The sequence below is a fragment of the Nocardia altamirensis NBRC 108246 genome (genome assembly GCF_001612685.1).
Lineage (GTDB): Bacteria > Actinomycetota > Actinomycetes > Mycobacteriales > Mycobacteriaceae > Nocardia > Nocardia altamirensis.
Map to the genome: position 1 here is coordinate 1 of NZ_BDAY01000020.1, position 113179 is coordinate 113179.

105 protein-coding genes, 4 tRNA genes and 1 pseudogene (1 of these 110 cut by a window edge) are annotated in these 113179 nt (G+C 67.6%); 54 read left to right on the plus strand and 56 right to left on the minus strand.

Going from position 1 to position 113179, the window contains the following annotated elements; all coding sequences use genetic code 11:
• Window positions 1-270, minus strand: a pseudogene (locus NA11_RS13075) (LCP family protein); the annotation flags it as partial.
• 312 nt (window positions 271-582) lie between these two features.
• Window positions 583-1725, minus strand: coding sequence for a tRNA dihydrouridine synthase DusB (dusB, locus tag NA11_RS13080; protein ID WP_069162134.1), 1143 nt, complete (start codon window positions 1723-1725; stop codon window positions 583-585).
• Between the two features lie 177 nt (window positions 1726-1902).
• On the opposite strand from dusB, the gene NA11_RS13085 reads away from it, so the two are divergent.
• On the plus strand, window positions 1903-2721 hold the full coding sequence (locus NA11_RS13085) for an LLM class F420-dependent oxidoreductase (RefSeq protein ID WP_069162135.1): 819 nt from the start codon (window positions 1903-1905) through the stop codon (window positions 2719-2721).
• Between the two features lie 103 nt (window positions 2722-2824).
• On the opposite strand, the gene NA11_RS13090 is transcribed toward NA11_RS13085, so the two are convergent.
• Genes NA11_RS13090 through NA11_RS13105 form a run of 4 tightly spaced genes read right to left on the minus strand, consistent with a single transcriptional unit; the run spans window position 2825 to window position 6265 of the window.
• Entirely contained in the window at window positions 2825-3703 is an 879-nt protein-coding gene (locus tag NA11_RS13090) for an SDR family oxidoreductase (RefSeq protein ID WP_069162136.1), read from the minus strand.
• 26 nt (window positions 3704-3729) lie between these two features.
• Entirely contained in the window at window positions 3730-4164 is a 435-nt protein-coding gene (locus tag NA11_RS13095; protein ID WP_069162137.1) for a type II toxin-antitoxin system Rv0910 family toxin, read from the minus strand.
• 17 nt (window positions 4165-4181) lie between these two features.
• Window positions 4182-5381, minus strand: a complete 1200-nt coding sequence (locus NA11_RS13100; RefSeq protein ID WP_069162138.1) for a lipid-transfer protein — start codon at window positions 5379-5381, stop codon at window positions 4182-4184.
• A complete protein-coding gene (locus NA11_RS13105) occupies window positions 5378-6265 on the minus strand; it encodes a MaoC/PaaZ C-terminal domain-containing protein (RefSeq protein ID WP_245745854.1) in 888 nt (295 codons plus the stop codon). Before NA11_RS13105 ends, NA11_RS13100 begins: the two co-directional genes overlap by 4 nt.
• Window positions 6266-6411: 146 nt before the next feature.
• Here NA11_RS13105 and NA11_RS13110 point away from each other — a divergent pair, with 146 nt between their 5' ends.
• Window positions 6412-7464, plus strand: coding sequence for an AraC family transcriptional regulator (locus tag NA11_RS13110; RefSeq protein WP_167837632.1), 1053 nt, complete (start codon window positions 6412-6414; stop codon window positions 7462-7464).
• Window positions 7465-7467: 3 nt separating this feature from the next.
• Here NA11_RS13110 and NA11_RS13115 read toward each other — a convergent pair whose 3' ends face one another.
• Complete coding sequence (locus NA11_RS13115; RefSeq protein WP_069162139.1) at window positions 7468-8358, minus strand: SDR family oxidoreductase; 891 nt, start codon at window positions 8356-8358, stop codon at window positions 7468-7470.
• Between the two features lie 186 nt (window positions 8359-8544).
• Entirely contained in the window at window positions 8545-9690 is a 1146-nt protein-coding gene (locus NA11_RS13120; protein ID WP_069162140.1) for an acyl-CoA dehydrogenase family protein, read from the minus strand.
• A 149-nt stretch (window positions 9691-9839) separates the two neighbouring features.
• Here NA11_RS13120 and NA11_RS13125 point away from each other — a divergent pair, with 149 nt between their 5' ends.
• Window positions 9840-10490, plus strand: a complete 651-nt coding sequence (locus NA11_RS13125; RefSeq protein WP_245745855.1) for a hypothetical protein — start codon at window positions 9840-9842, stop codon at window positions 10488-10490.
• Window positions 10491-10651: 161 nt separating this feature from the next.
• Here the strand turns inward: NA11_RS13125 and NA11_RS13130 are convergent, their stop codons facing one another.
• The 3 genes from NA11_RS13130 to NA11_RS13140 all read right to left on the minus strand — a co-directional run bounded on the left by NA11_RS13130 (window position 10652) and on the right by NA11_RS13140 (window position 12937).
• Window positions 10652-11623 carry an acyl-ACP desaturase gene (locus NA11_RS13130; protein ID WP_069162141.1) on the minus strand — a complete coding sequence of 324 codons (972 nt, stop codon included), beginning with the start codon at window positions 11621-11623 and terminating at the stop codon, window positions 10652-10654.
• Window positions 11624-11976: 353 nt separating this feature from the next.
• The gene (locus tag NA11_RS13135) at window positions 11977-12567 is read right to left on the minus strand and encodes a DUF937 domain-containing protein (protein ID WP_069162142.1); all 591 of its coding nucleotides are present in this window, start codon (window positions 12565-12567) and stop codon (window positions 11977-11979) included.
• A 297-nt stretch (window positions 12568-12864) separates the two neighbouring features.
• Window positions 12865-12937, minus strand: a tRNA-Lys gene (locus tag NA11_RS13140).
• 850 nt (window positions 12938-13787) lie between these two features.
• Here NA11_RS13140 and NA11_RS13145 point away from each other — a divergent pair.
• The 5 genes from NA11_RS13145 to NA11_RS13165 all read left to right on the plus strand — a co-directional run bounded on the left by NA11_RS13145 (window position 13788) and on the right by NA11_RS13165 (window position 15618).
• Window positions 13788-14453 carry a TetR family transcriptional regulator gene (locus tag NA11_RS13145; protein ID WP_069162143.1) on the plus strand — a complete coding sequence of 222 codons (666 nt, stop codon included), beginning with the start codon at window positions 13788-13790 and terminating at the stop codon, window positions 14451-14453.
• Window positions 14454-14548: 95 nt separating this feature from the next.
• Window positions 14549-14621: transfer RNA gene (locus NA11_RS13150), tRNA-Glu, on the plus strand.
• Window positions 14622-14650: 29 nt separating this feature from the next.
• Window positions 14651-14724, plus strand: a tRNA-Asp gene (locus tag NA11_RS13155).
• Between the two features lie 58 nt (window positions 14725-14782).
• Window positions 14783-14856, plus strand: a tRNA-Phe gene (locus NA11_RS13160).
• Between the two features lie 573 nt (window positions 14857-15429).
• Complete coding sequence (locus tag NA11_RS13165; protein ID WP_069162257.1) at window positions 15430-15618, plus strand: hypothetical protein; 189 nt, start codon at window positions 15430-15432, stop codon at window positions 15616-15618.
• A 35-nt stretch (window positions 15619-15653) separates the two neighbouring features.
• Here the strand turns inward: NA11_RS13165 and NA11_RS13170 are convergent, their stop codons facing one another.
• Together NA11_RS13170 and NA11_RS13175 are read right to left on the minus strand one after the other, a co-directional pair.
• On the minus strand, window positions 15654-16094 hold the full coding sequence (locus NA11_RS13170) for a pyridoxamine 5'-phosphate oxidase family protein (RefSeq protein WP_069162144.1): 441 nt from the start codon (window positions 16092-16094) through the stop codon (window positions 15654-15656).
• Between the two features lie 191 nt (window positions 16095-16285).
• Entirely contained in the window at window positions 16286-16903 is a 618-nt protein-coding gene (locus NA11_RS13175; protein WP_084654577.1) for a GNAT family N-acetyltransferase, read from the minus strand.
• Window positions 16904-17038: 135 nt separating this feature from the next.
• On the opposite strand from NA11_RS13175, the gene NA11_RS13180 reads away from it, so the two are divergent.
• The 5 genes from NA11_RS13180 to NA11_RS13195 all read left to right on the plus strand — a co-directional run bounded on the left by NA11_RS13180 (window position 17039) and on the right by NA11_RS13195 (window position 19502).
• Window positions 17039-17347 carry an ArsR/SmtB family transcription factor gene (locus NA11_RS13180; RefSeq protein WP_069162259.1) on the plus strand — a complete coding sequence of 103 codons (309 nt, stop codon included), beginning with the start codon at window positions 17039-17041 and terminating at the stop codon, window positions 17345-17347.
• Window positions 17344-17844: an SRPBCC domain-containing protein gene (locus NA11_RS13185; protein WP_069162145.1), complete on the plus strand. Its 501-nt coding sequence runs from the start codon at window positions 17344-17346 to the stop codon at window positions 17842-17844. Before NA11_RS13180 ends, NA11_RS13185 begins: the two co-directional genes overlap by 4 nt.
• A 170-nt stretch (window positions 17845-18014) precedes the next feature.
• Window positions 18015-18257, plus strand: a complete 243-nt coding sequence (locus NA11_RS13190; RefSeq protein ID WP_069162146.1) for a hypothetical protein — start codon at window positions 18015-18017, stop codon at window positions 18255-18257.
• Window positions 18258-18372: 115 nt separating this feature from the next.
• A complete protein-coding gene (locus NA11_RS45600) occupies window positions 18373-18537 on the plus strand; it encodes a hypothetical protein (RefSeq protein WP_167837633.1) in 165 nt (54 codons plus the stop codon).
• Between the two features lie 185 nt (window positions 18538-18722).
• The gene (locus NA11_RS13195; RefSeq protein WP_167837634.1) at window positions 18723-19502 is read left to right on the plus strand and encodes a polyprenol monophosphomannose synthase; all 780 of its coding nucleotides are present in this window, start codon (window positions 18723-18725) and stop codon (window positions 19500-19502) included.
• A gap of 59 nt (window positions 19503-19561) precedes the next feature.
• Here NA11_RS13195 and NA11_RS13200 read toward each other — a convergent pair whose 3' ends face one another.
• The 3 genes from NA11_RS13200 to NA11_RS13210 form a co-directional block, all read right to left on the minus strand.
• Complete coding sequence (locus NA11_RS13200) at window positions 19562-19999, minus strand: DUF6069 family protein (protein WP_069162148.1); 438 nt, start codon at window positions 19997-19999, stop codon at window positions 19562-19564.
• A gap of 124 nt (window positions 20000-20123) precedes the next feature.
• Window positions 20124-21560: an HAD-IB family hydrolase gene (locus NA11_RS13205; protein WP_069162149.1), complete on the minus strand. Its 1437-nt coding sequence runs from the start codon at window positions 21558-21560 to the stop codon at window positions 20124-20126.
• 85 nt (window positions 21561-21645) lie between these two features.
• Window positions 21646-24108: a glycerol-3-phosphate 1-O-acyltransferase gene (locus tag NA11_RS13210; protein WP_084654578.1), complete on the minus strand. Its 2463-nt coding sequence runs from the start codon at window positions 24106-24108 to the stop codon at window positions 21646-21648.
• 146 nt (window positions 24109-24254) lie between these two features.
• Here NA11_RS13210 and NA11_RS13215 point away from each other — a divergent pair, with 146 nt between their 5' ends.
• Both NA11_RS13215 and NA11_RS13220 read left to right on the plus strand, forming a co-directional pair.
• Entirely contained in the window at window positions 24255-25019 is a 765-nt protein-coding gene (locus NA11_RS13215; RefSeq protein ID WP_069162150.1) for a DUF2127 domain-containing protein, read from the plus strand.
• A gap of 103 nt (window positions 25020-25122) precedes the next feature.
• Entirely contained in the window at window positions 25123-26442 is a 1320-nt protein-coding gene (locus NA11_RS13220) for a salicylate synthase (RefSeq protein ID WP_069162151.1), read from the plus strand.
• Between the two features lie 70 nt (window positions 26443-26512).
• On the opposite strand, the gene NA11_RS13225 is transcribed toward NA11_RS13220, so the two are convergent.
• Window positions 26513-28135: a (2,3-dihydroxybenzoyl)adenylate synthase gene (locus NA11_RS13225; RefSeq protein ID WP_069162152.1), complete on the minus strand. Its 1623-nt coding sequence runs from the start codon at window positions 28133-28135 to the stop codon at window positions 26513-26515.
• Between the two features lie 136 nt (window positions 28136-28271).
• Here NA11_RS13225 and NA11_RS13230 point away from each other — a divergent pair, with 136 nt between their 5' ends.
• The 3 genes from NA11_RS13230 (at window position 28272) to NA11_RS13240 (ending at window position 31334) form a co-directional block, all read left to right on the plus strand.
• The gene (locus tag NA11_RS13230) at window positions 28272-29147 is read left to right on the plus strand and encodes an oxidoreductase (RefSeq protein WP_069162153.1); all 876 of its coding nucleotides are present in this window, start codon (window positions 28272-28274) and stop codon (window positions 29145-29147) included.
• Window positions 29148-29421: 274 nt separating this feature from the next.
• The gene (locus NA11_RS13235) at window positions 29422-29892 is read left to right on the plus strand and encodes a carboxymuconolactone decarboxylase family protein (protein WP_069162154.1); all 471 of its coding nucleotides are present in this window, start codon (window positions 29422-29424) and stop codon (window positions 29890-29892) included.
• Between the two features lie 350 nt (window positions 29893-30242).
• Window positions 30243-31334, plus strand: coding sequence for a 3-deoxy-7-phosphoheptulonate synthase (locus tag NA11_RS13240; RefSeq protein ID WP_069162155.1), 1092 nt, complete (start codon window positions 30243-30245; stop codon window positions 31332-31334).
• 66 nt (window positions 31335-31400) lie between these two features.
• Here the strand turns inward: NA11_RS13240 and NA11_RS13245 are convergent, their stop codons facing one another.
• Window positions 31401-31970 carry a class I SAM-dependent methyltransferase gene (locus tag NA11_RS13245; RefSeq protein WP_245745856.1) on the minus strand — a complete coding sequence of 190 codons (570 nt, stop codon included), beginning with the start codon at window positions 31968-31970 and terminating at the stop codon, window positions 31401-31403.
• 85 nt (window positions 31971-32055) lie between these two features.
• On the opposite strand from NA11_RS13245, the gene NA11_RS13250 reads away from it, so the two are divergent.
• Both NA11_RS13250 and NA11_RS13255 read left to right on the plus strand, forming a co-directional pair.
• Window positions 32056-32700 (plus strand): LysE family translocator, encoded by a 645-nt coding sequence (locus NA11_RS13250; RefSeq protein ID WP_069162157.1) that lies wholly within the window; start codon window positions 32056-32058, stop codon window positions 32698-32700.
• Window positions 32701-32785: 85 nt separating this feature from the next.
• Window positions 32786-33475 carry a trimeric intracellular cation channel family protein gene (locus NA11_RS13255; RefSeq protein WP_084654594.1) on the plus strand — a complete coding sequence of 230 codons (690 nt, stop codon included), beginning with the start codon at window positions 32786-32788 and terminating at the stop codon, window positions 33473-33475.
• Between the two features lie 15 nt (window positions 33476-33490).
• On the opposite strand, the gene NA11_RS13260 is transcribed toward NA11_RS13255, so the two are convergent.
• Window positions 33491-34663, minus strand: coding sequence for a pyridoxal phosphate-dependent aminotransferase (locus tag NA11_RS13260; RefSeq protein WP_069162158.1), 1173 nt, complete (start codon window positions 34661-34663; stop codon window positions 33491-33493).
• A gap of 118 nt (window positions 34664-34781) precedes the next feature.
• Window positions 34782-35681 (minus strand): RNA polymerase sigma factor SigJ, encoded by a 900-nt coding sequence (gene sigJ / locus NA11_RS13265; protein ID WP_069162159.1) that lies wholly within the window; start codon window positions 35679-35681, stop codon window positions 34782-34784.
• 96 nt (window positions 35682-35777) lie between these two features.
• On the opposite strand from sigJ, the gene NA11_RS13270 reads away from it, so the two are divergent.
• From NA11_RS13270 to NA11_RS13295, 6 genes are all read left to right on the plus strand, one after another.
• The gene (locus tag NA11_RS13270) at window positions 35778-36380 is read left to right on the plus strand and encodes a GNAT family N-acetyltransferase (protein ID WP_069162160.1); all 603 of its coding nucleotides are present in this window, start codon (window positions 35778-35780) and stop codon (window positions 36378-36380) included.
• Window positions 36381-36440: 60 nt separating this feature from the next.
• Window positions 36441-36986, plus strand: coding sequence for a dihydrofolate reductase family protein (locus NA11_RS13275; RefSeq protein ID WP_069162161.1), 546 nt, complete (start codon window positions 36441-36443; stop codon window positions 36984-36986).
• 153 nt (window positions 36987-37139) lie between these two features.
• Window positions 37140-38798 carry a DNA repair helicase XPB gene (locus NA11_RS13280; protein ID WP_069162162.1) on the plus strand — a complete coding sequence of 553 codons (1659 nt, stop codon included), beginning with the start codon at window positions 37140-37142 and terminating at the stop codon, window positions 38796-38798.
• A 41-nt stretch (window positions 38799-38839) separates the two neighbouring features.
• Window positions 38840-39508, plus strand: coding sequence for a DUF3239 domain-containing protein (locus NA11_RS13285; RefSeq protein ID WP_069162163.1), 669 nt, complete (start codon window positions 38840-38842; stop codon window positions 39506-39508).
• A 48-nt stretch (window positions 39509-39556) separates the two neighbouring features.
• Window positions 39557-40195, plus strand: coding sequence for a LysE family translocator (locus NA11_RS13290; protein ID WP_069162164.1), 639 nt, complete (start codon window positions 39557-39559; stop codon window positions 40193-40195).
• A 63-nt stretch (window positions 40196-40258) separates the two neighbouring features.
• The gene (locus NA11_RS13295) at window positions 40259-41650 is read left to right on the plus strand and encodes a M1 family metallopeptidase (protein WP_069162165.1); all 1392 of its coding nucleotides are present in this window, start codon (window positions 40259-40261) and stop codon (window positions 41648-41650) included.
• A 6-nt stretch (window positions 41651-41656) separates the two neighbouring features.
• Here NA11_RS13295 and NA11_RS13300 read toward each other — a convergent pair whose 3' ends face one another.
• The gene (locus tag NA11_RS13300) at window positions 41657-42472 is read right to left on the minus strand and encodes a hypothetical protein (protein ID WP_069162166.1); all 816 of its coding nucleotides are present in this window, start codon (window positions 42470-42472) and stop codon (window positions 41657-41659) included.
• Between the two features lie 358 nt (window positions 42473-42830).
• Here NA11_RS13300 and NA11_RS13305 point away from each other — a divergent pair, with 358 nt between their 5' ends.
• Window positions 42831-43295: an LppU/SCO3897 family protein gene (locus NA11_RS13305; RefSeq protein WP_245745857.1), complete on the plus strand. Its 465-nt coding sequence runs from the start codon at window positions 42831-42833 to the stop codon at window positions 43293-43295.
• Here NA11_RS13305 and NA11_RS13310 read toward each other — a convergent pair whose 3' ends face one another.
• Window positions 43296-45593 carry a helicase-associated domain-containing protein gene (locus tag NA11_RS13310; protein ID WP_069162168.1) on the minus strand — a complete coding sequence of 766 codons (2298 nt, stop codon included), beginning with the start codon at window positions 45591-45593 and terminating at the stop codon, window positions 43296-43298. It lies immediately after the preceding gene.
• Window positions 45594-45948: 355 nt separating this feature from the next.
• On the opposite strand from NA11_RS13310, the gene NA11_RS13315 reads away from it, so the two are divergent.
• Window positions 45949-46137 (plus strand): hypothetical protein, encoded by a 189-nt coding sequence (locus NA11_RS13315; protein WP_040731009.1) that lies wholly within the window; start codon window positions 45949-45951, stop codon window positions 46135-46137.
• Window positions 46138-46218: 81 nt separating this feature from the next.
• On the opposite strand, the gene NA11_RS13320 is transcribed toward NA11_RS13315, so the two are convergent.
• On the minus strand, window positions 46219-46854 hold the full coding sequence (locus tag NA11_RS13320; RefSeq protein ID WP_069162262.1) for a resuscitation-promoting factor Rpf1 domain-containing protein: 636 nt from the start codon (window positions 46852-46854) through the stop codon (window positions 46219-46221).
• Window positions 46855-47271: 417 nt separating this feature from the next.
• Window positions 47272-47514, minus strand: a complete 243-nt coding sequence (locus tag NA11_RS13325) for a hypothetical protein (protein WP_069162169.1) — start codon at window positions 47512-47514, stop codon at window positions 47272-47274.
• Between the two features lie 203 nt (window positions 47515-47717).
• On the opposite strand from NA11_RS13325, the gene NA11_RS13330 reads away from it, so the two are divergent.
• Complete coding sequence (locus tag NA11_RS13330; RefSeq protein ID WP_174567687.1) at window positions 47718-48140, plus strand: cold-shock protein; 423 nt, start codon at window positions 47718-47720, stop codon at window positions 48138-48140.
• A gap of 49 nt (window positions 48141-48189) precedes the next feature.
• On the opposite strand, the gene NA11_RS13335 is transcribed toward NA11_RS13330, so the two are convergent.
• The 3 genes from NA11_RS13335 to NA11_RS13345 all read right to left on the minus strand — a co-directional run bounded on the left by NA11_RS13335 (window position 48190) and on the right by NA11_RS13345 (window position 51597).
• Entirely contained in the window at window positions 48190-48702 is a 513-nt protein-coding gene (locus NA11_RS13335; protein ID WP_069162171.1) for a DUF2771 domain-containing protein, read from the minus strand.
• Between the two features lie 75 nt (window positions 48703-48777).
• Window positions 48778-50682 carry an MFS transporter gene (locus NA11_RS13340; protein WP_069162172.1) on the minus strand — a complete coding sequence of 635 codons (1905 nt, stop codon included), beginning with the start codon at window positions 50680-50682 and terminating at the stop codon, window positions 48778-48780.
• A gap of 141 nt (window positions 50683-50823) precedes the next feature.
• Window positions 50824-51597, minus strand: coding sequence for a glutaminyl-peptide cyclotransferase (locus tag NA11_RS13345; RefSeq protein ID WP_069162173.1), 774 nt, complete (start codon window positions 51595-51597; stop codon window positions 50824-50826).
• Between the two features lie 17 nt (window positions 51598-51614).
• Between NA11_RS13345 and NA11_RS47335 the strand changes: the two genes are divergently transcribed.
• Both NA11_RS47335 and NA11_RS46605 read left to right on the plus strand, forming a co-directional pair.
• Entirely contained in the window at window positions 51615-53510 is a 1896-nt protein-coding gene (locus tag NA11_RS47335; protein WP_141717566.1) for a DUF3027 domain-containing protein, read from the plus strand.
• On the plus strand, window positions 53507-56698 hold the full coding sequence (locus NA11_RS46605; protein ID WP_245745864.1) for a sacsin N-terminal ATP-binding-like domain-containing protein: 3192 nt from the start codon (window positions 53507-53509) through the stop codon (window positions 56696-56698). Before NA11_RS47335 ends, NA11_RS46605 begins: the two co-directional genes overlap by 4 nt.
• Before the next feature lie 79 nt (window positions 56699-56777).
• Here the strand turns inward: NA11_RS46605 and NA11_RS13365 are convergent, their stop codons facing one another.
• On the minus strand, window positions 56778-57392 hold the full coding sequence (locus tag NA11_RS13365) for a TetR/AcrR family transcriptional regulator (protein WP_245745858.1): 615 nt from the start codon (window positions 57390-57392) through the stop codon (window positions 56778-56780).
• Between the two features lie 125 nt (window positions 57393-57517).
• Here NA11_RS13365 and NA11_RS13370 point away from each other — a divergent pair, with 125 nt between their 5' ends.
• The gene (locus tag NA11_RS13370) at window positions 57518-59575 is read left to right on the plus strand and encodes a neutral/alkaline ceramidase (RefSeq protein WP_069162175.1); all 2058 of its coding nucleotides are present in this window, start codon (window positions 57518-57520) and stop codon (window positions 59573-59575) included.
• A gap of 12 nt (window positions 59576-59587) precedes the next feature.
• Here NA11_RS13370 and NA11_RS13375 read toward each other — a convergent pair whose 3' ends face one another.
• The gene (locus NA11_RS13375) at window positions 59588-59827 is read right to left on the minus strand and encodes a DUF2530 domain-containing protein (protein ID WP_069162176.1); all 240 of its coding nucleotides are present in this window, start codon (window positions 59825-59827) and stop codon (window positions 59588-59590) included.
• 108 nt (window positions 59828-59935) lie between these two features.
• Here NA11_RS13375 and NA11_RS13380 point away from each other — a divergent pair, with 108 nt between their 5' ends.
• Window positions 59936-60373 carry a MarR family winged helix-turn-helix transcriptional regulator gene (locus NA11_RS13380; protein WP_069162177.1) on the plus strand — a complete coding sequence of 146 codons (438 nt, stop codon included), beginning with the start codon at window positions 59936-59938 and terminating at the stop codon, window positions 60371-60373.
• Between the two features lie 19 nt (window positions 60374-60392).
• Here NA11_RS13380 and NA11_RS13385 read toward each other — a convergent pair whose 3' ends face one another.
• Window positions 60393-60794: a YccF domain-containing protein gene (locus NA11_RS13385; RefSeq protein WP_069162178.1), complete on the minus strand. Its 402-nt coding sequence runs from the start codon at window positions 60792-60794 to the stop codon at window positions 60393-60395.
• Between the two features lie 120 nt (window positions 60795-60914).
• Window positions 60915-62141 (minus strand): GNAT family N-acetyltransferase, encoded by a 1227-nt coding sequence (locus tag NA11_RS13390; RefSeq protein ID WP_069162179.1) that lies wholly within the window; start codon window positions 62139-62141, stop codon window positions 60915-60917.
• A 116-nt stretch (window positions 62142-62257) separates the two neighbouring features.
• On the opposite strand from NA11_RS13390, the gene NA11_RS13395 reads away from it, so the two are divergent.
• A complete protein-coding gene (locus tag NA11_RS13395; protein WP_069162180.1) occupies window positions 62258-63058 on the plus strand; it encodes a TrmH family RNA methyltransferase in 801 nt (266 codons plus the stop codon).
• Window positions 63055-63336 carry a DUF2537 domain-containing protein gene (locus tag NA11_RS13400; protein ID WP_069162181.1) on the plus strand — a complete coding sequence of 94 codons (282 nt, stop codon included), beginning with the start codon at window positions 63055-63057 and terminating at the stop codon, window positions 63334-63336. The genes NA11_RS13395 and NA11_RS13400 overlap by 4 nt, the downstream gene beginning before the upstream one ends.
• Here the strand turns inward: NA11_RS13400 and NA11_RS13405 are convergent, their stop codons facing one another.
• The 3 genes from NA11_RS13405 to serC form a co-directional block, all read right to left on the minus strand.
• On the minus strand, window positions 63337-64083 hold the full coding sequence (locus tag NA11_RS13405) for a DUF6928 family protein (RefSeq protein WP_069162263.1): 747 nt from the start codon (window positions 64081-64083) through the stop codon (window positions 63337-63339).
• A gap of 319 nt (window positions 64084-64402) precedes the next feature.
• A complete protein-coding gene (gene sepH / locus NA11_RS13410) occupies window positions 64403-65458 on the minus strand; it encodes a septation protein SepH (protein ID WP_069162182.1) in 1056 nt (351 codons plus the stop codon).
• Window positions 65459-65795: 337 nt separating this feature from the next.
• A complete protein-coding gene (gene serC, locus NA11_RS13415; RefSeq protein WP_069162183.1) occupies window positions 65796-66920 on the minus strand; it encodes a phosphoserine transaminase in 1125 nt (374 codons plus the stop codon).
• A 175-nt stretch (window positions 66921-67095) separates the two neighbouring features.
• Between serC and NA11_RS13420 the strand changes: the two genes are divergently transcribed.
• Window positions 67096-67764, plus strand: a complete 669-nt coding sequence (locus tag NA11_RS13420) for a hypothetical protein (protein ID WP_245745859.1) — start codon at window positions 67096-67098, stop codon at window positions 67762-67764.
• A 48-nt stretch (window positions 67765-67812) separates the two neighbouring features.
• On the opposite strand, the gene NA11_RS13425 is transcribed toward NA11_RS13420, so the two are convergent.
• Window positions 67813-68700 carry a polysaccharide deacetylase family protein gene (locus NA11_RS13425; protein ID WP_245745860.1) on the minus strand — a complete coding sequence of 296 codons (888 nt, stop codon included), beginning with the start codon at window positions 68698-68700 and terminating at the stop codon, window positions 67813-67815.
• Between the two features lie 98 nt (window positions 68701-68798).
• The gene (locus NA11_RS13430; protein ID WP_069162186.1) at window positions 68799-69947 is read right to left on the minus strand and encodes a citrate synthase 2; all 1149 of its coding nucleotides are present in this window, start codon (window positions 69945-69947) and stop codon (window positions 68799-68801) included.
• Between the two features lie 152 nt (window positions 69948-70099).
• Here NA11_RS13430 and pdxH point away from each other — a divergent pair, with 152 nt between their 5' ends.
• The 4 genes from pdxH (at window position 70100) to NA11_RS13450 (ending at window position 74089) form a co-directional block, all read left to right on the plus strand.
• Complete coding sequence (gene pdxH, locus NA11_RS13435; protein WP_069162187.1) at window positions 70100-70828, plus strand: pyridoxamine 5'-phosphate oxidase; 729 nt, start codon at window positions 70100-70102, stop codon at window positions 70826-70828.
• 70 nt (window positions 70829-70898) lie between these two features.
• Window positions 70899-72179: an MFS transporter gene (locus NA11_RS13440; RefSeq protein ID WP_069162188.1), complete on the plus strand. Its 1281-nt coding sequence runs from the start codon at window positions 70899-70901 to the stop codon at window positions 72177-72179.
• Between the two features lie 193 nt (window positions 72180-72372).
• The gene (locus tag NA11_RS13445; protein ID WP_084654580.1) at window positions 72373-73686 is read left to right on the plus strand and encodes a citrate synthase; all 1314 of its coding nucleotides are present in this window, start codon (window positions 72373-72375) and stop codon (window positions 73684-73686) included.
• Between the two features lie 43 nt (window positions 73687-73729).
• Window positions 73730-74089: an FKBP-type peptidyl-prolyl cis-trans isomerase gene (locus NA11_RS13450; RefSeq protein WP_069162189.1), complete on the plus strand. Its 360-nt coding sequence runs from the start codon at window positions 73730-73732 to the stop codon at window positions 74087-74089.
• Window positions 74090-74161: 72 nt separating this feature from the next.
• Here the strand turns inward: NA11_RS13450 and NA11_RS13455 are convergent, their stop codons facing one another.
• The 5 genes from NA11_RS13455 to NA11_RS13475 all read right to left on the minus strand — a co-directional run bounded on the left by NA11_RS13455 (window position 74162) and on the right by NA11_RS13475 (window position 80241).
• On the minus strand, window positions 74162-75328 hold the full coding sequence (locus NA11_RS13455; protein WP_069162190.1) for a YhgE/Pip domain-containing protein: 1167 nt from the start codon (window positions 75326-75328) through the stop codon (window positions 74162-74164).
• An 83-nt stretch (window positions 75329-75411) separates the two neighbouring features.
• Window positions 75412-76785, minus strand: a complete 1374-nt coding sequence (locus NA11_RS13460) for a sensor histidine kinase (RefSeq protein WP_084654581.1) — start codon at window positions 76783-76785, stop codon at window positions 75412-75414.
• Complete coding sequence (locus NA11_RS13465; protein ID WP_069162191.1) at window positions 76782-77489, minus strand: response regulator transcription factor; 708 nt, start codon at window positions 77487-77489, stop codon at window positions 76782-76784. Before NA11_RS13465 ends, NA11_RS13460 begins: the two co-directional genes overlap by 4 nt.
• 192 nt (window positions 77490-77681) lie before the next feature.
• A complete protein-coding gene (locus tag NA11_RS13470) occupies window positions 77682-78068 on the minus strand; it encodes a hemophore-related protein (RefSeq protein WP_069162266.1) in 387 nt (128 codons plus the stop codon).
• 133 nt (window positions 78069-78201) lie between these two features.
• Entirely contained in the window at window positions 78202-80241 is a 2040-nt protein-coding gene (locus tag NA11_RS13475; RefSeq protein WP_069162192.1) for an AMP-binding protein, read from the minus strand.
• A gap of 317 nt (window positions 80242-80558) precedes the next feature.
• On the opposite strand from NA11_RS13475, the gene NA11_RS13480 reads away from it, so the two are divergent.
• The 6 genes from NA11_RS13480 (at window position 80559) to NA11_RS13505 (ending at window position 88121) form a co-directional block, all read left to right on the plus strand.
• The gene (locus tag NA11_RS13480; protein WP_167837635.1) at window positions 80559-84092 is read left to right on the plus strand and encodes a HAMP domain-containing sensor histidine kinase; all 3534 of its coding nucleotides are present in this window, start codon (window positions 80559-80561) and stop codon (window positions 84090-84092) included.
• On the plus strand, window positions 84089-84502 hold the full coding sequence (locus NA11_RS13485) for a roadblock/LC7 domain-containing protein (RefSeq protein ID WP_011207200.1): 414 nt from the start codon (window positions 84089-84091) through the stop codon (window positions 84500-84502). Before NA11_RS13480 ends, NA11_RS13485 begins: the two co-directional genes overlap by 4 nt.
• A gap of 7 nt (window positions 84503-84509) precedes the next feature.
• The gene (locus tag NA11_RS13490; protein ID WP_014981573.1) at window positions 84510-84884 is read left to right on the plus strand and encodes a DUF742 domain-containing protein; all 375 of its coding nucleotides are present in this window, start codon (window positions 84510-84512) and stop codon (window positions 84882-84884) included.
• Entirely contained in the window at window positions 84865-85467 is a 603-nt protein-coding gene (locus NA11_RS13495; RefSeq protein ID WP_014981574.1) for a GTP-binding protein, read from the plus strand. Before NA11_RS13490 ends, NA11_RS13495 begins: the two co-directional genes overlap by 20 nt.
• A gap of 51 nt (window positions 85468-85518) precedes the next feature.
• A complete protein-coding gene (locus NA11_RS13500; protein WP_069162193.1) occupies window positions 85519-87042 on the plus strand; it encodes an acetyl-coenzyme A carboxylase carboxyl transferase subunits beta/alpha in 1524 nt (507 codons plus the stop codon).
• A gap of 221 nt (window positions 87043-87263) precedes the next feature.
• Window positions 87264-88121 (plus strand): aldo/keto reductase, encoded by an 858-nt coding sequence (locus NA11_RS13505; RefSeq protein ID WP_069162194.1) that lies wholly within the window; start codon window positions 87264-87266, stop codon window positions 88119-88121.
• Here the strand turns inward: NA11_RS13505 and NA11_RS13510 are convergent.
• Complete coding sequence (locus NA11_RS13510; protein ID WP_069162195.1) at window positions 88118-89221, minus strand: NAD(P)-binding domain-containing protein; 1104 nt, start codon at window positions 89219-89221, stop codon at window positions 88118-88120. The genes NA11_RS13505 and NA11_RS13510 overlap by 4 nt on opposite strands.
• A 90-nt stretch (window positions 89222-89311) precedes the next feature.
• On the opposite strand from NA11_RS13510, the gene NA11_RS13515 reads away from it, so the two are divergent.
• From NA11_RS13515 to NA11_RS13530, 4 genes are read left to right on the plus strand one after another with little or no spacing between them, the layout of a single operon-like run.
• Window positions 89312-90040 (plus strand): enoyl-CoA hydratase, encoded by a 729-nt coding sequence (locus NA11_RS13515; protein WP_069162196.1) that lies wholly within the window; start codon window positions 89312-89314, stop codon window positions 90038-90040.
• A complete protein-coding gene (locus tag NA11_RS13520) occupies window positions 90040-91182 on the plus strand; it encodes an MBL fold metallo-hydrolase (RefSeq protein ID WP_069162197.1) in 1143 nt (380 codons plus the stop codon). Before NA11_RS13515 ends, NA11_RS13520 begins: the two co-directional genes overlap by 1 nt.
• Window positions 91183-91220: 38 nt before the next feature.
• Window positions 91221-91445: an antitoxin gene (locus NA11_RS13525; RefSeq protein WP_069162198.1), complete on the plus strand. Its 225-nt coding sequence runs from the start codon at window positions 91221-91223 to the stop codon at window positions 91443-91445.
• A 50-nt stretch (window positions 91446-91495) separates the two neighbouring features.
• Window positions 91496-93808 (plus strand): ATP-dependent DNA ligase, encoded by a 2313-nt coding sequence (locus tag NA11_RS13530; RefSeq protein WP_069162199.1) that lies wholly within the window; start codon window positions 91496-91498, stop codon window positions 93806-93808.
• Between the two features lie 158 nt (window positions 93809-93966).
• Here NA11_RS13530 and NA11_RS13535 read toward each other — a convergent pair whose 3' ends face one another.
• From NA11_RS13535 to NA11_RS13545, 3 genes are read right to left on the minus strand one after another with little or no spacing between them, the layout of a single operon-like run.
• Window positions 93967-95718 (minus strand): hypothetical protein, encoded by a 1752-nt coding sequence (locus NA11_RS13535; RefSeq protein ID WP_141717567.1) that lies wholly within the window; start codon window positions 95716-95718, stop codon window positions 93967-93969.
• A gap of 3 nt (window positions 95719-95721) precedes the next feature.
• On the minus strand, window positions 95722-96018 hold the full coding sequence (locus tag NA11_RS13540; protein ID WP_069162201.1) for a WXG100 family type VII secretion target: 297 nt from the start codon (window positions 96016-96018) through the stop codon (window positions 95722-95724).
• Window positions 96015-96344: a WXG100 family type VII secretion target gene (locus NA11_RS13545; protein WP_069162202.1), complete on the minus strand. Its 330-nt coding sequence runs from the start codon at window positions 96342-96344 to the stop codon at window positions 96015-96017. The genes NA11_RS13540 and NA11_RS13545 overlap by 4 nt, the downstream gene beginning before the upstream one ends.
• Window positions 96345-96637: 293 nt before the next feature.
• Between NA11_RS13545 and NA11_RS13550 the strand changes: the two genes are divergently transcribed.
• Window positions 96638-96817, plus strand: a complete 180-nt coding sequence (locus tag NA11_RS13550) for an antitoxin (RefSeq protein WP_069162203.1) — start codon at window positions 96638-96640, stop codon at window positions 96815-96817.
• A 462-nt stretch (window positions 96818-97279) separates the two neighbouring features.
• On the plus strand, window positions 97280-98599 hold the full coding sequence (locus NA11_RS13555; protein WP_167837636.1) for a lipase family protein: 1320 nt from the start codon (window positions 97280-97282) through the stop codon (window positions 98597-98599).
• A gap of 257 nt (window positions 98600-98856) precedes the next feature.
• Here the strand turns inward: NA11_RS13555 and NA11_RS13560 are convergent, their stop codons facing one another.
• From NA11_RS13560 to NA11_RS13575, 4 genes are all read right to left on the minus strand, one after another.
• Window positions 98857-99513 (minus strand): DUF8020 domain-containing protein, encoded by a 657-nt coding sequence (locus NA11_RS13560; RefSeq protein WP_069162205.1) that lies wholly within the window; start codon window positions 99511-99513, stop codon window positions 98857-98859.
• Between the two features lie 238 nt (window positions 99514-99751).
• Window positions 99752-100492, minus strand: coding sequence for an energy-coupling factor transporter transmembrane component T family protein (locus NA11_RS13565; RefSeq protein ID WP_069162206.1), 741 nt, complete (start codon window positions 100490-100492; stop codon window positions 99752-99754).
• Window positions 100492-102618: an ATP-binding cassette domain-containing protein gene (locus tag NA11_RS13570; RefSeq protein ID WP_069162207.1), complete on the minus strand. Its 2127-nt coding sequence runs from the start codon at window positions 102616-102618 to the stop codon at window positions 100492-100494. Before NA11_RS13570 ends, NA11_RS13565 begins: the two co-directional genes overlap by 1 nt.
• A 45-nt stretch (window positions 102619-102663) precedes the next feature.
• Window positions 102664-104130 (minus strand): flavin-containing monooxygenase, encoded by a 1467-nt coding sequence (locus tag NA11_RS13575; RefSeq protein WP_069162208.1) that lies wholly within the window; start codon window positions 104128-104130, stop codon window positions 102664-102666.
• Window positions 104131-104214: 84 nt separating this feature from the next.
• On the opposite strand from NA11_RS13575, the gene NA11_RS13580 reads away from it, so the two are divergent.
• Complete coding sequence (locus NA11_RS13580) at window positions 104215-105270, plus strand: AraC family transcriptional regulator (protein WP_069162209.1); 1056 nt, start codon at window positions 104215-104217, stop codon at window positions 105268-105270.
• An 8-nt stretch (window positions 105271-105278) separates the two neighbouring features.
• On the opposite strand, the gene NA11_RS13585 is transcribed toward NA11_RS13580, so the two are convergent.
• On the minus strand, window positions 105279-106058 hold the full coding sequence (locus NA11_RS13585; RefSeq protein WP_069162210.1) for a metallophosphoesterase: 780 nt from the start codon (window positions 106056-106058) through the stop codon (window positions 105279-105281).
• Window positions 106059-106221: 163 nt separating this feature from the next.
• Window positions 106222-106659, minus strand: a complete 438-nt coding sequence (locus NA11_RS13590) for a MarR family winged helix-turn-helix transcriptional regulator (protein WP_069162211.1) — start codon at window positions 106657-106659, stop codon at window positions 106222-106224.
• 62 nt (window positions 106660-106721) lie between these two features.
• Here NA11_RS13590 and NA11_RS13595 point away from each other — a divergent pair, with 62 nt between their 5' ends.
• Window positions 106722-107384 carry a TIGR03086 family metal-binding protein gene (locus NA11_RS13595; RefSeq protein ID WP_245745861.1) on the plus strand — a complete coding sequence of 221 codons (663 nt, stop codon included), beginning with the start codon at window positions 106722-106724 and terminating at the stop codon, window positions 107382-107384.
• On the opposite strand, the gene NA11_RS13600 is transcribed toward NA11_RS13595, so the two are convergent.
• The 5 genes from NA11_RS13600 to NA11_RS13620 form a co-directional block, all read right to left on the minus strand.
• A complete protein-coding gene (locus tag NA11_RS13600) occupies window positions 107381-108145 on the minus strand; it encodes an RluA family pseudouridine synthase (RefSeq protein WP_084654583.1) in 765 nt (254 codons plus the stop codon). The two genes, NA11_RS13595 and NA11_RS13600, sit on opposite strands and share 4 nt — an antisense overlap.
• Window positions 108146-108203: 58 nt before the next feature.
• Window positions 108204-109208, minus strand: a complete 1005-nt coding sequence (locus NA11_RS13605) for an adenylate/guanylate cyclase domain-containing protein (protein WP_069162214.1) — start codon at window positions 109206-109208, stop codon at window positions 108204-108206.
• A gap of 86 nt (window positions 109209-109294) precedes the next feature.
• Window positions 109295-110461, minus strand: coding sequence for a lipase family protein (locus tag NA11_RS13610; protein WP_069162215.1), 1167 nt, complete (start codon window positions 110459-110461; stop codon window positions 109295-109297).
• A gap of 135 nt (window positions 110462-110596) precedes the next feature.
• A complete protein-coding gene (locus NA11_RS46290) occupies window positions 110597-111046 on the minus strand; it encodes a LysR substrate-binding domain-containing protein (RefSeq protein ID WP_084654584.1) in 450 nt (149 codons plus the stop codon).
• On the minus strand, window positions 111043-113179 hold the 3' portion of the coding sequence (locus NA11_RS13620; RefSeq protein WP_218023294.1) for an ATP-binding protein. Its footprint extends 1181 nt past the window's final position; 2137 of the gene's 3318 nt are visible here — the last part of the coding sequence; the start codon falls outside the window, past its right edge; the stop codon is at window positions 111043-111045. The genes NA11_RS46290 and NA11_RS13620 overlap by 4 nt, the downstream gene beginning before the upstream one ends.

Below are 113179 nucleotides of genomic sequence, written 5' to 3' on the forward strand. Positions count from 1 at the left end.
GGGCGGTGCCGCATCGGGGCGCCGCGCGGTGTGTCCCGGCTCGGGTGCGGCGGAACGCCGGGAGCGACGGCCGGTGCGCTCGTTGTCGACCTTCTCGACGAGATCCTGCACCGTGAGCGGTGCGGCGCCGGGGTCGTCGGTCGCCTCGGTATGGCGGGAGCGCCGAGACGACCGGGAGCCGTCTCGTTCGGTGTTCTCCGCCGTGGGATAGCGCTCCCACGGGGCGCGACCTCCGGGCCGTGGCAAATGCCCGTGCCGATCGTCACCCACCAACGAACCTCGCTTTTCGTCTTCGTCGCCGCCTCGGGCCTGACTCGACCGGCATGACCGATTCCGCAATGATAACGATTCCGCCACGGCGAGCCACACGAGTCTGAAATCGAATAGGCCACAGTGTCCTTTTGGATACCCAGTTCGCGGGCGCGATGCCTGGTTATCGACCACCGGCGAGTCGCGCTCGCCCTCCGGCATTCTCGGCTGCGCCGCGCATTTCGAGCCTCCACTGTGCAGGCCTCGGTAGCAGTGCTGCGGGCTGCGGTCGCGCCGACCGCTCGGCACCGGCAGCCGCTGCCGTGCGCGCCCTCAGCCGCCGCTGTGCATCACGTCGGCGCCGTGCGGGACGGCGGGGTCCTCCGGGTCGTCGAGCCAGCCGTGCGGTAGCGCGACCTTGCCGGGGGAGCCCTGTCTGCCGCGCGGGCCCTCGGCGTCTCTGGGGAACGGGGCCGTCGGATCGAGCTGCCCGACAAGGTCTTCCAACTCGGTGAGGTGCGATACCGTCGCGAACGCTCTGCGCAGCTCGGCGCCGACCGGGAAGCCCATCAGATACCAGGCCATGTGCTTGCGTAGGTCGCGCATGGCCTTGTCTTCGCCGAGAAGTTCGGCGAGCAGCGCGCCGTGCCGGTACAGCACCTCGCCGACGCGGCCGAGATCCGGCGCCTCGGGCAGCGGTTGGCCGCGCAGCGCCGCTTGGATTTCGGCGAACAGCCAGGGGCGGCCGAGGCAGCCGCGGCCGACAACGACTCCGTCACAGCCGGTTTCGTCCATCATCCGCACCGCGTCGGCGGCGGAGAAGATATCGCCGTTGCCGAGCACCGGGATCGTGGTGACCGCTTCCTTCAGCCGCGCGATGGCCGTCCAGTCGGCCTGGCCCGAGTAGCGCTGCGCCGCGGTCCTTGCGTGCAGCGCAACCGCTTGCGCGCCTTCGGCTTCCGCGATGCGGCCTGCGTCGAGGTAGGTCAGGTGCTCGTCATCGATGCCGATGCGGAACTTCACCGTCACCGGCACGCCCGCCGGTTCGGCCGCGCGCACCATGGCGCGCACGATCTGGCGGAACAGCTCGCGCTTGTAGGGCAGCGCGGCACCGCCGCCGAGCCGGGTGACCTTCGGTACCGGGCAGCCGAAGTTCATGTCGATGTGATCGGCCATGCCCTCGCCGACGATGATCCGCACGGCCTCGCCGAGCGTGGCCGGGTCTACGCCGTAGAGCTGCATCGATCGCGGCGACTCGTCCGCGTCGAACGACATCATGTCCAGCGTTTTCTCGTTGCGCTCGACCACCGCCCGCGCGGTGATCATCTCGCAGACATAGATCGAGGTCGGGCTGCCGAATTCGCGGCACAGCTTGCGGAACGCCAGGTTCGTGATGCCCGCCATCGGCGCGAGCACCACCGCAGGATCGACCGGATACGGCCCGATCCGCAAGCTGGTCGTCGCCTCGGAAGTCATCGTCACGCCGTCCAGTGTCTCATTTCCGCACGTAAGGAGCCTGCCGGGGTCGCTGCTCCGGCAGCTCGCCTCGGTGTCCATCCGTTGAGCCATGCGGGCGGGTCTGCCCCTTCGCACGACGCGCCGATGACACGCCACGGCGGAATATCCGGGCAGCGGGCCTGGGTTCGGCTTCGTATGAAGATCGGTATCAGCACGTTCCTGACCGACGAGGGGATCAGCGGACCGCGGCTCGGCCTCGCGTTGGAAGATCGCGGGTTCGAATCACTCTTCCTCGCTGAGCATTCCCACATTCCGGCTAGCAGACAGACCCCGTATCCGGACGGCGGTGAGCTGCCGAGGCCGTACTTCCGCACGCTGGATCCGTTCGTCGCACTCAGTGCCGTCGCGGCGGTGACTCAGCGGCTGATCCTGGGGACCGGGGTCACCTTGCTCATCCAGCGTGACCTGATCCACACGGCCAAGGAGGTCGCCACTCTCGACCTGATCTCCAACGGGCGCGTCGTCTTCGGGGTCGGCGCAGGCTGGAACCGCGAGGAGATGGCCAATCACGGCACCGACCCACGCACCCGCGGCGCACTGCTGGACGAACAGCTCGAGGCCATCCTGGCGATCTGGACCAACGATCTGGCCGAATACCACGGCCGCTTCATCGATTTCGATCCGATATACGCCTGGCCGAAGCCGGTGCAGCGGCCGCATCCGCCGATCTTCGTCGGCGGCGGGGAGGCTGCGGCCAAGCGAGCGATCCGGCACGGTTTCGGCTGGATACCCGGCGGGGTGTCCGATCCGGCGGAGGTGCCTGCGCAGCTCGCGCTGCTCGACGGACACGATCTGCCTGTCTCCGTCGGCATCGCGCCCGACCCTGCCCTCATCGACGCCTACGCCGAGGCGGGGGTGGAACGCGTGACGTTCTTCCTGCCGACTCGCCCGGAAGCGGAATCGCTCACCGCGCTCGACGAATTCGCGAAGGTGGCCGATCAGTACCTCGGATAGCAGGCGCGGGCCGGTCGCGGCTCATCCGTCGACCGGCCCACACCGAGGCTGAGTGAGCATACGGAATCCGGCACCCCCGCAGCCGGATTCACCCGACCGAGGCTCAGCCGAGTTCGGGAAGCCGGTCGGCCAGGTCGGCCAGTTCCCACGGACCGGCCGTCTCGATGGTCTGTGCGGCGGTCCAGCCGTTGAGCACCGAGATCGCGCCGCCCTGCACCGCGAACACCTTGCCGGTGATCGGGCACTTCTCCTGCGCGAGGTAGCCGACGATGGGCGAAATGTTTTCCGGGGCAAAGGCATCGAACTCGCCATCGGGCACCTCCTCGGCGAACATCGCGCCCATGCCAGGGGTCGCCAGGGTGAGCCGGGTCCTGGCGACCGGAGCAATCGCGTTGGCGCGCACGCCGTATCGCTCGAGCTCGAGCGCGGCCACTTGAGTCATCGCCGCGATCCCCGCCTTTGCCGCGCCGTAGTTCGCCTGGCCGGGGTTGGGCATGAACGTGCCGGACGCGGAGGCGGTGTTGATCACCGAGGCGGCGACCTGTTTGCCTGCCTTCGACTGGTCCTTCCAGTACGCGGCAGCGTGGTGCAGCACTGCGAAATGGCCCTTGAGGTGTACCGCGATCACCGAATCCCATTGCGCCTCATCCATGGTGGCGATGAACGCGTCCCGCAGGATGCCTGCGTTGTTGACCAGGACGTCCAGCCCGCCGAAGGTGCTGATCGCCCGCTCGACCAGGCCTTGCGCGCCGGCCCATTCGGCGATGTTCGCGGTGTCAGCGACCGCGCGCCCGCCCGCGGCGATGATCTCCTCGACCACCTGCTGTGCGGGCCCGGCGTCGGCGCCGCTGCCCTCGTTGTCGCCGCCGAGGTCGTTGACCACGACGGCGGCGCCTTCGGCGGCCAGCAGCAGCGCGTGTGCCCTGCCGATGCCGCGGCCTGCGCCGGTGATGATGGCGACGCGTCCGTCCAGCGAACCCATGTCGTTCCTTTCGAAGAGGGGAGCGGTCAGGCGAGCAGACCGGCGAGGTTGGTGAGGGAGGCGTCGAGTTCCTTGGTGGCGGCGCGCTCGACCGCGGCGCCGATGGCGCCGACCATCATCTGGCTGACGAACTCGGCGTCGATGGTGACCAGTGCGCCTGCCGCGCCGGCCGGCGCGACGGTGAGCGTGAAGCTGATCTGCGCCCCGGCCATTCCGGTGCCGGAGAACTTCGTCGAGTTCGGGGCGTCGTACTCCTCGACGGTGAAGGTGATGGTGTTGGCCATCCCCATGATGGTGAGCACCTCGGTCATGGTGGCGCCGGTGGACAGCTGCGCAGGCGGCTGCTCTTTCCACTTGGTGTGCACGGTCAGCCACTCCTCGAAGCGGCTCGGGTCGGACAGCACCGCCCACACCTTCTCCTGTGCGACCGGAAACTCCTTGGAAACCTTGGCCTGTGCCATAGCGGTTCTCCTTTTCTTCAGCGTTGGGCAGGCCGGTAGGCGGTGACGAATGCCGCGCCGCCGAGGCCGATGTTGTGGGCGAGTGCGACTTTCGCGCCGTCGACCTGACGAGCCTCGGCTGCACCGCGCAATTGCCAGGTGAGTTCGGCACATTGGGCGAGGCCGGTGGCGCCGAGAGGGTGGCCCTTGGAGATCAGACCGCCGGACGGATTGACCACCCAGCGGCCGCCGTAGGTGGTGTCCTCGGCATCGACGAGCTTGTGGCCATCGCCCTCGCCGCACAGGCCGAGCGCCTCGTAGGTGAGCAGCTCGTTGGGCGAGAAGCAGTCGTGCAGTTCGATGACATCGAGGTCGTCGGGTCCGATCTCGGCCTGCTCGTACACCTTTCGGGCCGCGGCGGCGGTCATGTCGACGCCGACCAGCGAGCGCGCGGTCTTCGTGGCGAAGGTGGATTCGAGGTCGCTCACCATCGCCTGGCCGACGATCTCGACCGCCCGGTCGGCGAGGTCGTGCTCGTCGACGAAGCGTTCGCTGGCCAGCACCGCGGCGCCGGACCCGTCCGAGGTCGGTGAGCACTGCAGCCGGGTCAGGCCGAGCGGCTCGTACACCATTTTCGCGGCGTTGATCTCGTCGAGCGTGTACACGTCGCGGAACTGCGCGTACGGATTGTTCGCCGAATGCCGGTGGTTCTTCTCGGCGATCTTGGCGAAATGCGCAGGGGTGGAGCCGTACTGCTCCGTGTGCTCGAGGCCCGCCGCGCCGAACATCCACGGCGCCACCGGCATCGCGAAGTCCCGCAACTGGGCCAGCGCCTCGATGTGGCGCAGCAGCGGCTGTTCCCGATCGTTGTAACCGGCTTGCAGCGAACCGGATTGCATCTTCTCGAAGCCGAGGGCCATGGCGCAGTCGGCAAGGCCGCCGCGAATCGCCCTGGCGGCCAAGTACAGCGCCGAGGTTCCGGTGGAGCAGTTGTTGTTGACATTGACCACCGGCAGCCCGGTCAGCCCGAGCTCGTAGATGGCGCGTTGCCCGCTGGTCGAATCGCCGTAGACGTAGCCGACATACGCTTCCTGGACCTGGTCGTAGCGGATGCCCGCGTCGGCAAGCGCGTTGCCGCCGGACTCCCGCGCCATCGCCGGATAGTCCCAGTCCGCGCGGCGGCCGGGCTTCTCGAACTTCGTCATGCCGACACCGATGACGAAAACCCTGTTGCTCATATCGATTCCTTGTCCACTGGTTGTTCGAACTCCGCGAGCCCGTCCTTGATGACGAATTTGTCGCTGTCGGACCAGGTTTCGAAGAGATAGCGGTCGCGCCCGTCGTGGCTGCTGGTTGCCCACACCGCGGTGGTGACGGTCTGTCCGGGAAAGGCGGGTGAACTCAACCGCACCGCAAGCCGTTTGAGCCTGGCCGGGTCGTCCGGGCTGACGCGGGTGATCAGCCCGTGCGACAGCATCGCGATGGTGCACAGGCCGTGGATGATGATGCCGGGCAAGCCCATCGCCTTGGCGAAATCGTCGTCGAGGTGAATCGGCATCGGATCGCCCGCCGCGTCGGCGTAGCGAAAGGTCTGGTCCGCGTCGAAGGTGTGCGCCATGGTGAAGTCCGGTTCGCGTGCCCGCAGCTGCTCATCGAATCCGTGCGCCGGACTCGGCTCGCCACGCCTGCCGTCGAAGACACCGCCGCGGAAGAAGCCCACGAAGAACTGTTCGTTGACGAGGTCGCCCGCGTCCCGGCTGTGCGTCTCGATGTGCGCGGTGACCACCACGCCCGAGGATTTGCCCTCGATGCCGATCGGCCTTGCCCGCACCTCGAGCGTCTCACCCGGCTGGATCGGCCGATGGAAACGGAAGTCGTGCTCGCCGTGCAGGATCCGCAACATCAGGTCGTCGGGCACCACCGACATCGCGGCGTCGGCCATCGGCACCATGATCGGCACGACCGCGAAAACCGGTGGCGCATAGACACCGTCGGTGTGCTGCCGGATCGGATCGTTGGTCGCCGCCGCATACGCGATCGTGCGTGCCCGATCCGCCGTGAACATCTCCTGCCCGCCCCAGACGCCCAACCGTTCGGGGCGGAAGTCGGATCCGTCGCTCACTGGTATCACACCTGTCCTCCCTGGTCGGCGTCGTTGCCTACCGCATCAACGCTAGGAATCGGCGGGCGCGGCCGGGATGACCGCGCTGCGCTCGTTCCGTGACCGCCGCGCTCACCTCATCCGGCCTGGTAGGTTCGCCTCGACCAGTGACGCAGGAGGTCGGGGTGGCGGCAAGGACGGTGCCGATCGACTTCGTGCGCTCCGCCGTCGCCACCGCCCAGCGCCAGGGCGTCGACATCGAGCAGCTGTTGCACAGCGTCGGCGTCGCACCGGAGCTGCTCGGGCAGGATCGGGCGCGGGTGACCGTCGACCAGATGGCCGCCACCGTGCGGGAGCTGTGGCGGATCAGCGACGACGAGCTGTTCGGCCTCGGTCCGGCCCCTGTCCCGCGCGGTTCGATCCGGCTGGTCGGCTTCGGCCTCGTCGCCTGCCCCGATCTCGGCGCGGCGATCCGACGCTTCGGCGAATATCAGCGCCTACTACCCGGCTTGCCGCCGACGGCGGTCACCAGTACTGGCGGACGCACCAGGGCCACCCTCGACACCAGTGTGTTCGTGGCGGGAGAGGAACTGCTCACCGTCTTCCTGCTCGCCGCGATGCACCGGATCGTGTCCTGGGGCATCGGTCGCCGAGTTGCCTTGCACCAGGTGGAATTTCCGTATCAGCGACCGCGCAATATCGACGACTACGACCTGGTGTTCGCTGCCCCGCTGGTCTTCGACGCGGCCACCGCGGCCATCACGTTCGACACCGAACTCCTCGCCGCGCCGCTGACGCGCACCGAAGACGACCTGATCGAGTGGACGCGCAACGCACCGGTCGACGTACTGTCCCGGCGCGACTACGGAACGTCGCTCGCCGAACAGGTGCGCAAGATCCTCGCGCGCGGACTCGGCGGCGACCGAGGAGCGGCCGGGACAGGTGAGCGCTGGCCGACCGCGGACGAGGTCGCCAAGCGACTGGCCATGAGCCCACAGACGGTGCGCCGCAAGCTCGGTGAAGAAGGCACCTCGATCACCCAGATCCGCGAGGACATCCTGCGTGACGCGGCGGTGGCCAGCCTGGTGCGCGGCGACGAGACGGTCGAGGCGCTCTCGGCCCGGCTCGGCTTCTCCGAACCGAGCGCCTTCCGGCGTGCGTTCCGCCGCTGGACCGGTAGCCCGCCCGGCTCCTATCGCCGGGTCGTCCCGGACAGCTGACCCCTACAGGTCGCGAACGCGGCGGTGGTACTTCTCCCTGATCTCGGGATCGGGCTGCGCGTATGCCGTTGTCGCCCCGGTCTTTCGCGCGACGAACAGCTGGGCACGGTAGGGCAGGAACTGCGCGGACTTGATGATCGCGGACAGTCGGCGCGGCACCGTCACCAACGGCTTGTCCTGTACCACGGTCCGCACGATCGCCTGTGCGACATCCTCGGGATCGACGGTGGTCATCGGCTCGATCCAGCTCGGCATGTTCGCACCGGCGGACAGCTCGGTGCGCACGATGCCTGGCAGCACCGCCGAGACCCGGATGCCGTGTTCCTTCAACTCCAGATGCAGCGCCGAGGTGAAACCGATCACCGCGTGCTTGGTCGCGCAGTAGGTGGCCAGCCCCGGAAAGCCTTGGGTGCCTGCGAGGGACGCGATGTTGATGAGGTGCCCGTTGCGCTGATCCGCCCCTGCTGCCTTGGCGCGCGCCAGGAAGCGTTTGGTGGCCAGCCGCGAACCGGTGATCACCGCACGCAGGTTGATGTCGACGATCCGGTCGGTCATCGCCTCGTCCTCGTCGGCGAACAGCCCGGTCGGCATGATGCCCGCGTTGTTCACGAGCACATCCAGTGGGCCGAGCTCCTTTTCGAGGGCGTCGAGGAACGCGGCGAACGACGCGCGGTCGGTGACGTTCAGCGGAAGTCCGATGATCTTCGCGTCCGGGTCGGCGCCGAGCTCGGCCGCGGTCTTGGCGACTAGCTCCACATCGATGTCGCCGATCGCGACCGCGGCGCCGGCGCCGAGGAACGCCTCAGCGGTGGCCTTGCCGATGCCGCGGGCGCCGCCCGTGATCGCGACGACCTGTCCGGTGAGCGCGGGGCCGTCCTTCGGTGCACTGGTCATGTTCTCGGCCTTCCTGTTTCGGCGTCGATCGAGTGCTGCCGGTCGGCCTCGATCGGGTGCGGCCGGTCGGGATCGGTCATCCGCAGCCGAACAGAGCCGCCGGCCTGGTGCGCCGCACTGCTCCAGTGTCGACGCAACAGGCCTGCGCGTCGGCGGATTCGCCCATCACGATGTGGTGGAGTCGGATCACAGTCCGCGCGCGATGATCTCCTTCATGATCTCGTTGGTGCCGCCGTAGATTTTCTGGATCCGCGAGTCGGTGAAGATCCGCGCGATCGGATACTCGGCCATGTAGCCGTAGCCGCCGAACAGCTGTAAACACCGGTCCGCCAGGATGTTCTGCTGATCGGACAGCCACAGCTTGGCCTTGGCCGCGGTGGGGATGTCCAGGTCACCCGCGACGTGCTTCTCGATGCAGTCGTCGAGGAAGCTCCAGCCGACGGTCACCGCCGTATCGCATTCGGCGAGGGTGAATTTGGTGTTCTGGAACGCGAAAAGCGGCTTGCCGAAGGCGGTTCGCTCCTTGGTGTAGTCCAGCGTCAGCTCGACTGTCTTCTCCATCGTCGCCATCGCGGTCACCGCGATGATCAGCCGCTCCTGTGCCAGCTGCTGCATCAGCTGGATGAAGCCCATGTTCTCGGCCTCGCCGAGCAGGTTCGCGCGCGGCACCCGCACCTCGTCGAAGAACAGCTCGCAGGTGTCCTGCCCGTGCTGGCCGATCTTGTGCAGATTGCGCCCGCGCCGGAATCCGGCGCGGCTGGTCTCCACTCCGATCAGCGAGAGCCCGCCCGCGCCGCCCTGCTCGTTCGTCTTGGCGACCACCAGCACCAGATCGGCGAGGTAGCCGTTGGAGATGAACGTCTTGGCGCCGTTGACCACATACTCGTCGCCATGCACGGTCGCGGTGGTGCGGATCGCCTGCAGATCCGAGCCGGTGCCCGGCTCGGTCATCGCGATCGCCGCGACGATCTCGCCCGACGCCAGCTTGGGCAGCCAGCTCTTCTTCTGCTCGTCGGTGCCGTAATTCGCGATGTAGTGCGCGATGATCGTGCTGTGCACGGGTCCGCCGAAGCTGGGGGCCAGCGCGCGCACCTGCTCGATGGTGATCACCGCGTCGTGCCGGAAGTCCCCGCCGCCTCCGCCGTACTCCTCCGGGATGCTCGGGCACAGCAGGCCGAGCTCACCCGCCCGTAACCAGACCTCGCGGTCGATGTGCTGCTGCTGACCCCAGCGCTCCTCGTGCGGAGCGCACTCCTTGCTGAAGAAATCGCGCGACAGCTCGGCCAGCGCGTCCATCTCCGCATCCATCCACCGTGAGCGGTGCTTCGCCATGTTCGCCCATCCCTTTCGCATCCGACGCCGTCGTCGTGCCCTCACCGTAGGAACCGGCAGGTCGTGCGGGAAGGACCGAGCCGCCCGAATCCCATGACCGCAGCGCTCTCGCCTAGCCTGAGGCCACCCACCAGCATCGGAGAGGACGAATGGCCGAACGGATCGAAGAGACGGAATCGGGGAGCGACGACAAGACGACCGGCACCGCGCCGGAGCCGGGGGGCAGCACGGAATCGACATCCCGGAAAGCGGACGCCGAGCCGAAGGCCGCACGTCCGGGAACGGTGTCGATCCGGGTATCCACAGTGATTCAAGCCGTGGCGATCGGTGTACTCGCCGTGGCGGTCTGCGTGCTCGCCGGGTTTCTCTGGTCGGCGCGCAGCGATATCGCCGACCGAAATGCGCGGGCCGAGGACGATCGGAAGGCCGAGCAGATATCCACCGATTACGCGGTCGGTGCTGCCACCCTGAACTACCAGGACATCAATGGGTGGGTGGGCAGGCTCAGGTCGAATACCACCCCGCAGTTGGCGAACAAGTACGACGCGGTGGGTTCCAAGCTCGAACAGATTCTGGTTCCGCTGAAGTGGACCTCGACCGCGACGCCGATCAGCGCCAAGGTCGTTTCCGCACAGGGCAACGTCTACAAGGTGAATGTGTTCGTCAATGTGAGCAGTACGACCGCGCAGAATCCGGAAGGCACCCAGACCGTCGCGACGTACAACGTCACGATGGACAAGAGCGCCGACTGGAAGATCACCGATGTCGGCGGGATCGACGGCGCACTTCCGTTGAAGTAACCGTCCGTCGAACTGCGGCGGACTTTGCCGCGGTGTGCACTGAAAGAAATGTTCGACGCAATAAACCTTCGAACCCGAAATAGCTGGACTCGGGGTTAGCCGAAGATAAACGCGCCGCCACCCGGAATCCGGGTGGCGGCGCGTCGGGGTATGGGGCGAGCTCAGCTCGCGGTGCTGCCTGCCATCTGGCGTTCGGCCTTGGCGGCCTCGCGGGCGAGCATCCGGTCGCGCTGCTCCTCGAACTTGAGCACGTCCTTGCCGAGCTTGTCGATGTACGCGGCGAGCCGCTCGCGGCAGGCCTCACCGCGCGCGGTGAAGTCGTTGCGCTCGAAGACGTTCCACTTCTTCAGCACCGGCTGCACCACTTCCTCGAGGTGCTGGCGCAGGTCGTAGATGCCGTGCTTGGCCATCAGGACGCCGTTGCGGCGGAAGTTCGGCATGCCTGCGCCGGGCATCTGGAAGTTCTCCAGGATCAGCGTGACGGCCTCGATCGCCTGGTCGGGGGCCAGATCTAGGGCCGCGCCACACACGTTGCGATAGAAGATCATGTGCAAGTTCTCGTCGGCGGCGACCCGCTGCAACATGCGGTCGGCGATCGGGTCGTCGCACACCTTGCCGGTGTTGCGGTGGCTGACCCGGGTGGCCAGCTCCTGGAAGGTCACGTACGCGACGGAGTGCAGGATGCCCGCGTCGGCCTCGGTCGGGGACGCGAAGCCGTTGGTCATGTGGATCATCCTGGCCTCTTCGAGAGCGACCGGGTCGACGGCGCGGGTGACCAGCAGGTAGTCGCGCATCACGATGCCGTGCCGGTTCTCCTCGGCGGTCCAGCGACCGACCCAGGTGCCCCACGCGCCGTCCTGCGAAAAGTTTTCGGCAATCTCACGGTGATACGAGGGCAGGTTGTCTTCGGTCAGGAGATTGGTGACCATTGCCGCTTTCGCGACCTCGTTCAGGCGGGACTGTTCCGGATCCCAGTCGATACCCCCGAGTGCGGCGAAATTGCGGCCTTCGTCCCACGGGACATAGTCGTGCGGATGCCATTCCTTTGCCAGGGAGAGGTGCCGGTTGACGTTTTCTTCGGCAACCGGCTCCAACTCCGTCAGAAGCTCGAGTTGAGTCAGATCCCTTGCCATGTAATGAACCCTTCAGTCTGTGCGTCCGGTCGAGCAGGTCATCCCCCCACGGTAGACCGTTGCCGTGCGGCCATACCTTACGGCACCGTAGGTGTGATACGAAACGCATCCGAATGACCTTGGCGCCCCGTGATGCACGTCATACGCCCTCGTTGGCGTTCGGCGACCACCTTCGAGTGTATGGCTTCGGCCCGCAGCGAGTGGTCTATCGCTGCGGGCCGAAGAGTGTTAGCACGACGTGCTTGATCGCACAGCACGGGCGCGTCGCGAAGGCGCGAGGCCATATCGGGCGTTTGCGGGCCGCGTCGGCGCGAGCCCGCACACCCGGGGTCGAAATGGCAGCTGGCCGGTCGTCAGCGCTTTCCGCCGAACAGGCCGCCGAGCACGTTCCCCAGCGCGCCACCGGCGTTCTTGGCCAGCGCTTCGCCGATGGCTCCGCCGATGCCGCCGCTCTTGCCGCTGCCGTTGAGCAGTCCGCCGAGCACGTCGCCGATGCCACCGCCACCGGATTGCGGCTGTGTCGGTGTCGCGTTGCCGCCACCGCCGGTCATCTGCTTGGCCAGGTAGGCGAGCACGATCGGGGCGAGGATGGGCATCAGCTTGGCGATCAGATCGTTGCCGCCGGTGCCTTCGGTCGCGCCGAGCGCGCTGATCACGGTGTTCTTCTCGGTGCCGAAGACGTTCTCGACGATCTTCGAGCCGTCCTTGACGTCGACCTTGTCGATGTCGACCTGGCCTTCGCCTTCGACGAGGTCACCGTGGTTGTCCAAGGCGCCGACGAGGCCTGCGGCGCCCTCCGGCTTGGTTGCGTTGGCCTGCAACCCGCCGAGCAGGGTCGGCAGTGCGGCCTGGACCGCGGTCGTCGCGGTTTTCTCGTCGACGCCGAGCTTCGTGGCGATCTGGGCGATCGGTACTTGGGAGAGCAAATCATCGAAGGAAGTCATCAGCTCCGCCTTGTCGAGGGGATGACCCGGGATTGCCCGTGTCGCGCTCGACGTCGCCTCGCTGGCGCTCGGCTCCGTCGCGCGCGGCGCACTGTGTCTTCAGTTCGCGCACAGTAGGGAATGCCCGGATGGAGTGTGGTGTTTCGATCCCGCGCGCCGGGGCGCGTTGTCAGTATGGACCTCGAGGACGGGCTGGCATATAGGTGCCTTGTGCACGCGGCGAGTCCACCGCGAAAACGGGAGCCGCACGCTGCGGAAACAGGTTCGGGCGCCCGGGAAACCGGGCGCCCGACGCTGTGCCCCCAGTAGGGCTCGAACCTACGACCTGCGGATTAAAAGTCCGTAGCTCTACCAACTGAGCTATAGGGGCGCGGTGGGTCAGTGTAGTGGGCATCGTGCCGTTGACCCAATTCGGGCAGCACGGTGCGTCGCGGTTCGCTGCGCCCACGGCTCGCGGATGTCGGCGGAGAGTGGCAACCTGACGCCGAGACTTGTTGTGGCACCGAGTAACGCGCGATGCGGGCGGCAGGATCTCACCGGTAAACATTTGGTACCCAACTTTGTTCATCGCGACGAGATTTAGCTACCATCCAATCATGTTGGGTGACAATGTCTTTGGATTTGCGGGGGATCAGTGGCCTGAGCTCGGGGTCGGTGAGCGGGTGGGCTGCGGGCGATGACCGGTCTGCCGGGTGGGCGGTCGACTCGGATGAACATCGCTGGGACGCTGTCGAATTGGGGGAACGAGCGTGCGCCGCACTTCGGTTGCGGAATGTTTGCTGTAACACTAAACCGCAGTAGTTGGTTACCTGACTCGTCGGTTTGCCGCGTGTCGGATGGGGTTTCCGGGTACGGTGACGACTTGATGAATTCCGGAAGAATCACCGACTCGTCCAGTGATTCGGAATTCGGCTTATCGCTGATGTGCCCGAACGTGTCGCGACCGGTCCGGCCGATCGTGGCTTCCCTGGAGACAACGCCGCAGGAGGCAGATCCGAGACGAAGAAATACCCGGGTGCGCACCCCCTGCGGCGCACCCGGGCAGGAAAACTATACCAGCTGGTGTGTTTCAGGTTTTTCGCAAGTTTTCGTACCGAAAGTTTGAAACTGGGCGAAAACCCCGGTTTGAAGTATTGATAAAACTCATAACTTCGCGCCAAGGGCCCGTTCCTTTGGGGGTGGCTGTTTGGCGGCGAGTAGGCTTCGGAGGCGTTTCGAGCATGGCACGGCAGCAAGAGCGGGCCCGCCGGACACGTGCGGCGATTATCAGGTCCGCCGCCGTTGAGTTCGGGAAGAGCGGCTATGCCGCTGCATCGCTCAACCGCATATTGGAAGGGTCGCGTGCCACCAAGGGCGCCATGTACTTCCATTTCGATTCCAAGGAAGATCTCGCGCGCGCCGTACTGGAGACGGCGGTCGAACGCTATCGCGCATCGGCCGAGCGTTGGCTCGCACGAACAGATCTCGGACCACTAGACGTCATGCACGGCATGATCGACGAGATGGCATTGCGGCTCGAACACGACATCATCGTGCAGGCCGAATACCGGTTGATCATCGAACCCGACTTCTATCGGGACGTGCAAACCGGCGGCGGACGAATACTCGGGCGCGCCACCCGCGCGCTCACCGTCCGCGCAATCGACCAAGGCCAGTTGCGCCCCGACGCGGACGCAGACCGGTTCACCAGGACGCTCACCGCAGCCCTGGCAGGCCAGCGCTACATGGTCGACGCACACGGATCCGGCATCGACCTGCGCGCCCGATTCGAGGAAGCACTCGAAGTCGTCATCGAATCCATGGCCACCCCGGAATGGGCCGAGAAGTTCCGCAGCGACGGCTGGCGCACCCACGCGCGGCTCGAAGAGCTCAGTTTGGGCCTTTGACCAGCCGGTTTGGGAATCGAGTCCGGTCTGTCATAAGCTAACCGGGCTCCCAACGGACAGCCGTTGAAGCCGGTTCCGGAGAAATCCGGAGACGAGCCCCCTTCGTCTAGCGGCCTAGGACGCCGCCCTTTCAAGGCGGTAGCGCGGGTTCGAATCCCGTAGGGGGTACGGTCTTCGGACCGTTGGAAGCACAGCAAGGCCCTGTGGCGCAGTTGGTTAGCGCGCCGCCCTGTCACGGCGGAGGTCGCGGGTTCGAGTCCCGTCAGGGTCGCAAGTGAGCGCCGGAGCAATCCGGCGTTTCGCGTATGGCATTCAACTCGGGTGCCTGCGGCCAGGTAGCTCAGTTGGTACGAGCGTCCGCCTGAAAAGCGGAAGGTCGCCGGTTCGATCCCGGCCCTGGCCACAAATCTCGTAGGCGTGTCCTGCCCGCGGAGGGCGCGGGCCGGGCTCGATTTGCTCGTTTCTTGTGGGGGTGCAACCCCCACACCCCGCTCGGCGGGGCTTCGCCCCTAGGTGTTGTTGCGTTCTTGGGTTGCGGACCGCCAATGTCGATGCCGCGCAGATCTTGGTGTCCTGCTTGGGATGTGAAGTCCCCACGTCGTGTCCGGCGGGTTTCGCCCTCAGACCCCTCCCTCGTGCGTACCTCCGCGCCCACTCGGACCCCGTCCTGGTGTCGCGTTTCGCGATGCGGACCATCGATGTCTGCGACGCGCAGATCTTGGTGCTTCCCTTGGGATATCAGGTCCGCACGCTCTGTCCGGGGGGTTTCGCCCTGGGGCCACTCCCTCCGCGCCCGCTCGGGCCCCCGACCGAGGTTGCGTTTGGGGTGCGGACCGTCGATGTCTGCGCCGCGCGGAACTTGTGTTCCGCTTGGGATGTCAGGTCTGCACGCCTGGTTCGGGAGTCCTCGGTGGTCATTCCTTGTGCTGGTGGGCGCCAGCGCTTGTCTTGCTGGAACGTGACGCAGGATTGGCTGATGGGGCGAAGACGGTATGTGGCGCGCGGTGTTCCTGGCGGCTACCGGATTTGGGACAACAAGGCTCGGCGCTGGTGGGGGGATCTGTATGAGTTGTGCCCGGATGATCTGGTGGCGGAGTTGAATGGTGGGCGGGACAGTGCGGCGCTCACTGCGCTGATGAAGCGGTATCGGGCAGAGAAGCGGTAGAGGGTGATGCGCGCCGGGGCGCGGTGTGCCGTGGGCTACTGGTCGAGGGGCAGCCTGAAGTCGACGGTGTTCCACCGTTGCGGGCGCATGAGGATCGCTACGTTGCTGGGCGCGGACTTCGCTGTTGCGTTCACGTAGTCGGTGGCGCGGGCCGGGCCCATGTAGCGGACGGCCATGTCGTAGCCCTCCTGCTTCGAGGCCGGCCTGATCTCGGTCACCGGACCCTCCACTGAGACGTACCGGTAGTCGTCGATGACGGCCACCTGGACGCACAATGCGAATCGGCCTGCCGCCTCGATGAGTTGGACCTTGCGCAGACCGGCGGGCGTGATCACCTTGACGAGTCCGCCCGGCCGGTACTCGTACCAGATCGGGGCGGTCAGTGGCGCGCGTTCCGGTTCGGCCGTGACGCTGAGGATTCCGACATACGGCTCGGCGAGGAAGGCCTCGCGTTCCGCACGAGTCATCGGACGCATAACCCCAGCCTAGCCAGATCCGATCTCGAGCTTCCGGCGAAGCCAAATCATCTGAAGCCCGAAACACGGAAGTGGTGGGGCGACACCGAGATCCCACCCACCAGGCCAGTCTCCCGAAATGTCCACAGCGGGAGTGTTGGTCCTGGAGACCGTCACTGTTGCTGGCGGAACCCGCTGCGGGACTGCTCATCTCAGGGCAGGGAATCGGCTGGTTCTTGGACTTGGCGGCGGGGGGACCAGCCGGGGCCGCCGGGTTGGGATCCGCGGAGGGTGATGGTGGGGTGGCGGGGGAGTTCGAGGTACATGCGGATGTCGTCGTAGCGGTCGTTGCCGATTTCGATGACGTTGGGGAGGCGGCCCCATTCGCGGAAGCCGAGTTGTTCGTACAGTTCGATCGCGCCGTGGTTGTTGCCTCGGACTCCGAGGGTGAGGGTTTCCAGTCCGGTGTTGCGTGCGTTGTCGATCAGGGCGGTGACGATCTGGCGGCCTAGGCCGAGTCCTCGGGCGGAGGGGTGGGCCATGACTCGTTCGACGGTGGCCGAATGCGCGAATACGGCGCCGGGCATGCGCCGCCACAGCCCCATTGCGGCAATGTGGTTGTCCGCCATGGCGACAGCGAGGGCGGCGTCTCCTGCGCGGACTGCGGCGAGAACCCCGTCCAGCCATGCGTCGGTGTCGGCCCGGGTCGGTGGGGACAGGAAGCCGATGGCGCCACCGAGTTCGGTCACATCGTGCAACAGCCGGTGCGTGCCGGCTTGTAGTCGAAGGTCGGCACTCGTCGGCCAGGTCAGGTCGATCTCGCTGGGCACAGCGGGGTTCCATCCTCATCAGTCGAACAACTAGAGCTCCGGACGGAGACGCTAGCGTCCGCCACCGACAAGCCCGCGCCTTGTATGCCTTGACGGTTATATAACTGAAATGGAATTATAGGGCGGGTGACCGCGGTGGACGTTTTTCAGGTGTTGGCCGAGCCGAGCAGGCTGGCCATCTTGGAGGTGCTGCGGGAGGGGGAGCAGTCGGTAGGGGCGCTGGTGGCGGAGTTGCCGCTGAGTCAGCCCGCGGTGTCCAAGCATCTGCGCGTGCTCAAGGACGCGGGACTGGTCGAGGTCCGGGTCGACGCGCAGCGGCGGCTGTACCGGATTCGGCCGGAACCGCTTGTGGAGCTGGACGATTGGCTCGCGCCCTATCGGCGGCTGTGGAACACGCATCTCGATCTGCTGGAAGAGCATCTCGAACGGAGGAGACGGACATGAGCGAGGCACAACTTCGAACCGACGGAGCCCGGCCCGCGGTGCGGCTGGAGCGGGAGCTGCCGGATCCGCCAGCGGTGGTGTGGCGGGCGATCACCGATCGTGACGAACTGCGGGCGTGGTTCCCGTGCGATGTGGATGTGGCGGGCGGCGTCTGGGCGGTCGGCGCGACGATCACCTTCCGGTTCGAGGGGGAAGCGGACGGGATGTCGCTGACCGGTGAGGTATTTACCGTCGACGAGCCGAAGCTGTTGGAATTCAGTTGGGGCGACGAGCGACTGCGTTTCGAGCTGGCCGCGCGCGGCGGCGGCACGCATCTCGTGCTGATCAACGAGCTGGCCCCGGACACCGCGGCGCGCAATGCGGCGGGCTGGGAGATCTGCCTCGACCATCTCGCGGGGCTGGCGCCGTCCGACGACGCGTGGAAGCCGCTCTTCGAGTCCTACTCTGCCGCTTTCGAACCCCTCGTCGGACCCCAGTCCGGCCCGCCGAAGGCCTGAAGGGCGGCGGTCGAGTCCCACTCGCGGTGACGCCGGTTCCGGTGGCAGGGCAAGTGGGGACTGTATGCAGCGTGGCGCGATTCCTAGCGTTGATAACTGCCGACTTGTCCGAGGCTCCTACCGTTGGCAGCTGCGGACTTGTCCGAGGCGATCACTGGCAGGAGTTGTTGATGAGATTTTCCGAGGAGCTGGCGGACTGGACCGACTGGTATGTCGCCGAATTCTTGCTCGGCCGCGCTTTGGGAATCTTCCCGGAATCGGCACAGTTCCAGGACGTCGAGGAAGTCGTTCTCCTGCCAAGTCCCGTCGGCAACGCCCTGCGCGGCGCCCTGCAACACCTGACCGGCGCAGGCATCCTCGAAAACCACGACGAATCAGACCAGTACCGCTGGTCTCCCCGACGCACGCGGTGACGAGTGGCACATGGCTGCGGCAAAGTGCGAGTAGCCCCCTCCATGGTGTGCCACTCGTGGTCGGTGATCTTGGAAATTCCCGTGTGGGGGACGGCGATGGTGGAATGCTGGGGGCATGGCTGAGCGCTGGTATTACTGCTTGAAGCACAAGCGGGCCGAGAATGGGCGGCAGTGCTGGTTCCGGGATCGGATGGGCCCGTATCCGGATCAGGCGACCGCCGAGCGCGCGTTGGAGATCGTCAAGGCGCGCAACGCGCAGGCCGATGCCGGGGAGGATTGACCAGGTCGGCAGGGGTTCTGCTGCGCGGCAAGTGATCTCGTAACGCCGCGGCAGGCATCGGCAGGAAACGGCACGCCAAAGGTGATCTTGTGGCGGCCGTCGGCATGTCCGGATCACAGCGACCAGGTATATCCACTCAGGCCCTCTTCAGTTCGATCAAGTACGGTTTTCTCCGAATCAGACGAATGCTCGGTGGCCCTGTCGTTGGCTGCCAGCTGGACCAGGATCAGCAGGGAGGGCGACCCTTGAGGGTTACCGTTGTTGTGCCGACCTACAACGAGCGGGACAATCTGCCGGTTGCGGTGGAGCGGCTGACGGCGCTGCCGGTGCCCGACCTGCACGTCCTCGTTGTCGACGACAATTCGCCGGACGGCACGGGCGAGGTGGCCGACAAGCTGGCCGCGGAGCTGCCGAACGTGGTCGGCGTGCTGCATCGCACCGAGAAGGACGGCCTCGGCCGCGCCTACATCGCCGGGATCACCAGGGCGCTGGACGAGGGCGCCGACGTGATTCTGCAGATGGACGCCGACCTGTCGCATCCGGCCGAGGTGATTCCGTCGATGCTGGAGAAGCTGGCGACCACCGATGCCGGTGTCGTGCTCGGGTCGCGGTACGTGCCCGGCGGCTCCACCGCCGCCGAGTGGAAGTGGTACCGCAAGGCGCTCTCCGCCTGGGCCAACTTCTACGTGAACCTGATCCTGCGCCTGAAGGTGAAGGACGCGACCGCCGGGTTCAAGGCGTGGAAGGCGGACACGCTGCGTGCCATCGACGTCGGCTCGATCCGCAGCAACGGGTACTCGTTCCAGGTCGAGATGAACTATCGGACGGTCAAGAAGGGCATCGAGATCGCCGAGGTGCCGATCCGGTTCGAGGAGCGCACCCTCGGCGCCTCCAAGATGAGCCTGAAGGTGCAGCTGGAATCGGCGCTGATGCCGTGGAAGCTGCTTTTCGGTCGCTCGGTCTAGATCTGCATCAGGGCCCCGCATCCGCAAAGGATGTGGGGCCCTGTGCTGTTCGCGGGCGTTCAGTTGGCGGCCAGCCCGCGCCGCAGCGCTTCCAAACCGACGACGAGGACCGGCGCCAGCACGATGTGCATGACCGACAGCGCGACGGTGGTCGCCGTGTCGAAGGCGGCGGCGAGCGTGAGGCCGATGGTCGCGACGGCGAGCACGCTGCCGACGATCTGGGCCACCCGCAGCACGCCGACCCAGACGTAGGAGATCAGCGCCGCCAGGGTCATGCCGACGAGCAGCGGGACCGCGGACGAGAAGACGACCCCGCCGCCGCCGACGTAGGTGGTGACCCCCTTGTCGACGACCTCGAAGGAGCCGCCCGCCGCCTCGCCGAGCAGCCAGACGATCAGGTTGACGACGACAGCGACGATGACGCTGCCGACGATGGCGATCGGCCGGTTGACGCCGGGGATCCGCAGGGACTGTGTGGTGGTTTGCGCGATGCTCATGATCTTTTTCCCTCATCCGAAGCTATGTGGCTTGGTACTGAGGACAATCGTGATACCTAAACAATTGTTGAGGTCAAATCGTGCATAGTGTGAGCTGGATCACGTAGCGCGCCGATGCGCGCGCTCAGTCCGCGTCGGGTTTCGGCCAGTCCAGCAACGTGTCGACGAACAGCTGGCGGACCGCGGCCACCTTGTCGTCCATATCGTTGGGATCCCAGTCCCGCACGTCGATAGGGTCGAGGATCGCGACATCCACGGTGCCCCGCCGCGCGACCATCTCGTTGCGCCAAGAGATTTCACCCGCATTGCGGATGACGATCGGGATGATCGGCACGCCTGCCTGGATGGCGATATGAAAGGCGCCCTTCTTGAACGGGCCGACATCCGGTGTGTAGGAACGGGTTCCCTCGGGCGCGACGGCGATCGACAACCCACCGCGCAGTGTCTCGACGACCGGCACCAGTGCGGCTTTGGCCTTGGCGGTGCTCGACCGATCGATGAAGGTCACGCCGACGAAGCGCATCAGTGGGCCGAAGATCGGATTGCTGGTCAGCTCCTTCTTGCCGATGCCGGTGACGCCGCCGCCGAGCACCTCGGGAACGATGACGATGTCGAACTGGCTCTGATGGTTGAACAGGAAGACCGCGGGCCGGGGTGCGCGCGCGTTGGCGGCGCCGGTCACCCGCAGCTGGACGCCGGTGATGCTGAGGGTGTTGCTCGCGGCGTGCGCCATCAGCGCGTCGGCCATCTGCTGTCGGTCCTTGGTCGGCGACTTCGCCGCGACGCCGTAGAACGCGCCGCCGAGCAGGCCAGCGAATCCCGCTGCGGTGCGGCCGTAGTCGGTCAGGCGCGGGGCCTGGCGTGGACGGAAGTGCAGCGTCGGCCAGCCCTGCTCGCCCGCTGTGGCGGTGAGCGACGGATCCGGGTTCACCGCAACCGGGTGCCCGACCAGCGACAGCAGTGGTAGATCGGCGCTGCCGTCGGCATATGCGTAGCTGCGGGCGAGATCCACGCCGTTGTCCGCGGCGAACTCACGCACTGCCTCGGCCTTGCCGTTGCGCCACAGCGTCTTTCCGTCGGCATACCCGGTGAGGATGGCCTCCTGGGTCGCCATCGGCGTGTACAGCACGTGCTCGACACCGAGCGCGGCCGCGGCGGGCGCCACCTGGAAGCGGGTCGCCGAGCTGGCCAGCACGACCGTGTGCCCGGCCGCCTGGTGGACCCGGATCAGTTGCCACGCTTCGGGATACAGGTGGCCGTAGACGGTGCGCTTGAACAGCCGCGCACCGAGTTCGTCCAGCTCCGCCTCCGGCTTGCCCGCCAGCGCCTCGGCCAGCTGGCGCAGGAACCGGCCGTATTCGCCGTCGGTGGTGGCGTTGCGGATGCCGCCGAGCAGCACGTCTTCGGCGCCGCGACGGCCGAACAGCCGCAGCAGCCGCTTTCGTGGGAATCCGTCGATGACCGTGCCGCCGAAGTCGAAGATCGCGGCGATCTCGGGACCCTGCGGACCGGACCGGATGGCGGTGATCGCGGTTGCCAGCCCGGCGTTGGGCACCGTCATCTCAGCTCCTGCTTTCCTGCGGATACCCGCAGTGGGTCGGCGCCGAGGCGCGCGGTACCTCCGGACAGCCCGGCAGGCAACTCCCTCACCGGTTCTCCCGATTGGACGGGTCGAGCGCGGCCGCCTGCGAGATCCTGGCCCCGATGGTGCGCAGCCGTTCGGCGAATTCCACTCTGCGCTCGGTCAAGTCGGCCCTGCGCTTGGCCGAATCATCGGACACCGGTTCGAGCAGCCCGTAGTTGCCCGCGAGTTTCAGTGCGGAGGTGAACAATTCGGTGGAGACCGATTCCGGACTGTGCAGCCGCTGCTGCAGCATCATCTGCTTGCCCACCGACACACACTCGGCGATGAACTGCTTGCGATCGAGCTCGACCTCGGGGTCGCGCGCGGCCAGCCGCTCGGCCACCACCAGCTGCGCGTCGAAGAACGACCGGAGTACGCGGTGCGCCATCATGAACCCGGAGTCGGTCAGCACGGCCATGACGTCCGAACCGAGGGTGTTCTCCCGCGTGTGACTGTGCCACTCCGGATCCAAGAGCAGCATCTCGGCGGTCATCTGCTCGGCGAACTCGGCCCGCTCGGGGAAGAAGAACTCGAACTTCAGCAGATCGCGCAGCCGGAACGCCTCGTCCCAGCCGGTGCTCAGCTGGTCGGCGCCGTCGCTGTCCAGCGCGGCCAGGATGGACAATTCGAGGATGGCGCGGTTGACGAACCAGTGCACCGCGCTGTTGCGATAGAACGCCGCCTCCAGGTGCGCGCCCGCCTCGATCGAATACACCGGCTCCAGCCCGCCGCGGTAGACGGTGACCACCTTGGCCAGCGAGAGTTGTTCCAGCACAACGGCAAGGCCCTGATCGTCGCGCAACGCCGTGAGCTCGCCGCGGGGCAGATCGCGCTTCTCGATGTAGCCGAGCACCGGCGCGAGCACGGTGCGCACCTCGCCGAGCGTGAGCGCGCGCTCGTGCACGCCGAGCAGTGCGAGGGTGACCAGCGCGTTGACCGTGATCGGGGTGACCGCGTTGATGCCGACGGCGATCTCGAACGCCAAGCGCTGCACGGCCTTCCGTTCCAGCTCGGCGACCTCGGGCTTTTCCGGCTCGCCGTGCCCGGTCTCGGTGAGCCCGGTCGGCGCAGGCTCGGTGCGATGCAGCGGGATGGTCAGCGGTGGCGTGGTGAGCGGATCGCCGTGCGCCGCAAGCCGATCGCGCGCCGACAGCGGCGCGCCGAACCGGACGTACACGTGCCCGGCCGAATGCTGTTGGCTGCGTACGTAACGGGCCAGCCAGGCGAGGCCCTCCGGCCGCTTCTTGCCGCCGACCTGTTCGGTGGCGATGGCGCCGAGCTCGTTGAGCCGTTCGTAGGTGATCGACACCGGAACCAGCATCACGTCCTCGACCCGGTCCGCACGCACCGCTGCCGCAAGGTAGTTGAGCAGTCCGTAGCGCGGCGGCCGCAGCTTGCCGGTGCGGGTGCGGCCGCCCTCGAAGTACCACTCCATGTTGAAGCGCTTGGCGAGCAGATAGGCGAAGTACTCCTCGACCACCGCCTTGTACACCTCGTCGTCGCCGAAGCTGCGCCGGATGAAGACGGTGCCGGTGCGGCGGGCGATCGGCCCCATCGGCCAGAAGCTCAGGTTGGCGCCGCCGATCACGTGGTTCGGCGGGAAATCGTTGCGCGCCAGCACATCACCGAGCACGAACGCGTCGACATAGGAGCGGTGCGATGGCAGGAACACCAGTGGGTAGCGACGGTTGAGATCACGCAGCGCGGCCAGCCCCGAGTCGTCGGAGTCCACCTTCCATGTCGAGGCGTGGATCGGCCGCATCGCCTGGGTGAACAGGTCGGAGACCAATCTGCTTTGGGCGGCGACGAGTTCGTTCAACGCCTTCTCGGCGCGGTGGTACACCTCGTGCGGGCTCGCGCCGATCTGGTCGGCGATGAGCTCGAGCCTGCGCTCGAAGGCGGGCGAGTCGAGGATCTCCTCGGCGACCAGCCGCGGCACCTTGTAGCGGTCGCCGATGATGGTGCGTTCGGCGCGCTCCAGCGCGACCACAGCGGCGCGCACGATGGCGCGGGCGAACGGCTCCGTGGTGCCCTTGGCGACCAGCGCGGCCGCCTCCGGGTTGTTCGTGCGCAACTCGCTGAGCAACGCGGGTTGCCCGGTCAGCACCACATGCCGGTTCGGCTCCCCGACCAGTTTGCGCTGCGCGAGCCGGTTCGGCTTGCGCGGATTGGTCAACAGCGCCATGTCCGCGAACGTGATTCGCCGGACCCCGTCGCGTTCGGCAGGCAGCCACAGCACGCGCACGGGCACCACTAGCGGATCGTCGGTGCGGCCGACCAGCCGACCGGCCACGGCGCCCGCGTCCAGGTCGAGCTGGGTGATCGGCGCGGTGGTGCCGAACTCCGCGGCGATCCCGCCTTCAGCCAGCCAGCTGCCGATGACTTCGCGTTCCACCGCGGACGCCGCGTCGACCAGGGCCACCACCGACCCCGGTGCCGACACTCGCTGGATATGCGCGGTCGATCCGCCGTGGTGCTCGATCATTGCCGGTCCCTCCAAGTGACTATCCCCCTATTGAATCCCCCGGAGGCCGATCCGCGCAGGCACTCGGGCCCGCAAGTCGACCGCGGAGTCTGGAATCGGGCCCTGCCTTCCTACGCCCGGCTCGGCTGTCGGCTTAGGCTGCCGAGATGGACTGGGCGTTGCGTGCTTGCGGCTGGCATGGCCACTACACCTATGCGCCGGACGAGCCGGAGCTGGCCGAACGGCTGCGGGTCGACACGGTGGCCGGGACGGCCTGGCGCTGTCTGCGCTGTGGCACGTTCGTGCCAGGCGACCCGGTGGGATCCGGTCCGGCCGACCATGCGCCCGAGGTGCCGCGCGGTCGGCTGCTGCGTGATCGCTGGCTGATGCGTGCTCTGGCGATCGAGCGGTTGCTGCGCGGGCTGCTCCTGGTGGTTGCTGCGCTGGCGGTTTTGAAGTTCCGCTCGTCTCGGGAGACGATGCGCGCCGCCTTCGACGCGGACCTGCCGCTGCTTCGGCCGTTCGCCGATCAGATCGGCTGGGACATCGACCGGTCCAAGATCGTGCATCTGATCGATGAGGCGTTCTCGTTGTCGAACACGACCTTGTTGTGGGTCGCGGTCGGCATTTTCGTCTACGCCGCGCTGCAAGCAGTCGAGGCGCTCGGATTGTGGCTGGTGAAGCGGTGGGGCGAGTACTTCGCCGTGGTCGCGACGAGTCTGTTTCTGCCGCTGGAGATCTACGAATTGACCGAGCGGATCACCGCGCTGCGGATCGGTGCTTTGGTGATCAATATCGCAGCGGTGGTGTGGCTGCTCTTCTCCAAGCGGCTGTTCGGCTTGCGCGGCGGCGCGGCCGCGTACCACGCCGAACACAGTGCGGAAAGTTTGCTGAGCGTTGAGCGTTCAGCGCTTGCTGTCCCGGCTCGATGATTGTTCGATGCCTGTTCGCTGTGTTGCCGGGCACACCTCCTCGCTAATCAGGTAATGCTAACCTTACCTCCAAAGCTAGGCCAGTTAGAACTTTGGAGGATCGTTGTCGACCACGGACGAACGCTTGCGGGTGGAGATAGTGACCGATCCGGCGGCAGCGATGTCCCGGCTGGCGGGGGCCGATCGGTTCGGTGAGTACGTGGTGTACGAACGTCCGGGGGAGTGGGTATTCGCGGCCGATCCGATCGGCGGAATCGAATTGGACGTCGCCGAACTGCGGGTGACCTGGGATGGGCAGACCACCACCAGTCGATGGGAGGGCCGCCCGGCAAGCGTTGTCGACCGCGCGCTCGCCGCACTGCCGCTCGACGGCCGAAATGCCTACGGCTGGATCGGCTTCGAATTCTGCGCGTGGGCCTTCGGCGCCGCCGAGCACCTCGACTCGCGGACCGCGGTGGCGCAGTTGATGATTCCGCGCATCGAGGTGCGGATCGGTGAGTACGGGATCCGGGTGTCCGGCGCGACCCCGGCGGAGGCCGCCGACATCCACAGCCTCATCGCCGAATCGCAGGAAAGTGAACTGCCGCAGCCGCATCCGGCCGATATCCGGCTCGACCCGACCGGATACCAGGACCGGGTGGCCGAGGCCGTCGCGGAGATCAACGCGGGCCGCTATCAGAAGGTCATCCTGTCCAGGAAGGTCGATCTGCCGTTCGTGGTCGATGTGCCTGCGACCTATCGGCTCGGCCGGGCGCACAACACGCCTGCGCGGTCGTTCCTGCTGCGGCTCGGCGGACTCGAGGCAGCGGGATTCAGTCCGGAGCTGGTCGCCTCCGTCGACGACGACCGGGTGGTGACCACCGAACCGCTGGCAGGCACCCGTGCCTTCGGGCGCGGCGAGGCGATCGACATGGCGGCGCGGGCCGACCTGATCAACGATCCCAAAGAGATCGTGGAGCACGCGATTTCGGTGCGGACGTCGTTCGCGGAGATCGCCCAGGTCGCCGACCCAGGCACCGCGGCGGTCTCGGATTTCATGGTCGTGCGCGAGCGCGGCAGCGTGCAGCATCTCGCCTCGACGGTGCACGGCAGGCTGGCCGCCGACCGCTCCAGCTGGGACGCGCTCGAGGTGCTGTTCCCCTCGGTCACCGCATCCGGCATCCCCAAGCGGGAGGGCATCGATTCGGTGTTCCGCCTCGACCACGACGCGCGCGGGCTGTATTCGGGTGCGGTGGTGACTGTTTCGCCGACCGGCGCGATGGAGGCGACGCTGGTCTTGCGCGCGGTCTATCAGACGCCCGATGGCGCCTGGCTGCGTGCGGGGGCGGGCATCGTCGCCCAGTCCCGCCCGGAGCGTGAATTCGAGGAGACCTGCGAGAAGCTCGGCTGCATCGCACCCTATGTGGTGCGCGCGGCGCACTGATCCACTCGGCGAGTTCGGGCAGCACGTCGAAAGATGTGCTGCCCGTTCACTTTTTCCTGCATGGAGCACCTCAGCTCGTGGTGGCGCGCAGTGCCTTCTTGTCGATCTTGCCGACGGCAGTGACGGGCAGCGCGCCGGCCTGGCGCAGCACGTCGGGCAGCTTGTAGGTGGCCAGCCCTCGGTCGGTCAGGAAGGTCTTGATCTCGGCAAGCGTCGGCATCGTGTCCTCGACAACGAGCACGGCACAGACCCTTTCGCCGAGCGTCGCGTCGGGCAGGCCGACCGCTGCCGCGTGCCGGACGGCCGGGTGGGCGAGCAGATGTTCTTCGAGCTCGTCGCAGGAGACGTTCTCGCCGCCGCGGTTGATGACGTCCTTGATCCGGCCGGAGACCACCAGGTGCCCGCTCGGCAGCCTGCGCACCAGATCGCCGCTGCGGTAGTAGCCGTCGGGGGTGAAGGCGCGGGCATTGTGTTCGGGCGCGCGGTAGTAGCCGCGAATGGTGTACGGGCCCTTGGTGAGTAGCTCGCCCTCCGCGCCGGGTGCGACGTCGTCGCCGTTCGCGTCCACCACCCTGACCTCGTCTGCCGGGGACAGTGCCAGGCCCTGCGTGGTGTGCAGCAGGTCGACGGGGTCGTCGAGCCTGGTGTAGTTGAGCAGGCCCTCGGCCATGCCGAACACCTGCTGGAGGGTGGCGCCGAGCGCGGGCGTCACCTCGCGGGCATTGACCTCGGCCAGCTTGGCGCCGCCGACCTGGAGCAGCCGCAGTGAGCTCAGGTCGGCCTCCTCCCATTCGGTTGCGGCACACCACAGCTGGGCCAGCGGCGGCACCACGGCGGTCACCGTGACGCGGTGCCGTTCGATGGCGGCGAAGGCGTTCTCCGGGCTCGGATCGGTGACGAAGGCGACCGCGCCGCCCGCGCTCACGGTGCCGAGGATGCCGGGGCAGGCGAGCGGGAAGTTGTGTGCCGCAGGCAGTGTGGCGAGGTAGACGTCGTCCTCGGTGAGCGAACAGACGGCGGCGCTCGCGGTGGCGTTGTAGGCGTAGTCGTCGTGGGTGCGGGCGATCAGCTTCGGCAGTCCCGTGGTGCCGCCGGAGACCAACATCAGCGCGATATCGCTCGGGTCGATCGCAGGCAGCGAACCCTCTTCGCGCGGAATCGAATTCAGATCGGTGCCGGATCCGTGGTCGCCGAGCACGAGCACATGCCGTAGCGACGGCACCGCTTCCTGCACGGTGGTGGCCAGTTCCCGGTAGTCGAAATCGCCGAGCCGGTCGGCGCAGATGTAGGCAACTGCCGTGGAAAGCGCGGTCAGGTGCTCGATTTCGACCCGCCGGTGCGCGGGCAGGGTCAGCACCGGGATGATTCCCGCGCGCAGCAGCCCGAACAGCACGGTCAGGAATTCCGGCACATTCGGTAGCTGCACCACCACCCGGTCGCCGGGTGCGATGCCGAGCGCGAGCAGCCCGTACGCCATCCGGTCGGCCTCGGCGTCCAGCCATGCGTAGCTCCGGGTTCCGTCGGCATCGTGCAGTGCAGGCCGGTCCGGATGCCGCTGCGCGGTGTCGCGCAGGAGGTCGCCCAGTGCTTGCCCGCGCCAATACCCTGCGGCCCGATAGGTTTCCGCGATGTCGGCGGGGAAGGGTACAAATCCGTCGCGATGCGTGGACGACGCGGTCGATGGGGAAGTCACGGTCTGCCTCACAGGTAACTCGGAGCCGAGCTGGGTAAAATAGGTTAGGCAACCCTATCTCACTTGCCTCGGCCGATGTCCGAGAGTCGCGAGACCGGCAGGCCTTCGCAACCCCGATTCGGTTTACACTCCCGCTATGAGCAGGTGGGATACCTCGAACATGCCCGATCAGACCGGCCGCACGTTCATCGTGACCGGTGCCAACAGTGGGCTGGGGGCGGCCACGGTCCGCGCACTCGCTGGCGCGGGCGCGCAGGTGGTGCTGGCCTGTCGCAACGTCGCCAAGGGCGAGCAGGTGGCCGCGTCGCTGGGGGACCGGGCGGTCGTGCGGAAGCTGGATCTCGCGGACCTCGCTTCGGTGCGTGAGTTCGCCGCGGCGACCGACGGTGCCGATGTGCTGATCAACAACGCAGGCGTGATGGCGCTGCCGGAGCTGCGCACCGCCGACGGCTTCGAAATGCAGGTCGGCACAAATCATCTCGGACACTTCGCGCTGACCGGGCTACTGCTGGACAAGATTTCGGAGCGGATCGTCACCGTCGCCAGCGGCGCGCACACGATCGGCAAGATCGATCTGGACGATCTCAACTGGGAGCGCCGGAAGTATCAGCGCTGGTCCGCCTATGGGCAGGCGAAGCTGGCCAACCTGATGTTCGCCTACGAGCTGCAGCGCAAGCTGACCGCCGCAGGCTCGCCGAAGATCTCGGTGGCCGCGCACCCCGGCTACGCCTCGACCGAACTGCAGTCGCACACCGAGTCCATCCAGGACGCGGTGCTGTGGCTCGGCAACCGTGTCCTCGCGCAGAGCGCCGAAATGGGCGCGCTGCCAACGCTGTACGCCGCAACCACGGCGATCGAACCGGGTGGTTACTACGGGCCGACCGGCTTGCGCGGGCTGCGCGGCTACCCGGGCGTCTCCGGTTCGACGAAGGCCTCGCGCGACGAGGGTGTCGCCCGTGGGCTGTGGGAGCTGTCGGAGAAGCTGACCGGCGTCACGTATTCCTTCCGCTAGTCGGTCGTTCGCGACGGCAGTGCGCGGTTCACCGGGCGATACGGCGCGGTGCACGGGATATCCGGCGCAGTCGGCGAAGTCGAACATGTCCGATGCGGGCGGACCTTACGCTGACTATGCCGTCGTCTGTCTGGAATTCCGGGGCTCGAGTCGCGGCGATGCCGTCGAACGGGTAGGTGGCCCAGATCACTCGGCGCGGATGTCACACATCGTGGTGGCGCATCGTCGACTCAGTGAACGCATCAAGCACCCCCGAATCGAAAGAAGGCACCTCATGGAAGCCCGCATCGACCTCTTCGCCAACCGCGTCGGAACCAGCTACATCAAGCGACTCACCACCGCAGGCAAGATCGTCAACGACTCCACCCTCCCCGCCGCCACCTACGAGCTGGTCAAGATTCGCGCCAGCCAGATCAACGGCTGCGGGTACTGCGTGGACATGCACACCAAGGACGCCGCACACGCCGGCGAGGAGTCGGTGCGACTGAACCTGATCGCCGCCTGGCAGGAGGCGACCGTGTTCACCGAAGCCGAGCGCGCCGCGCTCGCGCTCACCGAGGAGGGCACCAGGATCGGTGACGGCCGCGTGGTCAGCGACGCCGTGTGGCAGGACGTGCGCAAGCACTACGACGACGACCAGATCGCCGCGTTGATCGCCGCCATCGCGAACATCAACGCGTGGAACCGGATGAACGTCATCGCCCGCCGCCCGGCCGGCGACTATGTGCCGGGCCAGTGGGGCTGAGCCGACCACGTCGCGACGACCGCCGAGCCGAGCGTCACGCCGGGAAACCGGGTGACACTCGGCTCTTCTGCGTTTCCGGCAGCATTGAATCGCGGGCACACCGCCCGTTGGCATCGGCGATGCGCGCGAGCCCGGGCTGTGCGATGGGGCACGGCCCGGCCACCCGAGGAAATCCTCCTGCTACAGTCGCAAACGTGCAGCGCGCGTATTTCTGGTTTAGCAAGCCGGCCCCGGGTGGGCAGGTCTGCGGCAACCGCCTGCGCTGACAACATTCACCCCCGAGCCGGATTATGGACCGGCTCAACGGGGTTTCTCGTCCGTGGGTCGGCCGAAGAAAAGGAACCCACGACATGACTACCGCCGCCGACGTCGATCCCCGGCATTCCGATCTCGATGATCAGCGCACGTTGAGCGTCAGCCCGTTGCGTTCGCCCGCCGAGGTGCGCCGCGTGCATCCGATCACCGATGCGCTCGCCGACACCGTCCGCACGGGTCGTACGGCCACCGTCGACGTGCTGAACGGCGTCGACGACCGCCTGATGGTGATCGTCGGCCCCTGCTCCGTGCACGATCCGGCCGCCGCACTCGACTACGCGCGCCGCCTGGCCGCCAAGGCCGCCGAGCTCGACGACCGGCTGCACGTGGTGATGCGGGTGTACTTCGAGAAGCCGCGCACCACCCTCGGTTGGAAGGGGCTGATCAACGATCCGCACCTGGACGGCTCGTTCGACGTCAACACCGGGCTCGGCTTCGGACGCAAGCTGCTCGCCGACATCACCGCGCTCGGCTTGCCGGTGGCGTGTGAGTTCCTCGATCCGATCACCCCGCAGTACATCGCGGACCTGGTGTCCTACGGCGCGATCGGCGCGCGCACCGCGGCAAGCCAAGTGCATCGCCAGTTGAGCAGCGCGCTGTCCATGCCGGTCGGCATCAAGAACGGCACCGACGGTGACGTGCAGGTCGCGGTCGACGGTGTGCGTGCCGCGGCGGCCAGCCACGTGTTCCCCGGCACCGACCTTGACGGCCGCGCCGCGCTGATCCGCACCACAGGCAACCCGGACTGCCACGTCATCTTGCGCGGCGGTACTTCGGGGACGAACTACGACGCCGCATCGGTCGCCGAGGCCTGCATCCGGCTGGAGAAGGCGTCCCTGCCGCAGCGGGTTGTCGTCGATGCCAGCCACGGCAACAGCAACAAGGACCACAACAGGCAGGTCGATGTGGTCACCGATATCGCGGGCAGGCTGGCCGCGGGTGAGCAGGGCGTGGTCGGGGTGATGCTGGAGAGCTTCCTCGTCGCCGGACGCCAGGATCTGACCCTCGGTCGTGCCGACGAGCTGACCTACGGGCAGTCCATCACCGACGCCTGCCTCGATTGGGAGACCACCGCCGTCCAGCTCGACCGGCTGGCCGACGCCATCCACCGTCGTCGTAATCCCTGACTGCCGAGCCGGTTTCAGCTTCCCGCGCGGGGGATCGGGCGGGAAGCTGAACGTCGCGCTTCGCGGTTATTCGGCGGTGGCGATGACGCCGAGCAGGTCGCCGGAGGAGACCGGACGCGCGGTGAAACCCGCCTCGGCCAGGTATTTCTTCAGCTGGCCTTCGGCGGGCTTCGGGCTGGTGGACGTGCCTGCGGGCGCGCCGTAACCGTAGAAGAGGTACAGCGCCCCGCCGGGGGCGAGCAGCCGATGGATCAGCGCCAATTCGGCGACAGGCCTTTTCGTCCAGAAGACGTTGACGTTGACGGCCAGGATCTTGTCGAAACCTGCTGTGCCGGGCGGACTTCCAGCACGCCGAATGGCCGCGGGCGCAGTCCCGTCGAGCAGCCGTGGTTCCAGGTCGGCCAGCTCGGCCTGAATCAGCCGGACCTTGCCGGACTCGATAAGCGCCGCATGGCGTTTCGCGGCGCGGGCGATCGCGGTGGCGGAGCGGTCGGCGCCGACCACGTACCCGTTGTCCAGCCGCGCCGCGAGGCAGGCGAGCGAATTGCTGGACCCAGGGCCGATTTCGAGGATCCGGTCGTCGGGCCGCACATTCATGACCTCGACCATCCAGCCGAATCTCAGGTCGTCTGTCATCCATGCAATGTACGACGCGCCGCAGGTCCAGCACTGTGAAAGTGGACCGAGACGGGCGCGGAGCTGCTGGGCGAGGATCGACAGTGTGATCGAGATGGCGGCGGTCCTCGGGGTCGCGGCCGTGGCGTTGGGCATGGTGCTGACGCCGGGGCCGAACATGATGTATTTGGTGTCACGCACCGTGACACAGGGGCGGCGGGCCGGGTTGGTGTCGCTCAGCGGCGTCGCAGCCGGGTTCGGGGTGTACCTGGTAGCGGCCGCGGCGGGTATCACGGCGGTGTTCGCGGTGGTGCCAGGGCTCTATCTGGCGGTGAAACTGGCCGGTGCGGCCTACCTGCTGTGGTTGGCCTGGCAGGCGTTGCGCCCCGGCGGGACTTCGGTATTCGCTCCTGCGGAGCTGCCCGTGGACGGGACGCGACGGCTGTTCACGATGGGCCTGGTCACCAACCTGCTCAACCCGAAGATCGCGATCATGTACATGGCATTGATCCCGCAGTTCGTCACGCCCGATCACGGGCACGTCTGGTTGCAGAGCCTGTGCCTCGGCGCGGTCCAGATCGCGGTGGCGCTCACGGTGAACGGCCTGATCGTGCTCGGCGCGGGCGGTATCGCGACCTTCCTCACCGCCCGCCCCAGCTGGCTGCGCATCCAGCGCTACGTCATGGGCACGGCACTGGCCACCATCGCCTTCCTGGTAGCGACCGACCGCGCTCGGCCAACGCCCGCCTGACGAGTGGCACACCATCGAGGAGGTTTCTCGATGTTTGCCGCAGCCAGGTGCCACCGGTGCCCGCGCGTGTGGTGTGGTGATCGACATGGTGGATTTTGTGGGGGTGGCCGGCCACTTCGGGTCGGCGGTTGACGCGGCGCAGCACATCGGGGAGTTGTTCGGGGTGTTCGCCTTCGCGTGCTCGGGTGCGTTGCTCGCGGTGCGACGGAATTTCGACATCTTCGGCATCGTGGTGCTTGCTGCGGGCACCGCGCTCGGCGGCGGCATCATCCGCGATCTGCTGATCGGCCGGACGCCGCCTGCGGCCTTCGTCGATCTCACCTTTCTGTGGACGGCACTGCTGGCCGCCGTGCTGATCTTCTTCTGGCATCCGCCACACCGGCTGACCCGTGGGCCGCTCGAGGTCGCCGACGCCTTCGGTCTCGGATTGTTCTGTGTGACAGGGACGGTGATCGCCTACTCGCGTGGACTCGGCGCCCCGTCGGCGGCGCTGCTCGGCGTGGTCACCGCGATCGGCGGCGGGGTGATCAGAGACCTGCTCGGCGGGCAGACCCCGGATGTGCTTCGGCCCGAACAGATCTACGCGGTGCCTGCCCTGGTCGGCGCGATCACCACCGCGACGCTGTTGCACTTCGGCGTCTATCAGGCGTGGACCGGCCTGCTCGCGGCGTCGGGCGCGATCGCCTTCCGGCTGCTCGCGCTGCGCTTCGGTTGGCATGCGCCGCAAGCCCGCCGGTATCCCCGGCCACCGGCGGGCCCGACGTCACCGTCGTGATCGGCGGGTGTCGGGTCAGTGCGCTCCGGCACGCAGGCGGCGCACGCCCTCGTCCAACGTCTCGTCGCGTTTGCAGAAGGTGAAGCGCACCAGGTGATTCCACGCTGCCGCATCGTCGGCGAAGACGCTCACCGGGACGGCGGCGACGCCGAGCCGCTTGGGCAGTTCGCGGCAGAAGGCGAGGCCGTCGGACCCGCCGAGCGGCGTGATATCGCCGCAGACGAAGTAGCCGCCCGCGCTCGACTTCACGCCGAATCCGGTGTCGGCGAGCGCGGCGGCGAGGCTGAGTCGCTTGGCGGACAAGGTGTCCCGCAGATTCGCGACCCAGTCCAGCTCGTGGTTCAACGCGTGCGCGACGGCGGGCTGGAACGGCCCGCCCGCGACGAAGGTCAGGAACTGTTTGGCGGCGAGCACCCCGTCGATCAAGTCGGCCGGACCGCACGCCCAGCCGGTCTTCCAGCCGGTCACGCTGAATGTTTTTGCCGCACTGGACACCACGACGGTGCGTTCGGCCATGCCGGGCAGGGTGGCCAGGCTGATGTGTTCGGTGCCGTCGTAGACCAGATGCTCGTATACCTCGTCGGTGAGCACCAGAATGTCGTGCTCGCAGGCGATCTCGGCGATGGCCGTCAGGTCCGCCCGGTCGAGCACGGTGCCGGTCGGGTTGTGCGGCGAGTTGACCACCAGCATCCTGGTCGCCGGCGTGATCGCGGCGCGCAGGCTGTCCAGGTCGAGCACGAAGCGATCACCGTCGGCGACCAGTCGTGCGGTGCGCCGCTGCGCGCCTGCCAAGGCAACGGCGGCGGCGTAGGAGTCGTAGTACGGCTCGATCAGCACCACCTCGGCGCCCGGCTCGACCAGGCCGAGAATGGCGGCGCTGATCGCCTCGGTCGCCCCGACGGTGACCAGCACCTGGGTGTCCGGGTCGTAGTCGGTGCCGTAGCGGCGGCGTCGGTCGTCGGCGATCGCGCGGCGCAGGACGGGCATGCCGCGTCCCGGCGGGTACTGGTTCAGGCCGTCGGCGATGGACTGCCTGGCAACCTCCAGCATGTCGGCGGGGCCGTCGGTGTCCGGGAAGCCTTGGCCGAGGTTGACCGCGTCGTGCCGGACGGCGAGCTCGGTCATTTCGGCGAAGATGGTGGACGCGAAGGGACGCAGACGAGCGACGGTGGCGGGTTGCGAAGGCATATTCGGAGACTAGCTGGCCGCCTTTCGCGACCTTGTTGTGAATCCGGCCACGCCGGAAGTCGCCGCGTTGGGCAACGCCATGACGTCGAGCCCGCCGGGCAGGTCGCCGCGGGGGTGCTCAGCCGAGATGAATGCCGGTCAGCTTCGCCGGGTTCGTGAGATCGTAGGTGCCCCAGACCAGTCCGTCGCGGACGGCGAACCCGAGCACCCTGGCCGGGCGCCCGCTGTGCTCGACGCTGACCACCAGCCCCAGTTGTCCGTTGACCGAAGCGAATTCGTAGGTGTACTCCGGAACCCTGGCGGGATCGTGCGCGCCGTATCTGCGCACCAGGCCGAGATAGAAGTCGGCGATCGCGTCCGCGCCGCGCAGGTTGTGCGTCGTTGTGCCGTCCGCATCGCCGATGACCACCGAATCCGGATGCAGCGCAGCGGTAACCGCGTCCACTTCGCCGGAGCGCAATGCCGCCAGGAAGCGGTGCACCGCGACCTCGTGCTCGGTATCCGACACCGGCGGTGGGGTGTGCGCGACGGCCTCGGTCGCGGCGGTCACCAGCTGTCGTGCGGCATCAACCGAAACATCCAGGATTCCGGCGATATCGTCGAGCGACATCGAAAGTCCTTCGTGCAGCACGAAAGCCACCCGCTGCGGCGGAGTCAGGCGGTCCAGCATCACCATCGCCGCGAGACGGCACTCCGGTGTGCGGGCCATCGCCGCCATGGCATCGGGTGTGCTCGACGGCGTCCGACCGGTGACCACCGGCTCCGGCAGCCATTGCCCCACATAGCTTTCCCGGCGCACGGCGATACTGCGCATGCGCTCCAAGCAGATTCGGCTCAGCACCGCGGTCAGCCAGGCGCGCATGTCGTCGATTTCGGATTGATGGGTGCCCGTCAGGCGTAGCCAGCTTTCCTGCACTGCGTCCTCGGCGTCGCCGACGCTGCCCGTCAGCCGATACGCGACCGAGAGCAGATGCGCTCGATGTGATTCGAACAATCCGGCAAGCAGAGCGGCAACCATCGGGAAGATTCTACGATCTCCCGGTTTTCGTCCTGCACTGCGGTGTCGCCCGACCAACCGATGAACCGCCCTGACGATTCATGACAACATGACTCGATGGACGCACACGCGCTGTCGAACGGAACGATCTTTCTGTCGATCCCGACCTCGGACGATATCGACGTGATCACCCAGTGTTGCCAGCATCCGTCGATCGGGCAGTGGGTGACCATTCCGGTGCCGTACACCAGAGACAACGCGCGCACGTTCATCGAGGACATCGTCGGGCCCGGCTGGGCAGGCCACAGCCCGACCTGGGCGCTGCGCACCTACGAGGGCGGCCCCGTGGTCGGCATGATCGGCCTCGGCGCCCGCGACGAGTCCGCCGCCGAGATCGGCTACTGGCTCATTCCGGACGAACGCTCCCGCGGCCTGATGACCCAGGCCGTGAACCTGGTCTGTGACTTCGGCTTCCGCCCCGACGGTCTCGGCCTGCGGCGCATCAGCTGGCGCGCCTTCGTCGGCAACTACCGGTCGGCCGCGGTCGCCCGCCGCTGCGGTTTCCGCTACGAGGGCATGGCCCGCCTCGGCAGCCTGCACCGCGGCGTCAGCCGCGACCACTGGCTCGCGGCCAGGCTGCCCACCGACCCGCCCGGCGTCGCGGACGGCTGGCCTGCGGAATTCGACCGCGAGCTAGAGCGGACGCCGCGGACGCACTGAATCCGCGGCGTCGCGGAAACCTTGACGTGTTCTGTCAGGTTTTCCTGACAGAGTCGAGACATGGTTACCCAATACTTCACAGCGACCAGCCTCGACGGTTATCTCGCCGACGAAAACAACTCGCTCAGTTGGCTTTTCGCTGTAGACGATGGTGGGGCAGAGCAAACGGTGCTCGCGGACTTCATCGCGAATGTCGGCGCCATGTGCATGGGTTCGACCACCTACGAGTGGATTCTCGCCAATGAGCCCGCCGAAAACTGGCACACCAATTACGGTGATATTCCCTGCTGGATCTTCACCCACCGCGACCTCCCCGCAATTCCGGGCGCCAACCTGCACTTCGTCGCCGACGCCGTCGAACCGGTCCACAAAGAAATGTCGAAAGCCGCAGGCGACCAGAACATTTGGGTCATCGGCGGCGGTGATCTCGTCGGTCAATTCGTCGGCGCCGCCCTCCTCGACGAGATCATCGCAGGCATCGCCCCGGTCACCCTGGGTTCCGGGGCACCGCTGCTGCCTCGACGAATCCTCTCCACCCAGCTGAATCTCTTCGACATCACCCAGTACGGCCAGTTCGCTCAGCTCAGCTACCGGGTCACCTACTAGCTACGTTCCGGGAACTGGTGGTGGCCGCTGCCAGTTCCCGACGGATCGTCCGTCCGTCCCGGATTTCCCCGATTTGTCGTGGTGAGCGGACCGGGCGTGCGCGGGTGTCGGTGGACTCAGGAAGAATGGAGCGAACCGATGCGAGGAGGGGCTGTGACGGACGGTCCGCTGATTGTGCAGAGCGACAAGACGCTGCTGCTGGAGGTCGACCATGAGTTGGCCGGCGCGGCGCGGCAGGCTATCGCGCCATTTGCCGAGTTGGAGCGGGCGCCCGAACACGTGCACACCTACCGGGTGACGCCGCTGGCGCTGTGGAACGCGCGCGCGGCGGGCCACGATGCCGAGCAGGTGGTGGACGCGCTGGTCAGCTTCTCGCGGTATGCGGTGCCGCAGCCGCTGCTTGTCGACATCGTCGACACGATGGCCCGGTACGGGCGGCTGCAGCTGGTCAAGCATCCGGCGCACGGGTTGACGCTGATCAGCCTGGATCGCGCGGTGCTGGAGGAGGTGCTCAGGCACAAGAAGATCGCCCCGATGCTCGGTGCCCGCCTCGACGACGACACCGTGGTGGTGCACGGCTCCGAGCGCGGCCGGATCAAGCAGATGCTGTTGAAGATCGGCTGGCCCGCCGAGGACCTGGCCGGCTACGTCGACGGTGAGGCGCATCCGATCGACCTGGACTACACCGACGACAAGTGGCATCTGCGCGATTACCAGGAGATGGCGGCCGACTCGTTCTGGGCGGGTGGCTCCGGCGTGGTGGTGCTGCCGTGTGGCGCGGGCAAGACGATGGTCGGCGCCGCCGCCATGGCCAAGGCGAAGGCGACCACGTTGATCCTGGTCACCAATACCGTGGCGGGCAGGCAGTGGCGGCGCGAACTGCTGGCCCGCACCTCGCTGACCGAGGACGAGATCGGCGAGTACTCCGGTGAGCGTAAGGAGATCCGCCCGGTCACCATCGCGACCTACCAGGTGATCACCCGCCGCACCAAGGGCGAGTACAAGCATCTGGAGCTGTTCGACAGCCGCGACTGGGGCCTGGTCATCTACGACGAGGTGCACCTGCTGCCCGCCCCGGTCTTCCGGATGACCGCCGATCTGCAGTCGCGGCGGCGGCTCGGACTCACCGCGACCCTGGTCCGCGAGGACGGCCGCGAGGGCGACGTGTTCTCGCTGATCGGTCCGAAGCGTTACGACGCGCCGTGGAAGGACATCGAGGCGCAGGGCTGGATCGCGCCCGCGGAATGCATCGAGGTCAGGGTGACGCTCACCGACGCCGAGCGGATGTCTTACGCGACCGCCGAGCCGGAGGAGCGCTACAAGCTGTGCTCGACCGCGCGCACGAAAATTCCGGTGGTGCAGTCGATTCTGGCCAAGCATGCGGACGCGCCGACGCTGGTGATCGGCGCCTACCTCGACCAGCTGGACGAGCTCGGCGCCGCGTTGCAGGCGCCGGTGATCCAGGGTTCGACGAAAACCAAAGAGCGCGAGGAACTCTTCGACGCGTTCCGGCGCGGTGAGATCCCGGTGCTCGTCGTCAGCAAGGTGGCGAACTTCTCCATCGACCTGCCGGAAGCCTCGGTTGCGGTGCAGGTTTCGGGTACCTTCGGCTCCAGGCAGGAGGAGGCGCAACGCCTCGGCAGGCTGCTGCGGCCGAAACACGATGGCGGCCAGGCGCATTTCTACTCGGTGGTGGCCAGGGACACCCTCGATGCCGAATATGCCGCGCATCGGCAGCGTTTTCTCGCCGAACAGGGGTATGCCTATCGCATCACCGATGCCGACGACCTGCTCGGACCGACCATCGGATAAGCGGAGGCAATTCCTCCGCAAACTGTGCTAGGAATAGGTACGTGCGACGCTTCGAATTCCCGGTGGACCGCAGGCATGCGCATGCGGTCAACGAAGTCTTCGCCGACCAGCGTCGACTCCGTGTGATGGCGCTTGCCGCCGCGGTCATCGCCACGACCGGCGCGGCCTACCTGATCTGGTTGGACCATCCGTGGGCCTACCTGCTGGCTGTTGCCTTCGTGCTCGGCGCGGTGGTTGCGCTGTGGGTGGCCTTCTGGACCGCGCGGCACGCCAGCATCGACAAGCTGTACGCCGACGGTGAGCTGGTGCCCGCGGTGGTCTCGGAGACCTACCCGTCGGGTGTGGTGCTGCTCGCGATGGTCGACGTGGCCAGGCCGGGCGCAAAGGACGCGCACTACGCGCTGGTGATCAGAAAGGTCCGCGCCCTGCCCGGCCACCAGGCGCGGCAGGGGGAGCGAGTGCCCTCGGTCGCGGTGCGCACCGACCGGGCGCCGCGAAAGGTAGGCGAGCGCTGGCAGTCGGTCAGCGCGATGCCGATCGCATGGGGCACCACCGATGCGGCGGTCATCGACCGCGCCCGCTCCGCCATCAGCGAGACCGAATGGCGTTTGCTCACTGACAATCTCGCGCTCACCGACAAGGTCAGGCGCACCTCCGCGCGCCGCCTGCTGCTCGATCCGGACCAGCTGCCGGACGACCTCGGCGCCTGAACCGACGATCCTCGGAAACTCGGTTGCGCCGCGCCATAGACTCCGAAGATGGTCCCCTTGTCCAACCTGCTGACATTCCTCGCGGCGGCGGTCGTGATCATCATCGTCCCCGGCCCCGGTGTGTTGTTCACCATCGGGCGGGCGCTCACTCTCGGCAGGCGCGCGGCGTTGCTGTCGGTGGCCGGGCATTGCCTCGGCGTCTTCGTCGTGTTGCTGCTGGTCGCGGTCGGCCTCGGCACGCTGCTGATGGCCTCGTCGTTCGCGCTCACCGCGATCAAGCTCGCCGGCGCGCTGTATCTGATCTACCTCGGCATTCAGGCCATCCGGGAACGAAAGTCGCTGCGTGCGGCGCTCGGCACCGAGATCGCGCCGACACCGGACTCGAAGGTGTTGCGGCAGAGCATCATTGTCGGGATCACCAACCCGAAGGCGACCGTCTTCTTCGCGGCGATCCTGCCGCACTTCGCCGATCCCGCCGCCGGGTCGCTGCCACTGCAGTTCCTGATCCTCGGATCGGTGTTCCTCGCGGTCGCGGTGGTCTCCGACAGTGCGTGGGCGCTGCTCGCCGCCTCGGCCCGCGCCTGGTTCGCCCGCTCGCCGCGCAGGCTGGAAGCGGTCGGTGGGGCAGGCGGGGTAATGATCGTCGGTCTCGGCGCGTCGGTGGCCCTCACCGGCACCGCCGACTGAACCGACTACGATCCAGCGGTCGGCATGACTGTGTCGACGGAGGCGATTAGGGGTGGTAGTCGAATGAGGTTGTCCGGCTTGATATGTGCCGCGGTCGCGGGCGCGATCGTCGCCACCGCGGCGCCCGCAGCCGCCGATCCGTTCACCGGGGCGTCCGGGCTCGGCGACCCGTACTACCCGGAAGACGGCAACGGCGGCTACGACGCAGGCCACTACGACGTCACCCTCGACTACGACCCGCCGAGCCACCGGCTCACCGCGACCACCCGCATCGATGCGGTCGCGACGCAGGCATTGCGCGCGTTCAACCTGGACTTCGCGGGCCCTGCGGTGCGCACGGTGACGGTGAACAACATGCCCGCCGCGTTCAACCGCAACGGCGAGCACGAACTCACCGTGACGCCGATGATCCCGTTGCTGCCTGGCCTGCCGTTCACCGTCACCGTGGAGTACTCGGGCCAGGCCGAGAACACCGAGGGCAACGGCTGGACGTTCGCGCCGAGCGGCGGCGCGTTCGCCGCAGGCGAGCCGCATTCCGCCACCACCTGGTACCCGCTCAACGACACCCCGTTGGACAAGGCGACTTTCGCGCTGCACGCGACGGTTCCCGCGGAATGGGAGGTGGTTTCGATCGGCGTCCGCACCCAGGACGAGGTGCGTGGCGACCGCAGGGTGGTCAGCTGGGAGGCGCATCAGCCGGTGATCGGTTACCTGACCACCGTGGCGATCGACAAGTTCAGCTTCCTGGAGCAGCGGCGTGCCAACGGGACTCCGCTGATCAGCGCCTTCGCCCCGAACGCGGAACGGAACAGGGAGACCGAGCAGCGCCTGCCGGAGATCCTCGATTTCATCGAATCCGTCTACGGCCCTTACCCGTTCGAATCGTCCGGCGGCATTTATGTTGACGCCGACATCCAGTTCTCGCTGGAGACCCAGACCCGCCCGATCTACGCGCCGTGGACGGACCTGCAGACCGTTGTCCACGAGATCGCGCACCAGTGGTGGGGCGACTCGGTCTCGGTGCGCCGCTGGTCCGACGTCTGCCTGAACGAATGCTTCGCCAGCTACACCGCCGACTATCTGTGGCCCGAGCGCATGGACGGTCTCGACGTCGACGCGGAGTACCGCAGCACCATCGCAAAGTATCTGGACAACACCGAGTTCTGGCAGATCTCGTTGGAAAACCCCGGTGCCGGATCGGAATTCACCTCGGTCTACTACCGGGGCCCGCTGTTCCTGCACGCACTGCGCAAGCAGCTCGGCGACGCCGTATTCTTCGCCGCGGTACGGGAATTCAACGCGGCACACGCCTTCGGGAACGCCTCCATCCCCGACTTCCGCAAGTTCGTCCAGTCCAAGTCGCCGACGGATCTGACCGGTTTCTTCAACGCCTGGCTCAATCAGACGACGCCGCCTGCGGACGAGTACCTCTACCCGGGCAGCCTGCGGGCCTGAGCGGGCTCACTCGCCGTCGACGCGATCGCGGGCCCGTTCCACCCAGCGCTCCATCCGGTCGAGTTGTCGCTGGGTGGAACGCAATTGGTCCTGGGCCGTGCGTTCGGTGCTGCGGGTGAACTGCCGCTCCTGCTCGGCGCGATCGAGCTCGTCCTTCAGCTCGGCGATCCTGGCTTCGATGTCACCGAGCCGTGCTGCCGCCTGCTCGGCCTCGTCGCGGGCGGCATCCCGTGCCGCACGGGCGGATTCGAGCGCCTCCAGCGCTTCGTCGAGTTCCTCGCGCGGGTTGTCCGCTGGTTCGGGGTCTGCCGCCGCCGCGGGCGTTTCGACCGCGACGAGGCCGGGGCCTGCGGGGCCGAATCCCGAATAGGTCGTCGCGGTGGCCAAGGTGCCCGTGTGCACCTGCTCGGCGACCGCGGGGTCGGCGAGCGCCGCGGTCAGCGTCTGTCCGATCTCGCGCAGCACGCCCTCGTTCACCGGATGCCCGTGCTCGGCGGCCAGTGCCCCGGCCTTCTTCGCCAACGCGGTCACCGCCTGCTGCCGCTGTCCCGTCAGGCTGCGCAGTTCGGCGCCGGACAGTCGCTGCTGTGCGGTGCGCAGTGCCGCGCCGAGCTGGAGCAGCGCGTCGACGTCGTCAGGCGCCTCGCGGGCGAGCAGGTTCACCGTCCACGCGGTGACGGTGGGTTTGCGCAGCTTGCCGATCGCGGCGGCGAGTTCTTTGTCGCCCGCATCCCTGGCCGCTTTGACCCTGGCCGTGCGGGCCGTGACGAACTCGCTCGGCGCGAGTCCGTACAGGTCGACGGCGATGTCGTCCACGGTCATACTGACCAAGCGTAACGACATCGCGGCGGCGAGCGAAACAACCCAAGTATTGGACTTGTGTCCACATATTGGGCGGAACGCGAAAGGCATTGCTAGTGAACACGTTTGGATTTCAATTGCTCGGCCGTATGCTCCCGAACATTCTCGCGCTCTCGCTGCTCGGCCTGTTGGGCACCTCGCTGCACTAGTCTCGTCCGCGTTCGCCGACATCACCCGTGGAGCTGATGCGGCCCCTACGTGCGTCCGGGTATCCTCACCGCGTTCGCGAGCTGCGTGAATGTGTTTCGGTGAGAGAGGTTTTCCGGTGAATTTTCCAGGAGCGAGGCTGCTGGCACGCGTGGTGTTTGCCCTCGTAGCGGTGGCCGCGGTGGTGGTCACGGTGGTCGGTTGTTCGTCCTCCGAGAGCAGCGGCAGCACGGCCGACTCGGCCAAGGTCGGCGGCTGCCTCGACGGCATCAAGGGTGCAACGGTCGATGTCAAGGCCGGGTCGGTCGACTGCTCGTCGGACAAGGCCGTGTACAAGATCGCGCAGACGGTCGACAAGAAAGGCGCTTGCTCGACGGATTACACCGAGGCCGGCGCCGCGGGTGGTAGCGCTTTCCTGTGCCTGGTGCCCAATTTCAAACAGGGCAGCTGCTACAGCGAAAATCCGGCCAGCGGCTTCAAGCCGGTGGACTGTGGTGCCGCCGAGGCCACGTTCCGCGTGGTGAAGCGTGTCGACGGTGAGGCAGACGAGCTGCTGTGCGGGCAGGATGCCGACAGCTTCCGGCTGATCGCCGCGGCGCCGAAGACCACCTACTGCCTGGCCAAGCCCAAGGTTTGATCAATCGAGGAGGGCGACGGAGGCGATCCGGTGCAGCGTGAAATGCCGGATCGCGCCCGTCACCGGGTCGACCGCGTCGAGCTGACCGTTGCCGACCTTCACCGGCTCAACCACGCGCTGCGTCGCGACGCCTTGGGCGTCGACGTAGCCGATATTGACCGACCGCCGCACCCGCGCTGCCAGCTGCAGCAGTGCCAGGGTCGCCGCGGTATTGGTGCGGGTGCCGTCGGTGCGCACCGACTGTCCGGAACGGGCGCTGGTCGCGAGCTCGGCCGCGCGTAGCTCGGTGACCAGCAGTTGCAGCTGCTCGGCACTCGGCGGCGTCGGCCGCCACGGCTGCCTGGCATTGGGCCGGACCGAAATCCGGGCGCCACGCACCCGCAGATCGACGATGACCCCCGCCGAATCCTCGCCTGCCGGTGCGAAACCGGCCGCGCGGAGTTGTTCGAGCACCTCGCCGAGCGGGGCCTGAGCGATGGCCACCGTCGGCGCGATGGCCCGCAGCGCCAGCGTGCCGGCCACCGGTGCCGCGAGCACCTGGGCGAGCAGTGCCGGATCGTCGCTGCGCAGGAACGACTGCGCCATTCCCGCCCGCAGCTGGCCGTGCCGCCGGGCGACATCGTCGATCAGATAGGTCAAGGCTTGCGGAATCGGGGTCCGCGAGTGCTTCGTGAACAGCGCGTGCAGTTCGGCCGCGGTGAGCCCGGCATCGAGCGCGCGTCGCACCGATCCCTCGCTGATCCGGTAGACCGTTGCGGCGCCCGCGGATTCGACGTCGGCGACCAGGGCGACGCGGTGTTGCAGGTCGGCGGTGAGCGGGCCGGGCGCGATCACTGTCAGATCCGCCTGGACCAGCACGTGATCCACCGGGGCGGGCAGCGCCGTCTCCATCGCCGCCTCGGCGTCGGCGGCGCTGGTCGGGGTGCCGTGCAGCAGCGCCCGCGCCGGTGAGCCGAGCGCGTCGCGGCCGATGAAGCCGAGCGCCGCGGCCTCGGCCAGCGTGTGCTGCACCGCCTCCAGGCGAAAGTGCCTGCGCCATCGCGGTTGCCGCCACGCCAGCACGCGGCCGATGTCGGCGGGCGGCAAGGCGCTGCCGGACGGATACTCGGCGAGCAGGCCGAGGATGGTATGCCGGTCGCGCGGCGCGTGCGGGCTGCGCAGCTCGATCGAAAGGGCCGCGAGCGGCTTGTCATTGGCGTCGCGCATGCCGATCATCCATGGCGCCCTGTCCAATTCGAGCCACGCCATGGCCAACGCGACCCAGCGCCTGGCGAGTGGTGCCTCCAGCCAGGCGTCCACGGCCGGGGTCGGCGCCCAGAAATCGTCGGTCGAATCGACCTCAGGCGGCGGGTCCGGCAAACCTTTTTCGATGAGGCGCGCGGCCGCCAGCAGTTCGACCAGCAAACCCGCGCGGAGCTCGTCCACACCGGCGTGTTTGGCGATCCGGCGGATCTCCCGCACGCCGAGTCCGCCTGCGCGCAGCGCGGGTGCGGGCGCCTGGCCGAGCAGCTCCAAGACGGCCGTGCAGTGCCGCAGCAGTTCGCCGACCTCACCCGCCGCGACGGCGTTCACCTCGGCGGACGTCTGTTTCTTCGGCTTGGGCTTCGGCGGGGTCAGCGCGTGCGGATGGGTCACCGGCTCGTTGCGCAGGATCTGGCCGACGGTGACGGGCAGTTCCACGGTCTCGTCGTCGATCCGGTGCAACAGCCTGCGAGTGAGGAGTTGCTGCACCGGGCGGTCGGCCGGGGTGCCGGGCGCGGCGTCTCTGGTGCGGCCGCGCGGGCCGGTGGTGGCCAGCTTGTCCAGCAGCGCGCTCGCGGCGGCCGACAGTTCGGGCAGTGCGGCGCGCACTTCCGGCTCGGTGAGCGCGTCGGGGATCTCGGTGGTGCTGCCGATCGGCCATGGCAGCGCCTCGACGGCGGCCGCGACCAAGTGCAGCTCGTCTCCGACGGTCCAGACCAGCGCCCGGGCGGACAATCGCGCCAGCGCGGCGTCGATCGCGGTGGCCGACACGCGTTCGCGCAGCTGCACGTGCAACTCGGCGCGGCGCAGCGGGGCGCCGTTGCTGTCGGTGCGCGTCACCCCGTGCACCGCAAGTGTTTCCAGAATGGCGAAGTCGAGCGTGTCGAGGTCATCGGTGGCGCGCAGCACCGAGGCGCGCTGCTCGGCGCGAGCGGCGAGCACCGCCATCGAGGAGGGCAGCGGCACAGCCAGATCGGGCCGGAGTTCGAGCAGCGTCACCAACTCGGCATCGCTGCGTGCCCCGAGCCATCCCGCCAGGGAGGAGGTCGCGGTCATCCGATCCAGCCTACGGTCTCTGCTGGTCGCCTGCCGAGGCAGTGCGTCGTACGGCCCGCCCGAGAACTGGTTTCGGGAGTACATGGGTAACTCGCCGGGCACCGGCTAACACACTTCATTTCGTACCGCCCGGCCGCCAACGCTTCTCGAGTAGCACCTAGGTCTGGCCTGAAGTCGCGGAGAGGCGGGGGAGCGTTACCCATGTGCTCCCGAGATCAGTCGTTCCGTGTCAATTCGATCCTTCGAGCCTAATAGACGCAGGCCGTTGGCCGCCGCGTGGCGACGATGCTGCTCGTCCGGAGTTATACGGCAGCGGTGAAGTTGCTAGGCGTGGCGCGCATGCCACAATGGCAGCGTGGTGAACAAATCGAAGAAACCTTATGTCGACAACGGCTGGCCGAAGGTGGCCGAGGGTGACCACGCGGTCACCGAGCTCTCGTCGACCCGTTCCGGTGGGCTCTCGCCGTACGGTGAGGACACCGAGTTTCCGGTCCCGGCAGATCAGCTGCCCTACATGCACCCGAACACGGTGATCAACCGCTGATTTCCGGACGGAGAAGTCCGAAGATACGACTAAGGCCCCGCATCCGAGGATGCGGGGCCTTAGTCGTGTGTGTGTGTGTGATCAGGAGGAAGGCAGCAGACCCTTGTTCGCTTCGTAGAAGTTCACGATGGTCGGATCCAGCTTGGCGCCACTCGACTTGGCGGCGTTGAAGAAATCGAAGGCTTCCTTGGGCACCTGGACGCCCTGGCTCTGCACGACCTCGAGTGCGCGGTCGACGGCCGTGTAGATCTGCTGGGTGCTGTCCGGCGCGGCCTGGGCGGCCTGCGGCGCGGGCTCGGGGTTCCAGCGCGGGGTCTCGGGGGTGGTCGGCGCCGAACGCGGGGTCGGCTTGCTGCTCAGGCCGAGGTTTGCCGAGCAGCTCGGCCAGGCGCCCCAGCCCTGGGAGGCGAGGACCTTCTCGGCGACAGCGATCTGCTGTTCGCGGGTGGCCTGGTTGGCGGAAGCGGCATACTCGCCGCCGCCGTGCGCACGCCAGGTGCTCGGGGAGAACTGAAGTCCGCCTTGGAATCCATTGCCGGTGTTGATGCCCCAGTTACCGCCGGCCTCACACTGTGCGAGGCGATCCCAGTCGGAGTCGGGAGCCGCGCTGGCGTTGCCTGCGAGGGCCACACCTGCGGTGCCGATGATCGCGCCGGTCACGGCGACCTTGGCTACCGTGCGCCCGGTGGAGCTTGGCTTGCGATGGCGTCCACTCATATCGGGTTCGTCTTCCTCTCGACGCACCTGCGAGGTCATCTTTCGGGCTGGACTGAGAGGTCGTCATGCCCGCCCTCGCCCCTACGTTTACGTCGGGTTTCCGGTATCCGCGGGGCGAGGTTCGGTGCGGCGGTCCGGTGGTTGCCGGTTGTCCCGGCTCGGTAAAGACCGTACGACGATCGCCGCGAAAAATCACCATTTGATAACCGGCGTGTACGGGCCGGTCTCGGTGCGATATCAACGCGTGCGTACGGCCTTCTGTGCAGCTAGAAGCGGTGCGGTCGGGTGAGTGCCTCGCCGTCACCGGCCCGTGACCTTCTCGTTATGTGACCAGGATCACATCCGAGATTCGGTAACGACAGACGCGGGTAACCGGTTCGCACCGTGCCGGTGGCCGTTGGTTCAGCCACGGCGGCGTCAGCGTGACCTGCGACCCGAACGGAGGGCGAAGACCACCCCGAGCAGAAACCCGAGTGGTGCCAGCAGCGCCCCGAAGTAGAGCCACAGGCCCGGTGAACCGTCGGACACCACCGGCGTCAGGAAGATCGCGATGATCGCCAGCAATCCCAGCGCGAACAGGCCGAGCGCGAGCTGCAGCAACCAGTCACCTTTGCGGTGCGGTGCACCGCCGGACGGTGGAGCGGCGGAAGGGTTCGTCACCCCACGACCGTAAAACTGATGTGCTTGCGTTATTCACATCGGGGTAGACTCGAGGTCACACGCGTCCCGCATCCCTTGCTGGGCGCGCTTCTTTTCGCTAACAGAAAAGGGCTCGTACGCGGCGGTCTGCCACTGCGGGTCTGTGGACAGATGTGCTCGGGCCGGTGCGGTTCCGAGTTTTCGATGATGAACGGGTGAGCGCAGTGCCGACCGGCAGGGTGAAGTGGTACGACGTCGAAAAGGGCTTCGGCTTCCTTTCCCAGGACGAGGGGGAGGACGTCTATGTCCGGTCGTCCGCGTTGCCCGACGGCGTCGAGGGACTCAAGCCGGGGCAGCGCGTCGAGTTCGGCATGGCCGCTGGCCGTCGTGGTCCGCAGGCGCTGAGCCTGAAGCTGCTGGAGGCGCCGCCGTCGGTGCGTCAGGGGCAGGAGCGCGAGCGCGCCCGCAAGGAGCCCGTCCCGCGCAGGCACACGCCGGACGAGCTGCACGGGATGGTCGAGGACATGATCACCCTGCTCGAGGCGACGGTGCAGCCGGACCTGCGCAAGGGCAAGTACCCCGATCGCAAGACGGCCCAGCGCATCTCCGAGGTTGTCCGCGCCGTCGCGCGCGAACTAGACCACTGAGTTTTGGCCGCGTGGGCCCGCGCTATGCCGCGTGGGCCCACGCCGGCTCTTACGGTTCGGTGCTGATCGACCAGGCCGCGTGCGGGCGGTAGGACTCCTCGCCGGTGTCGATGTCCTTGGTGAGGATCGGCAGCTGCAGTTCGACTCCGGCCAGCCGCAGGTCCGGCTCCGGACGCGACTCGATGGTGATGGCCAGCGCGCCGTCCGGGAAATCATTGTGGCTGACCACTCGGTCCACCCGATCGCCGTTGGGCAGCACGTAGACCAGCCTGGCCATCCACGGCGCTTCCGCGATCTTCTTCGGCAGCGACAGTTGCAGCGGGTAGTCCGGTGGCACCTCGAGCTCGACGGTCTTGCCGAAGCGGCAGTCCTCCAGGCGCACTGTGCAATACACGTAGGGCGCGACGGTGACCGTCCGGCCGTGGGCGTAGGCGGTGATCTCCGGATCGCGTTCCTTCGCGTCGCCGATCAGCGTGACGAGCACAGCGACGAAGGCAGCGGTGAACACCAGCCCAGCGGCGACGATCAACGCCACGATCGTCCGGGTGCCCGGCCGCTTCACGCCACGACCTCGCTGCCGCTCGGCTCCGTCGTACGCGAGGGCGCGCTGTGTCCTCGGTTCACTGGCTTGGATCTCCTATCCCTCGTTGGATACGGGTGGTGTCGCGCCGCCGGTTCCCGGTCGGCGGTACGCGTTGGAAGTGTGTGGCATCGGCCGGGTTGCCGGCACTTCCTGCTCCGCGTGTTGCGGCCGATTTCCGCCGAGTCCGGGCAGCAGCGAGTGACCGCGGTAGCTGACGAAGGTCTGCACCAGGCCGACGACGAGGATCGCGGTGATGACCGCGAAGCCCTTCCAGTACTCGGTCGGCAGCAGCACACCCGCCGCGCCGCCGACGACCCAGCTGAGCTGCAGCACGGTTTCCGAACGACCGAAGCCGGACGCGATCGACTCCGGCGGCAGGTCGTCCTGGATCAACGCGTCGAGCGACACCTTCGCCAGCGCGCTGGTACCCGACGCGACCAGGGCGGCCAGTGCCGCGCCGAGCAGATTGTTGGTGAAGGTCGCGAAGAGCGAGACCAGCGCGCAGGCCGCGACGCAGCCGAGCACGATCAGCGTCGGCCTGCCGAGCTTGAGCCGGGCGCCGGTCGCGTTGCCCGTGAAATTGCCGATCGCCGCGGCCGCGCCGACCACGCCGAGCATCGCGGCCTGCTTCACGGCCTCGTGCTCGGTGGACTTCGCGACGAACGCGACATAGAAGGTGAGGAACCCGGTCAACACGCGGACCGCGCTGTTGCCCCACAACCCGGTCACCACCGAGCGGCCCAGCGGCTGCCTGCGCTTGCGTGGCGGAACCGCGGATTCCTTGTCCGGCGAAAGGACTTCGGTGTGCGCGTCCGAGCCGTGATAGCTCAGCGTCGCTGGCACCTCGCCCTCGGTGACCTCGACCCAGGACGGGATGCGCAGGCTGAGGAAGGTGCCTGCACAGGCGATCAGCGCGGCGAGGATCAGCGCGCCGTCCGAGCCTGCGATGAGCGCGGCGATGCCTGCGATCGCTCCCGCGCCCATGGTGCCGCCGACCAGGCCGAACACGGTGAGCCGAGAGTTGGTACGCACCAAGTCGATATCGGGAGGGAGCACGCGCGGCGTCACCGCGCTCTTGAGCACCGAGAACGATTTACTGCCGACCATCATGCACAGCGCGAGCGGATACAGTCCCCAGCTGTCGAATTCGAGGATGAGCGCGACCGCGACCAGGATCCGCAACGCGAACGAAGTCGCAAGCGCCACCCGGCGGCCGTGCTGTAGTCGGTCGAGCAGCGGGCCGATCAGCGGCGCGATCACCGCGAACGGGGCGATCGTGATCAGCAGGTACAGCGCGACATTCGTCTTGCTCTCCGCGGTGGCGCTGGCGAAGAAGAGGGTGTTGGCCAAGGCGACGGCGACCGCGGCATCGAGCGCGAAGTTCGCCATCGTCGCGTAGGTGAGTGCGGTGAGGCCGGACTTGTCGGCGCCGTCCGCCTTCGCCGCGCGCTGGAAGGTGGCGATGCCCTTCTCGGTCAGCTGGCGGCCGCGCATGGCGGCGACCCTGGTCACCGTCAGCTTGCGCGGAATGCGTGGCGTACCAGGCGGAGTGGGGGCCTCGCCTGCCGTTTCGCCGGTCTCCGGTTGCTCGGGGAAGGGCTTGGTCGGCGGCGGGGCCGCAGACTCCGGTTCGGCGGGTGGCGGTTCGGTGTGATGCGGCGGTTGCGGGCGGTGTGGGAAGACGCGGCGCGGTGTGCGCGCGGGATCGGGTTCGCCGGAGGGGCGTCGGGACTCCGCGCGCGGAGTCGGGTGTCGGCGAGTTTCGGCATTCGACGGGTCGGGCGTGTCGTAGTCCGGCAGTGCGGTGCGATTGGGATCCAACGGCGGCAGCGGCCCGCGCCTGGTCGGCGCGTTCGGCGGGGGATAGCGATCGAAACCGGGATGCCGTTCGATCGGCGGATACTCCTCGCCGTCCCACCGATCACGGTCGGGACCGGAAGGTTCGCGGGGAGTCGTCACGTCCTCAATTCTGTCGTACTTCCGCGCGGGGCGTTCACTCGCTGCCGAAGGTGTCGGCCGATGGTCACTTTCGTGATGCCGTCGACCGCGGTGCGTGCCTGCCTGGCCGTGCTTGTGCGGGCAGCACCGTGCGCATCGCGATCAGGCAGGCAGGAAACGCACCTCGAAGATGATCGGCCAATTCTTGCGTGCCAGCAGAAACCGGTCGGTGCCGGGGATTTGCGCGATGCCGTTCAATGCTTCGGCGCCGATCCTGTCGACAGGCGAGAGCAGAGCGCTCGCGTCGATCGTCGCGAGCACGCGGCCGGTGTCGGGATCGATGCGCAGGATGGTGTCGGTCGGCCAGGCGTTGGCGTACACCGAACCGTCCTCGGCACAATCGAGTTCGTTGAGCCGGACGTTGTGGTGCGTGGTGAGTCGGACGGAGCCGGTCGGCTCGAAGGTGACCGGATCACGGAACGTCAGCTTGTCGGTGCCGTCGCTCATCACCAGGCGCCCGGCACGGGTGCACAGGCCCCAGCCCTCGCCCTCGTACGGCACTCGGCGAACCTCGGCCAACGTGTGCGGATCCCTGGCGAAGGCGGTGTGGTCCTGCCACGTCAGTTGCCACAGCGTGTCGCCGGTCACGGTGAGCCCCTCGCCGAAGAACGGCGCGGGCAGGTCGGCGCTGGCCAGTTCGGCGCCGGTGGCGAAGTTCGACGACCGCACCGTCGATGCGCCCGACAGGCCCGTGCCCTCATAGAGCACATCGCCGCGGATTTCCAGACCCTCGGTGAAGGCCCGCGGATCGTGCCATCTGGTCCCCACCAGCTCGATGTTCATCGTGGGTACTGGCTCATCGGCCGCCGCACACCCGGCCCAGACGACCAGACCGAGCAGGATAGCGACAGCCAACGGACGCCGATTGCGTTTCATACGGCAAAATGTAGGCCGTGAGCGCAGTTTCTGTTTCTGAGTCCGGTGTCAGGCCGTTGCTGGCCGATGCCGTCGATCTGGCCCGCCGTGCGCTCCTGGAGTTGGAACCAGCTGGTGTCGGGGCGCATCTCGGCGTGGCTGCCGAGGACGACAGCGCGGCAACCCATCGCTTCGAGGCCACCCTCGCCGGGTATCGCGGCTGGCAGTGGGCGGTCGTCGTGGCGGCGCCGCCGGAGGCGGACTACGCGACGGTGAGCGAATCGGCACTGCTGCCCGGTCCCGATGCTCTGGTCGCCCCCGACTTCGTGCCGTGGGATCAGCGGGTGCGCCCCGGCGATCTCGCGCCGGGCGACCTGCTCGCTCCGCCGCCCAACGATCCGCGCCTGGTGCCCGGCTATGTCGCCACCGGCGACCCGGTCGTCGATGAGGTCGCCTACGAGATCGGCCTCGGCCGCACCCAGGTGCTGAGCCTCGAAGGACGCGAGGAAGCCGCCGAACGCTGGCACGCCGAGTACGGCCCCGAGACGGAGATGGCGAAGGCGGCACCGTCCACCTGCGGCCTCTGCGGCTTCTACCTCCCCCTCGCAGGCTCTTTGCGCGCCGCCTTCGGTGTCTGCGGCAACGCCATGGGCGCTGACGGCCGCGTCGTCCACGCCGCCTACGGCTGCGGAGCCCACTCCGACACGGTCGCACCGACCGGCGGCGGTTCCCCGCTCTACGAAGCCTTCGACGACGCCGCAGTCGAACTCATCCCCACCGCCGACCTCACCGCGCCGGAACCCAAGGTCGACCCCGCGGAAGCGGCGCCCACCGCTGCCACACCGGACACAGAAGCGCCTGTCGCCGAAGTGAAGTCCGATGTCGTCGCGGAAGTCGCACCCGAAGCCGCTGAAGCGACTGTGGCGGAAGCCGGTTCGGCCGCGCCTGTCGCTGATACGGAGTCTGGCGACGCTGTTGCGGAGCAGGCCGACGCAGTTTCGGTTGCCGACGCCGTCGCGCCTGTCGCAGCCGAAGCCGCCGATGCGCCTGTGGCGGAGGCCGGTTCGGCCGCGCCTGTCGCCGAAAGGGCGGCTGATGTGGTCACGGATGCCGCAGCCGCTGATGCGCCTGGGACAGATGCTGGCTCGGCAGCCCCGGTCGCCGAGGTGTCGGCTGACGTGGTCGCGTCGGTTATCAACACCGTCGCCGACGTGGACGCGACTGCTGCTGCTACGGAGTCTGCCGACGCTGTTGCGGAGCAGGCTGACGACGAGGTAGCGGTTTCGGATGCCGACAGCGCTCCTGTTGCGGAACAGTCTGTTGCCATTGTCGAATCGGCGGGGGCGGCTGCATCTGATGTCGCAACCGAGGCGGTTGCCGCCGATGTCGAGGTGATCGCGGCGGAGGTTGTCGCGCCGGTCGCGGAAGAGTCTGTCGTCGCGACGGAATCGGTGTCGGACGTCGATGGCGCGGCTGTTGCGGGTGCGGACGCCGCGCCTGTTGCCGATGCTGAGGTGACTGATTCGGTGGCTGCGGCTGAGCCTGTTGCCGTTGCTGAGTCGGCTGTGGCGGATGTCGACGCCTCGGCGGTCGAGTCGTCTGTCACGGCCGATGCTGCCGGTGCGTTGGATGCTCCTGTTGCCGATGGTGATTCGGCTGACGACGTTGCGTCTGCGGCGGTGAGTGCTGGTGTCGAGTCGAGTGATTCGGTGAGCGCTTCGGGTTTCGGTGCTGCGGCCGATGGCGATGAGTCGACCGAGGCGGGTCCGTCTCCGGTGGACAGTGCGCCGAGTGCGGGCGTGGACGGGTCGGATGCCGCTGTGTCGCCGGATGTCGAGCAGGCGGCCGAGAATGCGGCTCAGGCGCCTGCTGCTGACGTGTCGGTCGAAGGTGCGGCTGAGAGCCGGGCGGTCGAGTCATCGCCGGAGAACTGAACGAGGCGGCCGATCCTTTCGGCACCTCGGGGTTGCGGGCGGGAGTCCTTGCCGCGTGGCGTGATTCGCCGACTCGGTTGCGGGAGGATGCGGCGACCGAGGCGGACCTGGTGCGAGCCGGGTATCGCGATCGGCTGCTGACCGAGCTTGCGCAGAATGCCGGTGACGCGGCGGCCAAGGCCGGGGTGCCTGGCCGACTGGTTGTGCGGCGGGACGGCGAGGTGCTGCGGGTCGCCAATACCGGTGCGCCGTTGGATGTCTCGGGCGTGCACGCGCTGACTGCACTGCGGGCGTCGGCGAAGTCGGATGTCGCTGTCGGCAAGTTCGGCGTCGGCTTCACCGCGGTGCTGTCGGTAAGCGACGAGATCGAGCTGCTTTCCAGTACCGGATCGCTGCGGTTTTCGCGCGCGCAGACGTGGGATGCCCTGCATCAGCATGGCATTCGTATCCCCGATAACTCAGCGGATGGTCCCGCCGAGGCTTTCGTGCCGCCGGTGTTGCGGATGGCCTGGCCGATCGAGGCCGCGCCGACGAACGGCTTCGACACCGAGGTCGTGCTGCGACTGCGCGCGGACATCGATGCCGACGCATTGCTCGCCGGGATGGCCGCGGAGGCGATCGACCTGCTGCTGGAACTGCCTGCACTGCAGAGCATCACGATCGACACAGCGGAATTCACCAGCACCACCATCGACCTTGCCGACGGCCTGCAGGAAGTGCACGTCGACGGCCCCGGCGTCGAGCGCCGCATCTGGTGGCAGTACCGCACGCCACGCGCCCGCTGGTTGCTCCCGCTCCGCAAGGGCAGGCCGACCGCCGCCGCCCCGGATGTCCTGCGCGCACCGACCCGCTCCGACGAGGAGCTGTCCCTGCCTGCCGTGCTGATCGCCGACATCCCGATGCAGCCGGACCGCCGCCGCCTCCTGCCCGGCGCCCGCCTCGCCGAACTGGCCACCGGCTACGCAGATTTCGCTGCTGCGCTCCCAACCCGCGACCGACTGGTCCTGGTCCCTGCCCCGGCGTTCGCCCGCAGCGAGGCCGATGCCCTGCTCCGCGAAGCCGTCGTCCGTGAACTCCGGACCCACCCCTGGCTGCCCATCGTCGCCACCTACTCCGCGTCTGCAGGGGGTGTGGATGCCTCGACAGTTATGCCGAGCACCGAAACAGGTGCGACGACCGCCACCGACCCACTGGGCGTCGCCGACTCACTTACCGCTGCTGACTCATTGACCGCTGGCGACTCGCTGGCCGTCGCTGACTCATTGACCGCTGCTGACTCGCTGGCTGCCGCCGACTCATTGACCGCCGCCGATTCACCGGCCGCCGCCGACTCGGCGTGGTCGACATCGGATGCGCACGACCCTGGTGGCCCGTTCGATCAGGATGGGGTCGAATCACAAGGCAACCCAACCTTGTTCGACGCGCTGCCGGACACCCAGTCCGGCGACCGCAGGCAGGCCGCGCGGGCACGTGCCGAATCGTTGGACGCAGACCTGCTCGAGGTAGCCCCGGAAGCAGTGCAGGCAGGTGCTGAGGTCGCCGTGCCGACCCGGGCGAGCGTATTCACCGGCCTGACCGAGGAATTGGCGCGGCTGCTCGATGATGTGGTCGGGCAGTTGGTGATTCCCGAGTTGTCGGGCCAGGGACATCTCGAGGCGCTGGGTGTGCTGGATGTGCATCGACTCGGGCTGGCGCGGCTCGCCGAACTGTCGGGCGGGCTGGAGCGCGCACCGGGGTGGTGGTACTCGCTGTATTCGGCGCTGGAGCCATTCGTACTCGATCCGCTGTCGGCGGAAGAGCTGGGGGCGCTTGCGGTTCCGCTGACGGACGGGCGACTGGTCACTGGACCGCGCACGGTGGTCCTCGACGACCAGCTCGAGGTCGCGATCCCGGTGCATTGGGCGCGCCTGGTGCATCCTGAGGCGCGGCATCCGCTGCTTGCCAGGCTCGGGGCGCGGTCGGCGACGGCCGAGGATCTGTTGAGCGAGCCTGCTTTGCGTGCTGAGCTCGAGGACCATCCGGATGACCCGGACACCGTCGATGCCGTGCTCCGTTTGGCCGCGCACGCCGATCCGAAGACGCTGCCGACCTGGCTCGGCATGCTCGAATTGCCGGACGTCGACGGCGAATCGCGGCCCGCGGACGAGTTGCTGTTGCCGGATGCCCCGCTGCGGGAACTGCTGGTCGAGGATTCACCGTTCAGCACGCTCGATCCCGAACTGCTGCAGCACTATGACTCGCGCGCGCTGCGAGCTGTCGGCGTCGGCTGGGATTTCAGCATGCTGGTCGAGGCCGATCCGACCGGCCCCGACCACGACCTGGACGACGAAGAGCGCTGGTGGTTGACGCTGGCGCAGGACCCGCACGAACTCGCCGCGATCCGCGACTTGGATCTGGTCGATGATGCCGCATGGCCGGAGGCGTTGTGGCAGTTGGCTTCCGCGCCGCACACCCGCCGTCTGCTCACCGATCGTGACGGGTACACGGCCTGGTGGTTGCGCACGAACGCGCGCATCGACGGCATCCCGCTCGGCTTGCTCCGCCATCCTTCGGACACCGAATTCGCCGGCCTGCTGCCGACGTTCACCGTTCCTGGTCTCGCCGACGACGCCGGCGCGATGCGCGCGATTCTCGCCGATGCGGCGGTGATCACTCCGGAGTTGACCGCCGCGCTGCTCGTCGCGCTCGCCGATCCGTCGAAAACCCCTACTCCCGAGGTGGTTTCGCACACGCACGCACGGCTGGCCGCAGCCGTTGCCGCCGGCCTGCTAGACCTGTCCGAACTGGAGCTACCCGCCAGGGTGCGCGCCCTGTCCGGCGCGGTCGTCGATCCCGCCGACGCGCTGGTGCTGGATCAGCCGTGGTTCGGTCTCGCCATACCACCGGATCGCCTGGTCGTCGGCGACACCGAGACCGCACCCGCCTTGGCGAACCTGCTCGACCTGCCGCTGGTGTCGAACGCTGTCACCGCGACGGTGCTGAGCGAGGGGCGCCGCAGCGCCTGGTCGGCCGAGCCGCTCGGAGTGGTCCTGCGCCAACTCTTTTCCTTGCCGCCGCAGGACGGCGAGCTGGTGGTGCACGACGACGTGCGCGTCCGCCTGTCCGGCGCGGTCGAGGTCACCGTGTCGGTCCCGTGGTGGCGCGAGGGAAATACGGTGCACTTCAGGGCATCTCAGGCACAGCAGTAGCGCCGATCGGCGTACCTGTGGATCGCGGCTTGGCGATGCCGCAGCCAACCGGCGAATCGAACTGTGCCGCACCGCGAAGCTAAGCGGCGTACTCCGAGATCATCTGGCTGAGCAGATCCAGCTGCGCCCGAACGGCCTCGCTGTCGTTGTCAACCAGCCAGCGCAACACGATCCCGTCGATGGCGTTGAGCATGAACCGGCTCAGCGTCGGCAGTGGAACACTCCACTGATTCGCGGTCGCATCCCGCGCGTGTTCGATGATGTCGGCGACGGTGGAGTCGTTGAAGTTGTACTGCTCGCGGGCGATTGCGAGTTTCGCTGGAGTTTGCTCACCCTCGCGCAGTGCGTAAGTCGTGGTTTCGTATGTGAGCAGTTGACGTTCCGGAGTTGCTTCTATGTTGAGCCACATGAGTTCCAGCCCCGCGCGGATCAATTTTTGAAGCGCTTCTTTTCCACTTCCGACGTCTTGCCATACCGTTTCATTGGCATCGACGGAATCACGTAATTCCATCGACAACGCCTTGACCAGCTCGGTCATCAGCGCGTCCTTGTTTTCGAAACAGTAATGGACCACACCAAGCGAGACGCCCGCCGCCTGGGCGACATCGCGCGTGGTCACGCCCGCAACGCCCTTTTTTTCGGCAAGGCCGATCGCGGCCTCGATAAGGTGGGCCCGTCTTTCTTCGACGCTCAATCGGGAGGACACCTCAGGGAGTTAAGCCTCCTGGGAGCGTGCAGTCAATTCGCGGGTAGAAAAATCTGGACTGGACGTATGACCAGTTCTATGGTTCAGTGCCTTCAGATCGTTAGGAGACGCGTATGCCGGTGTCGCGCAGAACTGTTCTTGCTCGGACCGTTGTCGGTTCCGCGGGGCTCGCCGCCGCGGCGGCACTGCCTGCGATGTCCGACGAGCTCGGCGCGTCCGCGACCGCCGCGCCAGGCTCCGGCGGCTACGAGATCGGCGTCGGAATTTCCGACATCACCGGTCCCGCCGCCGAATGCGGAATGATGGGCTATTCCCAGCTCGAACAGCAGACCGCGGGCATCCACCTGCGCCCGAGGGCGCGCGCGTTCATCATCGGCAGTGCGGGCAGGCGGGTGGTCTTCGTCGTCGCCGACAACGGCATGATTTTCCAGTCCGTGCACCGTGGCGTGCTCGCCGAACTGGCCCGCCGCTTCGGCGATCGGTACACCGAACAGAACGTGCTGCTCACCTCGACGCACTCGCATGCGACCTGCGGCGGCTCCAGCAACGACTACGCATACAACCTGTCCATCCTCGGTTTTCAGCAACAGGTCTACGACGCGGAGGTCAACGGCATCGTCGAGGCCATCGCGGCCGCGCACGCCGACCTCGGTCCCGGCAGTCTGACGTTGGGCCGCGGCGAGCTGCACGACGCAAGCGTCAACCGGTCCCGGGTGGCGTGGGAGCTCAATCCGGTTGCCGACAAAGCACATTTCCCCGCGGCCATCGACCCGGCGGTGACCGCGCTTTCGCTCGTCAAGGGCGGTCGGCAGGTCGGCGCCATCACCTGGTTCGCCACCCACGCCACCTCGATGACCAATGCGAACCGGCTGATCAGCGGGGACAACAAGGGTTACGCCGCGTTCGCCTACGAGCACACCGAACACGGTGTCCGCTACCTCGACGGCGCACCGGATTTCGTCGCCGCGTTCCCACAGACCAACACGGGCGACATGTCGCCGAACCTGAACCTGCGCCCCGGCTCCGGACCCACCGAGGACGAGTTCGAGAACACCCGCATCATCGGCGAGCGTCAGTATCAGGCGTCGAAAGCTGCTCTGGCCCAGGCGCAGCCGATGGGCGGTCCGATCGACGCGATGCTCTGTTACGTCGACCTGGCCGATATCGCCGTCGACGGCCGGTTCACGCCGGACGGACAGCCGCGGCACACCGCCCCCGCGGCCGCGGGCGTTTCACTGGCTGCAGGCAGCGTCGAGGACGGACCAGGCTTCCCGGGTGCGCCCATCCCGGAAGGGGTGCGCAACCCGTTCCTGACCTCGCTCGGCGGACCTAACGCACCCGCGCCGGCCTGGCTCGCGGATGCGCAGGCGCCCAAGGCAATCGCGGCCCCACTCGGCCTGATGCCGCCGGTGCCGTGGGTGCCGAATGTGCTGCCGATTCAGCTCGTTCGGCTCGGCGAGCTCTATTTGGCCGCTGCCGGTGGCGAATTCACCATCACCTCGGGGCTGCGGGTGCGCCGCGCCGTCGCGGCCGCCCTCGGCGTGCCGCTGGAGCAGGTGCTCATGCAGGGCTACGCGAACGCCTACCACGAATACGTCACCACCCCTGAGGAATACGACTCCCAGCAGTACGAGGGCGCCTCGACCCTGTTCGGTCGCTACACCCTCTGCGCCTATCAGCAGGAGTTCACCCGGCTGGCAACGGCATTCGCCGCGCGCCAGCTCGTCGCGCGTGGTCCGGCCCCGCGTGACGTGTCGAACCTGCAGCCGAACTTCCAGCCGGGAGCGGGCCAGGACACCACGCCGCCGGGCCGCGCCTTCGGTGACGTGCTGACCCAGCCTGCCTCGACCTACGCCGTCGGCACCCAGGTCGCTGCCGAATTCGTTTCCGCCCATCCGAAACACAACACGCGCCGCAACAGCACCTTCCTCGAGGTGCAGCGCCGCACCGCGTCAGGGGAGTGGGCGCGGGTGGCCAACGAGGGGGAGTGGGCGGTGCGGTTCTCCTGGAGCAAACGGGGTGTCGCCGAATCCGTTGCCAGGTTCACCTGGGACATCCCCGGCGACGCCGCGCCGGGACGGTATCGCATGCAGCACTATGCCGACAGTTTGAGCCAGGACGGTGCGTTGCACCCATTCACCGGAACTACCAACGAGTTCGAGGTGAGCTGACGTCACGGGGCCTCACAGCCCCGTCTGCGCACCCTTGTCGCCCCGCCGCGCCCCACGCCGCTGAATCAGGTAGATGCCGAGCGCGAGCACGCCGACCACCAGGCCCATCAGGCAGACCGGCAGCACCGACGCCCACCGATCACCGCCCGCGAGCACCACAAGGGTGGCGATCAGCCACAGCGTGCTGCCGACCGCGAGCACCGGGCGCGGATCGGTCAGCCGCGGCGGGATCTGGGGCACTTGCTGACTCACGCACGCAAGCTTAGTCCTGTCGCCGACCGGACTTGGCACGCCGACCTCGCGTCGCCGAGTAGCGAGAACGCGCGTCCGCTGGGCAGCGGTCCCGTATCGTTCACCTCTGTGACAACGCCATCCGATGTCCGAGCCCTCGCTGGTGAGCTCTCACTGGCGGTGGTTCGACTCACGCGTCATCTGCGCGGGCGCCGTGCCGACGCCCAGATTTCGCTGACTCAGCTTTCGGCCCTCGCGACCCTGTCTCGCGACGGCGCGATGACCCCGGGGGCGCTGGCGGCGAAGGAGCGCGTGCAGCCGCCGTCGATGACTCGGGTGATCGCCTCGCTCACCGACCTCGGTTTGGTCGAGCGCAAGCCGCACCCCACCGACGGCCGCCAGATCATCGTCTCGCTGTCCGAGGCGGGCAGTGCGCTCATCGCCGACGAAACCCACGCGCGCGAAGCCTGGATGACCGACCAACTCTCCAACCTCACCGAGGATCAGATCGTCACCCTGACTCGCGCCGTCGCGATCATGAAGCAGATCGTCGCCGAATCGGAGTGACCGCCCGGCGCGGTGTGTGTTACCGCGCGCCGAAAGGCTGGTCGCTGTCGACGATGTCGCGACCGAGCGGGAACAGCGAGACCGGGATGAGCTTCAAGTTGGCCCAGCCGAACGGGATTCCGATGATCGAGACGAACAGCGGGATGCTGGTCAGCAGGTGGCCGAGCGCGAGCCACCAGCCCGCGAAGATGAACCAGATGACGTTGCCGAGCAGCGATCCGACTCCGGCGGACGGCTTCTCGACCGTGGTCCGCCCGAACGGCCACAGCACGTAGGCCGCGATCCGGAACGAGGCGATGCCCCACGGGATCGTGATGATCAGGATGCAGCAGATGACGCCGGCCAGGAGGTAGCCGAGCGCCATCCAGAACCCGACGATCACGAGCCAGAGCACATTGAGGATGAGCTGAATCGGCTTCATGCGCCAAGGATGCCAGCAACCGGACATTCCGGCATCACCCCGCGGGTATGAAACCGCGCTCAGGGTAATCCCGGAGAGTGGCGCCGACCGTGCTCAGGCAAGGCGCCACCCGAGGCTCGATCAGAAGAACCAGCCGAGCACCGCGTCGCGGTCGGTGCCGAAGGCCTCGGTGAGCGGATGCAGGTGGGTGGGGTCCTTGACCTGCAGGCGGTTGGCGGCGGCGAAGGCGCGAGCGGGGTAGGCGCCGAGGTAGAGGCTGCCAAGGACGTCGATGCCGAGTTCGACATCGGGAGTACGGGTGGTCGGTGCGCACTCGGCGACGCCGTCGCGGACGATGAGCGCGAAGGTGCCGCCCGCGTCGCGGAACGGATCGGTCACCGCGAGCACCAGATCCAGGTCGCACTGGTATGCGCGGGCGCTCAGCGCGGCGGGCACGTCCATGACTCGCAACCAGAGTGCGTCGACGCGCCCTTCGGTGCGCACCAGGCGGGGATCGGTGAGCAGATAGGGCAGCGGATCGTTGTCGCTGAGCGTGGCGTTCACCTGCTTGACCAGATCCAGGCCTAGCAGCGTACGCCACAGTGCCGCATGGGCTTCGGTCGTCACCGCCGTCAGCTCCACCACCTCGACCTGCATCCCCTGCTCCCGATAGTGATACCGGTACAGCGCGTAGCCGTCGGGGTGCAGGAACGCGTAAAGCTCTGTGCCACCGCTACGTATCGCCGGAGTATCGGCGAACAACGTGCCCCACGAGGCATCCGGGCGCACCTGCACGCCGGGAGTGCAGCGCCGCCAGCGGTCGTAGATCGTCTTCACCTGTTCGATGACCGCGCCCGGGTCGACCAGCTCGACCCCGCCCGGATTCGGTGCGGACGGCAGGAACTCGGCAAAGCGCCGATCGATCGTGACCGAGTTCTCGCGCACCGTCGGGCCGTAGCCGAAGCGCCCGTAGATGCTGCCCTGGCTGGCCGTGAAGATGGTCAGCGGGCGTGCGTCGGCCTCGGTGCGCCGATGCTGCTCGGTGTACATCGCCCGCAGGATCCCGCGCCGCCGATGGGTCGGTGCGACGGCGACCGCCGCGATTCCGCAGGCATCGACCGTTCGCTCGCCGGGCACGGTCAGCGTCATCGTGCGCGATTTCACGTGCCCGACGATCCGCGCGCCGTCGACCGCGACGATCGCGTCCTGCCGCGCGTACAGCGGTTCCTGCTGCGGAAACAGCTCGAGGCTCCGCCTGCGGGTCTCCTCGTCGGCTCGGGCGCCGAACGCGGTCGCCGTCAGGGTCTGGATCGCGCTCGCGTCGTCGTCGGTGGCAGAGCGGAGGGTGATGCCGTTCGTCAACGTCATTATTCGACCTTGCCACGCCAACTCACCACGCCGCATTCGAATATCGGTGGGACAGACACCACGTACTGACCAGCACCGGTGGCGGTCTCGCCCGGCGGCCCCGGCAGGATGTAGCCGTGGCCGAAGTGATCGATATCGACGATCCCGCTGACCCGCGGGTCGATGACTTTCGCGACCTGAACTCCGCTGACCGCCGCCCCGATCTGCCGGGACGGAAGGGGCTGGTGATCGCCGAGGGCGTGGTGGTCGTGCAGCGGATGCTGGATTCGCGGTTCGCGCCGACGGCATTGCTCGGGGTGGAGAAGCGGCGCATCGAGCTGGCCGACGACCTGGCCGCTGTCGACGTGCCGTATTACCGCGCGTCCGCCGAGGTGATGGCGGAGGTGGTCGGGTTCCATCTCAATCGCGGCGTGCTCGCGGTCGCGCCGCGGCCCGCGGTGCTCACCATGGACGAGGTGGTCGACACGGCGCGGACGGTGGCCGTGCTGGAGGGCGTCAACGACCACGAGAATCTCGGCTCGATGTTTCGCAATGCGGCCGGGCTCGGTGCGTCGGCGATCCTGTTCGGCGATCGCTGCGCCGACCCGCTCTACCGGCGCGCGGTCCGTGTCTCGATGGGCCACGTGCTCCGTGTCCCGTTCGCTTCGGTGCCTGATTGGCCACACGGCCTGGATATACTGCGCCGCAAGCAGTTCCAGATCATCGCGCTCACGCCGAACCCGGCAGCGGCGCAGCTGGCCACAGCAATGACAGGGGAGCGCGTGGCATTGTTGCTCGGCGCCGAGGGACCCGGTCTGACCGAGGATGCGATGCGCGCCACCGACGTGCGTGCGCGCATCCCGATGTCGCCGGGCACCGACTCGCTCAACGTGGCGACCGCCGCCGCGATGGCGTTCTACGAGCGGGTGCGGTTGTGAACTACCCGCCCGCGCAAGGTCCGACACCGTGGGGCTCGGGGCTCACCGTCTCGATCGCGGTCGCCGTGCTGACCGCGGTCGCCGTGTACGCGTTCGGGCGGGCGCTGGCCGAGGTGCACCCGTTGCTCGCGGTCGGCGTGAATCTGGTGGCGGCCGGTGGCGCCGCGCCGACCGCGTGGCGATTGCGGTGGGCGCCGGTGACCAGGTGGGTGGTCGGCGGCGGCGCTGCGGGCGTGCTCGTCGGCTGGGCCGTGCTGCTGCTCAGCGGATTGGGCTGATCAGGAGACCCGGTCGCGGCCGCGTAGCCAGCCGAACAGGCCGCGTTTGGGGCGCACGGTGTCCGGCTCGTCCGCCACCGGCGGGATGAGGGTGGCCGGGTCTGGCGCTTGACCTTTCGGATACAGCGTGAACCCGCACACCGCGATGTCGCCGGGAACGAGCGCGCCTGCCGCGGCCTGCGCGCGGTAGTGGAAGCCGAGCCACTCGTTGTTGGCGGCGTCGGCGAAGTCGGGCGGGTCGAACGGCAGCGTCTGGGGGTCGGGCAGCTCACCGGCCTGCCAGCGCACCGGATGCTCACCGGCCCAGTACGGCCGCTCCCATACCAGCGGCAGGCCCTCGTCCTCGAGGATGTTCACCCGGCTCGAACTGAACGCCCTGCGGAATTCGCCGCGCTCCCAATGGGCGAACGCGCCCCAGCCGTGTGCGCTGTCGAACGAGACCAGATAGGTGTGCTCCGAAGCCAGCGGGCGCACCAGCATTTCCGGGATCTCGGTCGGATGGACGCGCGAGGCCTGCGCCGAACACACCACCGTCACGCCGGGATAGCAACCGATGTACACCTCGTCGGTGTCCGGGCCTGCGCAGCCTGCCAGGGTGCCGACCATGATCGGCAGCACGTCGCGGTCGCCGTGCAACTGCTTCGCAAGGGCCAGTGCGGCATCGGGATCCGGGTCATGGTTGGCCCGCAGTACCGTCAGCGGGTCTGGTGCGTCGACATACCAGAGAGACGAAGCCTTCGATAGCATTTCCGGCACCTCCCGATGGTTGCACGAATCAGCTCCGCGAACTTCGAGCAACGCACGGTGGTTTCGAACAATTCACCGTCTTCGTGAACTGCCGGACGCCGTCGCGCGCAGTCGACAACACACCGAAAAATCTACTCGCACTGCACCGCTGTCGGCGTCCCTTCGACCCCAGAACACGCCAACGGGTACCAGAATAACGCCGAAATGCCCTGCATCTGGTCGCTCGCTGTCCCGCAGGCGAACTCGTGTGCGGCGCGCGGCTACCCGGAGTTCGCCCGGCCGCGCCGGTGCGTTGAAATCGGCTGTGCGCCAAGCACGCTCAGTGGCCGGAGCTGCGCACTCCGAGCAGCACGTCCTCCCAGGACGGCATGGGCGCCTTGCCGCGCTTGGTGCGGGTCGACTTCGCCGGCGCCTTGGCAGGGGCGGGCTTCTTGGGGGTTTCCTCGGCGGCTGGCGCCTTCGGCGTGGCGGGGGCCGCAGGAGCGGTCTCCGCCGGGGTGCTCGCGGCAGGTGCCTGCGCGGCAGGCGCGGGTGCCGGGTTCGCCGCGGTGGGCGTCGCAGTGGACGTGGCGGCCGGCGTCGCGGTCGTGCCTGCGGTGATCGCGGGCGTGCTGGTGCCGCCTGCTGCGACGGCACGCTGCTCGTAGTACTCGTCCAGGGTGGGCTGGCCCTGCTGCCGTGCGGTGGTGCGGGCAGGCGGCGCCGCGGGCGCAGGCTGCGGCTCGACCACGGGTTCTGGCTCGGGCGCCGGTGCCTCGGCGGGCAGGATCGTTGCCAGGCCGCGTAGCGCGCGCCCGAAGTCGGGGTCGATCAGGTCGGACGCGGGGTCGTCGAGCGGGGAGACCGAGCCGCCGTGCGCGTCCGGCTGGTAGCGCCAGTGCGCGGCGATCTCGGAACGCCCGTTCTGCCACTGCAATTGGGCGACCCAGAAGCCCTTCTCGTCCTTCCAGGCGTCCCATTCGGCGCCCTCGATGTTGTGGCCGCGCTCGGTGAAGGCTGCGGTGACGACATCGATCAGGATCTCGACGGCAGGGCCGTCGGGGCGGACGGGGTGGGCCTTCTGTGCGAGCTCGGCGGCACGCGCCCGTTCCAGCAATACCGGGTAGGCGAACCGCTCGACGCGGCTGGCAGGCATGCCGGACTCTGCGGTGACCTGTTCGACGGACGCACCTGCACGGATACGAGCCTGGATATCGCGAGGACGCATAGTTGCTTCCATTTCGATCTCTATCTGGCCGAATCGGGCAAGGTCTCCGCGTGCTGCGGCTCGTAGCTTGTCGTCGGCGGGAAGCCGGTACTTTGCTCCGGACTCGGTGTCGATACACACGATGTGCGTGGAGTCGGGCGTCACCCCGATCACTCGAAGTTCACGCACCGTTACCTCCTTACCGCGTCGACTCGCGACACCGCCCACTTTCCGAAACAGTAGTGCACTTCTGGGATCCGTGGGGCAAGACACGCAGGGCGGAAATCTCTGTGGAGACCACCGCGCCCCGCTAATCTGCTGTGTTGGTTTTTTCAGCGCCGGTGGCGCTGAGTGTTCGCCGCCCCCTCGGCTTTACCCTCCGAGCAGCCGAGATTCGCGCCTGCGGCGCATGCGCTTCGGCCACCCGCCACCTGCGACGGGCCGTGCACGGCACTCACAAGACTCGCGCTCCGGTGTGTCGAGCTCGTCAGAAATCTTGCGTGTCGTGCACGGCGTGTCGCTGACCTCAGCCCAGGTTCTGCACAACCCAATCGATGCTGCGGGTGAGCTGGGTGACGTCTTCCGGGTCGATCGCGGGGAACATGCCGACACGCAGCTGGTTGCGGCCCAGCTTGCGGTAGGGCTCGGTGTCGACGATTCCGTTGGCGCGCAGCACCTTGGCGACCGCGGCCGCGTCGACCGAATCGGCGAAGTCGATGGTGCCGACCACCTGCGAGCGGTGGGCGGGATCGGTGACGTACGGGGTGGCGTATTCGCTCGACTCGGCCCAGTTGTACAGGCGCGACGAGGAATCCAGCGTCCGCTTGACCGCCCAGTCCAGGCCGCCGTTGCTGTTGAGCCATTCGATCTGGTTGGCGAGCAACAGGAGTGTGGCCAGCGCCGGGGTGTTGTAGGTCTGATCCTTGGTGCTGTTGTCGATCGCGATCGGCAGCGACAGGAACTCCGGAGTCCACCGACCCGAAGCCTTGATCTCTTCGACCCTGGCCAGCGCGGCCGGGCTCATCAGCGCGACCCACAGGCCACCGTCGGCGGCGAAGGACTTCTGCGGTGCGAAGTAGTAGACGTCGGAGTCGGCGATGTTCACCGGGAGGCCGCCCGCGCCCGAGGTGGCGTCGATGGCGATCAGCGCGTGCGCCGAGCCGGCGGGACGCTGCACCGGAATGGCGACACCGGTGGAGGTTTCGTTGTGCGCCCAGCCGATCAGGTCGGCCGCCGGATCCGACACAGGCTCCGGCGCGCTGCCCGGTTCGGCCGAGACGACGATCGGGTCGCCGATGAACGGGTTGCCCTTGGCCACGGTGGCGAACTTCGAGCTGAACTCGCCGTTGGTCAGGTGCAGCGAACGCTCCCGGATCAGGCCGAACGCGGCGGCATCCCAGAAGGCCGTCGTGCCACCGTTGCCGAGCACCACCTCGTAGCCGTCGGGCAGCGCGAACAGCTCGCGTAGGCCCGAACGCACCCGCGCGACCACGTCTTTCACCGGCTTCTGCCGATGGCTGGTCCCGAACACCGAGGCGCCGACGTCCACCAGGGATTGCAACTGCTCCGGTCGCACCTTGGAGGGGCCACAGCCGAAACGTCCGTCGGCGGGCTTGAGGTCGGCGGGAATCGTCGGGAACGCAGTGGTCATGCCGAACAGGGTAGAGCGTGGCAGGGCCGCTCGGTACGTTCGGGTCGGCCTCCGGACAGCCAGCTATCACCCGCCATCCGTGACATCGGTGCAGGACACGCGCGAGAACGCGGCGGATCACGGTGGTACCGCTGTGTCTCGGCGCACATGCCAGCTAACCTTTGCGCCCATGAGCATGGCGTCAGCAAACTTGTGGCGGTTGCGTGGCCGCCGCCCTGGCACCTTCGGACTTCGCGTCGGCACGATCTCGGATGCGGCCAGGCGCGAGTTGCTGATGCGCGGGACCTTCGGTTCGGCAACGATCCTCGGGGTGCGGCCGAGCTCGAAGGGCATGGTCGATGACGACGGCAGCGGCCGCGCCGAGCACGGGCCGGTGTTCTGGGTCCGGGTGCAGGTCGACGGGGTGGCGCCGTACGAGACCAGGGTGCGCCAGCGGGTGTCCGAGGCGACGCTGGAATGGATGCAGCCCGGCGATGTCGTCAGCTGCCGGATCGATCCGGGCGACCGGGATCGGTTGGTGCTCTACGTGCCCGACTTCGCGGAGACCGGACGGGTCAGCATCTCGAAGATCCTCGCCGACGGCCGCCGCGCCGATGCCACGGTGCTTGCGGCCACTCCGGTCGCTGCGGACTACACCGGTCGCGACGATCCGGTGCTTCGGCTCGACCTCGAGTTGCGTGCGTGGGACGAACCGACGCCGTGGCTGGTTCGGCTGGTCCAGCCGGTGCCGTTGGCCGCGATCAGCCTGGTCGATCTCGGCCAGCACCTCGAGGTCGCCTTCTTCACCGTCGATCACGGCGAATCCGTCGCGGTCGACTGGGCCGCCTCACTCGGCGAGGACTGAACCGTCTTGGTGCGCGAACAAGTCAGGGGCGCACCGAGTATCGGCCTGTCAGAGATGGACGAAGGTGAAGCCCATCGCGCGGATGGTGGGGAGTGCGGCGATCATGCCTGCACCGGTGCCGGATTGTGGGCGGTGCATGTGCGCCAGCGAAATCGCACCCGGCGCAGCGGCATTCATCGCGGCCTGGACCTTGGCCGGGTTGGCGGTGGCGCCGTAGTCGGCGTTGATGCTGAATCCCACCGGGATTTCCCCCAGTTCACGCACGATCGAGACCGCGACGTCGTCATAGTGCGCGGTGCCCGCCCGGAAGAAGCGCGGTGGCCTGCCGACCAGCTCGGTTAGTCGTTCGTGATTGCCCCACACCTCGTCCGCCGCCTCCTGTGCCGAGCCGGTGCCCGCGATCCCGTAGGCGGCCTGGCCCTTCACCGACATCGGCTTGTGCGACGTGCCGTGATTGGCCAGCTCGAACAGCGGATTCGCGGCGAGCTTGGCGGCGCGTCCATGGTTCGCGTCGATCCACCGCTTGTTCAGGAACAACGTGGCCGGAATCTGCTGGGCGATCAGGAAACTCAGCAACGATTCGTCGATGTCGGTGCCGCCGGGACCGCCGCAGGCATCGAAGGTCAGCGCCAGCTGCTTGCCGGTGGCCTCGAAGGTGCTGGTGATGCCTTGCATCGCAACGCCCCACTGCTGGGGTTGTTGTCCGGTGTGCTTGGCAACCACCGTCCCGAGGGAGTTGACCTGTGGTGGCGGTGCGGCTTTGGAGACCGCGAGGGCATCCCAATTCCCCAGCGCCGAGGCCGGGTCGACCGTCGAACTCGGTTGCGCGGGCACGGTATCGGACTGCGCCGTGCCGCACGCGGTAGCGGCGAACCCGGCGGCAAGCGTGGCGCCGAGGCCGAACACGCGCCGCCGCGACATTCCTCGTTCCAACATCCGTACGCCCACCCTTTCAAGGTCATCCGGATGCTACGCGAGCCGAACACCCCAGTCCTTCAGGGCATTCGGCTCGCGGGTGGATCGTTATCAGGTTCTTACACGTGCTGGACGGAATTCCAGCCGCCGACCTCTTCCGGCCTGCGCGGACCCGGGCCGGTGTAGATGGCGGCGGGACGGACCAGCTTGCCGAGCTGCTTCTGCTCCAGGATGTGCGCACACCAGCCCGCGGTGCGGCCACAGGTGAACATGGCGGGCATCATGTGCGCGGGCACCTCGGCGAAGTCGAGGATCACCGCGGCCCAGAACTCCACGTTGGTCTCGATGGCGCGGTCGGGGCGGCGCTCACGCAGCTCGGCGAGCGCGGCCTGCTCCAGCGCGGCGGCCACCTCGTAGCGCGGCGCGTTGAGCCGCTTGGCGGTGGCGCGTAGCACGCGGGCGCGCGGGTCCTCGGCCCGGTACACCCGGTGCCCGAAGCCCATCAGCTTTTCCTTGCGGTCCAGGATGCCCTTGACCAGACCCCGTGCGTCACCGGTCTTTTCGACGCCCTCGATCATCGGAAGCACGCGAGCGGGCGCACCGCCGTGCAGCGGGCCCGACATCGCGCCGATCGCGCCGGACAGCGCGGCGGCCACGTCGGCGCCGGTGGAGGCGATCACCCTGGCGGTGAAGGTGGAGGCGTTCATGCCGTGCTCGGCGGCGGACACCCAGTAGGCGTCGATCGCCTCGGTGTGCCTCGGGTCCGGGTCGCCCTTCCACCTGGTCATGAACCGCTCGGTGACCGTGGTGCACTCGTCGATCTTCTTCTGCGGGACGGCAGGCTGGTAGATGCCGCGCGCGGACTGCGCGACGTAGGACAGCGCCATCACCGAGGCGCGCGCCAGGTTGTCCCGCGCGGTCTCGTTGTCGATGTCGAGCAGCGGCTGGTAGCCCCAGATCGGCGCGAGCATGGCCAGCCCAGCCTGCACGTCGACCCGAACGTCACCGGTGTGCACCGGGAGCGGGAACGGCTCGGCAGGCGGCAGCCCGCGGCCGAATTCGCCGTCGACCAGCAGCGCCCAGACGTCACCGAAGGTCACCTTGCCCTCGACCAGGTCTTCGATATCGACCCCTCGGTAGCGCAGTGCGCCACCGTCCTTGTCGGGTTCGGCGATATCGGTGGTGAAAGCCACCACGCCCTCCAGGCCGCTGACGAAATCGCTGGGTACGGCGGTCTGCCCGGTTGGCACCGCGGGGCTGGTAGTCATGTTGCGACTCTCCTTGCACTTCGGTTCGCATGGTTTTCGCGGCGACGGCTTGCAGGTCGCTCGAAAAGGTCGGCGGGAGGTGTACGGCTCGCCGAGCACATGCCGATCATCAAAACCTTAGCTCCTTGCTACCGCGGAGTAACGTCTGGCCCATGCGTGACCTGGACAATTCATCCGCCGGCCAGGAAACGGCCGAATACCACCCGAACACCGATCTCGCGGGCATGCGCGCCGAGTACGGCGGTGCCCCCTTCGGCAGCGGCGAGGACGTCGATCTGGACGAAACCTGGCTGGCAGGAGGCTGGGAACCGTTGCTGCGGCACTGGATCGAGCAGGCGACCGCGGTCGGTGTCGCGGAGCCGAACGCCATGGTGCTCGCCACCGTGAACATGGCGGACGGCATCCCGAGACCGGTGGCGCGGACCGTGCTCTGTAAGGGCCTTTCGCCCGAGGGTGTGACTTTTTACACCAACTACGACTCGGCCAAGGGCACCCAGCTGTCCGCGGTGCCGTTCGCCGCGGTCACCTTCGTCTGGCCTGCGCTCGGCAGGCAGGTCCATGTGCGCGGCGCGATCGAGAAGGTCGCCCCGGAGACGACCGCCGTCTATTGGCGCTCACGCCCGCGCGATTCCCAGCTCGGTGCCTGGGCCTCGCACCAGTCGACGCCGATCGGCTCGCGCGCCGAGCTCGACCGGATCATGGCCGAGACGGTCGAGCGCTTCGACGCTGTCGACGAGATCCCGGTGCCGCCGCACTGGGGCGGTTTCCTGCTCCGGCCCGACGAGGTGGAGTTCTGGCAGGGCAGGCGCGGCAGGCTGCACAACCGGATCCGGGTGCTGATCGAAGGACCCGCGATGAAGGTCGAACGACTACAGCCGTGAATTATTCCCGGTCAGCCGGTGATGAATATCGCGTCGAGACAAGCGGGTCGGACTCGTTAGTCTGCGCCCGGTGAGACTGCTGGCCGACACGGCGCCCTTGCGGCATGACGACTTCCGGCGGCTGTGGGCGTCCGGCGTCGTCACCATGATCGGTGCGCAGCTGTCCATCGTCGCGGTGCCGCAGCAAATCTTCCAGATCACCGGCAGCTCCGGCTATGTCGGCCTGGCCGGGCTGTTCGGCCTGGTGCCGCTGGTGGTGTTCGGGCTGTGGGGCGGCGCGCTCGCCGACGTGATGGACCGGCGCAAGCTGCTGCTCATCACCAACACCGGCACCGGGCTCACCGCACTGGGGTTCTGGATCCAGGCCGCCGCTGGCCTCGACAACGTGTGGGTCGTGCTCGGCCTGTTCGCGGTGCAGCAGGCGTTCTTCGCGGTCAACCAGCCGACTCGCAGCGCGACCATCCCGCGCCTGTTGCCGGAAGAGCACCTGGCCGCGGCCAATTCGCTGAGCATGACGGTGATGCAGTTCGGCGCGATCGCGGGGCCGGTGCTCGCCGGCGCGCTGATCCCGGTGATCGGGCTCGCCACGCTCTATCTGATCGACGCCGTCGCCCTGCTCGCCACGCTGTGGGCGGTGTGGCGGCTGCCTGCACTGCCGCCGACCGGGTCGGTGCGCAATGCCGGATTCCGTACGGTGCTGGACGGTTTCGGCTATCTGGCGACGCAGCGGGTGCTGCTCGCCTCCTTCGCGGTGGACGTGATCGCGATGGTGTTCGGCATGCCGAGGGCGCTGTTCCCGCAGATCGCGCACGAGACCTTCGGCGACCCGACCACCGGCGGCGTCGCGCTCGGCCTGCTGTTCGCGTCCATGTCGGTGGGCGCGGTGCTCGGCGGCGTGTTCTCCGGCTGGATCCCGCGCATCCGGCGCCAGGGCCTGGCGGTGATCGTCTGCATCGTGCTGTGGGGTCTGGCCATGGTCGGTTTCGGGCTCGCGGTCGGTTTCACCGGACACGGCCTCGGCCTCGGATTAGGGCTGTGGATCGCGCTGTTCTGCTCCGCCTTCGGCGGCGCCGTGGATATGATTTCGGCCGCGCTCCGGGTGACGATGCTGCAGCAGGTCGCCACCGACGAAATGCGCGGGCGGTTACAGGGTGTATTCATCGTGGTCGTCGCAGGTGGGCCCCGTATCGGTGATGTTGCCCACGGTTTCGCGGCGGCCAGTCTGGGTACCGCTGTTGCCGCGGCGGGCGGTGGTGGTCTTGTCGTGATCGGTGTGGTGATCGCGGCCATCGCGTTCCCGGCATTCGTGCGCTACCGCGTGGGCCGTGCACATGCGGAAATGGTGATGTGAGGTGTCCTGCGAATTGTTGGCAACTGTGGTCGGATGAGCATTGCCGACCTCACTTGGCCACGCGCAGTTTGTGAGCCGTGGCAGGACTACCCTCCGTGGTTGTCCGTGCCGGTGAACGGCTAGCGTTGAGGCAAGCGCATCGTGCGCCGACCGCGCCCGGTGCCTACGGTTCTAGCCTGAGAGGGATCCTTCCGTGCCCGCTGAGAACATCATCAACGTCGACGAAGACGCCAAGCCGGTCCTTTCGTATCCCGGCGGGGAATTCCCGATGACGGTTGCCAAGGCCGCCGAAGGTAACGACGGTATCGAGCTGGGAAAGCTGCTCGCCAACACCGGGTACGTCACCTACGACCCGGGCTTCATGAACACGGCCCCCACCAAGTCGGCCATCACCTACATCGACGGTGACGCGGGCATCCTGCGCTACCGCGGATACCCGATCGATCAGCTCGCGGGCTCCTCGACCTTCATCGAGGTCAGCTACCTGCTGATCTACGGCGAGCTGCCCTCGAAGACCCAGCTGGAGGACTTCACCGACCGGATCCGGCGGCACACGCTGCTGCACGAGGATCTGAAGCGGTTCTTCGACGGCTTCCCACGCAACGCGCACCCGATGCCGGTGCTGTCGTCCGCGGTCAACGCGCTCTCAGCGTACTACCAGGACTCGCTCGACCCGCGCGACCCCGAGCAGGTCGAACTGTCCACCATCCGACTATTGGCCAAGTTGCCGACGATTGCGGCGTACTCGTACAAGAAGTCGGTCGGTCAGCCGTTCCTCTACCCAGACAACTCGCTGAGCCTGGTGGAGAACTTCCTGCGGATGACCTTCGGCTTCCCGGCCGAGCCCTACGAGGTGGACCCCGAGGTCGCCGCGGCGCTCGACATGCTGCTGATCCTGCACGCCGACCACGAGCAGAACTGCTCCACCTCGACGGTGCGGCTCGTCGGCTCCTCCGACGCCAACCTGTTCACCTCGGTATCCGGTGGCATCAACGCGCTGTGGGGTCCGCTGCACGGCGGCGCGAACCAGGCCGTGCTGGAGATGCTGGACGGCATCAAGGCCGAGGGCGGCAACGTCAAGGAATTCATCCGCAAGGTCAAGAACAAGGAAGACGGCGTGAAGCTCATGGGCTTCGGGCACCGCGTCTACCGCAACTACGACCCGCGCGCCTCGATCGCCAAGAAGCACGCCGACTCGATTCTCGGCAAACTCGGCGGCGACGACGAACTCTTCGACATCGCCAAGACGCTCGAAGAGGCCGCGCTCACCGACGAGTACTTCATCTCGCGCCAGCTGTACCCGAACGTCGACTTCTACACCGGCGTCATCTACAAGGCGATGGGCTTCCCGACCCGCATGTTCACCGTGCTGTTCGCGATGGGCAGGCTGCCGGGCTGGATCGCGCACTGGCGTGAAATGCACAGTGAGCCACTGAAGATCGGCCGTCCGCGGCAGATCTACACCGGCTACGGCGCCCGCGACTACCGCGAGCTCAACAATCGTTGATTTCCCTGTCACCCACCATCATCTATCGAAGGGGATAACCCGAATGACCAAGCCGGAGATCGAGTTTCAGGGCGGCCCCGCGCCTTCCGAGCTGGTGATCAAGGACATCGTCGAGGGCGAAGGCAAGGAAGCCGTGCCCGGCGGCAACGTCGAGGTCCACTACGTGGGCGTCGAGTTCGACACCGGTGAAGAGTTCGACTCCTCCTGGAACCGCGGCGAATCGATCCAGTTTCCGCTGCGCGGCCTGATCCAGGGCTGGCAGGACGGCATCCCCGGCATGAAGGTCGGCGGCCGTCGCCAGCTCACCATCCCGCCCGCCCTTGCCTACGGCCCGGCCGGCGCAGGTCACCCCCTCGCCGGCAAGACCCTGGTCTTCGTGATCGACCTGGTCGACGCGAACTGAGTCCGCTCGCGTTGTGGCCCATATCCCGTCAAGGGGTATGGGCCACAAGCTTTTTCACTCTCGGATGAGTTTCTACTCGTGTACGACTTCTACGGGGTCGGTCAATGCGAGGGCCAGCGCGGACTGCTGAGCGCTGCTGCGTTGCGGGAGTGCGGCGACGGCCTTGTCGGTTTGGGTGCTCAGGTTGCCGACGATGGTTTGCAGCTGGGTGACGCCGCCGGTGAGCTGGTTCATGGCGCTGATCAATTGGGCGCCGCCCTGGTCGGCCAGTTGCGGGAGGCCCTCGGCCAGTTTGGCGCCTTGGTTGAGTTGCGCACTGGCGCTTTGCAATCGGTCGACGACGGTGCGGAGCAGCGTGCCGAGGTCGGTGTTCGGGTCGACCGCGCCGCCGACCAGCGTGCCGAGGTCGGTGAGCTGTGACCCGGCCTGGCCCGAAATGTTTTGCAGGGCTTCGATTTTCTTGATGATGTCGACTACCGCCGGGTCGTTGGCGAAGGGCAAGGCGCGCAGCGGCGGCAGGATCTGATCGAGGCCGGAGCTCACTGTGTTCGCCGTCTGCTCCACCTGCGCGATCGTGATCCCGGTCGAATCCAGCGCGGAGGCAAGCTCGTTCGCCTGCTCAGCCGCGCCGTCGACGGTCGAGTTCAGCAGTGCGATTGCCGAAGTCAACTGTGCGGAGCCTTCTTTGGCGAAATTGAGGAACCCGAGCATTTGATCGGCGCCCGAGCTGAACTGATCGGCGCCCGACGCGGCCGCGTTCACCCCCGCCTTCAACAGCTGGGCGGTGAACTGCACCTGCGACATCTGCGTGCGCGCCTGCCCGACCGCGGCGAGCGCGGCATCGACACCGACCGCGCCGATCCGCCGCGACACCGCGTCGGCGGCACCGTTGACCAGCGCGGTGTCGGCGTTCTTTGCCGAGCTCACGGTGAGCTTGGCCCGGTGCGGCTGCGTGCCTGCCAGGCTGCCGAGGGATTCGGTCAGGTCCTCGGGCAGCGTGATCACCGCGGCGTAGTCGGCGGTGCTTGCCTCGCCAGGCTTGGCTGCGGTCCACTCGTACCCGCCCGCCTGTGTCAGCGCCTGCACTACCCGCTCGCCCGTCGGCCCCTTATCGGTGTTGACCAGTGCGATTCCCGTCGGACTCGCCGGGCGACTACACGCGGTCACCCCGGCGCCGACGGCGCCGGCGGTTAGGAGGGCGACGGCGAGAAGTGCCAGGCGGGCGCGTTTTCCGATCATGGCCCCGACGGTAGTTGCCGTGCATAACCGCTGCGCTGGCGTTTCTCTGAGAGTTCACTAAGGCCGTAGACCTGGTTAGGTCACTAAGGTCCGGGCGCGGTGCGATCGGGCAGGTCGAGGACCAGGCGGATGCCACCGAGCGTGCCGTCGTCGAAATAGGCTCGGCCGCCGTGCAATTGGGCCTGCTGCGCGACGAGCGCCAGACCGAGACCTGAGCCGCCCTTGCTGGCCTGGCTGCCGCGGAAGAACCGGTCGAACACGATCTGGCGCTCCGGCACCGGGATCCCGCGGCCGTTGTCATCGATGGCGATCACGATGTGGCCGTGCGGCCCTCGGTGTGCCGACACCAGTGCCTCGGTGGCGCGGCCGTGCTTGACCGAGTTGGCCAGCGCGTTGTCCACCGCGAGGCGCAGCCCGGCGGGCAGGCCGCGGGTCACCAGTTCGGTGTCGGCGTCGATGCGCACCGTGAGGCCGGGGAAGCTGCGCATGGCGTCGTGCGCCGCCTGGTCACACAGCTCGCCGACATCGGTGGTGACGTGATCACGCTCGTTGAGCAGATCGCCGGTGGCCAACCGCTCCAACGCCGCGAGCGTGGTCTCCACCCGGCCTTGGCTTCGTTGCAGATCGCTGAGGATCTCCGCGCGTTGCGCCCCGTCCAGGTCGAGGGTGCGCAGCACCTCGAGGTCCGTGCGCATGGCCGTGAGCGGTGTGCGCAGTTCGTGCGCGGAGACGGCCGCGAAGTCGCGCGCGGTCTCCAGCGCGGCCGCGGTTTCGGCCTGCGCCCGATCGACCTGCTGCAGCATCGTGTTCACCGCCTCGGCCAGCTTCTCCGCCTCCCGCACGCCCGAACCATCCACCGGCGCTTGCGGATTGTCCGGATCCGGCAGCGCGCTGCGTGCACTGACCTGCTTGGTGAGCCGCACGATCGGCCGGACCGCGCGGCCGGCGAGCAGCCAGCCGAGTGCGGCGGCCGCGGCGATGGCGAGCAGGCCACCCGCGAGCACCCATTGCTGCTGCTCGGTGGTGATCCTGGTCGATTCGGCCGCGGGCAGCCCGATCGACACCACCCGGCCCTCGGGCTGGTTCTCCGTGGTGGTGAGCACCCGGTAGGACGCGCCGCCGATGGTCACGGTGCGCGAACCCGGTGGCAGAGCAGGCAATTCGGTGGGACTGGTCGCGGTGACGGCGCCGTTGTCGCGCACGGTCATCGAGATGTCCTTGCCGAGCCCGGTCAGGCTGAGCAGCCGCACGGCGATGACCGGTTCGATCAGCGCGATGCGCGAGGCGGTGGTCAGCTGCTGATCGGATTGGCGCACGTTGTTGCGTTCGATCAGCTGCACGCTGATCGCGCTGATCGCGGTGACGATCACGATCGCCCCGGCCGCCGCGGCGCCCGCGACCCGGGTGCGCAGCGAAAACGTCCGTCGCCGACGGGGTTTCGCGGGGCGCTCGGTCACTTGGGCGCCCGCAGCACGAACCCGACCCCGCGGATCGTGTGCAGCAGCCGGGGCGCGCCGTCGACTTCCAGCTTGCGCCGCAGGTAGCCGACGAAGACGTCCACCACATTGGTGTCGGCCGCGAAGTCGTAGCCCCACACCAGTTCCAGCAGCCGCTCCCGGCTCAGGACAACGCCGACATTGCGCGCCAGCGTGGAAAGCAGCTCGAATTCCCTTTTGGTGAGCTCGATTTCGACACCGCTGAGCAGCGCGCGATAGCCCGCGACATCCACCTCGAGCGGGCCCACAGTGATCGCGCCAGGGGTCGCGGGCGCCTGAGTGTCGGTGCGCCTGCGCAGCAGCGCTTTGATCCTGGCGACGAGCTCGGCGAGCACGAACGGTTTGACCAGATAATCGTCGGCGCCCGACTCCAGCCCGGAGATGCGATCGTCCACGGAGGCTCGCGCGCTGAGCACACAGATCGGCACCTCGTTGCCCATCGCGCGCAGCGCGGTCACCACCCCGGCGCCGTCGAGCACCGGCATGTTCATATCGAGCACGATCGCGTCCGGCGCGAACTCGCTCACGCTGCGCAGCGCCTGCGCGCCGTCCCTGGCGACGAGCACCCGGAACCCGGACAGCCGCAACCCACGCTCGACCGACGCGAGCACATCCTCGTCGTCGTCGACAACAAGAACAGTGGGATTGACAGTCACATCGTCCATTGTGCTGGGCTGGTCCGCCTCTCCGGGATTTCTGGCCAGACTCGTGTGTCGGGGCTCCCCCGCCTCTCCGGGATTTCTGGCCAGACTCGTGTGCGTGGTCGCCGGGCGTTGGCGGCCGGCGGTTCGGGGACGGGCGGGTCAGCCCGTCCCCGGTGAGTTACCCATGTGCTTGCGAGATCAGTTCTCGCAGAATCAGTAGTTGTGGCAGGAGTTGGCGACCGCCTGGATGGTTTCGCGCAGTTGTGCCGTGCGTGGGTCGTTTTCGGCCTGGCGGACGGCGTCCGGGTTCTCGTTGATCGCCTGCTGGAGGTCGGCGCGGCGCTTTTCGACCGGCTGGTCGAACTTGCGCTGCAGTTCGGCCTTTTGGGTCGGGTTCGCGTCGAGCATCGAGGCGAGTTGGGGGGCCTTGGCGTGCAGGGCGGCGTCGACCTGCGCGAAGGAACAGTCCGACTCGAGCAGCGGGGCTGCGAGCTCCATCGGGCCTGCGGCGGCGATCGCGGGGCTGAGCATCATGGCAACTGTGGCCAGTCCGCCCGCGGCGAGCACGGCGACGGTGGGACGGCCAACGGAACGCTTCATGGTGATTCTCCCGATCATCGAGGGGTTTGCGTGCGCCCTCGACGCTAGGCCGCCGCACTGGCACCCGCGTGAGCGTTCTCTGAGGAATCTCTAAGCAGGTGGGAATCGCACAGTGCGGCGGTTGTTTTCGCGTCTACGCGGGAGAGCCGACGTCCGGGACGACCACCTGCTCGGTGTGCTCCGGCGCCACCGCAGGCATGGCCGCTCGGATCTGTACTTCCAGTGCGTCGAGCACGGTGGGATCCTCGATGGTGGACGGCACGTCGTACGGATCGCCCGCGGTGATCTGCCGGATGGTCTTGCGCAGGATCTTGCCGGATCTGGTCTTGGGCAGCGCGGACACGATGATGGCGTCGTGCAGCGTGGCGATCGCGCCGATCTGCGTGCGCACCCGGCCGATCAGTTCCTCGCGCAGCTGGGCGGGGTCGACCTCGACCCCGGACTTCAGCACCACGTAGGCCAGCGGCCGGTGGCCCTTGAGTTCGTCGGGCAGGCCGACCACCGCGCACTCGGCGACCGCCTCGTGGCCTGCGATAGCCGCCTCGATGCTGCCTGCGGACAGCCGGTGCCCGGCCATGTTGATCACGTCGTCGCTGCGGCCGAGCACGAAGAGATAGCCGTCGTCGTCGAAGTAGCCGGAGTCGCCGGTCAGGTAGTGGCCGGGGTAGGCGGCCAGATAAGAGCGCTGGTAGCGCTCGTCGTCGTTCCACAGTCCGGTGAGCGTGCCGGGCGGCAGCGGCAGCCCGATCACGATGTTGCCCTCGACATTCGGCGCCACCGGGTTGCCCTCTGAGTCGAGCACCCGGATCCGGTAGCCGGGCACCGGCACCGATGCCGAGCCTGCTTTGATCGGAAGCTGTTGCAGGCCAAGCGGATTGGCGCAGATCGGCCAGCCGGTCTCGGTCTGCCACCAGTGGTCGACCACGGGGCAGTCGGTCCGGCCGGCGAGCAGCACCTCGTCGGCCCATGCGTAGGTGGCCGGATCTAGTCGTTCGCCCGCGCAGAACAGCGCACGCAACGACGACAGGTCGTAACCGTTGGCGAGCGCGGCGTCCGGGTCGGCCTTGCGGATCGCGCGCAGCGCGGTCGGTGCGGTGAACAGCACGCGGACCCCGTGTTCGGCGACCACCCGCCAGTAGGCGCCCGCGTCCGGGGTGCCGACCGGCTTGCCTTCGTACAGCAGCGTGGTCGCGCCGACCAGCAGTGGCGCGTAGACGATGTAGGAGTGGCCGACGACCCAGCCGACATCGGAGGCCGTCCACATCACCTGGCCGGGACCTACGTCGTAGATATTGCGCATGGACCAAGCGAGGGCAACCGCGTGTCCTCCGTTGTCCCGTACGACGCCCTTGGGCTTTCCGGTAGTGCCGGAGGTGTAGAGGATGTAGAGGGGATCGGTCGCGGCGACCGGAACCGGATCGGCCGGTGGCGCATCGCGGACAGCATCGTCCCAATCAAGCCACTGGGCCGCGACGGTGTGTGCGGAACTCGGCATCGATGCGGTGGCGGCCTGCGGCGCGGAGAAGTGGATCGTCGGGAACTGCGGCCGCTGCTTGACGATCACCGTGCGCGGCGCGGTGGTCTCGGCGAGGTCCAAGGCCTGCAACACAATCGGCGGATAATCGAGCTGTTTGCCCGGTTCGAGGCCGCCGGATGCTGTGATGATCAACACTGGCTCGGCATCGTCGATGCGTGCCGCGAGCTCGGGCGCGGCGAAGCCGCCGAACACCACCGAGTGCACCGCGCCGATGCGCGCGCAGGCCAGCATCGCGATCACCGCTTCGGGGATCATCGGCAGGTAGATGATGACGCGATCGCCCGCCGAGACGCCAAGGCGGAGCATCGCTCCCGCGAATCCAGCAACCTTTTCGAGCAGTTCGGCGTAGGTCAAAACGCCTCTGGTGCCCGTCATAGCGGAGTCGTATATTAAGGCGGGCTGATTCGCTAAGCCCCCCTCACCGCCAGCGCCGCCGTGCACATGCCGGTCGAGGGCGTTGAAGGAGGTGTTGAGGCGAGCGTCCGGGAACCACCTGGCCACTGGACGAGCGGTGGCGTCGACGATCTGGGTTGGTGGCACGTCCCAGTCGATCGCTTCAGCCGCGCCGGCCCAGAACTCGGCGGGATCGACCAAGCTGGTCTGATAGACCGGTCGGTACTCGTGCCGCACGTTCAATCCCGTGACTCCCTAGCCTCGCCTCGATGCCCGCCTCGATAGATCTGGTTGATTGTGGCAGACTTCACGCGACGCCCGGGTGGGTGTTGTGACCATTGGTTTTGCCTGGAACTGGCAGGTCAAGGGGCGCAGGCTTACTCGGAGTCACCCAAGAAGTTATTGATCCGTTAGAATCTGATGTCACTTATTTGGGCCGTCGTAGACGCAATTTCTCGGCCAGCCGCAGTTCTCGGCCAGCTCCGCCTGTCGAGCCAGTAATGCGTGTGGAGGTTCGCTGATGGCGCGTGGTTGGGGCCAGTTTGGAAAGTGAGTGGGAGATGCGTGACGCCGCTAGGTCCGGCAGAAGGCGCTGGGCGCTCGGCAACTGGGACCTGCGCTGGAAGGTAACGGCAGTGCTTGCCGTTCCGCTGGCAGTCGCGGTGGGACTCGGCGTGTCCAGGATTTCTTCGGAGTTCGCCGACTCGAGTCGGCTTGCCGGCGTCGCGGAGAACGTCGGGGCCATCCCGGCCGTCACCGCGCTGAGTGCACAGACGGCGACAACCGTCGGTTCGCAGATGGTTTCCGTCGTGCCGAATGTGTCTGTGGTGACCGATCAGAACCTTGCCGACCTCGACAAGGCGATCAGCAACGCGGAGAAGGCGACCGAACGTCTCAACGGTGTGCCCGGTGCCCGCGCGGCGCTGGAGAGCATGCTCACCCAGGCTCGCGCCGTGCGCGAGCAGGGCAAGGCGGTGCGGCCACCGCCGAGTTCCGACGCCATCGGTCTGATCGACCGCGTCCGCAACGACAGCGTGCGGATCGTCGAGTCGACGGTCGGCCAGGTGAGCGACACCGCGGTCGACACGGCCAAGCTGCGCCTGGTCGACTCGCTCAACACCCGTGCCACGCTGGTCGGTGAAGTCGCCGCGTTCCCTGCCGTGTTGGCCAACGAGCCCGACGGTGTCCAGGGCTTCCTCATCGCCGCTAGCACCGAACGCTCGCTGCTCAACGTGCTGTCGCACCGATTCCCCGACGGGGACACCTCGATCAACGACCTCAAAGTCGGCATCGACACCCGAGTGCGGTTGCTGACCAGCCCGCAGGCGAAGGCCGGGCAGCAGCCGGTCGGCGAATTGAAGAAGTCGCTGACCGACAGCCTCGCGGTCTACGAGCTTGTGGTGAGCAAGGCCACCAAGGACATCGACGTCGCGATGAGCTCGCTGGTGTCCACCTCGCAGCGCGACGCGTGGACCTATACCGCGGTCGTCGTTGCCACCATCCTCGCCGCGCTGTTGCTCGCGGTGTTCGTGGCGCGGTCGATGATCGTGCCGCTGCACCGGCTGCGCCTCGCGGCGCTGCGGGTCGCCGAGAGCGACCTGCCGCACGAGGTGTCCCAGCTCCGCAACGGCGCCTCGCCGGAAGAGGTTCCGCTGGAACCGATGCCGGTGCGCAGCACCGAGGAGATCGGCCAGCTTGCCCGTGCCGTCGACGACATCCACGGCCAGGCGCTGCGCCTCGCGAGCGACCAGGCGCAGATGCGTTCCCAGGTCAACGACATGTTCGAGACCCTGGCCCGGCGCTCCAAGTCGCTCGTCGACCATCAGCTCAGCTTGATCGAGGCGATGGAATACGACGAGAAGGACCCGCGTCTGCTGGAAAACCTGTTCCGGCTGGACCATCTCGCGGCTCGTATGCGTCGTAACGGTGACAACCTGCTGATTCTGGCAGGCACCAGGCAGCGCCGCGCGAAGTCCGCGCCGGTCGAGATCGCCGACGTGCTGCGTGCCGCGATCTCCGAGGTCGAGGACTACGAGCGGGTGAAACTGGGTGCCACACCGCGTGGTTCGCTGGTCGAGCCCGCCGCCTCCGATATGGCGCATCTGTTCGCCGAGCTGCTGGACAACGCGCTGCGTGCCTCCCCGCCGGAGACCGACGTGAAGTTCACCTTCGCGCAGGCACACGATCAGGGCATGCTCATCGAGGTGGCCGACCGCGGTATCGGTATGCCGCCGCCGGAGATGGCCGATATCAACCGGCGACTGGAGCAGACCGCGGAGCCGGGTCCGGACACCGCGCGCCACATGGGTCTCTTCGTGGTCGGCAGGCTGGCCGAGCGGCACGGTCTCACCGTGCGGCTGCGCCCCACCTTCGATACCGCCCGCGATCCCGGTGTCACCGTCACCGTGCATGTGCCCGGTGGGCTGATCGTTGCCGGCAAGCCGATCACGGCCCAGCCGGTCACGCCGTCGCCGCAGGCGCAGGAACGGCCGAGGCCGGCAGGCCCGTCGTCGATGCAGATGCGGGCGATCACCCGGACGCCGGGCGGCAATGTCATGGTGACCGTCGATCCAGGGGTGAGCGGGCCGATTCCGGTCAGCAAGCCCAACACCTCGCCGAGCACTCCACTCGCGGCAGGCGGGCTGCCCCAGCGGCAGCCAGGCAACGCGATGGCAGCGGGCATGAACGCGCAACAGGCGGGTCCGACCCTGCGCCCGGCCCCCGGTCAGCAGTCGAACGGGCCGCAGCGCGGCAAGCTCGCCGCGGCGAACCTGCCCAAGCGCAATGTCACCCCCGGCGGTCCGCCGCCGCGGCAGCCGGGCGCTCCGGCCGAGCCGACCGTGACGGGTCTGCCGCCGCGGGACCCGAATTCGGGCGAGCTGCCGAAACGGCAGCCTGGCAGCAACGGGGTGCCGCAACCGAGCATCAGTGGGCTAGCCCAGCCCCCTGGCGGCCTGCCGCAGCGTCAGCGCGGCGAGAACGGTGTGCCACCCCGCGATCCGAGCTCCGGCTTGCCGCAGCGCGATCCGAGCGCGGGCGGCTTGCCGCAGCGCGACAGCGGTGCGACCGGGCTGCCGCAACGGCAGGTAGGACCGAATGGTCTGCCGCAGCGTGATCCGAATGCCGGTGGGCTGCCGCAGCGTCAGCGTGGCGAAAACGGCCTGCCGCAGCGGGAATCCGCGTCCGGTGGTCTGCCGCAGCGCGAACCGAGCGCAGGCGGTGTGCCGCCGCGTGAGCCGAGCGTAGGGCTGCCGCAGCGCGATCCGAGCTCCGGTGGTTTGCCGCAGCGGGAATCCGCCTCGGGTGGCTTGCCGCAGCGTGAGCCGAGCCATGGTGGCCTGCCCCAGCGTGAGCCGAGCGCTGGCGGTGTGCCGCCGCGTGAGCCGAGTGTGGGGCTGCCGCAGCGTGATCCCAGTTCCGGTGGCCTACCGTCGCGTCACGCGGCGGCGAGCCTGCCGCAGCGGGACGCGACACCGACCGGGCTGCCACAGCGGCAGCCTGGGTCCCAGGTACCGCCGAACCTGCCACAACGCGAACCGGGCGCCGAAGGTCTGGCGCAGCGGGAGTCCGCGCCGGGAGTCGCTCTGCCGCAACGTGGTCGGGCCGCACGGCCGGACGCCGATGAGCCGCGCAACGACCCGGACGCGGGCGCCGATCCCGGTCGCCACAGCTACCGGGCGAACCCGACCAGAACTGCCTCGTTCTTCCAAACCAGGCTGCAACCCGCGGTCGATACCGGCGATTCCGTCATGGGCGGGACACCAATTTTCGCGGAAATGATGTCTGCGTGGCTCTCAGACCCGAATATGGACCGGTCACAAGTGGCTGCCTCCTTCGAGTCGCCGGGTGACGAAGGTTGGCAAGCGGCTCGCCGGGCCAGTGAGGCGCAAACCGAGACAAAGACGGCGGCCGGGTTGCCGCAACGCAATCCGGGCGGAAGGCTGGTCCCGGGCGCCGTCAACGGTGCGGTGGATAGGGCACCGAGCCGTGACCCGGAAACGATCAGGTCCAGCTTGAGTCGTCACCAGCAAGGCGTCCGGGATGGCCGCGCAATGAGAGCAATGAACCTAACCGGAGATAAAGGAGACCGATGAACCCCGATCTAGGTGGTACGAATCGTCAGCTGGATTGGCTGGTTTCGAACTTCGCCAACGAGGTTCCTGGCGTAGCCCATGCCGTCCTGGTCTCGGCTGACGGCCTACTCATGGCCGCGAGCGCGCAGCTGCCCGTCGACCGTGCCGAGCAGCTCTCGGCCGTCACCGCCGGGCTCGCCAGCCTCTCGGTCGGCGTCTCGAACTTGTTCGAGGGCGGCACCGTGCTGCAGTCCGTCGTCGAGATGGAACACGGCTACCTGCTACTCATGGCAGTCGGCGACGGCTCGTACCTGGCAGTGCTGACCAACACCTCGTGCGACATCGGTCAGGTCGGCTACGAGATGGCGTTGTTGGTCGAGCGTGTCGGCCAGACTGTCCAGGCCACGCCACGTGTCACGATGGGTTCCTGATGGTGGGATGGACATAGAAGATCACCGCGTGGGGAGCGCCGAGCCGAGCCTCGTCCGCCCATACTCGTTGACCGCAGGCCGAACGAGGCCCGCGGTCGAGTTGGCGTTGGAGGCCCTCGTCGCATCGCATCCGGTCGCCCTGGAGCGGCAGTTCGAACTGACCAACATCGAGACGTCAATCGTGGAGTTGTGCAGAGAATCGCCGTCCGTTGCCGAGGTAGCAGCCCGACTGGGTATCCCCATCGGGGTGGCACGTGTGCTCGTTGCCGACCTGATCGAGGCCGGCCACGTCCGCGTTTCGGCAACTTTGAAAGACGATTCCAGCGACGATGAACGTCGCGAGCTGATCGAAAGGGTTCTCAGTGGACTCCGGCGTATTTGATTCGACGGCGCAGGTCGACACCCGTACCAGCAAGCCAACGTCGGCGAAGATCGTGGTCGCGGGTGGCTTCGGTGTCGGTAAGACCACGATGGTCGGTGCTGTCTCGGAGATCGTTCCGCTGCGCACCGAGGCATTGGTGACCAATGCCAGTACCGGTATCGATAATTTGACAGGCATCCCGATGAAGTCGACCACCACCGTGGCGATGGACTTCGGCCGGATCAGCCTCGCCGACGATCTGGTGCTGTACCTCTTCGGTACGCCGGGCCAGTATCGATTCTGGTTCATGTGGGACGACCTGATCCGCGGTGCCATCGGCGCCGTGGTGCTCGTCGACACCCGCAGACTCGAGGACAGCTTCGCGGCTGTCGACTACTTCGAAGCGCGGGGCCTGCCGTTCCTGGTGGCGCTCAACGAATTCGACGACGCGCCGCGGTACCCGATCGAGGACATCCGCCAGGCACTCGCCGTGCCTGCGGACGTACCGATCCTGTCCATCGACGCACGGCGTCGTGAGCCGGCCAAGCAGGCCTTGGTCGCGCTCACCGAGTACGCCCTGCGGAAGGTGATGCAGGGTTACTAGCCGTTCGCGCGGTGCTACATTCGCCATGAACCGAGTGGCTAAGCTCACTCGGTGAGAATTTCGGCGCGCGAGCTGCTCGGGCAACTGCTCGATATCGACTCGTTTGTCAGCTGGGACCGGCCACCGATCACGGTGGCCGCCACCATGCGGTATCGCGAGGTTCTACAGAAAGCGGCAGTCGCGGCGGGCACCGATGAATCGGTGCTCACCGGCGAAGGGCTGCTCCGTGGGCATCGGGTGGCCGTGATCGCCTGTGAGTTCGGCTTTCTGGCTGGCTCGATCGGTGTTGCCGCGGCGGAGCGGATCGTCTCGGCGGTCGAGCGCGCCACCGAACTCGGGCTGCCCCTGGTCGCTTCGCCGACCTCCGGCGGCACTCGCATGCAGGAGGGCACCCTTGCCTTCGTGCAGATGGTGAAGATCGCCGGTGCCGTCGCCGCGCACAAGGCCGCCGGCCATCCCTATCTGGTGTATCTGCGCAACCCGACCATGGGCGGGGTCTTCGCGTCGTGGGGTTCCTTGGGGCACATGACTTTTGCCGAACCCGGCGCGTTGATCGGGTTTCTGGGACCACGGGTCTACCGAGCGCTCTATGGTCACCCGTTTCCAGAGGGCGTGCAGATCGCCGAAAACCTTTACCGCCGTGGCGTTATCGATGGAGTGGTCACTGTCCCGCTCTTTCGCCGCATCGCCCACCGTGCGCTCAGTGTGTTCAGTGGAGTGCCGGATTCGGTTGTCGCGGAGCAGGATCGACGGTCCTTCGGGCGCACGTCGGCTCCGGTGCGCGTGGCGGCTTCGGACGGGATCTCGGCGTGGGAGTCCGTCCTGATCTCGCGACGGCCGGACCGGCCAGGCATCCGTGATCTGCTACGCCATGTGACGCAACGGGTTCCGCTCAGCGGCACGGGACAGGGGGAGTCCGATCGGACCGTGGTGCACGCGCTGGCCCGCTTCCGTGGGCAGCCGTGTGTGGTGTTCGGCCACGACCGATCCGGGCAGCAGGACGACGCGATGGGGCCCGCCGCACTCCGGGAAGCACGACGCAGCATGGCGCTTGCTGAAGAGTTGCGAATACCGCTCGTCCTGGTCATCGACACGGTGGGTGCGTCCCTGTCGAAGGAGGCCGAGGAGCGCGGATTGGCCCCCGAAATCGCGCGCTGCATCGCGGATTTGGTGACTTTGGACACGCCGACGGTCTCGGTGCTGCTCGGCCAGGGCACCGGCGGCGGCGCGCTGGCCCTGCTGCCCGCGGACCGCGTCCTCGCCGCCACCAACGCCTGGCTGGCCCCGCTGCCGCCGGAGGGTGCAAGCGCGATCGTCTACCGGGACATCGCGCACGCGCCGGAGCTGGCTCGCGCGCAACGCATTCGCGCGGCCGACTTGCAGGCAGACGGCGTGGTCGACCGCATCGTGCCCGAATTCCCCGACGCGGCCGACGAGCCGGTCGAGTTCGCCCGCCGCATGGTCGCCGCCATCGGCGCCGAACTCGCTCAGCTACGCGCGCACCCCGACGCGGACCTCCGCGCCCTCCGCAAGGCCCGCTACCGCCGCCTCGGCTTGCCAAGCAGCACTGACTGATCGGCCTTGGACAGACCCCGAATCGAAGAGCGATGCCGCGACGGCAACCCGGATGTGACAACCGGGCGACCGAGCCGAAACGGCACCTGACGTCACGGTGGACAGTGAGTCGGACACGTCACTGTGCGTCGGCACGAAGTCCCAGGTCGGACGGCAAACCTGGAGCCAACACGCCAAGGGGCAGCGTTGACGGCTCGCCGCCACACTTCTACCGTCGGCATGTGACCTTCAGAAGCGAGACCTCCGCCATCCCCTCGATCGTGCTGAACGACGGGAACGTGATCCCGCAACTCGGTTTCGGCGTCTTCTTGGTGCCCGACGACGAGGTTTTCCCGGTCGTCACCGCCGCGCTCGAGGCGGGCTACCGCAGCATCGACACCGCCGCGATCTACGGCAACGAAGCGGGCACCGGCCGCGCGATCCGGGAATCCGGGCTGCCCCGCGACGAGGTCTACGTCACGTCCAAAGTGTGGAATTCCGAACAGGGCTTCGATTCCACCCTCCGCGCCTTCGACGCAAGCATGGCGCGCCTCGGCCTGGACTACCTCGATCTGTACCTGGTGCACTGGCCGGTGCCCGCCGCCGACCGCTACGTCGACACGTTCCGGGCACTGCAGGCGCTGAAGACGCAGGGCAGGGTCCGTTCCATCGGCGTATCGAACTTCACCGCCGAGCACCTATCCCGCGTGATCGCCGAGACCGGCGAGATTCCCGCGGTGAACCAGATCGAACTGCATCCGCGGCTGGCTCAGCGCGAGCTGCGCGAGTTCCACGCGGGTCACGCCATCGCCACCGAGGCGTGGGGGCCGCTCGGCCAGGGGACGCTGCTCGACGATCGCACCATCGCCTCGATCGCCGCCGCCGTCGATCGCACGCCAGCGCAGGTGATCATCCGCTGGCACCTGCAGCTCGGCAACATCGTGATCCCCAAGTCGGTCACTCCGTCCCGGATCGCCGAGAACCTGGACGTCTTCGGCTTCGAGCTCAGCCGCGACCAGGTGGCCGCGATCAACGCGCTCGACACCGGCACCCGCGTCGGCGACGACCCGAACACCTTCAGCCAGGGCCTGGACGTCTAACCGAGACCCAGGTAGCTGGTCAGCTCAACGGCCGCCGCCCGCCCCGCGCGGTTGGCGCCGATGGTGCTCGCCGACGGCCCGTAGCCGATCAGATGGATGCGCGGATCCGCGGCCACCTGGGTGGCCAGCCGCCCGGTCATCGTGATGCCGCCACCGGGTCCGCGCAGCCGCAGCGGCGCCAAATGGTCGAGCGCACTGCGGAATCCGGTGGCCCACAGGATCACGTCCGCATGCTGGAAGGCGCCGTCGGTCCAGCGCACCCCGTCCGGTTCGATGTGATCGAACATCGGCAGCCGGTGCAGTGCGCCGCGTTCCTTGGCCGCCCGCAGCCGGTCGTCGAGCCGCAGCCCGGTCACCGAAACCACCGATCCCGGCGGCAAACCGCGGCGCACCCGGTCTTCGACCTTGGCCACCGCCGCGCGGCCGTCCTCGGGGCCGAAGGACGCCTCGCGGAAGATCGGTTCGGTCCGCGTCACCCAGGTGGTCGACGTGACCTGAGAGATCTCGTCGAGCAGCTGCACCGCGGAGATGCCGCCGCCGACCACCACCACATGCTTGCCCGCGAATTCGGCGGCTGTGCGGTAGTCGCGGGTGTGCAGCTGCCGCCCGGCGAACGTCTCCGCGCCGCGATAGCGCGGGATGAAGGGGTGTTCCCAGGTACCGGTGCCGTTGATCAGGCCGCGCACCCGAATCGTGCCTGCCGAATCGGTTTCCGCGTTGAGGACAGGGCCGTGCTCGGCGGGGCTGCCGTCTTCGGTGCGGTCGCAGACGACGGTGACCGAGACCTGTCTTCGCACCCGCAGCTCGAACCGCTTCTCGTAGAGCTCGTAGTAGTGCGGCACCGCAGTAGCAGCAGGCGCCGATTCGGAGCCGGGTGGCAACGTTTCCGCGAATGACATGCCGGGCAGGTCATGGACCCGGTTGACCGTGGTCAGCGTGAGCGAGGGCCAGCGGAATTGCCAGGCGCCACCAGGTCCAGGCGCGTGGTCGACGATGAGAAAGTCCTGCTCGGGGCGCAACCCGAGGCGCTGGAGGTGATAACCGGCCGACAGTCCCGCCTGACCAGCGCCGATCACCAAGATATCGAAGTCTGTCGGCACAGCCGAAGATCGTATCTGCTTCAACGAAGTGAGCCGTCTGCTGTGGCACAGTGAATGTAACCAGACGGATCGCTCAGTTGGGGAGGTCGCATGCTCGGAGTTAGCCGAGACGGTGACGTAGTGACCATCGAACTTCAGCGCGCGGAGCGCCGCAACGCGCTCAACCTCGAACTCATCACGCTGTTGCGCGAGGCCGTGCTTGCCGCCATCGCCGACGAGGCGCGGGTGATCGTGCTGACCGGGCATGGCCCGATCTTCAGCGCGGGCGCGGATCTGACCGGCGTCTATTCCGAGGAATTCCTCAACAGCTTGATGGAGATGCTGCATCTCATCGAGTCCGCCCCGGTGCCGGTGATCTCGGCGATCAACGGCGGCGCGCTCGGCGCGGGTGTGCAGCTGGCGATCGCCTCGGACCTGCGGGTGATCGCGCCGGACGCGTATATCGCGATCCCGGCGGCCAAGCTGGGCATCTCGGTGGACCGCTGGACGGTACGCAGGCTGGCCTCGCTGATCGGCGGCGGGCCCGCCAGGACCATCCTGCTCGGCGCCGAGCCTGTCTCGGCCGTCGACGCCTACAATTTCGGCTTCGCGAACAAGCTCGGCACGCTGGCCGACGCGCAGGCGTGGGCCAAGCAGATCGCCGAGCTCGCGCCGCTGTCGCTGCGCTACATGAAGTTGGTGTTCAACGACGACGGCACCCGCGAGCCGGACAACGCCCAGCAACGCGCCGCCTTCGAGGCGACGTGGTCAAGCGCCGACGCCCAGGAGGGGCTGCTGGCCAGGCAAGAGAAGCGTGCCGCGAAATTTGTGGGGCGATGATGGGCATTCGACGCATGGCAGGCACCGCGGCGGGCGCGCTCGGGCTCAGCTGGGTGGTGCGCGCGGCGTGGGGCATTCCCTCGGCGATGGGCGCCTCGATCTCGGCCATCCAGCCGTACGCGACCGGCGCGGCCACCTATCGCAACCGCCAGTTCCACAACACCGAGCCGAGTAGTCAGCTCGCCGCGGGATCCGCTCCGTCCCTGCTGGTTTCGGCGCTCACCAAGCGCAATGCCGGTCGGCCGAGCGGGGTGATCCCGCTGCAGACCCCGCAATTGCCTTCGGCTGCCGCCGATCTCGCCGTCACCTGGTACGGGCATGCCACCGCGCTCATCGAGGTCGACGGCTACCGGGTACTCACCGATCCGGTATGGAGCGAACGGGTTTCGCCATCCGCGCTGGTCGGCCCGACCCGCATGCATCCGGTGCCGACTCCGCTGGCCGAGCTGCCCACGGTGGACGCGGTGATCATCTCGCACGATCACTACGACCATCTGGACAAGGAGACCGTCCGGGAGTTGGTGCTGCGCCAGACCGCGCCGTTCCTGGTGCCGATCGGCATCGGCGCGCACCTGCGGCACTGGGGTGTTCCTGAGCATCGGATCATCGAATTGGATTGGGGCGGTTCGATATCGCTCTCGGCGCTCGGCCGGGCGCGGGCGGGCGCCGATCTGGTGCTCACCTGTAGCGAGGCGCGGCACTTCTCCGGACGCGGGCTGATCCGCAACACCACGCTGTGGGCATCGTGGTCGATCGCAGGACCGACCAAGCGGGTCTACTTCGGCGGCGACACCGGATACACCAAGGCGTTCGCGGAAGCCGGTGCGGCGCTTGGCCCGTTCGATCTGACGTTGCTACCGATCGGCGCCTACGACGAGCGCTGGCGCGACGTGCACATGAATCCGGAGGAAGCGGTCCGTGCGCACGCCGATCTGTGTGTCGGTGACGCCGGGCACGGGCTGCTGGTGCCGATTCACTGGGCGACGTTCAATCTGGCCTTCCACGGCTGGTCCGAGCCGGTGCGGCGGATGGTGTCGGCGGCCGAAACCGCTGGTACGAAGATCGCGGTGCCCATGCCGGGCCAGCGGGTCGACCCCATAGGCACACCACCACGGGATTCGTGGTGGGAAGATGTTGGGTGAACACTCGTTCTAGTGGGCTACAGGAAGGAACGAATGCTATGAGCTTCGCGGATACCTTGAAGGGCCTCGTCGGCAAGGGCAAAGACGCTGCGGCCAAGAACGCCGACAAGATCAACGACGCCATCGACAAGGGTGGCGACTTCATCGACCAGAAGACGCAGGGCAAGTACTCGGACAAGATCGCCAAGGGTAAGGAAGCCGCCAAGAAGGTGGTTCCGCCGGATCAGCCCGGTACGCCCGAGCAGCCGGGCCCGCAGGGCTGACGAGCGGCGGGGCCCGGTTTCTGTCGGTCCCCGCCTCTAAAATTGCTGATATGGCAGCCCGCCGGAGCTTCGGGGGTATCGAGGTTGAACTGAGCAACCTCGACAAAGTGCTGTATCCGGCCACCGGCACCACCAAAGGCGAAGTCATCGCCTACTATTCGGCGATCGCGCCCGCGATGCTCCCGCATATCGTGCAGCGCCCGGTCACCAGGAAGCGGTGGCCCAACGGGGTCGACGAGCCGTCCTTCTTCGAAAAGAATCTCGCCGCGCACGCGCCGTCGTGGCTCGCGCGGCACACCATTCAGCACTCCGACCGCAAGGTCACCTATCCGGTGATCGACAACGAGGCCGGGCTGGCCTGGCTCGGACAGCAGGCATCGCTGGAAGTCCATGTGCCGCAATGGCGTTTCGACGGCGATGAGGTGGGTCCGGCGACCAGGCTGGTGTTCGACCTCGACCCGGGGCCCGGCGCGGACCTGGCCGACTGTGCGCAGGTGGCGCTCGCGGTGCGCGACATGGTCGAGGGGATCGGACTGCGCGCGTTTCCGGTCACCAGCGGTAGCAAGGGAATTCATCTCTACGTCCCGCTGGATCGGGAGCTGAGCTCCGGCGGTGCGTCCACCGTTGCCAAGCAGGTGGCGACGAATCTGGAGAAGCTGCACCCGGATCTGGTGACCGCGACCATGGCGAAGGTGGTGCGCAAGGGCAAGATCTTCCTCGACTGGAGCCAGAACAATCCGGCCAAGACGACGATCGCGCCGTACTCGATGCGCGGGCGCGAGCAGCCCAATGCCGCGGCGCCGCGCACCTGGAAGGAAATCGAGAACCGGAAGAAGTTGCGGCACTTACGGTTCGACGAGGTGCTTGCCCGATGGCGGGCCGACGGTGATCTGCTCGCCGAGCTCGACCCGCCGCTGGCCTCGGGCAGCAAGGCCTCGGCGGAATCCGGCGCCGACGCGCTCGCGAAGTATCGATCGATGCGCGACCCGGCGCGGACACCGGAGCCGGTGCCCGCCGACCGGCCGGTGCCGACCGACGGCAACCGCTACGTCGTGCAGGAACACCATGCGCGGCGGCTGCATTGGGATGTGCGGCTGGAACGTGGCGGGGTGCTGGTGTCGTGGGCGGTGCCGAAGGGCCCGCCGACCTCATCGGACCAGAACCGGCTCGCCGTGCACACCGAGGATCATCCGCTGGAATACCTGGACTTTCACGGCGCCATCCCGAGGGGGGAGTACGGCGCAGGCGAGATGACGATCTGGGATTCCGGCACCTACGAGACGGAGAAGTGGCGCGACGACGAGGTCATCGTCGAATTCCACGGGCAGCGGCTCAACGGTCGCTACGCGTTGATCCAGACCAACGGCAACCAGTGGCTGATGCATCGGATGCGCGAGCAGCGTGCCGAGCCGAACGGCGCGGTCGGTGCCGAGCCGAGCGGATCGTCCGGCCGGATCATTCGGGTGCCGAGCGGGCCGTCGACCTTTCCGCGTGGTCTCGCGCCGATGCTCGCCACGCCTGGCGATGTCGCCGACCTGACGCCCGACGAGTGGTGCTTCGAAACGAAATGGGACGGCTTCCGGCTCATCGCCGAGGTCGATGCGGGCACGCTGACCTTGCGCAGCCGGGTCGGCAATGTGGTCACCGGTCGATACTCGGGGATCGCCGGGCTCGCCGCGGAATTGGCCGACCACAGTGTCGTCCTCGACGGCGAAGCCGTGGTGTTCGACGACCACGGTGTCGCCAATCTCGGCCTGCTGCAGGCGGATGCGGCACGGGCGGTCTTCGTCGCCTTCGACGTCCTGTACCTGGACGGCACATCGCTTGTCCGCAAACGCTATTCGGATCGGCGGCGGGTGCTGGAGGCACTGGCAGGCACCGCGCCGTCCCTGATGGTGCCGCCACGATTGGACGGCTCCGGTGCCGACGCCGTGCGCTACAGCCAGGAACACGGCATGGAAGGCGTCGTCGCCAAACGCAAGGATTCGGTGTATCTGCCTGGCAAGCGCGGACATTCGTGGGTCAAGCACCGCAACTGGCGCACCCAGGAGGTCGTCATCGGCGGCTGGCGGCGCAGCGACGCGCGGAACTTCAAGTCCCTCCTCGTCGGCATCCCCTACGAGGACCGGCTCATCTACGTCGGCCGAGTCGGCACCGGCTTCAACGATCAGGACATGAAGGAACTGGCCAAGCGCCTCAACAAACTCGACCGCAAAACCACCCCGTTCGACAACGACCTGACCGCCGAGGAACGCAAGGAAGCGGTCTGGGTGACCCCCAAAATCCATGGCACGGTTCGCTTCATGAACTGGACCGAAACCGGCCGCCTCTGGCACCCCGCCTGGCTCGGCACCACCGACTGACGCGGTACAGGTAGCCTCCGCCAGGACGAATTGGCAAGAGACGTCGAACGATAAGGCGTCAGGTGCGTTCACAGAGGTTCGGTACTGTTCACAGAGGTCGTAACCTGTGTGAACAGTGGGCAGGGTTTGCGGAACTCCGTCAGTGGCGGCGGTTCTCGTTAGAAGGGGCCGTCGCTGAAGGCTCCGCTGCCGACCAGGATGTCGTTTGCGAGGTTTACTACGTTGAGTGTGCTCTGGCCGTGCTCTACCTCCGTGTTCTGGAATGTGGAGTGCCCGGCGGCGACGCCTTGCGACCGCGCCACCAGTCCGCCTGCGTTGTAACCGGATCCGAGGAACTGGTTCAACGGTTGACCTGCACGCACTTCCGGCGTGGCGTGCGATGCCGCGTCGTCCCTGAGCATCCGCAAATTGTAGGCAGCAGCTTTGACCGCCAGATCGTCGTTCCCGACCAGGTCGGACCATTCCTGGCCGTTGAACTTGTCCGGATATTTGGCCTTAACCGCGTTGAATGGGTCCTCCTTCTGATTGGTCAAGCCGATCGAGTTCCCTACACCCGACCCGTCCAAATGGACACCCCGCTTGTCCACAAAGGGCTGTGACGACAAATAGCGTGCCGTGTCATACATCACTCCCGCCGCGGGGCCTCTCGGGTCGGGGCGATAGGTCGACGGATCTTTCAGTGCGTTGAACATGCCCGTGTCCAGGCCGGTCCGCAGGGGTGCGCCCTCCTGGAGCACCATGGCGAGCACCAGGCGCGGATCAACTCCGGCCTCCCTGCCGTATTTCACGGCAAGCAGAGCCCAGTGCTTCATCTGCGGGCCATATTTGTCCAGTGCGGCGAGATCCATGGTTGTCAGGGTTGACGCAGGCCCCTCCCAGGTGGCCATCTTGTCCAAATCTCCTTGGAGCGCGGTGTTGTCGCTCGGATTCCCGGATTCGAGGAGCAGCGGCAACTTGGCAAGCGCCTTCATTTTGGGGATGCCTTCCAGACCGAGGATCCCGAGGAATTTGGTGCTCGCGAGCACGCCGGCCAATGGGCTGCTTGCGAAGACTCCGTCGAAAACCTGTATCGCCCTGTACAGATCGAGCACCGTCACCAAGTCGGCCGAGAAGTTCACCGCGCCGGTCTCGACCGTGGCGCTGACCTGGCTCGCCAAGGGAAAGGCTTGGCGCCCTGCGTCGGCGAGCGCGGTTCTGAGAGTGACGAGGCCGTCGTGATACCGCTGGACCGCATCGCCGAGTGTGCCTGCGACCCGGAAGATATCGCTGATGCCCTCGCGCAGCGCAGCCAATCCTTCGACGATGTCGGGAACCTCGGGAGCTGTTATGGCATCGAATTTTTCGCCGGCCTGCCGCAGCGTGACCAATCCCGCTTGGGCGATCTCGGAATTCGAGAAAGCGGTCCATGTTTTAGCGGCGGTGGCCAGTAGATCGGTCCGTCCGTTCGGTACCGACGTCGGGATTCCCCCTCGGCTCGGTGCGAGCAGAATACCGGGCCCATTGTCGCGATTCGGATCCGGCAGGGCGGGAAAGTCGCTTGCGCTGATCGGTGGCGCCGCGGAAGGCACCGGCTTGGCCGGCGGCTGTGCCGCGCGCTGACCGGGGCTGGTGTTGTTGTATTCGGCCATCTCCCAGTTGTATCCGGCGATTTTCAGCACATCGGCGAAACGGTCGAGGGCAGCCGCACACGCAATTGTCGCGTCGCGAACTTCACCACTCAAGTTCTTGTATTCCGTCGACCATGGCCCGACGGCTGGAAATGCGCCAGCCATTCCCCCTGTCGAACTGAGGCCGGGAACCAGAGTGCCGGTAACAGCTTGCCTTACTTGATCCCGCAGCGTGGCCAGGTCTTTGGCAACCGCGTAGTACACCTTGGCATCGACAATCAGTGTTGTGTTCTGCGGCGCCATCGGCTACCTGCCACGTAGCATGCGGCGATTGGTCTGCAGCGCGGAGGTGTACCGGTGGTGGGCAGCCTGGGCGGCCGCACTCATCTCGGCCACACCTCCGGCGAATTCCCGTGCGCCGGAAGCCCATTTGCCATGGGCCTCGGTGTAGGCCTGCGAACCGATGCTCTCCCAGATGCCGGGCAGCGCAGCCACCCCTTCGTCGAGTTGGTCCAGTTCCCCGGTGACGAACCCGGCCAGTGCTTTGAGGCGACTGACAATATTGTCGAGCTCATCGAGGTCGACCTTGAACTCTGCACTCATAACCGCAGCTCCGTGAACTCGCCCGCGCTGTCGCCGTCGCCGTCGCGGTAGTTGTCCGCACCGATGCCGAGTTTCGCGGCCATGCCGGTCAACGCTTGCACGATCCGCAGTCCGCCCTCGCGAGTATCGCGCCAGCCTTCCGCGAATTCGCTCGCCGCAGCACCGGACCACCCTTGTGCCAGCAACTCATCGACATCCTTGCCTGTCGAATTCAGTGCCGAACTCAGGGTATTCGCGATGCCGTACACTTTGCGACCAAATGCACTGACCTCATCCGGAACAACGAAAAGACTGCGCTCCGGCCCCGGCCCCCCGGTGCCATTCATGGATAGATCGTAACGTGCGGACTCGAGTCCGCTAAGCCCATGAAAACTTGGGCCCGGAATTCCAAGATCGAAGATGTCGAATTCTCGCTGCTACCCGGTGCGTCGAAATCCGCACCCCCGCTGTGGATTTGCACTGGCGCCGGGCGCATGGAAGGGGCGCGGATCCGCGGAAGAGGTGCAGATCTCGGGGAGGTTCAGGTGTGACGGTGGTCGCTGGGTTGGTGGGGGGTCAGGGATGACGGGGCTGGGTAGGGTGATGCGCGGCGGTATCCCTCTCCCGGTAGGAGCGTGCGGTGGACTTCAAGAACCTGGCCAGCAAGGCGATCGACCTGGCGCAGCAGAACGCGGACAAGGTGGATACCGTGATCGACAAGGCAGGCGACATCGTCGATCAGCAGACCGGCGGGAAGTTCGCCGGGCAGGTCGATTCCGTGCAGGAGGCCGCGAAGAAGGCGCTGCGCGAACAGAAGTGACGCGGAGTACGGCGGCCCGGAGAACGTCCAGTCCGTTACCGGGCCGCGCGCTCAGCTATTCCTCGTCGATGCGCGCTCGACACCGCAGCGGGATCCGGCCGCGATTCGATTGTGCCCATGGCGCTTTCGGCCGGTCGTGCCGGACATCCGCGGCGAAGGTACTGACCTTGTTTCACCCATTGCTGGGGCTCTGATCTGCCAGTACCGTGAGTGACCCGAGGCCAGCAGGCGCCGGTGCAGGCCAGTCGCCGGCGCGCCAGCGGCGCGCCTCGCCGGACAGCGGAGGCCACCATGCGCACGATCCACCCCATGCGCGCGAATCGCGAAGCGTCCGACGGCGGCAGGCCGGTGCTATCGGTGGTGCGCGGCCGAATAGCTCGTTCCGGCAACAAATCCGAGGCATCCGCGAAACGGCACACGTGTGCCGACGAGTTCGGCCGGGAGCAAGGTAGGTTGCGTGCCATGGCGACTCCGGGTGGAATCGGTAGTGGGACAGCGGCAATCGACAGCTCGACACCGCCGGTCCTACCGCGGAGGCCGGGCAGGCGCGTCGGCGCGATGCTCGTCCGTGTCGGATCATCGGCGGCCGCCGCCACACTGTTGGTGCTGGCGTCGACGCTGCTGACGACGCAAAGCACGGCCCGCGCCCAGGTGCCGCCGCCCGATGCCGATCCGTTCTATGCCGCGCCCGCCGATATTGCGGCTTACCCAGAGGGCGCGATCGTCGCTTCGCGGCAGACCGCGTTGTTCGGTCTGCCGCTGCCGGTTTCGACGTGGCAGGTGAAGTATCGATCCACCGACGCGGGCGGCGCGGCGATCGCCGATGTGGCCACCGTCATGGTGCCGATGCTGCCCTGGTTCGGTCCTGGCCCGCGGCCGCTGCTGTCCTATCAGATCGCCGAGGACAGCCTCGGCACCCGATGTGCGCCGTCGTATGCGTTGGCGGGCGGCGGCGATCTCGGTGGTGCGCAGGCGTTGATCGACACCCCGTTCATGGCCGATGCGCTCCGCCGCGGTTGGGCCGTGGTGACCAGCGACTACGAGGGCCCGCACGCCAGGTTCCTGGACGGTGTGAACTCGGGACGCGGCGTGCTCGACGGCATCCGTGCCGCCCGTGACCTGCCTGCCGCGGGTCTCGGTCCGGCGACACCCCTTGTCGCGTGGGGCTATTCGGGTGGCGCCTTCGCCACCCTGTGGGCCGCCCAGATGCAGCCGCAGTATGCGCCGGACGTCCGGTTCGCCGGCATCGCAGCGGGTGGTCTCCCCGTCAACTGGCCTGCCATCGCCCAGCACGTGGACGGCACGCCGCAGGCGGGCCTGGCCATGCTCATCCTGATCGCGGCCACCAGGGACCATCCGAGCGCGGGCATCGCGGACCTGCTCAACGATCGTGGCCGCGCGATGCTGGCCGCCGACGGCGCGGCCTGCGGCCCGGACCTGGTGTCGAAGTATGTGAACGCCAGGGTCGACGACTTCTCGTCGGTCCCGAACCTGCTGTCCCACCCCATATTTCGCGCCGCCACCGACCCCGAAGAACTCGGCGCCCCCGCACCGAGGGTCCCGATGTACCTGTACCACAGCACAAGTGACGACGTGATTCCCGCGGTGGGTTTCACCGATCTCCTCGGCCGCTACTGCGCCCAGGGCCCCGACATCACCTTCGTGCACTCCGCCCTGCCCGGCCACAACCCCGCCGCCGCAGGTGAAGCCCTCGGCGCAATGGCCTACCTGTCCGACCGGGTAGCAGGTGTGCCTATCGCCCCCGGCTGCCACCCCCGCTAGGAGCGCTTCTACACCGAGCTCCGCACTCTCTCCGTGAATCCAAGATCACCGGCGACGAGTGGCACATCATGGAGAGGGCTACTCGCACTTTGCCGCAGCCATGTGCCACTCGTCGTCCCCGCACCGCCTGTGGGGCGTTGGAAAGAGTGCGGATCCGCGGAAGGGGTGCGAATCTCCGTGCCCTGGAATCAAAACGGCGCGCACCATATCTGCGATGTGGTGCGCGCCGTGTCGGGTGCGAGTCGGAACGTCGGTGATCAGTTCCGCGCGCGGCCCGTGTCGTCCATCCACTTGGTGGATCCCGGCGGCGCGGCCAGGGTGCTGATCAGGTCGATGCCCGCGATGAGCAGCGTCGGCCCGCCCACGATGATGGTGCCGATGATGCCGCCGACGGCCGCGCCCGCGATCACGCTGGCGATCACGCCGGGCCCGGCGACGATGCCGGTCAGCCCGACCAGTGCGCCGATGATGGTGCCGATGAAACCGCCGACCGCGGTGGCGATGCCGAACTGCGACAGGAACGCGTCCTGCGCCCGCTGGTTCTCGTACGGCGAGGCGATCGCGGCCGCGGGCGCCGGACGGGCGGCGGCCTGGTCTTTGACCACGGTCAGCTCGAGTACGCGGCCCGCGTCACGGACCGCATGCGGTAGCGGGTATTCCAGCCCGTCCTGCCGGAAGGCTAGTGGCAGCGTGACCACGGTATTGCCCGCCGTGTCGTTGACATTGACGGTGCTGCCTGCCAGTTCGAACGATCCACCGGTCAGCGTGGTAATGATTTTGTCGCCAACCAGCTTTGCCTCGTAGCCGATCTCGGCGGCCGGGGCGGCGTCAGGCTGTGCGTAGGAGGTGCCCGCGCCGACCGCGACCGCGGCGACAAGGGGCACGGCGGCCGCAGTGAGTTTGCGGAGAATCATCCGGGTTGTTCCTATCCTCATCAGGTTTCAAGCACTGGAGAACGCCACGCACGTCCGATTCCTTCCCCCACTACGGTGCGCAGCCAATGATGTGATCAAAAGATCAGCTACTCCGCAGAGAACTCTACCGCTCCGGCCGCGGTTTGCACCCAGAATTATTGGGTAGTTTTCCTTTTTAAGAAACCGCGAATTCTGTTATAGCAATACGCTATTCACATACCGTCTGCCCAGTTCGGGGCTACGTCAGGTACATCCCGAGGGCGTAGGCGCCTGCACACACGACCGTGACAACGATCAGCGCCACGGCATCACGGCGCCCCGGCGCACCGGGGTGGGCGGTGAGTTCGCCGGTGCCGCCGCGCGCGGTGATCGCCTCGCCGAGTTCGCCTGCGCGCCGGGTGGATACGGCCATCGCCGCGGTGAGAATATCGATTAGCGCGTTCTCGGTGGCGAGATAGAGAACGCCGTCTTTCGGACGAAGCTTGCGCGCGGCGCGCAGGACGCGAATCTCGTCCATCAGCAGCGGAAGACCGCGCAATGTCAGCGCCACGACGACCGCCCATTCATCAACCGGCACACGGATTTTGCGCAATGGCGCACCGAGTCTGGCCAGTGCGGGCGCGATATCGCTCATCGGCGTCGTCCACGCAACCAGCAACGATGCGGCGACCATGATGAGGCCGAAGACCACCACCTGCGCATACCGCAGGACGGCATGGCCGCCGACCGGGACATTGATCAGTCCGCCCGCGACGAGCAAGGCCCAGAACCACCACGGCAGCCGCGGCAGCGTGCCGAGCGGAAGCCGGGCGAGCAGCCCGATGAGCACCAGGAACGCGATCATGATGCCGAGCACCGGCCAGGTCGGCAGGAACATCAGCAGCAGGCTGACCAGGAACGCGCCGATCATCTTGGTGCCTGCCCACAGGCTGTGCACGGGGCTGGCCACCGGAACCTGACGAAACAGCACCGTGCTCATCAGCGACCTCCCTGCTCGATGTGCTGCGCGGCATCGCCTTGGTAGCGCAGCGGTGTGGGCCGTGCATCATGCTGCCTGGTTACCTGATCGGTGACCGCCGCCATCGCGGACACTGAGTCCGCTGCCGGTATCCGCCCGTCGACCAGGTGCACCGTCCGATCGCACACCGCGGACATGTCCTCAACGTCGTGCGAGATGATGATCAGCGTCAACCCGGAGTCCCGCAGCCGCGCAAGCAGTTCCACGATATCGGCGCGGCCCGCCGGATCGAGTCCGGCCAACGGCTCGTCGAGGACGACGACCTGCGGGTGACTCGCCACGATCGCGGCGAGCACCACCCGTTTCGCTTGTCCGCCACTGAGTTCCTCGATCGAGCGCGCTGCGAGCGAGCGGTCGAGACCGACGGCGTCCAGCGCCCGCCCGACCGCACCGGACCCGGTCGCGCGCCCGCCCCAATCCGCGATCTCCGCCCCGACGGTCTGTTTCTGCAACTGCAGCCGAGAATGCTGGAAGGCCAACTCGACCCGCCCGATCTGCTTGGCGATCGGCTTGCCCGCGAGTTCGCAACGGCCGGAACTCGGTGCGATCAAACCCGCCATGATCCAGGCGAGGGTGGACTTGCCCGATCCGTTGCCGCCGACAACGAGCAGCGCCTCGCCGCGCCGCACGGACAGGTCGACGGAGTGCAACGCCGGTGCCTCCCACGGGGTTCCGCGGTTGTAGGTGTGCGCGATGCCGCGCAGTTCGAGGATCGTGTCGCCCATCGGCCTGCGTCGCGCGTCCCGTACCGGCTTGGGCCAGGTGGGCAGGAATTCGACCGATCGCCCCTCGGAGAGGTGAATCACTCGATCGGCCGCGGCGGCATCGGCCTCGTGGTGCGTGACGAGCACCACTGCCATCGCATGCCGCTTCGGCAGTGCCGCAAGCAGTTCCACGAGTTCGCGGCGGCCGTCCGGATCGATCATCGAGGTGGCCTCGTCGGCGATCAGCAGCGCGGGCTTCCTGGCCAGCGCCGCAGCCACCGCGAGCCGCTGCTGTTGCCCGCCGGACAGGGTTGCGGTTTCCTTATCGCCCATGCCATTCAGGCCGACCTCGCCGAGCAGCGCCTCGACCTCGACCTCGGCGGCCTGTTCCGGCGGCAACCCCCACACCACATCGTCGGCGACGAGGACACCGAGCGTCTGGCTTTCGGGTCGCTGTAACACCAGTGTCGTGCCGCCGAGATGCCCGAGCCCTGCGGAGCCTGGCCGCTGCACGGTCCCCGAGGTCGGTGGCAGCCCGGCCAGCAGCCTGGTGAGCGTCGATTTCCCTGATCCGTTGTGCCCGACGATGGCGACGAACTCGCCGACCGCGACGGTGAGGTCGATATCGCGCAATGCCTCGCGCACCGCACCGGGGTAGCGGAAACTGGCGCCGCGCAACGTGACCGGCAACGGCGCGATCGGCCGCTCGTCCGGCGGCGCGTCGAGCCGGTCGCTGCCGGGCAGCCAGGCCAGGCGATCGAGCACCGAACCGAGCACGAACCAGGAGAAGATCGCGGTCGCGAGCATGCCGGTCGCGACGCTGCCGCCGACCCAGGCCCACCACCAGCGCAGCACCGAATCGGTGAGATCGGCGGCCGTCCGTCCGAGCGGCTCGAGTTGCTGCTGCCGTGCCGCCAGGTTCTGGATGCCGCGCGAGGCGTTGCGGACGTTGTCGAACAGCAGGTTTCGCCCCGAGGAGAACAACTGCAACATGCCGACGGCGAACCCGGCCCACAGCGCGCTCGCCAGGATCGAGAGGCCGACCATCGCGGGGAACCCGCCGCCCCTGCGCTTCGCGGTGCCGATGATGCCTGCGACCGTCGCCGTCGCCAGCAACCCGACCGTGGCAACCAGGCCGGTCGCGACGAAGGCGACCAGCGCCGACGCGACCGCGGCGGTGACGAGTGCGCGCAGCCGGTAGCGATGCGCGATCATCCCCATCGGCACCGCGGCGACCAGGTTCAGCGCACCCGCGACGGGGATGACGGAGCCGATCGTCACCAATCCGACGGTGGCGCCGCCTAGCACGGCGCCGGTGGCCAGCTCGATCGGTCGTAGCGGCCCATGTTCGGCCGGTCCGTCAGCTATCGGCAGTCCACTCACGGCACAAGTCTGCCAGGGGGCGCGCCCGGCGTGTCCGGATGACGCTCAGGCGGCCCGGGTGAGGGTGTAGTCGGCGGGGTCGAGGGTGCGGATGCGGCGGCGGTAGCTGGTCTGTGAGCCCGGCCAATTGTTGGTGATGCGGCCCGCGGCGTTGCGATACCAGCTCGAGCAGAAGTTCCACGGGGTGCGCGCCAGCCGCTGCTGCAGGGCCGCGTTGAACTGCTGTTCCTGGTCGGCGCGCACCTCAAGGCAGTGCCCTGGCCGGTCGGCGAGCAACTGCACCGCCTGCCTGATGTAGCTGGTCTGCGATTCGATCATGTAGATGATCGAGCCGACACCGAGATTGGTGTTCGGCCCGTAGACCAGGAACAGATTCGGGAAGTCCGGCACCGTGATTCCGTAGTAGGCGTGCGCGCCTGCGGCCCACGCGTCGGACAGTTTGCGGCCTGCGCGCCCGTAGATGTTCATCGGCCAGAGGAATTCGGTGCCTTTGAACCCGGTGCCGTAGATGATCACGTCCGCCGCGTGCACGGTGCCGTCGGCGGTGCGGACTCCTTCTGGCACGACCTCGGTGATCGCCGTGGTCTCCAGCGTGACGTTCGGCTGCGTCAGCGCGGGGTAGTAGTCGTTGGAGAACAGGCCGCGCTTGCAGCCGATCGGATAGTCGGGGGTGAGCTTGGCCCGCAGCTCCGGATCCGCCACCTGCTTGCGCAGGTGCCGCTCGGCGATGCCGGACACCAGCTTGGTGATGGCCGGGAATTCGACGAGGCCGAGCGAGACGAACTCGGCGAGCGCCCACCAGCCGAAGCGTTCGACGAGCAGCGCGCCGGGCAGCTTGGCGAAGAGCCGGTGCTGGATCGGCGAGTAGTCGGTGTCGAATTTGGGGATCACCCAGGCCGGTGTGCGCTGGAACAGCGTGAGCTGGGCGACCTTCGGCTGGATCTCCGGGATGTACTGGATGGCGCTGGCGCCGGTGCCGACGCAGGCGACGCGCTTGCCGGTCAGCTCGACGTCGTGCGCCCATTCGGCGGAGTGGAACGCCTGGCCCGCGAAGGTGTCGATGCCCGGGATCTGCGGCAGCGCGGGCCGCGACAGCTGGCCGACCGCCGAGATCAGGACGTCCACCGTCCTGGCGTTCCCGTCCGCGGAGCGGACCGTCCAGTGCCCCGTCGTGTCGTCGAATTCGGCATCGGTCACGTCGACGCCGAATTGGATCGCGTCGAGCACCCCGTTGCGCTCCGCGACGCCGCGCAGATAGGCGTGGATGGCGTCGCGGCCGGAGTAGCGCTGCGGCCAGTCCGGTTTCGCCTCGAACGAATAGGAGTAGAGCGGGGACGGCACGTCGCATGCGGCGCCGGGATAGGTGTTCTCGCGCCAGACCCCGCCGAGATCGTCGGCCCGTTCCAAGATGGTGATGTCGCGGAAACCGTTGCGGCGCAGCTCGATCGCCATGCCGATGCCGCCGAAGCCCGCGCCGATGATGAGGACCGATGGCCGGTTGCCGGTTGTCATGTGACACTCCTCACAGCACTGCAGATAGTTCCACTCTAGGGGGCGTCCGGAAAGCCGATCGACAAATCCGGCCATACTGGGCGGGTGGGACGGGTGCAGGATCCGGGAATCCGCGATTGGAACTTTCCGCGCGGCATCGCCAGCGTGGCGCTGATGGTCGGCTACGCCGGGGAGCACGGCGTGCCCGTCGCGCGCATGCTCGCGGGCACGAGCCTGACCGAGCCGCTGCTGCGTGATCCGGACGCACAGATCGACGCACAGATCGAACTCGCGGTGATCCGCAATCTGGTGCGCGAGCTCGCCGACCGGCCCGCGCTCGGGGTCGAGATCGGTCGCCGCTACCGGATCACCACGTTCGGCATCTTCGGCTTCGCCTGCGTCAGCAGCCCGACGCTCGGCGAGGCGATCTCGTTCGCGCTGCGGTATCTGGAGCTGAGTTTCACCTTCTGCCTGCCGGTCGCCGAATGGCGGGCGGGGGAGTTCGTCGCCTGGGTGCACGACGAGTTGATTCCGGCCGATGTGCGCCAGTTCCTGGTCGAACGGGATGTCACCGCCATGCATCAGGTGATGAGCGATCTGCTCGGCAGGCATCTGCCGCTGGCCAGGGCCGAGTTCCGTTTCCCTGAACCGGATTACGCCGATCGGATCGAAGAGGTCACCGTGGTGCCGCCGCGCTTCGGCAGGCCGCGCAACCTGTTCGCCATCGATCCCGTGGTGCTGGATCAGCCGCTGCCGCAGGCGAACGAGCAGACCTGGGCGATGTGCCTGGCCCAATGCCGGGATCTGGTGCATCGCCGCCGCGCCCGCACCGGCATCGCCGCCGACGTGCGCGAGCTGCTCGTGCCCGGCACGGAGGGATTCACCGCGCCACCCGGAATCGACTCCGTCGCACGCGGCCTCAACATGAGCACCCGCACCCTGCGCCGCCACCTCGACGCGGCAGGCACCAGCTACCGCGCCCTGCTCGACGAGGTGCGCAGGGCGCTGGCCGAGGAAATGCTCACCACCACACCACTTTCGGTGAGCGATGTGGCGATCCGCCTCGGCTACGCCGAATCCTCGACCTTCATCTACGCGTTCAAGCGCTGGACCGGGGCCACGCCTGCGGCCTACCGCCGCGAGCGCGCGGTCCGTCGCTGAGGCGGCGGTCAGGCAGGCGGGACGCCGAGCCAGCCGCTCATCGGGACGCTGCGGAAATGCGTTGTCAGGCTGTGCGTCTCATCGATGAGGTGCAGTGCGACGGCGGGATCCGGCGCGTAGTCCATCACGTGGTCGGGCAGCTCGAGTTCCCAGTCGCCGCCGAGCACCGACGCGGTGCTCGGCGCGACCAGCAGCGGCTTGCCCGCGAAAGTCGTTGTCGCCGAGGAGTGTGCGTGGCCGGTGAGCACCGCGACGATGCGCTGGTCGTTCGCCACCACCTCGGCGAGTTTCTCCGGCTCGGCCAGCGCGATCTCGTCGACGACCGGGCTGAACAGGTGCGCGGGCGGGTGATGCAGTGCGAGCAGCACCGGCTTGTCGGCAGGGGCGGTGGCGAGCACGTCGTGCAGCCAGGCGTAGGTCTCGTCGGACAGCAGGCCGCTCGGTTCGCCTGGAATGCTCGAATCCAGCAGTGCGACGGTCAGATCGCCGATCCGGTGGGCGTGGTTGATCGGTGCGTCCGAGGCGGCCTCGCCGAGCAGGGTGGTGCGGAACGCTGCCCGATCGTCGTGGTTGCCGGGGATCGCGTACACCGGAATGTCGGTCGCCAGTGCGAGCTTGGCTTGCGCGTACTGCTCGGGCTTGCCCGCGTCGGTGACGTCACCGGTCAGCAGGATCGCGTCCGGCGTGCGCCGCAGCCCGTTGAGGAACGCCAGCACCGCCTCGACTCGTTCGGCATTGCGCGAGCCGAGATCGAAATGTGTGTCGCTGACCTGAGCCACCAGGATCATCGGCGTTCGCTTTCTCTGGGGGATCGCTCCGTTGCGTCAGAGTGTGCCCGCCTCCCGCGCGCGGCACCCAACAAGACTAGTTGACCTGCGCGTTGTGCGTCGCCATGAGGCTCGCCACCGGCGGAAACGTGTGCTGCGGTTTGTGTTCGCGGTCATAGCGGCGTCATTCGCTCTGGTCGGTGACGAGGGCGGTCAACGTCTGCAATGACCGCAGGAATGCCCGTCGATCCGCCGCGGGCAAGTGGGCGAGCAGGTGGTTCTCTCGTTCCTGGATATCGCTCTGCGCCCGGTCGCGCAGCGCCCGTCCGGATGGAGTGAGCGACAGCAGGTTCACGCGCCGGTCGGCCGGATCCGGTTCGCGCCGAATGAGTTCGCGCCGCTGCAACTCGTCGAGGACGCCGATGATGCGCGTCTTGTCCGCGCCGATCGCCTTGGCCAGTGCCGCTTGGGTGTAGACGGGTTCCTTGCCGAGCCCGAGCAGTACGGCGTACGCCCACATTGATAGCCCATGTCGTTCCAGCACAGGTAGTTCCGCCGTCATCAGCGCGCGGCCGAGTGGCGCGATCATCGCGGCGAGGTCGGGGCGGCGTGCTTCTGGCATGGGTAGAAAATACTGCTTGCTAGATAATAAGCTCACGCTTACGATAAGCTCATACTTATCATATGACTAGGAGCAGCGCGATGGCCATTGATCCGGATACTCGTACCGAACTGCGCACCCTCGACACATTGGGGAACGACGTCGATCTCGTCACGCTGGACGCAAGGGCGGTGCAGGTGAGTGTCGACCTTGTCGCTCGGCTCGCCGGTGCTGACCTGCGCAGACCGACGCCGTGCGCCGACTGGACCCTGCACGGCCTGCTGACGCACATGATCGCCCAGCACCGCGGATTCGCCGCGGCGGTCCGCGGTGACGAGGACCTGGCGGTATGGAAGACCCGCCCGCTCGGACCGGACCCGGTGCGGGACTACCGGGATGCCGCGGCCGAGGTCGTCGCGGCATTCGCCGAGCCGGGCGTCGTCGAACGGCAGATTCTGCTCCCGGAATTCACCACCGACTTCCGGTTCTCCGGTGCGCAGGTGCTGAGCTTCCACTTCATCGACTACGTCGTCCATTCCTGGGACGTGGCAAAGACTTTGGGCGTTCCGTTGCAGTTCGACGATGAGCTGATCGATGCGGCGTATCCGGTGGCGAGCGCGGTACCCGGTGGCGAGATTCGCCTGGCCCCCGGCGCCGCGTTCGGTCCAGAGGTGGCGTGGTCGAGCGCGGATCGGCTCGACCGGATCGTCGCGATGCTCGGCCGGTCGCCGGAGTGGTCGCGCTAGCCTGCCCGGAGCAGTTCGGTTGCGCGACCGAGCAATTCGTCGGGCTCGTGCGGTGCCGCATCGATCGGCCGCCAGAAGTCCGCGTCGGGCGTCGCCGCGAGCGCGAGCTCCGGCGGCGTCCGCCACGGCGCCGCGAGGCCGAGCCGCCACGAATGCAGGTAGGTCCGCGCGTTGGCGCCCGACTTGTCGAAGAGCGGATCGCCGACGATGGGCGCGCCGATCCAGGCCAGCTGCACGCGGATCTGGTGTCGGCGGCCGGTGATCGGGCGCAGCGCGAGCACCGAGTGCCCGGCGCGGCGCAGCACCGTCACGAAGTCGGTGCGCGACGGGTAGTTCTTGGTGTCGAGCAGGTCGGCGTCCTCGACGAACCAGCGGTCGCCCACCCGGCGGATGCTCTCGCGCGGCGCCGCGATGCGGACGCGATTCTTGCGTCCGACGCTCAGCGGCAGCTCGAGCACGCCCGCGTCGGGCAACTCGGTGGACTCGACGATCGCCAGGTACGCCTTGTCCGCGGTCTGCTTGTTGAACTGCCTGGTCAGCTGGCCGTGCGCGCCGAGCTCCTTGGCAAGCAGCACCAGGCCGGAGGTCACCTTGTCGATCCGGTGCACCGGGTAGAGCGTCTCGCCCGCCGCGGCCGCCAGCTCGACGAGGTCGGTGTCGTGCCGTTCCCCGGTGACCGAAATGCCTGCGGGTTTGTGCAGCGCCAGAATCGCCGCGTCCTCTTCGACGAGGAATCGCGCGCGCAACTCGGACCAGTCCATTTCCACTGGCACGAGCCTAAAGTGCGGCTCGCCGGTGCCGCCAATGTGGTGCCTTGTCCTAGCCGTTGCCCTTGCGGCGCAGCACATGTGGGCGCAGGCGGTTGAAGCCGCGCACGCGGACGCTGCGCAGGTTCTTGATCTCGAACTCCGCTTCACCCGCCAGGGCGGCCGCTTCCTCGTCGTCGACGAGCACCGTGCCAGGCCTGGCGACGCCGGTGAGGCGGGACGCGATGTTCACCACCGAGCCGTACAGGTCGCCGAATCGTTGCAGCACCGGCCCGTAGGCGACGGCGACGCGCAGTTCGGGGGTGCCGCCGACCATCATCGTCGACTCCTGGATGGCCAGCGCGATGCGGGCAGCGGCGACGGCGTTGGTCGCGGCGAACATGACCTCGTCGCCGACGTTCTTGACCACCCAGCCGCTGTTCTCGGTGATCGCGGCGGTGGTGGTCGATTCGAACGACTCGAGCAGCAGCGCGAGCTCGTCCGGGTGCAGGTGCCTGGTCAGCCGCGTGTAGCCGACCATGTCCGCGAAGCCGACCGCGAGGTCGCGCACCGTCTCGCCCGCCGAGGTGCCCGGGTCGAGCGAGCGTGACAGCGCCGCGGCGAGGTGGCGGCGCCAGGCATAGGTGTTGAGGTGTTCGAGCGTCGCGAGGGTGCCCTCGGCCGCGCTGCGCACGGTTTCCTCGGGGTCGGCGCCGGGGTCGGCGGCGGCGATGCGGGCATCGATCTCGGCGAGCACCAGGTCGACCTGCCATTCGGCCAGTCGCGCCATGCCCTGGCCGAGCGTGCGCGCCGTCGCCGCCTGCTGCCGGGAATCGGCGGCGGACAGCATGTTCAGCGTGCGGAAATCCCGGACGGCCGCGATATCGGCCTCGGAATAGTCGACGGCGTCGTCGTCCAGTCCGGCCGGGAAGCCGAGGGCCGTCCACAGCCGTTTGGTGAGCGCCGTGCTGGTCTTCGACTGCTCGGCAACCTGGGTGCGGCTGTACTTCCGTGGTCCGTCGAGCAGATAGGCCTCGACGATCGCCTGCACCTGCTCGGACTTCTCGGTGGGCACCATGCCCGTACCTTACGACGGCCGGCGGACCGTTCGGTGCGGACACCGCCGCGATTGGGTGAGCTCACAGTGCGCGGCGCTGCCCCATGTCATGGGTGCGCGGGTACCGCCTGGATGCGGGCCACGAATGTGTCGATGGCCGACCACATCTGCGGGTTGAGTTGGGTGTGCGTCCCGGTGCCGACAACGGACTGGAAGTCGACGCCGTTGGCGGCGAACTCGCTCGCAAGCGTGGCGTGCAGCGGGGAGGGGACCGTGCTGTCGGTTGCGTTGACCAGCAACAGGATCGGAGCGTCGTAGCCGCTGGTCGGCACGGTCAGGTAGGAGTTGTATGCGGCACGAAGCCCGCTGTCGGACAACCGTTTCGAGATCAGCTGGCCGAGGCCGATGTTGTGCACCCGCGCCTCGACCTGCGGCTTGCACAGCGTGGCGATGTCGTCGAGCACGGAGCGGCCGAGCGGGGTCAGGTACTGATCGAGATCGACCTCGGGGTGGGTGGTGCGCAGTCCGGTCAGGATCATCGAGGAGAACCCGACGAACTCGTCCGAGTCCGGGAAGCTGGGAAAGTCGGGTCCCACTGCGGGAAGCACCTTTTCGATGTCGGACGCGGGGTCGACCGCGATGGTGCCGCGGAAGTCCAGCTCGGGGGCGTAGGTCGCCTGCAGGTGCCCGGCGCCCAGCGCCGCCTGCCCGCCCTGCGACAGGCCGAGCACGCCCCAGGTCCTGGAGAGCTCGGGCCGGGCCGCTCGCGCGGCGCGGACGAGGTCGATGGTGGCGGTGGCCTCGGTCTTCAACTCCAGGTAGGGGTGCGGTCCGGTTTTGAACAGGCCGAGCCCGAGATAGTCCGGTGCCACCACCGCGAAGCCCTGCGTGAGCAGGTGCTGCATGATGCCGTCTTCTTCGTCGTGGAAGTGGGTGTTCGGGGCCGTGCTCGGATCGGACTGGCCGCCGCAGCCAGCGCCGAGTCCGGAGGTGCCGTGGTCGAACGCGATGATCGGCCAGCCGTTCGCGGGTGGCGTGCCTGCCGGGACGAACATCGCGCCGCTTGCCTGCCGTGCCGTCCCGTCCGACCCGGTCATCCAATAGGTGACCACCGACCCGCCCGACATGCCACGCCAGCCGTCGGCCTGCGGAATCGCGTCGATCAACGTCCCGGGAGTGTCGGCCATCGCAGGAGGGGCCTGCAGTCCGAGTGCGACGCTTGCCGACACCGTGGCAACTGCCACCGCGCTCTTCCAACCACGAGTTACCCGCATCGAAGCCTTCTCCTTCGTACTGGACAGTCGTCCAGTTAACGTCAGACTAGGTCGGTTGTGTAGCTACCACATCGCGGCACAGCGAATTGTAAGCAACCCCACGCTACGCGCGGCTTTGCTGCCGTGTGTCAGGGGCTAGCGGACCGTGTCAAGCTCGATCGCTGCTGTTCGGAAGGCCGCGGCGGTCCTGGCGGCCGCGTCGGTGAGTGGGTCGGGGAGGTGGGCGAGCAGTAGCCGCCGATGTTCTTGCGGGCCGCCGCGTACCGGCAGCACGCGCACGCCCACCGGTGCGGCGGGTGCGAGCACCGCAGGCACGGTGGTCAGTCCGCACCCGGCCGCGACGAGCTGCAACTTGGCCAGCCAGTCGCGGGCTGTGTGGACGATCTCCGGCCGTTCGTCCAGGCCGGGCCAGACGCCCATCAGCGAGTCGTCGACGGTGGTCGGGCCTGCGATCCAGTGTTGCCCGTGCAGATCGGCGACGTCGACGTAGTCGCCGCGGGCGAGCGGGTGCGCGGCGGGCAGCGCGACGCCGCCGGTCGAGCAGGAGCGATTGCTTGTCCCGTGAGTGGCCGGATGCCGTGTCAGCGTGCGCGACGGATGAGCGTGTCTGCTTGCCGACGATGGAGCGCTGCGGCCGTGGAGTCGCCGAGGGTCGTGGCGAGTTCGGCGAGGTAGGTGGCGACGGGCTCCAGCGTGAGTAGCCCGGTGCCTGCTCCGGCGAGTTCCTCTGCGGCAGGAAGTAATTGGTCGTAGCAGCGGCGCATCAAGGGTTCGTCGCCGAGCGCGGCGGCGGCGCGGGCGGTGAGGCAGGTGCGCAGCTCGAGCAGCAGATCACGCGGGGATTGCGGTGTCGCGCGCAGGGCTACGGCTGCCTCGTCGCGAAGGCCCTTGTCCAGCAGGAGGATCGGCCGGACCCATGGCTCGTGCGGTCCCCATGCGGCGGTGGCGAAGTCGTCGCGGAGTGCCAGTCCGTGTCGTAGGCGCAGGCAGAGCAGGGCGAGGGGGAGTAGGCCCTGTTCGACGCCCGGCATGCCGCTGCCTGCGAGCGCGGTGGCCGCGGACCGGTAAGCGGCCGCCGCTTCGTCGTGGCCGCCGGTGATCGCGGTGCGCAGCGCGCCGAACCAGCGGGTGAAGATGCCGACCATCGGCAACTCGTACTCGGTGCCGAGCCCGTCCGCGGCCGTCGCGTTGGCCGCCGCCGCAGGGAGATCACCTGTTGCGCAGTTTGTTTGGATGCCGATGAGGTGGCCGAGCACCTCGTAGGTTGGTAGCCGGTGTTGCCGTCCGAGTGCGATGAGCTCGTCGCCGATGCCGGCGCGATCCGCGCTCAGTCCGGTTCGCTGGAAGGTGTGCATGAAACGGCCGTTGAGCGCGAACGCCAGCAGCGCCGGATCGCCGAGCTTCCTGGCGATCGTCTCGGCCTCCTCGGCGGCGCGCAGGCCGCGATCGTCGGCGGCGCCGCGCAGCTCCATGGCCACGGTCGTGCACAACCGTGCGCGCAGCTCACGGTGTTCGGCGGGCAGCACGGCGATGGTGCGTTCGGCCGCCGCGACGAGCTGGCTGGCCAGCTCGGGATCGTCGTTGGTCGTCCACACGCCGGGGACGTCGAACGCACTGATGACGCGGGCGGTCAGCGTCGGATCACCCTGCCGCTCGGCTCGCGTGACGGCCAGTGCGCGGTAATGGCGAGCCTCGGCGAGCCCACCCGTCACCGCCAGTGCCCTGGCTAGTCCGGTGGTGGCCTCGAGCTGTGCGGACAGGTCGGGCTCCGGCATGCGGTCGAAAGCGTCCAGGGCGGCTCGCCATTGGCGTGCGGCCTCGGCGATGGCGAATTTCTGCTCGGCGTCGAGCGCGGCGGCGCTGGCATATCGAGCGGCGGCCGCCGCGGTGGCTCGGCTGTGTGCGCGGGTGAAATGGTGCGCGAGCACGGAAACCTCTGTGGTGCCTGTTCTTTCGAGCAGTGTGGCGAGCTGTCCGTGCCACTGTGCGCGGCGTGGTCCGCTGATGTCGTGGTAGACCGTGTCGCGCACCAGGGTGTGGGTGAAGCGCAGCGTGCCGTCGGGTCGCTCGGTGAACAGACCTGCTGCCAGCGAAGTTTCGAGGCTGTCCATGGTGCGTTCCGCGTCGCCGGTCAGCTCGAGGAGGATCTCGCGGTCGACGTCCTCGCCGAGCACGGAAGCCTGGGCGACCACGGTCTGGGCGGGCTGCGGCAACTGCGCCAGGCGATGCCGGATGACCTCACGCACACCGGCCGGAATGGCGTCGAGCGCCGTGGCTCCCTCGTCGCGGAGCAGCCTGGACAGTTCCCGGACGAAGAACGGATTTCCGTTGCTGCGCCGGTGGATTCCCGCCGCGGCGGGCGCCGCGAGGTCGGGTCCGGCGATCGCACGCACGAGGGCAGCGGTATCGGCCTCGGACAGTCCGGTCAGATACACCCGGACCGGTTCCGTTCTCGCCAGCTTGCCCAGTGCCGCGGTCAGTTCGGCACTGATCTCCGTGCTGCGGTAGGTCGCCAGCACCAGCACCGGGGCCGTGATGCCGCCGACGATCAGCGCGGTGAGTAGGTCGAGGGTTTCGGCGCCCGCGTTGTGCACGTCGTCGAATACCAGCAGCAAGGGCGCACGGCGTGCCAACGCCGCCAGTCGCTCAGCTGCGTTGCGGTGGAACAGAAACCGTGCCTCGGCGAGATCCATCTGGGCGGGCGCATCCGTCGGCGCC

What these genes read in the sequence shown, in the direction of transcription:
- dusB (WP_069162134.1), bottom strand. Translation starts at nt 1,725, where the DNA reads ATGACTTCCGAGGCGACGACCAGCTTGCGGATCGGGCCGTATCCGGTC.
- NA11_RS13085 (WP_069162135.1), top strand. Translation starts at nt 1,903, where the DNA reads ATGAAGATCGGTATCAGCACGTTCCTGACCGACGAGGGGATCAGCGGA.
- NA11_RS13090 (WP_069162136.1), bottom strand. Translation starts at nt 3,703, where the DNA reads ATGGGTTCGCTGGACGGACGCGTCGCCATCATCACCGGCGCAGGCCGC.
- NA11_RS13095 (WP_069162137.1), bottom strand. Translation starts at nt 4,164, where the DNA reads ATGGCACAGGCCAAGGTTTCCAAGGAGTTTCCGGTCGCACAGGAGAAG.
- NA11_RS13100 (WP_069162138.1), bottom strand. Translation starts at nt 5,381, where the DNA reads ATGAGCAACAGGGTTTTCGTCATCGGTGTCGGCATGACGAAGTTCGAG.
- NA11_RS13115 (WP_069162139.1), bottom strand. Translation starts at nt 8,358, where the DNA reads ATGACCAGTGCACCGAAGGACGGCCCCGCGCTCACCGGACAGGTCGTC.
- NA11_RS13120 (WP_069162140.1), bottom strand. Translation starts at nt 9,690, where the DNA reads ATGGCGAAGCACCGCTCACGGTGGATGGATGCGGAGATGGACGCGCTG.
- NA11_RS13125 (WP_245745855.1), top strand. Translation starts at nt 9,840, where the DNA reads ATGGCCGAACGGATCGAAGAGACGGAATCGGGGAGCGACGACAAGACG.
- NA11_RS13130 (WP_069162141.1), bottom strand. Translation starts at nt 11,623, where the DNA reads ATGGCAAGGGATCTGACTCAACTCGAGCTTCTGACGGAGTTGGAGCCG.
- NA11_RS13135 (WP_069162142.1), bottom strand. Translation starts at nt 12,567, where the DNA reads ATGACTTCCTTCGATGATTTGCTCTCCCAAGTACCGATCGCCCAGATC.
- NA11_RS13145 (WP_069162143.1), top strand. Translation starts at nt 13,788, where the DNA reads ATGGCACGGCAGCAAGAGCGGGCCCGCCGGACACGTGCGGCGATTATC.
- NA11_RS13165 (WP_069162257.1), top strand. Translation starts at nt 15,430, where the DNA reads ATGGGGCGAAGACGGTATGTGGCGCGCGGTGTTCCTGGCGGCTACCGG.
- NA11_RS13170 (WP_069162144.1), bottom strand. Translation starts at nt 16,094, where the DNA reads ATGCGTCCGATGACTCGTGCGGAACGCGAGGCCTTCCTCGCCGAGCCG.
- NA11_RS13185 (WP_069162145.1), top strand. Translation starts at nt 17,344, where the DNA reads ATGAGCGAGGCACAACTTCGAACCGACGGAGCCCGGCCCGCGGTGCGG.
- NA11_RS13190 (WP_069162146.1), top strand. Translation starts at nt 18,015, where the DNA reads ATGAGATTTTCCGAGGAGCTGGCGGACTGGACCGACTGGTATGTCGCC.
- NA11_RS45600 (WP_167837633.1), top strand. Translation starts at nt 18,373, where the DNA reads ATGGCTGAGCGCTGGTATTACTGCTTGAAGCACAAGCGGGCCGAGAAT.
- NA11_RS13195 (WP_167837634.1), top strand. Translation starts at nt 18,723, where the DNA reads ATGCTCGGTGGCCCTGTCGTTGGCTGCCAGCTGGACCAGGATCAGCAG.
- NA11_RS13200 (WP_069162148.1), bottom strand. Translation starts at nt 19,999, where the DNA reads ATGAGCATCGCGCAAACCACCACACAGTCCCTGCGGATCCCCGGCGTC.
- NA11_RS13205 (WP_069162149.1), bottom strand. Translation starts at nt 21,560, where the DNA reads ATGACGGTGCCCAACGCCGGGCTGGCAACCGCGATCACCGCCATCCGG.
- NA11_RS13210 (WP_084654578.1), bottom strand. Translation starts at nt 24,108, where the DNA reads ATGATCGAGCACCACGGCGGATCGACCGCGCATATCCAGCGAGTGTCG.
- NA11_RS13215 (WP_069162150.1), top strand. Translation starts at nt 24,255, where the DNA reads ATGGACTGGGCGTTGCGTGCTTGCGGCTGGCATGGCCACTACACCTAT.
- NA11_RS13230 (WP_069162153.1), top strand. Translation starts at nt 28,272, where the DNA reads ATGAGCAGGTGGGATACCTCGAACATGCCCGATCAGACCGGCCGCACG.
- NA11_RS13235 (WP_069162154.1), top strand. Translation starts at nt 29,422, where the DNA reads ATGGAAGCCCGCATCGACCTCTTCGCCAACCGCGTCGGAACCAGCTAC.
- NA11_RS13240 (WP_069162155.1), top strand. Translation starts at nt 30,243, where the DNA reads ATGACTACCGCCGCCGACGTCGATCCCCGGCATTCCGATCTCGATGAT.
- NA11_RS13245 (WP_245745856.1), bottom strand. Translation starts at nt 31,970, where the DNA reads ATGACAGACGACCTGAGATTCGGCTGGATGGTCGAGGTCATGAATGTG.
- NA11_RS13255 (WP_084654594.1), top strand. Translation starts at nt 32,786, where the DNA reads ATGGTGGATTTTGTGGGGGTGGCCGGCCACTTCGGGTCGGCGGTTGAC.
- NA11_RS13260 (WP_069162158.1), bottom strand. Translation starts at nt 34,663, where the DNA reads ATGCCTTCGCAACCCGCCACCGTCGCTCGTCTGCGTCCCTTCGCGTCC.
- sigJ (WP_069162159.1), bottom strand. Translation starts at nt 35,681, where the DNA reads ATGGTTGCCGCTCTGCTTGCCGGATTGTTCGAATCACATCGAGCGCAT.
- NA11_RS13270 (WP_069162160.1), top strand. Translation starts at nt 35,778, where the DNA reads ATGGACGCACACGCGCTGTCGAACGGAACGATCTTTCTGTCGATCCCG.
- NA11_RS13275 (WP_069162161.1), top strand. Translation starts at nt 36,441, where the DNA reads ATGGTTACCCAATACTTCACAGCGACCAGCCTCGACGGTTATCTCGCC.
- NA11_RS13290 (WP_069162164.1), top strand. Translation starts at nt 39,557, where the DNA reads ATGGTCCCCTTGTCCAACCTGCTGACATTCCTCGCGGCGGCGGTCGTG.
- NA11_RS13295 (WP_069162165.1), top strand. Translation starts at nt 40,259, where the DNA reads ATGAGGTTGTCCGGCTTGATATGTGCCGCGGTCGCGGGCGCGATCGTC.
- NA11_RS13300 (WP_069162166.1), bottom strand. Translation starts at nt 42,472, where the DNA reads ATGACCGTGGACGACATCGCCGTCGACCTGTACGGACTCGCGCCGAGC.
- NA11_RS13310 (WP_069162168.1), bottom strand. Translation starts at nt 45,593, where the DNA reads ATGACCGCGACCTCCTCCCTGGCGGGATGGCTCGGGGCACGCAGCGAT.
- NA11_RS13320 (WP_069162262.1), bottom strand. Translation starts at nt 46,854, where the DNA reads ATGAGTGGACGCCATCGCAAGCCAAGCTCCACCGGGCGCACGGTAGCC.
- NA11_RS13345 (WP_069162173.1), bottom strand. Translation starts at nt 51,597, where the DNA reads ATGAAACGCAATCGGCGTCCGTTGGCTGTCGCTATCCTGCTCGGTCTG.
- NA11_RS13370 (WP_069162175.1), top strand. Translation starts at nt 57,518, where the DNA reads ATGCCGGTGTCGCGCAGAACTGTTCTTGCTCGGACCGTTGTCGGTTCC.
- NA11_RS13385 (WP_069162178.1), bottom strand. Translation starts at nt 60,794, where the DNA reads ATGAAGCCGATTCAGCTCATCCTCAATGTGCTCTGGCTCGTGATCGTC.
- NA11_RS13390 (WP_069162179.1), bottom strand. Translation starts at nt 62,141, where the DNA reads ATGACGTTGACGAACGGCATCACCCTCCGCTCTGCCACCGACGACGAC.
- NA11_RS13405 (WP_069162263.1), bottom strand. Translation starts at nt 64,083, where the DNA reads ATGCTATCGAAGGCTTCGTCTCTCTGGTATGTCGACGCACCAGACCCG.
- serC (WP_069162183.1), bottom strand. Translation starts at nt 66,920, where the DNA reads ATGACCACTGCGTTCCCGACGATTCCCGCCGACCTCAAGCCCGCCGAC.
- NA11_RS13420 (WP_245745859.1), top strand. Translation starts at nt 67,096, where the DNA reads ATGGCGTCAGCAAACTTGTGGCGGTTGCGTGGCCGCCGCCCTGGCACC.
- NA11_RS13425 (WP_245745860.1), bottom strand. Translation starts at nt 68,700, where the DNA reads ATGTTGGAACGAGGAATGTCGCGGCGGCGCGTGTTCGGCCTCGGCGCC.
- NA11_RS13430 (WP_069162186.1), bottom strand. Translation starts at nt 69,947, where the DNA reads ATGACTACCAGCCCCGCGGTGCCAACCGGGCAGACCGCCGTACCCAGC.
- pdxH (WP_069162187.1), top strand. Translation starts at nt 70,100, where the DNA reads ATGCGTGACCTGGACAATTCATCCGCCGGCCAGGAAACGGCCGAATAC.
- NA11_RS13450 (WP_069162189.1), top strand. Translation starts at nt 73,730, where the DNA reads ATGACCAAGCCGGAGATCGAGTTTCAGGGCGGCCCCGCGCCTTCCGAG.
- NA11_RS13455 (WP_069162190.1), bottom strand. Translation starts at nt 75,328, where the DNA reads ATGATCGGAAAACGCGCCCGCCTGGCACTTCTCGCCGTCGCCCTCCTA.
- NA11_RS13465 (WP_069162191.1), bottom strand. Translation starts at nt 77,489, where the DNA reads ATGGACGATGTGACTGTCAATCCCACTGTTCTTGTTGTCGACGACGAC.
- NA11_RS13470 (WP_069162266.1), bottom strand. Translation starts at nt 78,068, where the DNA reads ATGAAGCGTTCCGTTGGCCGTCCCACCGTCGCCGTGCTCGCCGCGGGC.
- NA11_RS13480 (WP_167837635.1), top strand. Translation starts at nt 80,559, where the DNA reads ATGCGTGACGCCGCTAGGTCCGGCAGAAGGCGCTGGGCGCTCGGCAAC.
- NA11_RS13485 (WP_011207200.1), top strand. Translation starts at nt 84,089, where the DNA reads ATGAACCCCGATCTAGGTGGTACGAATCGTCAGCTGGATTGGCTGGTT.
- NA11_RS13490 (WP_014981573.1), top strand. Translation starts at nt 84,510, where the DNA reads ATGGACATAGAAGATCACCGCGTGGGGAGCGCCGAGCCGAGCCTCGTC.
- NA11_RS13515 (WP_069162196.1), top strand. Translation starts at nt 89,312, where the DNA reads ATGCTCGGAGTTAGCCGAGACGGTGACGTAGTGACCATCGAACTTCAG.
- NA11_RS13520 (WP_069162197.1), top strand. Translation starts at nt 90,040, where the DNA reads ATGGGCATTCGACGCATGGCAGGCACCGCGGCGGGCGCGCTCGGGCTC.
- NA11_RS13525 (WP_069162198.1), top strand. Translation starts at nt 91,221, where the DNA reads ATGAGCTTCGCGGATACCTTGAAGGGCCTCGTCGGCAAGGGCAAAGAC.
- NA11_RS13530 (WP_069162199.1), top strand. Translation starts at nt 91,496, where the DNA reads ATGGCAGCCCGCCGGAGCTTCGGGGGTATCGAGGTTGAACTGAGCAAC.
- NA11_RS13535 (WP_141717567.1), bottom strand. Translation starts at nt 95,718, where the DNA reads ATGGCGCCGCAGAACACAACACTGATTGTCGATGCCAAGGTGTACTAC.
- NA11_RS13540 (WP_069162201.1), bottom strand. Translation starts at nt 96,018, where the DNA reads ATGAGTGCAGAGTTCAAGGTCGACCTCGATGAGCTCGACAATATTGTC.
- NA11_RS13545 (WP_069162202.1), bottom strand. Translation starts at nt 96,344, where the DNA reads ATGAATGGCACCGGGGGGCCGGGGCCGGAGCGCAGTCTTTTCGTTGTT.
- NA11_RS13555 (WP_167837636.1), top strand. Translation starts at nt 97,280, where the DNA reads ATGGCGACTCCGGGTGGAATCGGTAGTGGGACAGCGGCAATCGACAGC.
- NA11_RS13560 (WP_069162205.1), bottom strand. Translation starts at nt 99,513, where the DNA reads ATGATTCTCCGCAAACTCACTGCGGCCGCCGTGCCCCTTGTCGCCGCG.
- NA11_RS13565 (WP_069162206.1), bottom strand. Translation starts at nt 100,492, where the DNA reads ATGAGCACGGTGCTGTTTCGTCAGGTTCCGGTGGCCAGCCCCGTGCAC.
- NA11_RS13575 (WP_069162208.1), bottom strand. Translation starts at nt 104,130, where the DNA reads ATGACAACCGGCAACCGGCCATCGGTCCTCATCATCGGCGCGGGCTTC.
- NA11_RS13585 (WP_069162210.1), bottom strand. Translation starts at nt 106,058, where the DNA reads ATGATCCTGGTGGCTCAGGTCAGCGACACACATTTCGATCTCGGCTCG.
- NA11_RS13590 (WP_069162211.1), bottom strand. Translation starts at nt 106,659, where the DNA reads ATGCCAGAAGCACGCCGCCCCGACCTCGCCGCGATGATCGCGCCACTC.
- NA11_RS13595 (WP_245745861.1), top strand. Translation starts at nt 106,722, where the DNA reads ATGACTAGGAGCAGCGCGATGGCCATTGATCCGGATACTCGTACCGAA.
- NA11_RS13600 (WP_084654583.1), bottom strand. Translation starts at nt 108,145, where the DNA reads ATGGACTGGTCCGAGTTGCGCGCGCGATTCCTCGTCGAAGAGGACGCG.
- NA11_RS13605 (WP_069162214.1), bottom strand. Translation starts at nt 109,208, where the DNA reads ATGGTGCCCACCGAGAAGTCCGAGCAGGTGCAGGCGATCGTCGAGGCC.
- NA11_RS13610 (WP_069162215.1), bottom strand. Translation starts at nt 110,461, where the DNA reads ATGCGGGTAACTCGTGGTTGGAAGAGCGCGGTGGCAGTTGCCACGGTG.